Genomic DNA, 110,978 nt, shown 5'->3' on the forward strand with positions numbered 1-110,978 from the left:
CTTTCCGCCGGCGCCCGGGAATCGAGTCTCTGGCTGCGGCGGCGATAACGCGCGGCTCACGCTAAACTGACGGCCATCCCGGGACCGGATGACCTAAATAGGAGCCATAGAGATGAACCGCAGAGCTCCGGGGGCGACATGCTGAACAAGCTGCTTGGCCGGAATCCCTCGGTCACGGCCCTGCCCGCGCGGGTCCGCCGGGAAATCGAAATGTCCCAGGACCGCAGCGAGATCCTGATCGGCTGGCTCCAGCTCGGCGTGGTCCTGACCTTCGCCATCCTCTACCTGCTGGCGCCGGATCCGCGGCGCGGTTCCTTGCGGGACAAGGCGGCGTGCGTCGATCAGGAACTGACCCTTCCGCTGGATCTCAGCATTCCGATCGAGCCCGGCTTCGCGCTGGAACCCTGGGCCATCGGCATCTACCTGATGCTGACCGTGATTCGGCTGATCTGGGCCAGCCGGGCCCGCCTGCCGGCCTGGTCGCTCTTCATGTCGATCGTCTTTGACGTCGCCCTGCTGATGGTCCTGATCTGGAGCTTCCACCTGAAGTACTGCGAGCCGGCGTCCTTCTATCTCAAGGCGCCGACCATGCTCTACGTCTTCATCTTCATCGCGCTCAGAGCCCTGCGCTTCGACTTCCGCTGGGTCCTGCTCGCCGGGCTGGTCGCCGCCGCCGGCTGGGGCACCTTGATCGTTTACGTGATCAACGTCGATCCCGCGGACACGATGATCACCAAGAACTACGTCGATTACCTGACCTCGAATTCCATCCTCCTGGGTGCCGAGTTCGACAAGATCGTCTCGATCCTGGTGGTCACCGCGATCCTGGCCGTGGCGCTGCGGCGCGCCTACGGGCTGCTGGTGAGCGCCGTGGCCGAGCAGACCGCGGCCCAGGACCTGTCCCGCTTCTTCTCGCCCGAGGTCGCGGCCCGGATCAAGGGCGCGGACCAGGCGATCACCGCGGGCAGCGGCGAGCTGCGCGAGGCGGCGATCCTCAATCTCGACATGCGCGGCTTCACCAAGCTCGCGAACACCCTGCCGCCGGACCGGGTCATGGGTCTGCTGGCACAGTACCAGTCCCTGATGGTGCCGGTCGTCCAGAAGCACGGCGGCAGCATCGACAAGTTCCTGGGCGACGGCATCATGGCGACCTTCGGCGCCAGCACACCTTCGGAGACCTTTGCAGCCGACGCGCTTCGAGCCTGCACCGAGGCGCTGGACGTCGCCGCCGCCTGGCGCGGCGATTGCCAGGCCAAGGGCGAAGCCTGCCCCGAGGTCAACGCCGCGGTCGCGACCGGGCGGATCCTCTTCGGCGCGGTGGGCGACGAGAGCCGCCTGGAGTACACCGTGATCGGCGACGCGGTGAACCTCTCGGCCAAGCTGGAGAAGCACAACAAGGACCTCGGCGTGCGCGGCCTCTGCGACGCCGAGACCTACAAGGCGGCGCTGGACCAGGGCTTCAGCCCCGGAGGCCCCGCGCCCGAGCGCAGCTCGGCCGCGGTCGAGGGGGTCGGCCATCCGGTCGAGCTGGTGGTCCTGGCGCGCTGACGCCGCGATCTCCGTTGCATGGGGGACTCGACTTGAACAAGCCGGGCCGGGCCGCTATGTGCAGGCCTTGCTCTGGGTGGACAATCCCGCGGGGCCCGGTTTTCCAACCAGGACCAGGACGAAGCGACATGACAAAGCGAGTCGAACAACGCAGGCTCTGGGCATCGGTCCGACGGGCCATCCGCGGGCGTTGTCCGAGGTGCGGCGGCGCGGGGCTTTTCCGGTCCTATCTCAAGCAGGTCGAGGCCCGCCCGGCCTGCGGCGAAGCCTGGTCGGAGGTCCGCGCCGACGACGGCCCGGCCTGGCTCACCATCCTGATCGTCGGCCATCTCCTGGCGCCCTTCGTGCTGCCGATCGCGATGGAGGATCGTCTGCCCGTCTGGTTCCTAGTGCTCGCCCTGGCCCTCTTCGCCACCGGACTCTGCCTCCTGTTCCTGCCGCGCTGCAAGGGCGCCTTCATCGCCATGATCTGGGCGCTCCGGGCCAACTCCTCCTAGGCGGGCCGATGGCGCCGCCGCTGATCCATCTCAAGGCGCTGCGTCTGCGGATCGGCGCCACGCAGCTCTTCGAGGATGCCGAGCTGGCGGTGGCGCCGGGCGACCGCATCGGCCTGGTCGGACTGAACGGATCGGGCAAGTCGACGCTGCTGAAGGTCGCCGCCGGCGCGGTCGAGCCGGACGCCGGGGAGCGCTTCCTGCAGCCGGGCGTCACCTTGCGTTACCTGCCTCAGGAGCCGGACCTTTCCGGTTTCGCCACCACCCTGGCCTATGCCGAGGCCGGGTTGGGGCCGGACGACGACCCGCACCGGGTGCGCACCCTCCTCAAGGCCCTGGGACTCGGCGGCGAGGAGGATCCCGCAAGTCTCTCAGGCGGCGAGGCGCGCCGCGCCGCAACGGCGCGCTGCCTCGCGCCGGCGCCCGACGTCCTGCTCCTGGACGAGCCGACCAACCACCTCGACCTGCCGGCCATCGAGTGGCTGGAGGCGGAGCTCAAGGGCTTGAGGTCGGCGCTGGTCCTGGTTTCCCATGACCGGCGCTTTCTCGAGGCCCTGACCCGCGCCACCGTCTGGCTCGATCGGGGCGCCTGCCGGCGGATGGAGCGCGGCTTCGCCGACTTCGAGGCCTGGCGCGACGAGATCCTGGAGCAGGAAGAGGCCGAGCGGCACAAGCGCGACCGCAAGATCGTCCGCGAGGAGCACTGGCGCCGCTACGGCGTCACCGCCCGGCGCAAGCGCAACGTCCGGCGCCTGGCCGAGCTCCATGCCCTGAAGCAGGCCCGGCGCGAGGCCAGGGCGGCCCCTGGCAAGGTCAAGCTGGCCGCCGCCCGGGCCGAGACCTCCAGCCGCATGGTCTTCGAGGCGGAGGGCCTGGCCAAGGCCTACGGCGGCCGGCCGATCGTCGCCGATCTCTCGCTCAAGGTCATGCGCGGCGACCGGGTCGCCCTGATTGGGCCGAACGGCGCCGGCAAGACGACCCTGATCAAGCTGCTGCTGGGCGAGCTGGCGCCGGACGAAGGCGTGGTGACCCGCGGTGTCAGCCTCGAGGTGGTCTCCCTGGACCAGAGGCGCGAGACCCTCGACGAGGCCGCGACCCTGGCCGAGGTCCTGACCGAGGGCCGCGGCGACACGGTCTTCGTCGGCGGCCGGCCGCGCCACGTGGTCTCCTACATGAAGGACTTTCTCTTCCTGCCCGAGCAGGCGCGCCAGCCGGTCGCGCGGCTGTCCGGCGGCGAGCGCGGCCGCCTGCTTCTGGCCCGCGCCCTGGCCAAGCCCTCGAACGTCCTGGTGCTCGACGAGCCGACCAACGACCTCGACCTGGAGACCCTGGACCTCCTGCAGGAGCTGCTCGCCGACTACACCGGCACCCTGCTGCTGGTCAGCCACGACCGCGACTTCATCGACCGGGTGGCGACCTCGGTCGTGATGGCGGAGGGCGCGGGCCGCTGGACCGAGTACGCCGGCGGCTACAGCGACATGCTGGCGCAGCGCGGCAGCGGGGTGGTCGTGCCCGAGGCCGCCAAGACGGCGCGGCCGAAACGGCCGCGTCCCGCGGCCCCGCCGGCCGTCCCGCCGCGCAAGCGGCGCCTTTCCCCGCGCGAGCAACATGCGCTCAAGACCCTGCCGGCCGAGATCGAGCGCCTCTCGGCCGAGGCCGCGCGCCTGGAGTCCGCCATGGCCGACCCTTCGGCCTACGAGAAGGACCGTGCGGCCGTCGAGCGCGCGGCCCGCGCCCTCGACAGCACCCAGGCCAAGCTCCAGGCGGCGGAAGACGAATGGCTGCGCCTGGCGCTGCTGAAGGACGAGCTGAGTTGAGGGAGTCCGGCTACTTGTAGGGATCGGCGGCGTCGCGCAGGCCGTCGCCGACGAAGTTGAAGGCCAGCACCACGACGATGACCGGAATGACCGGGATCATCAGCCAGGGATAGAGCACGACCACGTTGATGTTCTGCGCCTCGGACAGCAGGACGCCCCAGCTGGTCACCGGCGGGCGCAGGCCGAGGCCGAGAAAGGACAGCGCCGTCTCGCCCAGGATCATGGCCGGGATCGACAGGGTGATCGAGGCGATCAGGTGGCTGGTGAAGCTGGGCAGCAGGTGGCGGCCGATAATCCGTGCCGGCGAGGCGCCCATCAGCTGGGCCGCGGTGCAAAAGTCCTCCTCGCGCAGCGACAGCAGCTTGGAGCGCACCGCCCGGGCGAGGCCGGGCCAGTCCAGCAGCGCCAGGATGATGGTCAGGCCGAAGTAGACCCCGATCGGGCTCCAGGTCACCGGCAGGATCGCCGAGAGCGACATCCAAAGGGGGATCTCCGGGAAGCTGCGCACGATCTCGATGCCGCGCTGGGTGATGTTGTCGACCCAGCCGCCGTAGTAGCCGGCCAGGCCGCCGATGATGATTCCCAGGAGGAAGCTGAGGGTGATGCCGACCAGTCCGATGGTGAGCGAGATCCGGGCACCGTAGATGATCCGGCTCAGCACGTCGCGGCCCAGGCGGTCGGTGCCGAGCAGGAAGAGGGTGCCGTCCACGGCCGGGCAGACGAAACGGAAGCGGCCTTCGAACAGGCCCCAGAACTCGTAGGTCTCGCCCAGGCAGAAGAAGCGCAGCCTGTGGATCTTGTCAGGGTTCTCCGTGAACTCGCGCTTCAGGTTCTCCATGTTCAGGCGGTAGTCGAAACCGTAGACAAAGGGGCCGACGAAGCTGCCCTCGTGGAACAGGTGGACCGACTGGGGCGGGGCGTAGATGAACCCGCTATGCCGGGTATGGAGGTTGTAGGGCGCGAGCAGCTCGCTGATCAGCACCGAGGCGTAGAGCAGCAGGATCAGGATGGCCGAGGCCAGGGCGACCCGGTGGCGCTTGAACTTCCACCAGACCAGGCGCCACTGCGGCGCCATGAAATAGCGCTCCTGCTCCGCGGTCATCGCCTCCTTGGTGGAGGGGTCGAAGGGCGCGGGATTGACGTAATGCGGCAGAGATTCGGCCGGGCTCTTGGCGCCGCCGCGCTTGGCGTCTTCGCCGGGCAGGGTGGTGTCGGTCACTTTTCAGCCCGTCCTTCCAGCCGGATCCGGGGATCGAGGGCCGCCAGGGCCAGATCGGAGAGGAAGGTGCCGATCACCACCAGGAGCGAGAGGAACATCAGAAAGGAGCCGGCCAGGTACATGTCCTGGCTCTGCAGTGCGCGCAGCAGCATCGGCCCCGTGGTCGGCAGGTTCATCACCACGGACACCAGCACCGCGCCCGAAATGATCCGCGGCAGGATGTTGCCGATGTCGGCAACGAAGGGGTTGAGCGCGATGCGCAGGGGATACTTGAGCAGCAGCTTGCGCGGCGACAGGCCCTTGGCCCGGCCGGTGATCACGTACTGCTTCTGCAGCTCGTCCAGGAGGTTGGCGCGCAGGGTCCGGATGAGCGAGGCGGTCCCGGCGGTGCCGATGACGATGACCGGGACGATCAGGTGCTCCAGCACCGAGCCGACCTTGGCCAGGGACCAGGGCTGGTCGATGAAGCGCTCGTCCATCAGGCCGCCGATGGAGACCCCGAAGTAGACATTGGCCAGGTACATCAGGACCAGCGCAAGCAGGAAGTTCGGCGTCGCCAGCCCGAGGAAGCCGAGGAAGGTCAGGGCGTAGTCGCCGGGGCTGTACTGCCGGACCGCCGAGTAGATCCCGATCGGGAAGGCCATGATCCAGGTGAAGATGATGGTCGTGGTCGACAGCACCATCGACAGCCAGAGCCGGTCGCCGACGACGTCGCTGACAGGCAGCTCGAACTCGAAGGAATAGCCGAGGTCGCCCTGGAGCAGGCCGAAGGCCCAGAGCAGATATTGCTCGTGCATCGGCTTGTCCAGGCCGTAGATCTCCTTCAGGTACTCGATGCGGGCCGGATCGACCTGCTCGCCCTGGGACTTGAGCTCGTTGATGTAGGTCTCGAGGTAGTCGCCGGGCGGCAGCTGGATGATGATGAAGATGATGATGCTGATCGCGATCAGCGTCGGGATCATCACCAGGATGCGGCGCGCGGTGTAGGACAGCATGGTCTGGATGCCTGGCCTATTGCGCCGCGCCGTCCTCGGGTTCGAGCCAAGCATGGTCGAGGTGGTAGGTGCCGAAGAAGGACCCGGGATACCAGCTGTAGACGCCTTCCTTGGGGAGGTTGTGGAGGCGCTTGTTGACCACCACGGGCTGCGGTATGGCGCTCACCGTGCCCAGGGTGAAGACCTGCTCGGCGTGGATCTCTAGGATCTGCTTCCAGACCTGCTTGCGTGCCTCCGTGTCGGGCGCCTCGTACCAGGCCGTGTAGAGGTCCATGAGTTCCTTGGCGGCCGGCAGGTCGGGGGGCTCGCCCGAGCGGCCGCGGGTCTCGTAATACTGGCCCCATTTCGGCCATTGCAGGTGGTCCTGGGTGATCGGCACGAACTCCGCCGGGCTCATGTCCGGCGTCGCGACGCCGTTGTCCAGCCCCTTGGAGATCGCGATCTGCGTCTCGCCGGCAAAGACCCGGTTGACGAAGACCTCGCGCTGCAAGGGTTTGGTGAAGAGCTTGATGCCGATCTGCGCCCAGCTGTCGCGGATCAGCTCCAGCACGTCGCTCTCCTCCGTGGCGATGCCCGCCGACTCGACGATCAGCGCCAGCGGACGCCCGTCGGACAGCAGACGCACGCCCTTGGCGTCGCGCTCGGTGAGGCCGAGCTCGTCGAGCAGCGCCGAGGCCGCCTCGAGGTCATGGTTGGCCCAGCGCTCCAGATAGCTTTGGTGGAACAGCGGGCTCGTGCTCAGCAGGGTGTTGTTTCCCGGCTGGCCCAGGCCGAAGTAGATGGTCTGATTGATCTCGTCGCGGTCGATCGCAAGCGACAGGGCGCGCCGGAAGCGCACGTCGCGGAAGAGCTCGCGCAGCACCGGATCCTCGACGTTCAGGTTGGGATAGAGCGTGACCCGCGAGCCCACGGCGCTGTTCCAGAGCCGGACCTCAAAGTTCTGCTTCTTCTCGGCATCCTTCAGGAAGGTGTAGTTGTCGAAGCGCAGGTAGCGGGCCTGGAGGTCGCTGTCGCCGGCTCCGGTCTTGGCCGGGATCAGGCCCTTGTCGGCGATGCCGACGACCACCTTGTCGATGTAGGGCAGCTGCCGGCCTTCGCGGTCGACCCGATGGAAGAAGGGGTTGCGCTTGAACACGAAGCGGTCCGACGGCGGAAAGGTGGTGTTGACCCAGGGCTGCAGGCTCGGCAGCTCGGGGTTCTGGTTCTTGTAGAGATGGCCCTGGCGGATGTGCAGCGCCGCCCAGTTCCGCACCCCGGCTTCGGCGACCTTAGCCTCCAGCTCCTTGGCGTCGGCGTGGTCGGCGTGGAACTGCTTCAGGTAGTGCGCCGGCGCGTAGATGTAGAGCGGCCTGGCCTTGGCCAGCTCGTCCAGGAAGGTCGGATTGGGCTTCGGCCAGCTGTAGCGGACCACGGTCTTGCTCGGATACTCGACCTTGGGCAGCTCGCCGTTGGCGCGCAGGACGACCGGCGGTCCGGCGGGGAAGAGCTTTTCGTTGTTGGCGACCTCTTCCCACCAGTAGCGGAAGTCGGCCGAGGTGAAGGGGGCGCCGTCGGACCAGCGATGGCCGGGGCGCAGGTGAAGGGTGAAGACCCGGTTGTCATCGACCTCGATCTTCTCGAGAACGTCCGGCGCCAGGCTCAGGTCGGGCCGGTAGCCGACCAGGCGGGCGTAGCCGTAGACCACCATCTGCCTGACGTCGCGCGCGCCGCCCATCAGAAGGCGCAGGGTCCCGCCGTAGCGGCCCGGCGTCATGCCCGGACGGTCGAGCGGATCGACGAAGGGCGTCTCCGGGATGCGCTCGGCCATCGGCGGCAGCTCGCCGGCCGCGACCCGCTCGGCGAGCAGCGGCGGTTCCTCGGAGGCGCGGGCCGATCCCGGGGCTCCGAGGATCAGCGCGGCGAGCGCGAGGGCCGCCGTCGGCGAGGCGAGCTTGCGTGGGTCCGGTCTGGTCATGATGCTGTCATCTCCACGGTTCCGAGCGCCGGGTCGGCACGTACGAAATGCCCATCGCCCAGGTCGATCAGGTGCGGATGCGTGGATCCGTCGATGGTGTAGGGGGCCGGCCAGTTGGCGGGCTGCGAGGCGCGGCCCTCCATCAGGGCGCTGAGGTCCAGTTGCTGGTCAGGATCCGGCTCGGGCACCGCCGACAGCAGGGCCCGGGTGTAGGGATGCACCGGCCGCTTGAAAAGGGCCGCGCGCGGCGCGATCTCGACCAGCCGACCGCGGCACATCACCGCGATGCGGTCGGCGATGTAGTCGACCACGGCCAGGTTGTGGCTGATGAAGAGATAGGTCAGACCCAGCGCCGCCTTGAGGTCCTTCAGCAGGTTCAGGATCTGGGCCTGGATCGAGACGTCCAGCGCCGAGACCGGCTCGTCGCAGATCAAGACCTCCGGCTTCAGCGCCAGCGCCCGGGCGATGCAGATGCGTTGGCGCTGACCGCCGGAAAAGCTGTGCGGATAGCGCCGGAGATGCCGGCGGTCGAGGCCGACCACATTCATAAGCTCGGCGACGAAGGCCGCCTGCGAGGCCGGATCGCCGATCCCGTGGATGGCCAGCGGCTCACCGATGATCTCGGCCACGGTCATCCTGGGATTGAGCGAGCTGAAGGGATCCTGGAAGACGTACTGGATCCGCTTGCGGAATTCGGTGAGGGCCGCCCCTTCGAGGCCGAGCATATCGATGTCCCGGCCCCGGTCGTGCCAGGTCACCGCGCCCGAATCCGGGCTCAGGGCGCGCATGATGATCTTCGACAGGGTCGACTTGCCGCAGCCGCTCTCGCCGACCAGGCCGAGACACTCGCCGCGGCGCAGCTGGAAGGAGACGTCGTCGACCGCCAGGATCTCGCTGCGCTCCGCAGACATCCAGCCGTTGCTCTTGCGGGTCTGAAAGCGCTTGGTCAGCGAATCGACGCTTAGAAGCGGCGCGCCCTCGACGACCGCGTTGGAGTCCGCGCGCCGCAGCTTCATCAGCGCGCTGTCCTCGGCGTGCTCGATCTCGCGGATCGGCACTAGGCGCTCCCCGACCTCCATGTGGAAGCGCGGCACCGCGCGCAGCAGCGCCTTGAGGTAGGGGTGCTCGGGCCGGCGGAAGATGTCGTCCAGGCTGCCGTGCTCCATGACCTCGCCGTGGTACATGACCACGACCTCCTCGGCGACGTTGGCGACCACGCCCAGGTCGTGGGTGATCATCAGCACCGCCATCTGCAGCTCCGACTGCAGGTCGTGCAGCAGCTTCAGGATCTGCGCCTGGATCGTGACGTCGAGCGCTGTGGTCGGCTCGTCGGCGATCAGCAGCGCCGGCCGGCAGATCAGCGCCATGGCGATCATCGCCCGCTGGCGCAGGCCGCCCGAGAGCTCGAAGGGATAGATGTCGAGAGTCGCCGCCGGGTCGGGAAAGCCGACCAGGCGCAGCATCTCGATCGCCAGCTCCCGCCCCTCGGGCGGGGTCACGTCGCGGTGCAGGTGCAGGGCCTCGAGGATCTGGCTGCCGACCGTGTGCACCGGCGACAGCGAGGTCATGGGCTCCTGGAAGATGATCGAGATGCGGCCGCCGCGGACCTGGCGCATTTCCGGCCCGCTGGGATCGAGCGCCGCCAGATCAATCGGCTTCGCGGGCCGGCCGCTCGCCATCGGGGTTGGGTCGCTGAACAGGATCTGGCCGCCGTCGATATAGGCGGTCCTCGGCAGGATGCCCATGATCGCCTGGCTGACCACCGACTTTCCGGAGCCGGACTCGCCAACCAGGGCGACGGTCGCGCCGGGCCGCACCCGGAAGGAGGCACCACGGACGGCCTCCAGCCGGCCCTCCGGCAGCCGGAAAGCGACCCGCAGGTCCTTGACCTGAAGCAGATCCGTCACACGTCCTCCCGGTTCGGCGCTTCTCGTCAGCCAGGCGCCGTTTCTTCGAAGTCCGGATCGATGCCCATCGCCAGCAGGTTGCCGGCGGAGGTGGGATCGAGCGAAACCCCGTTCGTCCTGGCGGCCGCCGCCGCCAAGCGAGTGACATCTTCGAATCCTTCTAGGTCGGATTCAATCTTCATCCTTCGTCCCTGCCCTTTCAGCGAGAGCTGCATGAAGCCGCCGCCGCCGCTGCGGTGCTGCCGGTGGGTGCCGAAATAGCGCAGGCGAAGGTGTTGCAGGTCCTGCCAGCGTAGGCTTTGGCTGAAGAGATCGCTGCGGAGAATGCCGTCCTGATCCAGCGTGATCTGGGTCATGTGCCGCTGCAGGGTGCGCAGACCGAACAGCAGGAAGATGACGCAGAGTCCGCCGAACACGATCAGGATGACCGTGCTGATCGGCACCGTAGCCAGGACTCCGATGCCGACCGCGAGGCCGATTCCCGCCCGCAGATAGTCGCCGAGGATGGCACTAGGCGGATAGCGGTATGTCGTGCTCATGGCCCTGCTCGATGTCGAAGACGGCGGCCGCTGTCAAGAGCTCGGCGGCCGGATGGACCGAAAGCGCGCCGAGCAGGCGGTCGAGGAAACGCCAGAGCGCTTCGCCGTGGACCGCGTGGTGAGTCAGGATGCCGCTGGGCTCCTGCGGGTCGGCCCGGCTCTCGCGCCGCGCCGCGAGGTGGCCGCACAGCAGATCCAGGGCCGCGTCCTCGCCCAAGAAGCCGCGATCCGGCTTCCAGCGGATCGGATCCAGGTGGCAGTTGACTTGAAGCAGACCCGGCGCCGGCCGGGCCGCTGCCCGGGCCGTGTGGGTCGAGAGACCGCAAAAGCCCAGGTCCGGCAAGGCGGGCAGCAGCTCGGCGGCGATGCGGTTCCAGGGCGGGACCAGGACCGGCAGCGCGCGGCTCCCGAAGAGCGCGCGCAAGCGCTCGCGACCCTCGGCCAGCTCGGCCCGCAGCGCAGCGGCCGGCCGCGCCGGTCCCAGCTCGCACTTCTTGCGGTCCTTCGGCTCGTGGTTGCGGTGGGCGTAGCCGTGCTGCAGCACCGCGACCGTGAGCTCGTCGTGCTGGCGCCCGGCGAGGCTATGGGCCAGCGCCGGCTCGGCGGCGGCCGGAATGACCGCCAGGGACAGGGGGGCCCGGTGGCGTCCGCAGAGCGCGAGCAGGCGGTCGAGCGCGGGTCCGGGGCGGACCGCGTCGTCGTCGCGCCACCAGAGCGTGGCCCGGCGGCCCTCGGCCTGCCACAGCTCCAGCTCCCGCTGCAGGGCGTCCCAGCCGGTCATGGCCGCGGCCCCGCTTCGCGCCGGCGTTCGGCCAGGGCGCGGCCGACCCACGCTGCGCTGGCCTCCGCCCCGCCCAGGTCGACCTCGAAGTCCCGCGGGCCTCTTTCGGCGGCGAGGGCCCGGTCGACCGCCGCGGCCAAGGCCTGCGGGGTCAGGGCCCGCTCCTCGAGCAGGACCACCACCCCCGCCGCGTCCAGCAACCGGGCACGCATGGTCTGTTCCGCCTCTCCTTCGGCCGCGAAGGGCACGAGGACCGCGCGTGGCCCCGTGCGCAGCAGGTCCGCGACCGTGTTGTATCCGCCCTGGCTGATCGACAGCCGGGCTTCGGATAGTAGCTCAAGAAATCGCGGATGAGCACGCGAAAGCGTTACATTTTCAGGGCATTGCCGTGCCAGCGCGGCCAGCCGCTCGGCCGGGAAGTTGGGGCCGGCGAGCAGGGTCCAGGGCGCTTCGCGCAGGGCCGAAAGCGGCCGCGCGGCCAGGGCGGCTTCGATGAGGTCCGCGCCCACCGCTCCGCCGCCAGCGGAGACCACGACGCCGCGTCGCTCGGCCGCCGCCCGAAGCGGCGCGGCGGCCTGCCCCTCGGCGACGTAGCCGGTGTAGACCAGCGCGTCGGCGAAGCCGGCGGCCGCGGGAAAGCTCGCCTCGAGGGTGACGAAGCGCGGGTCGGCGTGGACCAGCACGGCGTCGAAGAAGCCCTCGACCTGCGCCCTGATCCAGGCCGCGCGCTCGGGCGTCGGCGCCTTGGAAAGGATGTCGCGCAGTGAGCTCAGGACCAGCGGCCGCGGCCTGGCGGCGCGCGTCGCCTCGAGGAGCGGGATCAGCTCAAAGCGCATCTGGCGCCGCCCGAAGGGATACATCTCGACGACCAGGGCGTCGGGCCGCAGCGCGCGAAAGGCGGCCAGCAGACGATCCCGGCGCCTTTCGCGCCAGGCCTCGTCGATCGGCCGGCCGGCCTCGTCGAGCAGGGCGGAGAAGCTGAGGTCGGCACTGCGCAGGGGCGGCAGCTGGTGCAGGCGGGCCGCCCCGATGTCGAGCCCGGGCACCGGCAGGCCGCCGGAGACCAGGGTCGTGTCGAGCCCGGCCTCGGCGAGGGCCCGGCAGACCAAGGCGGCCCGCTTGAGGTGGCCAATGCCAAGAAGGTGCTGGACGTAGAACAGGACCCGAGGGGCGGCGGGCACGTTCAGGCCCCGATCAGCGGGATGTTGAGGCGGCCGGGGCTCGGCCGGCCGGCGGGATCGAGCAGGAACTCCTGGGCGACGCCGTTGCGCAGCTTGACCGGCGGCGGACCCTTCATGTCCCAGCCGGCCGCCAGGGCGTAGATCGCCCGGACCACGCCCTTGTGCGTGACCGCGACGGTCGGACGCGCGGCGGCGGCGCGTGCCTCCAGGAAGGGAAGCAGACGCCGCTGCAGCTCGCGCGGGCTTTCGCCGCCGGGCGGACGGAAATCGAGGCCCCGGGCTTCCAGCTCGGTCATGGCTGGACCCAGCTCGGCGCGCAGGTCGCCCAGGCGCTGCCCCTCCCAGTCGCCCCAGAACATCTCGGCCAGGCGGGGCTCGATCGCCGCGGCCCCCCGGCCCAGAAGCCCGGCGGTCTCGCGCGCCCGGCCGAGGGGGCTGACGAACCAGAGGGCGTCCTCATAACCCTTCGGCAGCCGCCAGGCCGCGACCTCGGCCCGCGCCTCGGGAGTCAGGGGGCTGTCCTTCTGGCCCTGGGTGCGGCCGGTCTGGTTCCAAAGCGTCCGGCCGTGGCGGATCAGCAGCAGCGGGGTCATGACTCGGCCGCGACGAAGTCGATCCGTGCCTGCCGGAGGATCGCATCCAGGGCGCCGGCCGCGGCGTCGAGGTCGTGCCCGGCGGCCGTGGCCCCCGCCCCCGCGCGCAGCGCCGCCCGCCGCTCGGGATCGCCGATCAGAGCCCGCAGGGCCGCCGCGAAGGCCTCGAGGTCGCCCGGCGGGGTCAGCAGGCCGCCCCGGCCCTCGGCGACCACCGCGGCGACCCCGCCGTAGCGTCCGGCGACCACCGGCAGGCCGCTGCCCTGGGCCTCGAGCAGGGCCATGCCGAAGGCCTCGTTGACCGCCGGCCAGGCGTAGAGATCCGCGGCGGCGAAGATCGCCGGCAGCGCCGCGGCCGGGCGCTCGCCCAGATAGCGCAGCCGGTCCCGGGGGAGCGCGGCGAAGGCGGCCTCGACCTCGGCCCGGGCGGCGCCGTCGCCGACGATCACCAGCTGCCATTCCAGGTCGGTCAGGCCGCCCAGGGCCTCGGCCAGGCCGCGATAGGACGCCAGCTTGTCGCCCGGGCGCATCATCGCGACCGCCAGCAGCCACGGACGCCCCGGATCCAGCCCGCAGGCCGCGGCCAGGGCCGCGCGATGGCGCCCGCGCTCGGCGGCGGCGGCGCGGAAGGGCGCCAGGTCGGCGAAGGGCGCCAGGCTGTGCAGGCGCCTGACCTGCGGCAGGCCGGGCAGGTCCGCGGGGTTCAGCGCGATCACCGCGGCGGCCTGGTCCAGGGCCGCGAGCGTGGCCTCGTGCCCCGCGGCCCAGGTCCCGCCGGCGCGCTTGTTGGCGACCGAGGCCTCGGCGGCCACGTAGGGGATGCCGAGGCGGCGGGCCGCGGAAGGGCCGATCCAGTCCGGCGCCTTGTAGTAGAGGTGATAGGTGAACCACAGCGCGGGCCTCTGGGACGCCGGGCGCGCCAGGCAGCGCGCGGCGTAGCGCTCGGCCAGGCGGGCGCCTAGGGCCCGCAGGCGCGCCTGGCGCAGCGGGTCGCCCAGCGGATCCCGGCTGCGCAGCCGGCAGGCCAGCTCGACCTCGTGGCCGGCCCGCCTGAGCGCGCTCTGGAACAACCCGGCCAGCAGCCGGTCGCCCGAGGGCACGGGATGGTCGGGCGGCTTCAGCGGGGCGTAGAAGGCGACGCGCACAGCCGCTGCCCCTCCGTCTCTCCTTCGGGGGCGAGGCCGAAGCGCCGGGCCAGGTCGTCGACGCAGGTCTCCAGGTCGAAGGCCTGGCGCACCCGCCGGGCGCCGGCCTGGCCCAGCCTCCGGCGCAGGGCCGGGTCGCGGATCAGGCGGTCGAGGGCCGAGGCCAGCGCCGCCGGCGCCTCCGGCGGGACCAGCAGCCCGGTGACCTCCCGGGCGATCAGCTCGGGAATCGCCGCGACTTCGCTGGCAACGCAGGCCAGGGCCTGGCTCTGCGCCTCGACCAGGACGTTGGGCAGGCCGTCGCGGTCGCCGTTGCCGGCGACGCGGCTGGCCAGAACGAAGAGGTCCGCGGCGCGGTAGGCCGCCAGGACCTCGGCCTGGGCACGGGGGCCGCGCCACTCGATGCGCCCCTCAAGACCGAGGTCGCGGGCCAGCCGCCGCAGCTCTTGGCGCAGGGGTCCGCCGCCGATGTGGACCAGGCGCCAGGCGCGCTGGGTCGGCAGCGCGGCAAGGGCCCGCAGGAGCAGGTCGTAGCCCTTCTTCTCGACCGCCCGGCCCACCGAGAGCAGGATCACCGGCGCCGCGGGATCGCTGCCGTCGCGCCGGCTTGCCGTGGCTTCGGCCGGTGCCGGGAAGCGCGTGAGGTCGAGCCCGTGGTAGACCAGCGCGACCTCGCCGCCCGCGCCGCTCTCGGCCAGCGCCGTTAGGTGCGCGGCGCCGTAGGCAGTGCAGGTCACGGTCCAGTCCGCGGCCGCCAGCTTCTCCCGCTTCTCCCAATCGGGCGTGGTCCAGATGTCCTTGGCATGGGCCGAACAGGACCAGGGCCGGCCGCTCAGCAGGCCGGCGTAGCGGGTCACAGAGGCCGGGGTGTGGATGAAGTGGGCGTGCAGCCGGCCGACCCCGGGATCGAGCTCGGCGGCCAGGACCAGCGCCTGGCCGAAGCGCCGGACCCGGTTGGGGGTCCGGTCACGGCGCAGGTCCCGCAGCCAAACCGCCCGGGCGGCGCGGTAGCCGGGCCGGCGCCGGACCCGCCACCAGGCGCGCAGCACGCGCAAGGGCTCCTGATAGAGGTATTCCGGCAGGTAGAGCAGCGGCGCTTCGATCTCGCGGTGCACCGGATGGACCTCCGGGTCCGTCGGATGGCGCAGCGAGACGATGGTGACCTCGAGCCCGCGGCGCTCCAAGGCCCGGATCTCCTGGGCGATGAAGGTCTCGGACAGGCGCGGATAGCCCTTCAGCACGAAGCCGACCCGGGATCGGGCAACCACGGGCGCCTGCCGGGAGGGGTCTGCAGTCGTGGATGCCATGAATCCCTTTGGAGACCTCGCTTCCCGGAACTCAGGCGACTAGGAGAAAGCCCCTTGGCGCAACACCGGGAAGGTTTCGACCTCCTTCCGGAGCCAGGGGGCGAGCAGGCCGTTCACGTTGTCGAGCCCGTCCAGGAGCCCGGGCACGATCACCTCGGAAGGCCGGTTCTGCTGCGGCAGATCGCGCAGCGCCTGGGCCATGACCGCCGGGTCGCGTGCGGGGTCCTCGCGCAGCATCCGGGCCAGGCCCAGGTCGTGGGCCCGCTGGGCGCGGATCGTCTGTTCCAGGCGCGGCCGCTCGCGCGGGACGATCAGGGCCCGCTTGTCGAGCGAGAGGATCTCGCAGAAGGTGTTGTAGCCGCCCATGGCGACCACGCCGGCCGCCTTGGCCATCAGGCTTTCCATATGCGGATCGAAGGTGATCGCCTCGACCTGATCCAGACGGCCGGCCCGTTCGATGAACTCGGCCTGCTGCTCCGGCGGCATGAAGGGACCGAGGACCAGCAGCGCCGGATGCGGCAGTTCGCGGTCCGTTTCGTAGGCGCGCAGAACCCAGTCGATCAGGGCCTCGCCGTCGCCGCCGCCGCCGGGCGTGACCAACACGTAGGGCCGGTTGGTGATGTCGGGCGCCTGGACGCTCTCGGCCTGGCCGACCCGGCGCGGCAGGTACCCGGTATAGACCAGCTTGCGCTCGACCACGCCCGGCAGGTTCATATCGGCCAGCGGGTTGCAGATCTCCTTCAGCCCGAAGACCCAGATCTCGTCGTAGATGTCGCGCAGCAGCGGCAGCACCTTCTTGCGGCGCCATTCGGGCACCAGGAGCCGCGGCTCGTCCATCACGTCGCGCAGGCCGAGGATCAGCCGGGTGCCCCGGGTCTTCATCTCGACCAGGGTCTCGGTCACCTCGCCGCGCAGGCCCTGGGGCTCCTTGTCGACGATGAAGACGTCGGGATCGAAGATCTCCGCCGTGTGACGGATGACCGAGGCCCGCAGCCGCAGGGTTTCCTCGATGTCCAGGTGAAGGTTCAGCGAGGTGTACTCGCCGTTGCGCAGCTTGATGACGCCGGGAACCCGGACGAAGTCGACGCGGGCGCGGAAGTCGAAGCTGCCGATGATCGGCGAGCCCGAGAGGATCAGGACCGAAAGGTTCCTGTTGTTGGCGACCAGCGAGTGGGCGATCGTCCGACAGCGCCGCAGGTGCCCGAGGCCAAAGCTGTCGTGGCTGTAGATCAGGACTCGCGTGTCACGGCGCGACCGTGCCATGCCCCCCTCTCCTTCCCTACCCGGTTGCGACGCCAGACCAAAGACTTGGCCCGCGCCATCCCTCCATGGGCCAAAACGGAGCAAAGCCTACGCGAGGCGGCGCGGCGAGTCGATTGGGCATTTTTTCGCCTCCGGCGTGGCTGGTTTACCCCCCCAGGGTGCTCGGCTAAGCTTCGCGGTCGCGGCGGGCGGCCGCTCTCGAGACGGCAGGGCCTATGGAACCCAACCTGTTCAAGTACATCTGGCAGCACAGCAAGCGGGACCAGCTCTTCATCCTGGTCCTGGTCCTGCTGTCGCTGCCCTTCTACTTCGTCTCGCTGCAGCTGCCGAAGCAGATCGTCAACGACGGCATCGAGGGCAAGGGCTTCGCCGGTCCCGGCTCGACCCAGAACTTCATGACCATAGACCTGCCTTTCGGCGAAACGCTCTTCGGGCGTCCGGTGACGCTGTTCGAGGGCTTCGAGTTGGAGCAGATGGCCCTGCTCTTCGCCCTCAGCTTCGCCTTTCTGGGCCTGGTGATCGTGAACGGCATCTTCAAGTTCGTGATCAACACCTTGAAGGGCCAGCTGGGCGAGCGGATGCTGCGCCGCCTGCGCTACGAGCTGACCGACCGGGTCCTGCGCTTCCGCCTCGCGCAGTTCAAGAAGGTACGGCAGGCCGAGGTCGCGACCATGGTCAAGGACGAGGTCGAGCCCCTCGGCGGCTTCATCGGCGATGCCTTCATGACCCCGGTGTTCCTCGGCGGCCAGGCCCTGACCGCCATGACCTTCATCCTGCTCCAGAACGTCTGGCTCGGCAGCGTGGCGGCGGTGATCGTGCTGGTCCAGGCGATCCTGATCCCCAAGCTGCGAGTCCGGATCCTGGAGCTGGGCCGGCAGCGGCAGCTGGTCAGCCGGCACCTCGCCGGGCGGATCGGCGAACTGGTCGCGGGCGCCACAGAGATCCATGCCCACGACACCTCGAACTTCGAGCGGGCGGAGATCTCCCATCGGCTCGGCGTCATCTACCGGATCCGCTACGAGATCTTCAGGCGCAAGTTTTTTGTCAAGTTCCTCAACAACTTCCTCTCCCAGCTCACGCCCTTCATCTTCTACATGGTCGGCGGCTATCTGGTGATCGTCGAACAGCTCAACATCGGCGCCTTGGTCGCGGTCATCGCCGCCTACAAGGACTTGCCGGCGCCCGTGAAGGAGCTGATCGACTGGGACCAGCAGCGCAACGACGTCCAGATCAAGTACGACCAGGTGATCGACCAGTTCCATCCGCCCGACATGATCGACCCCGAGACCCAGCAGCCCTACAGCGAGAACGTCGGGCCGCTGAGCGGCGAGATCGTGGTCGCCGGCCTCGGCCTGATCGACGAGAACGGCAACAAGCTGCTCAACGGGGTCAATTTCCGCGCCGGGCTGGAAGAGCACATCGCCGTGGTCGGACAGAGCAACAGCGGCAAGGACCACCTGACCATGATGCTGGCCGGCCTGGTGCCGTCGAGCAGCGGGCGCGTGACCCTGGGCGACTACGACCTGCGCAGCCTCGGCCAGTGGATTACCGGGCGGCGCCTTTCCTACGTCGGCGACGATGCCTATCTCTTTTCCGTGAGCGTCGGTGAAAATCTGCTCTACGGCCTGAAGCACGTGCCCCAGCGCCTGTCCGATGCCCTGGACGCGCAGGCGCGCAGCAGCGAGGAGGCGGAGCGCCGCCGGTCGGGCAACATCACCCTGGACATCGCGGACGACTGGATCGACTACGAGGCCGCCGGCGCCAGCGGCCCCGAGGACCTGCCGGAGCGGATGATCGAGGTCCTGCGCCTGGTCGACCTGGAAGAGGACATCTACGGCTTCGGCCTGCAGGGCACCGTCGACCCCAAGGCGCGGCCCAAGCTGGCGGCCGGCCTGCTCCAGGCCCGCGCCGACCTGTCCCGGGTGCTGGCGGAGCGCGGCGCCGGCGACTTGGTCGTGCGCTTCGATCCGGAGAAGTTCAACGACAACGCCACCCTGGCGGAGAACCTGCTGTTCGGCACGCCGATCGACCCGGCCTACGACGCCGAGAACCTGCCGCAGAACCCGGTGATCGTCAGCATCCTGAAGAGCGAGGGGTTGCTCGACGACCTGGAGGTCATGGCGGTCAACATCGCCCAGACCATGGTCGAGATCTTCGCCGACCTGCCGCCGGGCCACCCTTTCTTCGACCAGTTCAGCTTCATCGCCTACGACGATCTGCCGGACTTCCGGGCCCTGATCACGCGCACCGAGAAGTCCGGCTTCAAGTCGCTGAACGAGGCCGAGAAGGCCCGCTTCCTGGCGCTGCCCTTCCGCTACATCAAGGGCCGGCACCGCCTCGACCTCAGCGAGGAGTCCTCCGAGAGCTTCGAGGCGCGGATCCTGAAGGCCCGGCACGCGATCTTCGACCGGCTGCTGACCGAGGACGGCAGCGGGCCGGTCGCCTTCTACGATCCGGCGACCTACAACGCCGCCGCCAGCCTGCAGGACAACATGCTTTTCGGCCGGCTCGCCTTCGGCCGGGCCCAGGCCGCCGAGATCGTCGGCGCCGCGATGACCGAGGTGCTGGACACCCTCGGCCTGCGCCGCTCGGTGATCGAGGTCGGGCTCGACTACGACGTCGGCCTGGCCGGCAAGCGCCTGTTCCAGACCCAACGTCAGAAGCTCGCCATGGCGCGGGCGATCATCAAGAACCCCGACCTCCTGATCGTCAATCAGGCCTTCGCCGGCATGGACGATGCGACGCGACAGCGGATCCTCGACCGCGTGCTGGCGGCACGCAAGGGCCGTGGCGTCATCTGGGCCCTGCAGGACATCGAGAACGCCCGGGTCTTCGACCGGGTGCTGATGATGGATGCCGGACGGTTGGTGCGCGAGGGGCGTTTCGAGGACGTGGCCGTGGGCAGGGCAGCCGATGCCCTCGCCGAGACGGGATAAAAAGAAGCTAAAGGAGACAGGCCATGGGCTTGGCACAAGAGGTCGAGATCCTCAGAAGGATCCCGCTCTTTGCGAACATCGATCCGGCGAAGCTGAAGCTCATGTGCTTTGCCAGCGAGCGGGTGACCTTCAAGGACGGCGAGGTGCTGTGCCGCCAGGGCGAGACGGGGGACTCGGCCTTCATCATCCTGGACGGCACGGCGGACGTCCAGGTGAAGCGCAAGGAAGGCACGATGAGCGTGGCGACCTTGACCAAGAACGACATCGTCGGCGAGATCGCGATCCTCTGCGACGTGCCCCGGACCGCCACCGTATTGGCCAAGGGCGAGCTGACCACCCTCAAGGTGACCAAGGAGCTCTTCTTCGGCCTGGTCAAGGACTTCCCGGAGATCGGCATCGAGATCATGCGCGTGCTGGCGCATCGCCTGGAGGCGACCACCGGAGAGCTGATCGCCGCCAAGGCCGGCGCCTGAACCTGCGGGCGCGAAAGGCCGGGCCGGGTGCGCAGATGAGCCGCCTGGACAGCGCGATCCGCCGGCTGCAGGCGCAGCGGGCCTGCATCGACCACGCCGCCGCAGCCATTGCCGATCTGTCGGGTCCGGTGCTGGAACTGGGGCTCGGCAACGGCCGGACCTACGACCACTTGCGCAGCCGCCTGCCGGATCGCGAGATCTTCGTCTTCGAGCGCGAGGTCGCCGCCCATCCGGACTGCGTGCCGCCGCCCTCCTGCCTGATCCTCGGCGACTTTGCCGAAACCCTGCCCAAGGCGGCAGAGCGCTTCGCCGCCGCGGTGTCCTTGGCGCATGCCGACGTCGGCTCCGGCGATCCGGCGGCCAGCCGGCGCTCGGCCGGCCTGGTCGCGCGCTTTCTCCCGTCCATGCTGCGGCCGGGTGGTCTGCTGCTCTGCGAACTGGCGCTCGAGGTGCCAACGCTGGAGCGCCTGCCCATGCCGGAGGGCATCGCGGCCGAGCGCTACTTCTACTACCGCAGGCCGTCAGCCTAGGGTCAGGATCACCGGCACGTGGTCCGAGGGCTGCGGCCAGCCGCGCGCGTCGCGGAACACCGTCACCGAGCGCAGGGCGCTCGCCAGGGGCGGCGTGATCCAGACGTGGTCCAGGCGCCAGCCGTAGTCCCGCTCGAAGGACTGGGCGAAGCGGTAGCCCCACCAGGTGAAGAGGGGCTCTTCCGGCGGCACGAAATGGCGTTCGGCGTCGATGAAGCCGCCGGAATTCAAGAGGCGCGCCATGTGCTCGCTCTCGACCGGGGTGTGGCCGACGCTGCGCAGCAGGCGCTGGTGGTTCCAGACGTCGGTCTCCAGCGGCGCGACGTTGAGGTCGCCGAGCAGGACCAGCGGCCGGTCCGCGACCGCGTCCTCGCGCGCCCAATCCGCCATCTCGGTCAGGAAGGAGAGCTTGTGGTCGAACTTGGGATTGGCCTCGCGGTCGGGCTTGGGACCGCCCGAGGGGACGTAGAAGTTGTGCAGCTCGATCTCGCCCTCGAGCCGGACAGAGGCGTGGCGCCGGTCGTCCTTGTCGCACCAGGACCTGGCGTTCTTCTCCGCCAGGGGCCGGCGGGACAGGATGGCGACGCCGTTGTAGCCCTTCTCGCCGCGGACAAGCTGGTTTCCATAACCCAGGTCGCGCAGCGCCTCGGCCGGGAAATCTTCGTCGCGGACCTTGATCTCCTGCAGGCAGAGCACGTCTGGCGCCACGGCCTCGACGAAACGGGCGATGTTGTCCAGGCGCTGGCGGACCGAGTTCACGTTCCAGGTGGCGATGGTCAGCGTCATGGCGCGTTTCGGTCCCCGTCTCTCTTGATCGCTGCCTGCTTTACCCGAGCCCGGCCGGAAAAGAAAGAACGCCCGGTCGGGGGGAGGCCGGGCGTTCTCATCTCCGAAGAGATCCGAAAGGACGGCAGGGGAAGCGTCCCTTCGCGAGAGCCGCAGCCTTAGTAGCGTCGGCTCTTTCACTTCTATTTAGGTTACGCCGCGGCTTTTGCAATCGGGGCTACGAATTCGTGAAGCCGCCTCGATTCAGGCCGGCACCCCGGTCAAATTCGCGGTCGTGGCGGCCTGCCGACGGGTCGTCGCGCGCCGCCGCGCGGCGGCCCCGAAGGCCTTGAACAGCCTGGTGGAGAAGTCGTTCTCCAGGGCCTTGTACTCGGGGTGCCACTGGACGCCCAGGGCGAAGGCCTTGGCGTCGGCGACTCTGACCGCCTCGATGGTGCCGTCGGGCGCGCTGCCTTCGATGACCAGGCCCTCGGCCGGCCGGTCGATCGCCTGCCAGTGCAGCGAATTGATCTCGATCTCGGCGCCGCCGGCGATCGCCTCGAAGGCGCCGCCGGCCAGGAAGCGCACGCTGTGGCGCGGCCCGTACTGGACGTCGAGGTCCTCGTGCTGCGGCCGGCGATGGTCCATCCGCCCCGGCAGCTCGTGGACCCGGGCGTGGAGGGTGCCGCCGAGCGCGACGTTCAGCTCCTGAAAGCCCCTGCAGATCGCCAGCAGCGGCAGGCCCTGGGCCAGCGCCGCACGGATCAGCGGCAGGGTGGTCGCGTCCCGGTCTTCGTCGTAGGGCTCGGCCTCGTGGCTCGGGGGCCGGCCGTAGCGGCCGGGGTGGACGTTGCTCGGGCTGCCGGTCAGGACGATGCCGTCCAGGCCGTCCAGGATCGCCGCCGTGTCGGACAGCCCGGCCAGGGCCGGGAAGACCAGGGGCACGGCCTCCGAGGCCTCGGCGACGGCACGGACGTATTTGTCGCCGATGGTGTGATAGGTCTGGTCGCCGATCTGCTTGCTGCAGGCCGGCAGGCCGATCAGCGGCTGAGGCGCGTGCTCCGACATCGCGCTCGAAGGCTAGTGATTTCCGCTGAACCGGGCAAGGGCGGGACGCTTGCCAGCGGCCGGCCGGCATCCCATAAGTCAGGACGATGGCAGACCTCGTTCAGGAATTCGCGGCCTGGAAGGCCTATCTGGTCTTGGGCTGGTTGGCCCTGTTCTTCGCGCTGGAGCGCCTGCGCCCGGCGGCCCGGGAAGGCCGGCTGCAGGAGAGCCGCGCGCAGCCGGTCGCCGGCGGATGGGCCCGCCTCGGCCGCAACGGCGGGCTGTGGCTTTGCAACGCCGGGCTGTCGCTCGCCGTGGTGCTGCCGGTCTCGGCCTGGGCCGCGGCCCATCCGCTCTTCGCGCGCCCGGCCCTGCTGACCGGCTGGAGCGGCCTGGCCTTCGACATCCTCCTGCTGGACTTCCTGATCTACTGGTGGCACCGCGCCAACCACCGGCTGGGCTTCCTCTGGCGCTTCCACGAGGTCCATCACCTCGACCGTTTCCTCGACTCGACCTCGGCCCTGCGCTTCCATTTCGGCGAGGTGCTGCTGTCGGCGCTGGCCCGGGCGCTGGTGATCGTGGTCTTCGCCGTGCCCTTTGCCACGGTGGTGGTTTTCGAGGCCCTGATCCTGCTGGCCGCGATCTTCCACCACTCGAACCTGCGCCTGCCGCGGCGGCTCGAGGCCGGGCTCGGCCGGGTCTTCATCACCCCGGCGATCCACTGGGTCCACCACCACGCGCGGCGCCGCGACACCGATTCCAACTACGGCACGATCTTCAGCTTCTGGGACCCGCTCTTCGGCAGCCGCAGCCCGACGCCGCGCGACCTCGGGATGGAGATCGGCGTCGAAGGACGCAGCGAAGGACCGCTGCTCGGCCTGCTCGCGCGCCCCTTCACGCCGCGGCGCTGATCCGAATCCGCGATTGCCTTCGCCGGGGCGATCGCCGATAGATCGAGACCGATCCCAAACCTGGAGCCGGCGCGACATGCATCGACACGACGATCTCGGGCCGGCCCTGGCCTATCTCGAGGGCTGGCTGGCCTTCCAGCAGCGGAACAACCCGGCCATGCCGGGGCTCGCCGTCGCGCTCGCGCAGGGCGGCGAGGTCGTCTTCGACCGCGCCTGGGGCTGGGCCGACCTGGCCGCGCGAGAGGCCCTGACGCCGCAGCACCTCTTCCGCATCGCCTCACACTCCAAGACCTTCACCGCGGCGTCGGTCCTGCAGCTCGCGGAGGCCGGCCGTCTCGGGCTCGACGATCCCGCGACCCGGCACCTGCCCTGGCTCGCCGAGAACCCCGACCCGCGGGTCGCGACGATCACCCTGCGGCAGCTCCTGTCCCATCGGGCGGGCGTGATGCGGGACGGGCTGTCGTCGGCGTTCTGGCTCTTGGAGAGTGATTTCCCGGACCGGAACACCCTGATCGACTTCTTCAGGCGCGAAGCGCTCGTCATCGATCCCGATACCCGCGTCAAGTACTCCAACTTCACCTACGGCCTGCTGGGCCTGGTCATCGAGGCGGTCTCGGGGCTGAGCTTCGCCGACTATGTCGGCCGGAACCTCCTCGATCCTCTGGGCCTGAGCGGGATCGGGCTGGACTACGACGCGGGCGCCGGGCGCTTCGTCACCGGGTACATCCGCCCGACGCCGGCCTGGGAGCCGATCGCCGTCGCCTCCTCGAGCCTGGACACCAAGGCCTACGCGCCGGCCGGCGGCTTCCGCGCCACGGCCGCGATGCTCTGCGCCTTCTACGACGCCCTGATCTGCGGCGAGACCCTGCTCTCGGCCAAGGCCAGGGAGGAGATGCAAAGCGTGCAGGGCCCGTTTCCCCGTGACGACTTCGCGCGCGACTACGCCCATGGCCTGGTCCTGCGCGACCTCGGCGGCCGCCGGATCGTCGGCCACAGCGGCAGCTTCCCGGGCCAGGTCAGCGCGACCTTCGTGGATCCGGCGCGGCATCTCGTGGTCTCGCTCCTGACCAACGGCTACAACGTCTCGGTCGACACTCTGCAAGCGGGGATCTGGAGCATACTCGAGGTCTTCGAGGCCCGGAATCCCGAGGCGGCGGAGGAGGAACCCGAAGCCCTCGCCGCCTACCGCGGCCGCTTCTACAGCCCGGCGGGCGCCCTCGACCTGGTACCCCTGGGCGACGTGATCTACCTCGCCAATCCGGGCAAGCCGGCGCCTTTCGACAACTGCGGCGAGATCAGGCGTGGCGCCGACGGCGTCTTCCGGCTGACCGAGGACAGCGGCATCGGCCGCTATGGCGAGGTGGTCGACTTCGTCTTCGCCGAGGACGGCAGCCTGGAGCGCGTCGATCTCGGCGGCTTCCCGCTGCTGCGCGAGGCCGCCTTCCGCGACCTGGCCGGACGCATCGACGCGTCCGCTCAGCCCCGCTCGTCGTAGCGGTCCTCGCGGAGCAGCTTCAGGCGGTCGAAGAGCTCGTCGTCGATCTCTACCCCCACGCGCGGCGCGATCAGCGCGACCTCGGTGGTGACGCCCTGGGCGTCGGTCACGACCCACTTCTTAAGGGTCAGGGGCTTGTCGGCGAAGACCAGGGTCACGCGGCCCTGGGGGGTCTCCTCGTTCTGCTCGACGGTCACCCGCAGCACGCCCGGTCCGCGCTCGATCGCGACCACGCGCACGCTGTCGTCGAGCACCACCTCGTCACGAAGCAGGAACCAGAGAGGCGTCTCCCAGAGCGGCAGATAGGTCTCCTCCTTCAGCTCCTTGTCGTAGTAGAGCAGCACCAGGCCGTCGGCCATCAGCAGCGCCGGGTAGGGCGGGTCGTACTCGAAGCGCATCTTGCCCGGACGGTTCAGGTAGAGGTCGCCCTCAACGGGCACGCCGACCGACGAGACCTGCAGGAAGCGAGAATGCAAGGTCCGGATCTCGGTCAGATAGCGTTCGATCCGCGCCAAGTCGACGCGATCCAGCTCGGACAGGGCGGCGGTCTGCGCGCCGGCTTCGGCCCGCGCCGTCGAGACGCCGCCCGGCGGGCCGAAAGGCGCCGAGAGGGTCAGGCCGACCACGCCGAGCCCGATCGAGATGTAGAACAAGGTCTGCCGCACCGCCATGCTCCTTCTTCACGCCCCCTTTAGGTTATGGGAAGCCGTTCAGGCCTCGTCCAGGTTGCGGCCCAGGACCTCGCGCTTGCCGACGTGGTTGGCCGGGCCGATCACGCCCTCGGACTCCATGCGCTCGATCAGCCGGGCGGCGCGGTTGTAGCCGATCTGCAGGTGCCGCTGCACGAAGCTGGTCGAGGCCTTGCGCTCGCTGCAGACCAGGGCCACCGCCCGGTCGTAGAGGTCGTCGCCGCTGCCGTTGGCCTCGCCGCCGAAGCCGTTGAGCTCCGGCTCCTCGTCCTCGGTGATCGCCTCGATGTAATCGGGCAGGCCCTGGGCCTTGAGGTGGGCCACGACGTCCTCGACCTCCTGGTCGGTCACCAAGGGGCCGTGGACGCGGGTGATCCGGCCGCCTTGGGCCATGTAGAGCATGTCGCCCTGGCCCAGAAGCTGCTCGGCGCCCATCTCGCCAAGGATGGTCCGGCTGTCGATCTTCGAGGTGACGTGGAAGGAGATCCGAGTCGGGAAGTTCGCCTTGATGGTGCCGGTGATGACGTCGACCGAGGGCCGCTGGGTGGCCATCATCAGGTGGATGCCGGCGGCCCGGGCCATCTGCGACAGGCGCTGGACCGCGGCCTCGACGTCCTTGCCGGCGACCAGCATCAGGTCGGCCATCTCGTCGATCACCACCACGATGTAGGGCAGGGGCTGCAGGTCGATCGGCTGGTCCTCGTGCAGCGGGTTGCCGGTATCGGGGTCGAAGCCGACCTGGATCTTGCGGGTCAGGACCTCGCCCCGGCGCCGCGCTTCCTCGACCCGGGCGTTGTAGCCGTCGATGTTGCGCACCCCGAGCTGCGACATGGCCCGGTAGCGGTTCTCCATCTCGCGCACCGTCCACTTCAGCGCGACGATCGCCTTCTTCGGCTCGGTGACCACCGGTGACAGCAGGTGCGGGATGTCGTCGTAGACCGACAGCTCCAGCATCTTGGGATCGACCATGATGAAGCGGCACTTCTCCGGCGGCAGCCGGTAGAGCAGGGAGAGGATCATCGCGTTGAGCGAGACCGACTTGCCCGAGCCGGTGGTCCCGGCGATCAGCAGGTGCGGCATGCGCGCCAGGTCGACAATCTGGGCCATGCCGCTGATATCCTTGCCCAGGATCAGCGGCAGCTTGCCGCCGGCCCGCTCGAAGCCCTGGGAGCCGAGCAGTTCGCGCAGGTAGACCGTCTCGCGCTTGCTGTTGGGCAGCTCGATGCCGATGACGTTGGAACCCGGGACCACGGCGACGCGCACCGAGATCGCGCTCATCGAGCGGGCGATGTCGTCGGCCAGGCCGACCACCCGGCTGGTCTTGGTGCCCGGCGCCGGCGCCAGCTCGTAGCGGGTCACCACGGGGCCGGGCCGGACCTTGACGATCTCGCCGCGCACGCCGAAGTCCTGCAGCACGGTCTCCAGAAGGCGGGCGTTCTTCTCCAACGCGTCGCGGTTCACAGCGCCGTGGGCCGCGTCGGCGGGCGGATTGGCCAGCAGGCTTAGCGGCGGCGACTCGTAGTCGCCGGCGCTGGCGAACTCGAAGCGCCTCTGGTTGGCCTTCTCGGCCTGCTTGCTCGGCTTGGTCCGGGGCGCCGGCGCGGCGACCAGGTCGGCGCCCTCGGTCAGGGCCTTGGGCAGCGGCGGCAGCTCGTTCTCGAGCAGGACCGTGTCCTCCTCCTCAAGGTCGGCGCCGTTGCCCTGGGCGACCAGCTGCGGCTCCTGGCGCGCGCCGTTCGCCTTCTGGCGCTTCTTCTTTTTCGGCGCCTTGGCGGCCGGCGCGGCCTTGGGTTCGGCGCGTGGCTCGCTCCGGGCGGCGCGGCGGCGCATCGGGCCGCCCGAACGCGCGGGCTCGCCGGCCCGCGGTCGCAGCAGCGGCCCGAAGAGGCGCAGCGGCCCGAGCAGAAGCCCCTGCCATTCCCCGGCGGAGAGGCCCAGGGTGTAGAGCAGCAGCAACCCGGCCAGCCCGGCGCTGCCGGTCGCCGCCATCCAGGGCTCGACCGAGGGAAAAGCGGCCAGCCGCTCCAGCAGCATTTGGCCCAGGGCGCCGCCAAGGCTGCTTTCCAGCGGCCAGGAGCCGGGCTTGGGCAGGGCCGCCAGAGCCGCCCCGGCAAAGACGACCACGGCCGGCACCAGGATGATCCGCAGCCACCAGCGCGGCCAGGCCCGGTCGCGCAGCGCCCGCCAGGCCCAGGCCCCGAAGGCCAGCGGCAGGACCATGGACGCGACCCCGGAATACTGCAGCAGGCCGTCGGCAATGGCGGCGCCGTCCCGCCCCAAGAGGTTGCGCGGCAGGCCGTCGCTGGCGCGGTTGAGGGAGGGATCGTTGGGATCGTAGCTGGACAGGGCCAGGACCAGGCCCAAGGCGACGAGCGCCAGGACTAGGCCCAGTAGCTCCATCACGCGGCGCTGCAGAAACTGGTTGCCGGGCGCCGGGCCACCGGCCTGCCGTCGCGAGGCTGCGGCCGCGCTTTGCCGAGCCGCCATGGCTATCTCCATCTCCAGTCCGTCGCCCTCATTGCAGCACCTCGACCAAGCGGCCGAGAGCGGCTTCCGTAAGTGCGGGATCGTCGACGAGAGCTATACGGATATAGGGAGCCCCGGGCGCGGAGTCATCGCCTTCCTGACCGCACATGTAGGCGCCCGGCAGGACCCGGATCCCGGCTTCGCGCCAGAGCTTGAGCGCCGCCGCCTCGCCATCGCCCACGTCCAGCCAGAGAAAGAAGCCGCCGGCCGGCCGGCGGGCGCCGAAGCGGTTGCCCAGGACCCGCTCGGCGACGGCGAAGTTTTCCCGATAGCGTTGCCGATTGGCCACAACATGGGCCTCGTCCTGCCAGAGCCGCGTGCCCGCCGCAAGGACCGGCAGCGGCACGCCGGCGCCGCCGAAGCGGAAGGCCTGGTCCAGGCGATCGATCAGCGCCGGATCGCCGGCCACGAAGCCGCAGCGCAGCCCGGCCGCGCTGGAGCGCTTGGACAGGGAATGGAAGGCCAGGACGCCCTCCAGGTTGCCGCTGGCGGCGGCGAGCTGCAAGGCGCCCGGCGGCGGGTCGTCGAAGTAGATTTCGGAATAGCACTCGTCGAAGGCCGCGACGAAGCCGTGTGTCCGGGCGCTCTCGATCAGCGCGGCCTGCTTGGCGGCCTCGGCGACCGCGCCCTGCGGGTTGGCCGGAGAGCAGAGATAGGCCAGGGCGGCGCGCGCCAGGATCGCCGGGTCCAGGGCGGTGTAGTCCGGCTGGAAGCCGGTCTCGGCGGTGGCCGGCACCATGACCGCTTGGGCCCCGACCGCGGCCGCCGCGCCGGAATAGACGTGATAGGCCGGGTTGGGCATCAGGATGGCGCCCCTCCCCTCCCCTCCCCCGGCCAGAACGACCGCGGCGAAGAACAGGCCCTCGCGCGAGCCGGGCAGGGGCAGGACGTGGCGCTCCGGATCGAGGAAATCCTCCGGCAGGCCGTAGCGGCGGTTGAGCCAGGCGACCGCGGCCGCGCGGTAGGCGACGTCGCCGCGCGGCGGCGGGTAGCGCGACCAGCCCGCCGCCGCCTCGGCGATCGCATCGGCGACGAAGTCCGGCGGCGCGTTGCGCGGCTCGCCCACCTGCAGGAGGACCGGCTTGCCCTTCGGACCGACCGAGGGCCCCGGCGGGATGCCGTCGAGCAAGGCGGCAAGTCGCAGGAAGGGATGAAAGGCCTGAAGCTGCGCTTCGCTCAAATCGGCTCGGCTCCGCTCATGGCTGTGACGAGGAGGCCTGGTGCCCCGGTTCGCCGCCGCGGGGGGACAAAAGCCTGGGAAATCTAGTGGTTGCCCTGCCGCGGGACAAGGCGGAAGCCCGGATCGGCCCCGCAGCGGCAGCTTTAGCCCCGGAATGCGGCCAGATTTCGACCGCGGTGCGGGCGCTTTTGTGTTTCAGAGACAAAAAGGGCCCGGGCGGAGTGCGCCGCCCGGGCCCGGAGGGGAAGGGGTTCAGGTCAGATGGCCTGCGACCCCCTGCCGAATTCCGGATAGGCCTCCTGGCCCAGCTCCATGGTGTCCAGCCCGGCGTGCTCCTCCTCTTCGCTGACCCGGATGCCGAGGGTGAACTTGAGCGCCAGCCAGAGGACGGCGCTGGTCACCGCCACGAAGGCGCCGACCGCGACGATGCCGATCACCTGGACGCCCAGGCTGCCGGCGCCGAAGATGCCGACCGCCAGGGTGCCCCAGATGCCGGCCACCAGGTGCGCCGGGATGGCCCCGACCACGTCGTCGATCCGCAGCTTGTCGAGCAGCGGCACGCTGGCCACCACCAGGACACCGCCGATGCCGCCGATCAGGATCGACAAGAGGTGGTTCTGCAGGTCGGGCCCGGCGGTGATCGAGACCAGGCCGGCGATGGCGCCGTTCAGGGCCATGGTCAGGTCGATCTTCTTGAAAACGATCTGGCTCGCCGCCATGGCCGCGATCACGCCGCCGGCCGCGGCCAGGTTGGTGTTGACGAAGACGATGGCCATGGCCGAGGCGTCGAGGGCCGAGCCCAGGGCCAGCTGCGAGCCGCCGTTGAAGCCGAACCAGCCGAGCCAGAGCACGAAGGTGCCCAGGGTCGCCAGCGGCAGGTTGGCGCCGGGCATGGGGTGGACCTTGCCGTCGGGGCCGTACTTGCCTTTGCGGGCGCCGAGGATGATCGCGCCGGTCAGGGCCGCCCAGCCGCCCACGGAGTGGACGATGGTCGAGCCGGCGAAGTCCGAGAAGCCCATCTCGGAGAGCCAGCCGCCGCCCCAGGTCCAGGCGCCCTGGATCGGATAGATGAAGCCGGTGAGCACGACCACGAAGAGCAGGAAGGGCCAGACCTTGATCCGCTCCGCCAGAGTTCCCGAGACGATCGAGGCCGCGGTCGCCACGAAGACCATCTGGAAGAACCAGTCGGACATGACCGAATAGCCGTTCTCGGTCACCGCGGCGACCAGTTCGGGGGTCGCCTCATCGGCCCCGAGCAACGCGATTTCGGCCTCCGAGGTATTGTAGAGGAGCGAAAAGCTGCCGATCCAGCCGCTGACGTCGGTGTACATCAGGCTGTAGCCGATGAGGTAGTAGAGGATGCCCGCGATCGAATAGAGCGCGATGTTCTTGAGGCAGATGGTCGCCGTGTTCTTGGAGCGGACCAGGCCCGATTCCAGCATCGCGAAGCCCGCCGCCATCCACATGACCAGCGCGCCGCAAACCAGGAATGAAAAGGTGTTGAAGACGTAGGCGGTCTCGGCCGAGACCTCCGCCCAAGCCGGTGACGCGACCAGTAGGCCGCCGAGGCCGGCCAGAACGGCCAGGCCTGTCTTGTGGTTCATGCGGATCATCGCTCCCTCCTGCAAGTCCAGGTGATCGGGCCGGATCGAAACGCCGAAAGCGCACGGCTTCCCGCCGCCCGGTGATCTCGGCCCTGCCCCCGTCGTTCTCCGCGCCGCTTGTTCAAGCCCCGTGCCAAACCCGGTAGCGGCCTTCGAATGCCATTGGATTCAAACGCCTAGCCCTGGGGCTTAAAACCGCCGAGCGCGCGCGCTCCGGGCGTAGACTGCCTATGAATTAGGCAAAATCGCTCAGACGATCAAAAATTAGGCAGGCAACCCGGCTTTTTCTGCTTCACGACGGCCGCTGCGGGGCAAGTTGCCAGAGCGGCGCGAAGCGGCGATGCTGGCCGCGGTGGCGAGTTCGGAGCGCGAGGGCATGGCGATAGCGGAGATCGAAACCGAGGTCCTGGTCGTCGGCGGCGGCATGGTCGGGCTGACCCTGGCCTGCACCCTGGCCGGCGCCGGGGTGCCGACGGTTCTGCTCGAGCGCCGGGCCCTGGACGACATGGTCGAGGACGCCTTCGACGGCCGGGCCTCGGCCATCGCCCAGGGCTCGCGCCAGGCGCTGGACACCGCCGGCCTCTGGGCCGGGATGGCGCCGCAGGCCCAGCCGATCCTCGACATCCGGGTCTCGGACGGGCAGCTCGGGAGTGCTGGGCTCTGGGAGGGCGCCGCGCCGCTTTTTCTCCACTACGACCACCGCGAGGTCGGCGAACTGCCGCTGGGCTACATCGTCGAGAACCGTGCCATCCGCCTGGCCCTGAACGCGGCCGCGGCCGCGGCGCCGGCGTTGACGGTCCTGGCCCCGGCCGCGCTGGAACAGCTCGACCGCGGCCCCGCCGGGGTCGAGGCGCGGCTGGCGGGCGGCGGGCGGATCCGCGCCCAGGTCGCCGTCGCCGCCGAGGGCCGGCGCTCGCGCCTGCGCGCCGAGGCCGGGATCCGCTGCGCCGAATGGAGCTATCCCCAGACCGGCATCGTCTGCACCATCGCCCACGCAGAGCCGCACCACGGCGTCGCCCACGAGCACTTCCTGCCGGCCGGGCCCTTCGCGGTGCTTCCCATGGTCGACGATGCCGAGGGCCGGCACCGCTCCTCCATCGTCTGGACCGAGCGGTGCGAGCTGGCCGAGGCCATGCTGGCCCTGGACGACGCCGCCTTCTCGGCGGAGATGCAGCGGCGCTTCGGCGACAGCCTGGGCCGGATCCGCCTGCTCGGGCAGCGTTGGTCTTATCCGCTGTCGCTGCTGCACGCCGAGCGCTATATCGACCGGCGCCTGGCCCTGGTCGGCGACGCGGCCCACGGCATCCACCCGATCGCCGGACAGGGCCTAAACCTCGGCCTGCGCGACGTCGCGGTCCTGGCCGAGACCCTGGTCGACGCCCGGCGCCTGGGCCTGGACCTCGGCGGCGGCCCGGCCCTGGCCCGCTACCAGCGCTGGCGCCGCTTCGACAACGTTATGCTGACCGTGGTCACCGACGGCCTGAACCGGCTCTTTTCCAACGACTTCGGCCCCCTGCGCCTGGCCCGCGGCCTCGGCCTGGCCGCGGTCGGCCGCATCGCGCCGCTGAAGCGCCTCCTGATGCGCCACGCCATGGGCCTTGAGGGCGACCTCCCCCGCCTGATCCGCGGCCAGCCGCTGTAGTCGCAGGCGGCCGCCGGCGGACTGCAGGTCGATCCTTACACGTCCCGCGGCAGCAGGTCGTCCTCGAAGGGGAAGGTCGAGAGGCGCTCGACGCCGGTCTCGGTGACCAGGACCTGCTCCTCCAGCTTGACGCCTTCCTGGCCGCCGACCTCGCCGATGTAGCTCTCGACGCAGAGGGTCATGCCGGCCTCGACCACGCCGTCGTAGCCGCCGCGCACGCCCTCCAGGTCCTGGGCGTAGGCGATGTGCGGGTACTCGTCGCAGAGCCCGACCCCGTGGTAGACCGCGGAATAGCGGTTGGGCGCGAACTTCGGCGGCAGGACGTAGGACAGCTCGGCCAGCTCGCGGAAGCTCATCCCGGCCTTGAGGATGCCGATGTTGTGCTCGATCTGCTCCACCGCCATGGTGTAGAGGCGGCGTTGTTCCTCGCTCGGCCGCCCGGGGCCGCAGAAGTGCGCGCGCGAGATGTCGGCGCAGTAGCTGAAGGGCCCGATCAGGTCGGTGTCGTAGCAGACCAGCTCGCCCGGCCGAATGATCCGGTCGCTGCATTCCTGGAACCAGGGGTTGGTCCGGGTGCCCGAGGACAGCAGGCGGGTCTCGATCCATTCGCCGCCCCTCGCGATGTTGACCTGGTGCAGGATCGACCAGAGCTCGTTCTCGGTCATCCCGGCCTCCAGGGTCTCGCGCATCTGCGCCATGCCGGCCTCGCAGACCGCGATGGCCTGGACCATGCAGGCCAGCTCGTCCGGCGACTTGATCAGCCGGGCCAGCTCCATGACCTCCTGGCCTTCGCAGATCTCGATGCCCAGCTCGGCCAAGGCCGCCGCCCCCGCTGGGTCGCAGTGGTCGAGCGCCAGGCGCCGGTTGCCGCCGCCGTGCCGCTGCACCAGGTCCGCGGTCTCGTCGGCCCAGGCCTTGGCCCGCGCCGCAACCTTGGGTCCGGCGCCGAAGTAGAACCAGGAGCAGGTCGGGCGCACCTCGTCGACGGTCTCGATGCCCTGGGACAGGTGCTCGCAGTTGTGGAAGTCGAAGAGCACCACCGGCCCTTCGGTCGGGATGAAGCAGTAGCGCGCCCGGTTGTGCAGGATCCAGACCGTCATGTTCCGCGTGCCCGTGGCGTAGCGGATGTTGATCGGGTCGAAGAGCAGGATGCCGGCGTAGTCGCGGGCCCTCAGCTGCGCGCGCACCCGGCCTAGGCGGTAGGCCCGCAGCCTGCGCAGGTCGACGGCGTCCTCGCTGTCGCTCAGCGACGGCAGGAGCGGCTTGACGACCGGGGTTTGGGCGGGGCCGGGCTGGGTGTCGGGCGCCATGCTGGTCTCCTGTCGCAAGGGACGACTTTCCTTGCAAGCAGAAACCCAGGCAACTCAGAGGTCTAACGCAGGTGCGACACAAGCGCGGCTTTGCGACTCCTCGGGGCGCGGGCTTCGGAGACACTGGTCCGAAGGGCGGGGCCTTGTTGCCCTGCCATCAAGGGGGAGGAGGCCGTCGGACCGGATCTGTACGAGACGGTCAGCCCCGGTCGGGCGGGTCGCGGGACAGGCCCTGGGCCGCCAGGGCGTCGAGGTAGGCCTGCCACTTCTCCTCCCGGGCCTCGCCCAGCTCGTAGAGGTACTTCCAGGAGAAAATGCCGGTGTCGTGCAGGTCGTCGAAGCGGATCTTGACCGCGTAGTTGCCGACCGGCTCGATCTCCAGGATGCCGACGTGGCGCCGGCCGGACACGGTCTGCTTCTGGCCCGGCCCGTGGCCCTGGACCTCGGCCGAGGGGCTCTCGACCCGCAGGTACTCCGCCGGATAGGAGAAGGTCACCCCGTTGTCGAAGTCGATCTCCAGGCGCTTCTCCGCGCTGACGTAGCGGATTTCGCTCGGCCAGTGCGTGGTTTCCAGCGCGGCATCCCGCTCGCTCATGGCCGCCGGCTCCCGGGCCTCAGGACTCGAGCGGCCGGGCTTCGTCGCGCAGCATGATCGGGATGCCGTCGCGGATCGGATAGGCCAGGCCGGCCTGGCGGCTGATCAGCTCCTGGTGCTCGGCGTCGTACTCGAGCGGCCCCTTGGTCACCGGACAGACCAGGATCTCCAGGAGCTTGCGGTCCACGCCCGCGCCCTTGCCTTGCTTCGCTTCCTCGGACATCACCGTGATCTCCCGTCCAAGCGCCCCGGCGGGGGCCGCGCTCAGTGCCTGACCAGGTCTTCGCCGCTCTCGACCTTCGACATCTCCAGCACCGCGAAGAGCGTGTCGGCCCTGGCCGCCAGGGTCTGGGCCTCGAGGAGCGCCTGCTTCTCCGGCGGCTCGAAGGGGCAGAGCATGGCCATGGTGTTGACCAGGGTCTCGCCGTTCAGGCGGGCCACCGCCTGCCAGTCCACGGAAAGCTCGCGCTCGGCGAAGAACTGCCGCAGCGCCGTCATTAGGCGCTCGCGGTCGAGCTCGATCGCCTCCTCCTCGAGATCGCCGCGAAAGGCGTCGAAGGTCGGCGCGACCCGGCGGTAGCCGTTGTACGGCTCGAGCTCCCGCGCCACGGAAAAGCGCAGCAGGCCACGCAGGGTGATCAGGTAGCGGCCGTCGTCGGTCTCGTTGAAGGCGGCGATCTGGCCGGCGCAGCCGACGTCGTAGATCGCGGCACCGCCCGGATCGTCCTCGCCGTCGCGCGGCTGGACCATCCCGATCAGGCGCGAGCCGGCCAGGGCGTCCTGGACCATGCAGAGGTAGCGCGGCTCGAAGATGTTGAGCGGCAGGTGGCCGCGCGGCAAAAGCAGCGCACCCGGCAGGGGAAAGACCGGCAGGTCCGGGGGCAGATCCTCGAAGTCGGGATCGAAGGGATGCGGGCTCATGAAAACAGCAGCGAGGACAGCTTGCGCCGGGTCGCCAGGGTCAGCGGGTCGGTCGGCCCCCAGGCCTCGAAGAACTTGACCAGCTGCTTGCGGGCCGCCTCCTCGTTCCAGTTGCGGTCGCGGCGCAGGATCTCCATCAGCTCGTCGGCCGCGCCTTCTTTCTGGCCGGCGGCGTAGAGCGCCATGGCCAGGTCGAAGCGCGCCTGATGGTCGCCGGGATTGGCGCCGACCTGGCTGTGCAGCGCCGCCAGGTCGCCGGCGTCGCCGCCGGCCAGCTCCAGCTCGATCGCCGCGGCCACGGCGGAGACCTCCGGCTTGGCCTGCATCTCGGCGGTCAGGGCGTCGTACATTTCTTTCGCGCCCTGGGCGTCGCCGGACAGCAGGTGGCAGCGGATGCTGCCGGCGATGGCGGTGACGTTCTCGGGCTCGACGGCAAGGATCTGGCCGTAGAGCGCGGAGGCGGCACCGACCTGGTTCTGGTCCAGGGCGGCCTGGGCCTGCTCCAGCGCCTGGTCCACCGGGTTCGGGCCGACCTCGCCGCCGGTTGCCTCGGCCAGGCGTTTGACGAAGCTCTGGATCTGGCTGTCGGGCAGGGCGCCGACGAAGCCGTCGACCGGGCGGCCCTGGAAGAAGGCGAAGACCGCCGGGATCGACTGGACCCGCAGCTGGGCGGCCAGGGCCTGGTTCTGGTCGATGTCGATCTTGACCAAGCGAACGGCGCCGCGCGCGGCCTTGACCGCCTTCTCCAGCGCCGGGCCCAGCTGCTTGCAGGGGCCGCACCAGGGCGCCCAGAAGTCGACGATCACCGGCACGTCGCGCGAGGCGTCCAGGACGTCGGCGGTGAAGCTCTCGGTGTTGGCGTCCTTGATCAGGTCGGCGGGCAGCTCCGCGCCGGATCCGCCCGACAATCCGATGATGGGTTCCATGCTCTTGTTCCGTTCTGCGGTGGGCCCGCTCTGCGGTCTGCGCGCCTCGGCGCGGCGCCACCGGTGAAGCCATCCGGCGGGGCCGACAGGCCCCCTGTCCCAATACATCTGTTCCAATACATGGCCGCTTTGGTCCCCGCTGGCAAGCCTGCGGCCCTGGCCGCGCGGTCCTCTAGAAGACTGGCGAACACCGCCGCCTGCGACCGATTTCGCGTCCGTCCGGCAGGCTCTAGAGGCCATCCAGGTCGAGGATCAGCGGCGGGTGCCCGACGGCCTCCAGGAAGCGCAGCAGGTCGCCCGGGGCGATGGCCGTGGTCCGGGCGTTGTCCAGCGGGTGGAAGTTCAGCGGGTCGTGGTCCAGGAGGGCTTTGTCCAGCACCATCTGGACCGCCTTGCCGGCATCGTTGATCACGGCGAAGGGCGTGACCGCGCCGGGGATCACGCCCAGGTTGGCCATCAGGCGCTCTGCCGAGCCGAAGGAGAAGCGCCCGCCTTCCAGGGCCGCGGCCAGGGCCTTGAGGTCGACCTCCCGGTCCTCCAGGCAGGTGACCAGCCACATCCGGCCCTTCTTGTTGCGCAGGAAGAGGTTCTTGGTATGGCCGCCGGGCAGCTGGCCGCGTAGGGCCTTGGACTGCTCGACGGTGAACAGCGGCTCGTGCTCGACGGTCCGGGTCTCGATGCCCAGGGCCGCCAGCCGCGCGAGCAGCGCCTCCGGCGTGGCCGGCACGCTGCCGTCGGCCAGCCGGGCTTCGGGTTCGCTCTGCGCGGTCTGGGACATGGACGGCTCCCCCTCTCAAGACGCCAATCTTCCCTAGATAGCGCTCAGGCGCCCCGCCGCTCAAGTCCGCAGCGCGCCGCGGGCCGGCCCCGGTGCTAAAAGCCGGGCCCGCAAAAGGGCCTTGCCAAGGGCCGGGAAAAGGACTACCTCACTGGCCTTCACGCAAGGGTGCGGGCGTAGCTCAGGGGTAGAGCGCAACCTTGCCAAGGTTGAAGTCGTGAGTTCGAATCTCATCGCCCGCTCCATTCTTTCCATCGACATCCTCGGATCTGACCGACGGCACAGCTAGCGTTCCTGCGCGAGCGGCCAGGATTCCGGCGGCTCCGCCTTGAGGGCCTCGAAGTGGCGGCGGAGGTCGTTTCGCATGCGCTTCTGGCCGAACCAGTGGGCCAGGCCGCTGAAAAAGCCGGTCGCTTTGTCGGCGAAGGTGCTGGCGACCAGGACGACCAGGCTGCCGCCCTCGACCGGCAGGGCCAGCAGGACGAACTGCAGCGCCTCGTAGGTGTGACCGACGTAGTACTCGCGCATCGCGAAGACCGTGTAGCCCTCGCCGCCGGCGACGACCTGGTGGGCCAGGATGTAGTTGGGCCGATCGCCGATCTCCCGCTTGGTCCAGTAGTGGCCGTGGACGACGCCGGGGCGCCGGGCTCGGGGATAGTCGGCGAGCGCCGCCGCGAAGTCCGGAAAGAACCGCAGCAGGGGCAGGTTCGCCGGCGTCGATACGGCGGCGAGGCCGGTCTCCGGGTGCAGGACCGTGCCGTTCCGCCGGTAGGGCGCGATGGCCGCCAGGCCCGCCGCGCGGTAGGCGGCATGGCGGGCCAGGAGCAGCTCGCGATAGTACACCGAGGTGGCGCTCTCCGGTCCGGCGGCCGCGTCACCCCAGCTGCCGAGGTTGGCCGCGACGCGCGCGGCCTCGGCCGCCGAGAGGTTGAAGTCGCCGCCGCCCCGGTCGTCGCGGAAGCGCCGGGCTTCGTCCGGCTCGGCGGCGCCGAACTCGAAGCCGTCCCAGCGCGCCGGCCCGTCCTCCAGGGCGCCGGCCGCGACGATGTTGGGATCGCGCACCAGGTTGCGGCCGGTCAGGGCATCCAGGTGGACGGCCGCGACCGGAACGGCCAGGCGCACGGCAACCGCTGCGCTGATGTGGTCCGCGCGCAAGGTCTTCTGGTCCCGGGCCACGACCTCCCCGCGCCGAATCGCGTCGCGCTCGGCCGCCGTGAAGCCCAGCAGGTCGAAGACCTCGTCAATCGAGGGCGGCGCGGTCGCCCGGGCCGGAGCCGGCGCGCCGCAGACTAGGCCCAGCAGGGCCAGGGCCGCCACGAGGCACGAGAGCCGAGGCCTCGCTCCGTCCCGCTTCGGCTCGCGCAAAGCTGACCTCCCGCGCCCTTCGGCTCCTGCTGCACTCCCGCAGCCTGGTCGGCTGCCGGCATTTCTTAGTAGGGTGGGGGCGAAGCCTTCAAAGCTCAAGGCGCCGAGGGTCGAGTCGGCCGCTTGCTGCCGATCCCGGACCGTCGCCGGCGGTCGATCGAACGGCGCCGCCGCCCCGGGCCGGCGTGGTCTGCTAGAGCGTGGCGCGCATCTGCGACATCAGGGACGGCGTCAGCCGGCCGGTCTGTGCACGGCCCTGCTTCGCCTCGAAGCGGCGCACCGCCTCCTCGGTGGCAGGCCCGAGGATGCCGTCCACCGGCCCCTGATAGAGCCCGTGGGCCTTGAGCAGGCGCTGCGCCGAGGCGATGTCCACCGTCTCGGCGTTCGCGCCGTCCCGGCCGGAGCGGATGCGCTCGCGCTTCCACTCCTCGTAGAGCCGCTGTTCCTCGATCTGCTGGCGGACTTCCTCCCTCTGGAGCTCAGACTGGCGCTCGTACTCAAGGCGCCGCCGTTGCTCGGCCCGTTGCTCCGCGCGACGGTCGACGGCGGCCTGCTTTCGCTTCTTCTCGGCGCGCGGCTTGTCGATCAACTCGTTGCCGGCGATGCCGCCGGCGACGGCCAGGCCGCCGATCACCAGGGGATTCTTCGAGACCAGGGCGCCGGCGATGCCGCCGGCCGCGGCGCCGCCGATGGTCCCGGTGTCGATCGTCGATCCCTCGCCGGAGGCCGAGGTGCAGGCCGGCAGCGCGAGGGCCAGGAGGGCCGCGGCGGCCAGGCTCGCGCCGCGCCGGGTGCGGTACTTGGTGCGCGCACTCATCTCAGCCCCCTATTGCGACTCTTCGTAGTTCCGGACCTCATCGAGCGAAAGCGCGCCGTCCTTGTCCTGATCGGCTTCCGCGATGTCGTCCAGCTTGTCGTCCATGACTTCGGAGAAGCTCAGGGCGCCGTCTCCGTTGTCGTCGATCGCTTTGAAGCGCTCGGCACCGAGGACCTCGACCTCGCTCGCTTCGAGACGATAGTCGCCGTCGGAATCCAGGGCCGAGAAGGCCGCGGCCGTATCGGCCGCGATTTCCGCCTCGTCCAGAAGGCCGTCGCCGTCCGTGTCGGCCGCCTCGAAGCCGATTCGCCGGGTCTGTTCCTCGATGTCCTGGGCGAGGACTCCCGCGCCCGGGAGCCATAGGACGAGCGCCGCAAGCAGGCCGCCGAGGACTCGAGAATGGCCTCCCATGATCTACCCCTAGGGTTGCTCGGTCCCGGGAAAGCTAGGGGAAGCCCCTTGCGACTGTCAACGGCGGCAGCCCTCGGCGCCGCCGTCGATGGCGAACTCAAGCCGCGGCGCGCTGTCGCGGATGATCTCGATGACGCGGTGAGACCTTTGGTTGGCACCGAAGGCGCGGCCGGACCAGCCCAGCCTGGCCAGGGTCCCCGACACGAAGCGCGGCACGCCCTTCTCGTCCGACCAGGGAGTCCTAAGGATCTCGACTTCGACGTAGGCCTTGCCGGAATAGAACAGCCGTTCCTTTGAGAGGATCGCCAGGCGATCTCTCAGACAGCGCCGCAGAAGATCCGCGACGTGCGCATGGTCTTCGCTCTCCAGAACGTCGTGAAGGTAATCACCCGTATGGTCTTCGCCGATGACCTCGGCGATCCGCGTGCCGAAGAGGCGAAACCGATAGCCCTCGGGCTGGGCTTCCACGATGAAGACGTTGCCCAGGCACCTGACAAAGGCCTCGGCTCTCAAGTCGGATTTGCGGGCGAGCCGGTCCGGCGCGGGCTGCAGCCGCCTGTAGGCTTCCAGAAAGAGTCCCGCTTCGCGCGTCTGAGGCGAGATCATCGCGTCGCCAGACCTCCGCTCCATGCACCCCCGTTGCAAGTCGCCGCGACCGTCGTCCCGGACCGCAGCATCGAGGCCAAGGAAGACCACGGCCGAGCCCCGACCTCTTCGCAACGACGCCCGCCGGGGCCTTCGGCGAAGGCAGGCAAGGTCGCACCCATACGTCGGATGGCCAAACCACTCTACGGAATTATAGATTACATCTTAAGACATATAAACGCCCTCGGCGCCCGGCGCCGCCCCAAGACGCGAAAAGGCCCCCCGGCGCCGGCCGGGGGGCCCTTCCGTCTTGGGCTTGTCTTGCGCCGTTTAGGCGGCCTGCTCCTGCACCTGGCGCACCGGCAGCCAGAAGCGGACCTGGGTCCCGGTGCCGATGACGCTGCTGATCTCGATGCCGCCGCCGTGCTGATCCATGATCTGTTTCACGGTCGGCAGGCCGAGGCCGACGCCGAAGCTCTTGGTGCTGAACAGCGGCTCGAAGATCTTGGCCAGGGTCTCCTCCGGAATGCCGGGGCCGTTGTCGGCGAAGACCACCTCGACCATCTGGCCGTTGCTGCGGCTGGTGACGTTGAGGACCGGCGGGCGGTCCATCTCGCCACTTTCGGTCGCTTCCACCATGGCCTCGCAGGCGTTGTTGAAGACGTTGACGATGACCCGGCGCAGACGCTCGTGGTCGAAGGCCGTGGTCAGGTCGCCGAGGCTCAGGTTCTTCTGCAGGGTCACGCTCTCCGGCAGGTTCTGCTCGCCGACGGTGAAGTCCAGCCAGTCGTCGAAGCGGGCGTTCTCCAGCGCCAGTGGCGTCGAGCGGGTGAAGTCGAGCAGCTCGTTGATGATGTTGTCGCAGCGCGTAATGGAGCGGTCGGCGCGCTCCAGCGCCGGCTCGACGCCCAGCTCGTGGCCCATGACCTTGCCGCGGACCAGGTAGATCGCGGTGCGGATGGCGCCCAGCGGGTTGCGCAACTCGTGGCTCACCGTCGCGGTCAGCTGACCCAGGGCGGCCAGGCGCTCCTGACGGACCAGGTCGTGCTGGGCCTGCTGCAGCTCGTTGGTGCGCTCCTCGACGCGACGCTCGAGGTCGGTGTTCAGCTGCTTGACCTCTTCGTTGGCCCGCTGCAGCTCGGCAGTACGCTCCTGGACGCGCTGTTCCAGGCTTTCGTTCAGCTTGGTCATGCGCTCGTTCAGGCGGTAGAGCTGGTCGTTGGCCTTGGTCATCTGCATGGTGCGCTCTTCGACGCGGCGCTCCAGCTCCTCGTTGAGGCGCTTCATGCCGTCCGCCGCCTCGCGAGCGATCTCGTTGGCGTGCTCCAGCTCGGAGGTACGCTCCTGGACACGGCCTTCCAGCTCCTCGTTCAGGCGCAGGACCTCCTTCTCGGCCCGCGACATCGATTCGTGGGCGCGCTTCATGGTCTGCAGCTGGCGGTTACGATCGCGAACGTTGCTGTAGAGGATGAAGGCGACCATCACGGCGATCAGGAAAATCATGCCGAGCGCGGTGGGAACCGCTTCCTCTGTGAATTCTTCGCTGAGGTAATCGGCGGTCGCGGTCGAGTCGACGTAGACTTCGATGGCGCCGGCAAAGCGGCCGTCCTTCATGACCGGCACGTAGGCCTCGACGACGTAGGGCACCTCCGAGCCGTAGCGATCCTTGAGCTCGCGGAACCCCTCCCTCTCCACCTTGGCGAAGGTGCGGCCCTGCTGGACCTCTGCGGCGAAGTAGGGCTTGGTGTTCTTGGTGCCCAGATCTTCGAAGCGGGAGGCGACGACGATGATGCCGTCCTGGTTGAAGAACTTGTAGCGGAACACGCCACCGGCCGTCGCGATGGCCGCGATCAGTGCCTGGTCTTCCTCGGAAATCGTCCCGTACTGGAAGGTGGCGTCGGCGTCGCTGAGGTTCTCGTTGACCACCTGGCCCCAGCGAACCGCCTGCTGGGTGGCCAGCTCCCGCAGCATCTGGTTGGAGAAGAACTGCAAGCCATACCAGACCGTCGCCACCGCGCCGACCAGGATGACAAAGAGCGCAAAGCCTAGACCGAAGTCCCTTCTATTCATGCCGAACATCGAGGCATTTCCCCTATCAAATCGCGACCGGCGTACACGGCCGCCATCCAGGCGACACCGCCAGGCCGCGCCGCTTCCTGCAGACTTTCCGCCAGCCTATTGCAGCCAGCGTTGCCCGGGAGGTATACACGTGAACTAGTAAAGCGAGAGTTAAGTTAAACGAATGTTCGCAATTGAAATACAATCGAAGTGGCGCGCTTTTATTTGCGTTTGCCGCCGGATAAGGCAAATAACCTAAATTTTAGCTGGCTTTGTGAGATATCACGGGATCTGGCCCCGCTGGATCGGACCGCTGGACCCCGGCCTCAGCAGTCCTCCTTGCAGGCGGCCGAGCATTCCGGCGCCTTGCCGGACGTGGTCTCCAGGTCGTCCTTGAGCACGCGCAGGCAGCCGGACGCCTTGAAATGAACGCAGACGCTGATGCCGTTGTCCTTGCAGACGCGGCCAAGCTCGCCCTTCGAGCCTTCGCTCTTGAACCTTACGACGTCGCCGACGTTGACCGACATTCGCTCGAACCTCTTCGCGCGTTATTCTGGAGAGGGATCCGCTCTGGATGGACGCCCTGTAACGAAGCCGCAACCTACCGCTCAGAACCCTAACGAGATGCAAATCTGCATGCAGTTTGTCGCTTTTTTTGGGAGATATTCAGCGTTTCACCAGACTAGAAAAAAGCGCGACACCTCCGTCGGGTCAAGTAAAAGTCCGTACCGCGCGCAGGAGCCCCGGCCAGGCAAGGCTTTGGCGGACTGCTTCACGGGCCCGGCCGGCGGGATTGAGCGCCGGCACCGCCCGACGGAGCGCGATGACGTGCCGGGCGCAACGCCCCGTTGCCGGCGGCCGGTCCTCTCGAGCCGGTCCTCTCGAGCCGGTCCTCTCGAGCCGATCCTCTCGAGGTTGTCTCGAAGGCCGGGACCGAGTCCCGCCACACAGCCGGCGAGGCCGCTTGGCGGCGGGTCCGCGCCCGTTCGCTTGACACAAGAAACGATTTAATGAACGTCGGAGCATCATGTAAAGCCTAGGCTTTTACTTGGAGAATGCGCCGCAGCCGCCGTTTCCACAGCCGTCGCCCGCGCTTCCAGGAACCAAAATCCTCGGGGACTTAATGTCCAGTTAAGTACAGTTGGCTAGTCTCGGCCCGCTCGCCAGGGAAAGGTCTGTTTACTAAGGACTTCGACGAAACGACGCCCTGGTATTCGAACTTCAATCCGGAGACGGAAACATGAAAGGCAAATCAATCGCCATCGTGCTGGGCGTCCTCGCGATCGGCGCGGTTGCCGTTGGCGGCGGTTACAACTACATGATGGGCGGCGGCGGCAAGCGCGTGCTGTTCATCGACTCCTATCATGCGGGCTATGCCTGGAGCGACGGCATCACGGCCGGGATCCAGCAGGTCATGGCCGACAGCGGCGTCGAGCTCAGAATCCACCGCATGGACACCAAGCGGAACACCTCGGAAGAGTTCAAGAAGCAGGCGGCCCTCGAGGCCAAGGCCCTGATCGAGGAGTTCAAGCCCGACGTCGTCATCGCGACCGACGACAACGCGCAGAAGTACTTGGTCGTGCCCTACTACCGCGGCAGCGACCTGCCCTTCGTCTTCGCCGGCGTCAACTGGGATGCCAGCCCCTACGGCTATCCGGCCAGCAACGTCACCGGCATGGTCGAGGTCTCGCGGCCCGACGAGCTGGTCAACATCCTGCGCACCCTCTCGGGCGGCGTCAGCTTGGGCTCGCTCACCGGCGACACCGCGACCTCGCGCAAGGAGCACGCCTACTACGCCGACCAGATGAACTTCAACTTCGACAAGGCTTCCTACGTGAAGACCTTCGAGCAGTGGAAGCAGGAGTTCGTGCGGCTCCAGGACGAAGTCGACATGCTGTTCATGTATAACAACGCCGGCATCGAAGGCTGGAATGACGACGAGGCGATCCGTTTCGTCCGCGAGAACGCGCGCATTCCCAGCGGCTCGGTGCAGCCGTGGATGGCGCCCTACGTGCTGGTCGCCTACACCAAGAACGCCCAGGAGCAGGGCGAGTGGGCGGCCAAGTCCGCTCTGAAGATCCTGAACGGCACCTCGCCGTCCGCGATTCCGATGACCAAGAACAAGCGGGGCAACATGATCATCAACTCGCAGCTCGCGCAGCGGCTGCAGCTTGAGATCCCCGCCAGCTTGCTGAACTCGGCGGACGACATCCTCTAGAACGCCGGCAAGCGGTCGCTATCGCAGAGACCCCGCCCCGGATGTCCCGGGGCGGGGCTTTGCCGTTTCGGACCTTGCCGTCCGAAGCCGGCGAGGGGTTTGGGCGCGGTTTCTTCATCCCGCCGAGGTCCTTGGGCCAATTCGATTAACGGTGGCGCAAGAAATGCAGACTAAAATCGCCGTTAATCTTCAAGTCGGCTTCTGCTCCAGGCCGAGCGAAATTGGCGGACTTGCCAAACGGACTCGTCCAAAGACCTTGCTCCGAACGGTTCAGCAATGAATGCGATGAAACATCATGCCCGAGCGGTTGCCGCGACCGTCCTCCTCGTGTTCGCGGCGCCGGCCGCCCAGGCGGCCGACCTCACCTGGGCCGGCTGCGCCGGCTGGACGCCCGGCCTTGTGGAAGACCTGGCCGCCGCCTACACGGCTCAGAGCGGATTCTCGGTCACGGTGCAGGGCGGCGGTTCGACGCAGGGCATTCGAGATGTCGCTGCAGGTCGCGCCGAAGTGGGCTGCAGCACGCGGCACAAGGTCTCCAACCCGGACGAGAGGGGCGCTAAGCTGGTCACCGTCGGCTGGGATTCCCTCGTGGCCATCGTGCACCCCTCGAACCCGGTCACCCGGATCTCGAAGAGCGACCTGCAGGCCGTGCTCGAAGGCAAGATTACCCGCTGGAACGCGCTGGGCGGTCCCGATCTGCCCATAGAGGTCGTGGTCCGCGGCGATCCGGAGTCCGGGGTCGGCCTGCTTCTGCGCTCGATCCTCTTTGGCGATCCGAGACACGCCTTCGCCGACGGCGTTACCTCGAAGCCGGACTCCGCGGCGGTCGAGGCCGAAGTGGAACGCAATCCCGGCGCGCTTGCAGTGACGCTGGGCGGCCGGGTCGCGGCGCGACAAGTCAAGGCGCTCGGCTTGGGCAATGCAGTCTCCGGCTACGACACGATCGCCTCGGGCGGCTATCCGCTGGTCATCCCGATGTACCTCGTCGTGCCGAAGCGCGCGAGCGATGACGTCATGAACCTGCTCAAGCTGGTCAAGGGCAACGCCGGACAGCAGATCATCAAGTCCAAGGGCCTGGTCACCATGAAGGACGGCAAGGATCTCTTCGCCCGCTACCAGAAGAGCATCGCCGAGGCACGCAAGAACGCCGCCGAATGACCGCCGCGCGGTGAAGGTCCGTCGCCGGCTCCGCCGACGGGACCGCCCCTCCCCCCGTCTTTGCCGTCGCCTCTCCCGGGGCCGGCCTGACCCGCCCCCGCCGACGGGCCGCCTTCAGCCGGCTGCCGCGCATCGCGCCGGCGATCCGCGGGCCTCTGGCTGCGTTCCGGACCGGGCGCCACCGCCCCAACCGCGCGACCGCGTCCCATCCGCATGATCCGTGGAGAAATCATCTTGAGGTCTAGACGGCCCCTCATGCTGACCATTAGTCACAGAATTCATACAAGCTGAAGCAAATTATAGAAATAAACTATGCCGAATTACTTGAATATTGCGCCGGACTTTTTCTTGTCCGAAGATCCCAAGAACTTGCGGCGCCGAAGGGGGCGGGGGCCGAAACCTCCGCCATGACATCCTGACCTGGGGCGCCGCGAGGGTTCGGCGTCACTGGGAGGACATCGCCAATGCGGAATCTGGGAAAGCTTTCCCTCGTCTGCCTGGGCACCCTTGCCCTTGGTGGCTGTGGGACACGCCTTCAGACGGCCGAGCAGGTTCAGCCGGTCGGCAGCGATTTCCAGGCCGGGCTCTACGAGGGCTACGTCGAGCTCGCCCGCAGCGAGTTCGCCGAGGGCGACTACTTCGATTCCGATTCCTTCGCCGAGCGGGCCATCGCCTCCGCCAGGGGCGAGGCGGTCCTTCCCGAGGCCCTCGAGGCTCGGCGGCTGCCGACGCAGGAGGCCGGCCGTCTGGCCGAGGCCCGCGCCCGTCTGGTCGCAGCACTCGACGGCGGGGCCCGCGAAGGCGATCCGGCCGCGGCGGCGGAAGGCCAGGTCCTGTTCGACTGCTGGATGCAGGAGCAGGAGGAATCGCTGGAATCCGAGGATGCCGCGGCTTGCCGGGAGGGATTCTACCAGGTTCTCGCGACCCTCGAGGCCGGCGTCGCCGCCGCTCAGGCGGCAGCGGTCGAGACCGATCCGACGGTCATGGTGAAGGAGCTGGACGAGCCCGTCGCTTCCGCGGCCGCACCGCAGGGCGGCGAGGCGCCCGGCAGTCCCGGGACCTTCATCGTCTTCTTCGACATCGACACCGCTGCGCTCTCCCCAGAGGCGGAGGAGATCTTGGCCGAGGTGGTACGGGCGGCCAACGAGTCGAGTTCCGCCAAGATCCGGGCCGCCGGCCACGCCGACCTGGCCGGTCCGTCTGACTACAACGAGAGCCTCGCCAAGCGCCGCGCAGATGCGGTCGTGCAGTACCTGGTGCAGAGCGGCGTCGACAAGCTGCGGCTTGAGAGCGAGGGCTTCGGCGAGCGCAAACCGCTGATTCCGACTGACGAGGACGAGTTCCAGCTGCAGAACCGCCGGGTTGAAATCCAGTTCCTGACCGGGCCCGGCGCCGACTAGAGCCGCCTGCGTTCTTTCGAACGCAGATAAGCTGCTCCATCTATATGGAAAAGATCAAACTGCACTCAACCGAAGCCAATCGAGCGCCGTTAGATCCGGCCCCGCCGGCCGAGCGGTTCAGCCCCGGGCCACCTTCAGGTCGCCACCCAGCAGCCCCGCACCCGCGTGAGCCCGCTCCCAACGTTCTATGTAGTCGCGGGTCAACGGCACGCGGTCGACGGACTTGGCGACCTGGATCTGCACGACCATGTGGCCCTGGTGGCGGAAGGCGAGCTCGCTGCCGGACAGGTAGAACTCCCACATGCGGCAGAAGCGTTCGTCATAGAGCTGCGCCGCCCGGTCCCAGTTGGCCAGAAAGCGCTGCCGCCAGCGGCGCAGCGTCTCGGCGTAGTGCAGACGCAGAACCTCGAGGTCGGTGACCCAAAGCCCAGCCGCTTCGATCGGCGGCAGGATCTCGGACAGCGACGGCGTGTAGCCGCCCGGGAAGATGTAGCGGGCCAGCCAGGGATTCGTTGGGCAGGGCGGATCTCGCTGGGCGATGCTGTGGATCAGGGCGACTCCGTCGTCGGACAGCAGCTCGGCGACCTTGCGGAAGAAGCCCGGATAGTTCGGCAGGCCGACGTGCTCGAACATGCCCACCGAGACGATCCGGTCGAAGCGGCCGCTCTGCTGACGGTAGTCGCGCAGCGCGAAGTGGACCTGACGATCCAGACCCGCGCGCGCCGCCCGGGCCCGCGCATGGGCGAGCTGCTCCTCGGAGAGGGTGATGCCGGTCACCCGTGCCTGTGCGGTTTCCGCGAGATAGAGGGCGAGACCGCCCCAGCCCGAGCCGATGTCCAGGACCTCCTGGCCCGGCTCCAGCAGCAGCTTGGCGGCGATATGCCGCTTCTTGGCGAGCTGCGCCTGCTCCAGGTCGCATCCCGGCTCGGGAAAATAGGCGCAGGAATACTGGCGGTCGCGGTCGAGGAAAAGGTCGTAGAGCGACCCGGAGAGGTCGTAGTGGTGGGCGACGTTGCGCCGGGCCTGCGCCACCCCATTGATCTGCATAAGGCGTCGCCAAAGCAGCCTGAGCCGCTCCTGCGCCCGGTCGAGCCAGCCGGCGCTTCGATTGCCCAGGTTGCGGAGCAGCAGGTCGAGCAGGTCGTAGATACGGCCACCCTCGACGGTCAGCGTCCCGTCCATATAGGCCTCGCCCAGGCGAAGCCGCGGATTGAGAAGCAGGCGCCAGGGCAGAATCCTGTCGTGGAAGCGGATCGTGACCCTTGGCCCCCGGCCCGGATCACCAAGGCGATGCGTCGTGCCGAGGGCGTCGTGGATCGTCAGCTCGCCCTCTGTCACGAATCGCCGCAAGAGTCGTGCGAAGAGCATGGGCCGTCTCCCTTTCTTCCCTTTGCTCCGGCCCCACGGCCCTGCCGGCCGTGTGGATGGCATTTTACCTCGAAGGTCCCTGTCTTGGCAGCTAGACCTTTGGTACAAAGAGGCGTTTCCGCCAAGCGGACTACCAATTGATCCGTCTCAAGGCGGCGCGACCCTGATCTGCGTCAAAATTGTTTCAGGCGATTTTTCAGCGGAGGAGACGAGGTGTCGGCCATCATCGATCTGCTGCGGGAGGAGCACAGGAGCCTGGCCCGCCTGCTCAAGGCCCTGGAGCATCAACTCGAGGTCTTCGACCGCGGCGAGGTCCCGGACTACGAGGTGTTCAGCGGGGTCCTCGACTATTGCCAGACCTACTCCGACCGTTACCACCATCCAAAGGAAGACCTGGTGTTCGAGCGCTTGCGGCAGCGGAACCCGGCGGCGGTCGAGGCCTTCGGGGATCTGGAGGCTGAGCACGTCGCCCTGACCGAATCGACCCGCCGCCTGGCCGCCGCGGTGACGGCCGTGCTGGCCGAGGCGGAGATCCCGCGTGCCAACTTCGATTCCCTGGCGCGGAACTTCCTCGCCGACTACTGGGCGCACATGAGCAAGGAGGAGGAGGTCTTCTTCCCGGCGGCTCTGGACGCCCTGTCGGATGACGACTGGAAGGAGCTGGATGCCCGGGTCACCAGCCCCGAGGACCCGCTGTTCGGCGGCGCGGCGGAGGAGCGCTTCGGCCCGCTGCGGGCCCATCTCCTGGCCTGGGATGCGGAAACCAAGGCCGCCGAGGACTAGCCCGCAGCAGCCGGCTCCGGCAGGGCCGCCGCTGACGGCGCCCCTGCCGGAGGCTGCTTGCGAGGGCGCGACGCCCGGGGCGCCGCGCCCCTGACGTCACTGGCTGCCGAGGCTGGAATCGACGCCGGTGTCCGGCGCCGAGGGCTTGCGCTGCGGCAGCTGGCTGATGGCGCTGTTGGTCCTGTCCATCACGCGGAAGGACTTCTGACCGAGCACCTGGCCGGCTTCGCTGACGACCTGCACGTTCCAGAGGCCCGGCTGCAGGTTCACGCTGCTCCAGGTGCGCCAGGACGGCGAAGTGCCGATGTTCGTGTGGATCGTGGCGTGATGATGGTCGTCCCGGGTCCACACGAAAGCCACGCTGGTGGGCGCACCCTGGTTCTTGATCCGGGCGAAGGCGAAACCGCGGCGGTCGGCGCTGGAGAAGCCGTCCACCGGGTCGGCCGGCTCGCGTTCGCTGATCCCCCGGGTCAGGACGAAGTCGCTGATCTCGGGCATCTCGGCCGCCTGGCCGGGCTGCCAGGCCGCGGTGGCCGCAACCAGTGCCGCGGCCAGGGTCAGGATCCATGTTCCCTTGCGGGGCTCGGCCCCGGGGGCCTTGCGGGACCCCGGGCCCCGCAGACTGCAAAGAATCGATCTCATGCTCGCAATTCCGTTTCAGTTGATTTCGATCTTGGACGTATAGGTGCCGCCCCTGGACGTCGGGGCGTAGGAAAGGCGTTCGGTCAGCTGCCGAGAAGCAGCCAGCCGATCAGCCCAAAGAGGATGGTCAAGACGACGAGGTTGCCGAGCGAGAAAGTGGGGAAGCGATGGCGGTCCATCGCTCGGCGCGCGGCGCTGCGTCGTTCGCGTCCGCCGATTATGGCCAGGTAGAAGCGGCCGAAAGGCGTCGGCAGGCTGAAGCGAAAGTCGACCGGGTGGTTGTCCCAGGGGTTCTTCTCCGCGGCGGCGCGGATCGCACGCTCCTGCTCGGCGGATAGCGAGTCCCGCACGTCGGGCGCCAGCACGCGCATGAACTGTTCGGCTCTGACTTCACCCATCAGCATGAGGGTCTTGTCCCTGATCTCACCCCGGTTTCGCCCCTAGGGTCTCGATGGGCCCTGGCGGGTCTCCACTTTTCGGGGTATGACCGAACGTCTAGCCGAGTCCCAGTTAAGAACGGGTTTAATGCCGCCCAGGACCCGCCCCAAGACGCGGCTTTGTCACAGCGCGGCGCCGTCTTCATCTTGTCCGCAACACTGGTTAATGTGCTTTAAAATTGGGCAGGTGCCTGCGGGGGAGCGAAACCATGGCTGCACGGGCAGAAGAGCTTAAAGCCAACCTTCTGGAGCGCGTTCTCAAGCGGGTCCACGACCGCATGGATCCGGACCGGCAGGCCGCGGTGGAGGCCTTCGTCCGGGGGTTCTACGCCCATGTCCCGCCGGTCGACCTAGTCGACGTCAGCGCCGACAACCTCTACGGCGCAGCGCTCGCCATCTGGAGCTTCGCCCAGAAGCGTCCGGCCAAGGGCCCCAAGATCCGTACCTATAGTCCACGGCTCGAGGAGCACGGCTGGCGCTCCTCTCACACGATCGTCGAGATCGTGAACGACGACATGCCCTTCCTCGTCGACTCGGTGTCGGCCGAGCTGAACCGGCTCGACGTGGAGGTCTACCTGGTCATCCATCCGATCATGGCTGCCGAGCGCGACGCCAAGGGCCGGCTCCTGGGCCTCCACGAGGTCGGCCAGGCGCCGGAGGGCGCGGCCCGCGAATCCCTGATGCACATCCAGATTTCCGAGCAGCCGCCCGAGCGCCACGAGGAGATCGAGAAAGGCCTCAGCCGAGTGCTGGCCGACGTCCGGGCGGCGGTCGAAGACTGGCAGGAGATGCGCGGGCTCTGCCAGGACATCATCGACGAGCTCGAGAAGAGCCCGCCGCCGCTGCCGAAGGCGGAGATCGAGGAAGGCCTGGCCTTCCTCAAATGGCTGAACGACGATCACTTCACCTACCTCGGCTACCGCGAGTACGTCTTCGAGGGACGGGGTGGCGACAAGCCGATCGCGGCGGTCACGCCGGACAGTGGCCGCGGTGTCCTGCGCAACGAGGAGGTCCACGTCTTCGACGGGCTGCGCACCAAGGGCGCGGTGCCCCAGGACGTTCTGCACTTCCTCAAGGAACCCTCGCTGTTCCGGATCACCAAGGCGAACCGGATGTCGACGGTGCACAGGCGGGTCCATCTGGACACCATCGCGGTCAAGTGCTTCGACGAGAAGGGCAAGGTGACCGGCGAGCGGCTCTTCGTCGGGCTGCTGACCTCGGTCGCCTATTCGCGCAGCCCCATGGCGATCCCAATCCTGCGCCAGAAGGTCTCCAACGTGATCGGCCTGGCCGGCTTCGATCCGCGCAGCCACGACGGCAAGGCCCTGCTCCACATCCTGGAAAACTACCCGCGCGACGAGCTGTTCCAGATCGGGGCCGCCGAGCTGCACGACATCGCGATGGGAATCCTGCACCTGCAAGAGCGCCAGCGCATCTCGCTCTTCCTGCGCCGAGATCCCTTCGAACGCTTCGTCTCCTGCCTGGTCTATGTGCCGCGCGACCGCTTCGACACCAATCTGCGGCTGCGCTTCCAGCACCTGGTCGCCGCCGCCTTCGAGGGCGAGATCACCGCCTTTTATACCCACCTGACCGACGCCGTCCTGGCCCGCCTGCATCTCATCGTGAAGACCGTGCCGGGCCGGATCCCGGAGGTCGACCTGGCGGCGCTGGAGCAGAGCCTGAACGAGGCCGCGCGCTCCTGGGAGGACCACCTGGAGGAGGCGCTGATCGAGGACCGCGGCGAGGAGCAGGGGATCCGCTGCGTCCGCCGCTTCGGCAGCGCCTTCTCGGCCGGCTACCAGGAGCACTTCACCGCCCAGACCGCGGTCGTCGACATCCGCCAGGTCGAAGCGACCCTGGCCAGCGGCGATATGGCGATGAACCTCTACCGGCCGATCGAGGCCGAGGAGCACCAGGTCCACTTCAAGACCTTCATGGCCGGCCCGAAGGTCGCCCTGTCGGACATCCTGCCGATGCTGGAGAACATGGGGCTCAGGGTGGTCGGCGAGGTGCCCTTCGACGTGCGGCCGCGCGACCGGGTGCACCCGGTTTGGATCCACGACTTCGAAATCGAGACCGAGGACGGCGCGCCGATCAACCTGTCGAAGGTGAAGGGGTCCTTCCACGACGTCTTCGGCCGCGTCTGGCGCGGCGAGATGGAGAACGACGGCTTCAACAAGCTGGTTCTGCGGGCCGGCCTGACCGCGCGCGAGGTCCAGGTCCTGCGCGCCTGCTGCAAGTACCTGCGCCAAGCGCAGATCCCCTTCAGCCAGACCTACATGGAAGAGACCCTGAAGAACAATCCCCAGGTCGCCCGCTGCCTGGTCGATCTCTTCGTGGCGCGTTTCGACCCGAGCCGCGCCCAGGATGGCCGGGACCAGCGGATCCAGAAGATCGTCGCCGAGATCGAAGCCCTGCTCGAAGAGGTGAGCAACCTGGACGAGGACCGGATCATCCGGCGCTTCCTCAACGTGATCCAGTCGACCCTCAGGACCAACTTCTTCCAGCCGGACGCCGAAGGCGGCCACAAGTCCTACATTTCCTTCAAGCTCGACTCTCGCAACCTCGAGGAGCTGCCACTGCCCCGCCCCTTCCGGGAAATCTTCGTCTATTCGCCGCGCATCGAGGGCGTCCACCTGCGCTTCGGCATGGTTGCGCGCGGCGGCCTCAGGTGGTCCGACCGGCGCGAGGACTTCCGCACCGAGATCCTGGGCCTGGTCAAGGCCCAGCAGGTCAAGAACGCGGTCATCGTGCCGGTCGGCTCCAAGGGCGGCTTCGTGGTCAAGCGGCCGCCGGCGCCCGAGGCCGGGCGCGAGGCTTTCCTGGAGGAAGGCATCGCGTGCTACAAGACCTTCATCCGCGGCTTGCTCGACATCACCGACAACCTCAAAGCCGGCAAGCTGGTGCCGCCGGACGCGGTGGTCCGGCACGACCGGGACGATCCCTACCTGGTGGTCGCCGCCGACAAGGGCACCGCGACCTTTTCGGACATCGCCAACGGCGTCTCGGTCGACTACGGCCACTGGCTGGACGACGCCTTCGCCTCGGGCGGCTCGGCCGGCTACGACCACAAGAAGATGGGCATCACCGCCCGCGGCGCCTGGGAATCGGTGAAGCGCCACTTCCGCGAGCTGGGCAAGGACATCCAGAACGAGGACTTCACCTGCGTCGGCGTCGGCGACATGTCGGGCGACGTCTTCGGCAACGGCATGCTGCTGTCCAAGCACATCAAGCTGCTCGGCGCCTTCAACCACCTGCACGTCTTCGTCGACCCGGACCCCGATCCGGCCAAGAGCTGGGCCGAGCGCAAGCGGCTTTTCGACACGCCGGGCACGGCCTGGACCGACTACGACGCCAAGCTGATCTCCAAGGGCGGCGGGGTCTTCGACCGCAAGGCCAAGTCGATCAAGCTCTCCCCTGAGATCAAGGCCTGCTTCGGGATCGAGGCCGACCAGCTGCCGCCCAACGACCTGATCCGCGCGATCCTGACCGCCGAGGCCGAGCTGCTGTGGTTCGGCGGAATCGGCACCTACATCAAGGCACGCCAGGAGACCCACGCCGAAGCCGGCGACCGGGCCAACGATGCGCTCAGGATCGACGCCGCCGAGGTCCGCGCCAAGGTCATCGGCGAGGGCGCCAATCTCGGCATGACCCAGAAGGGCCGCATCGCCTTCGGCATGGCCGGCGGGCGCTGCAACACCGATTCCATCGACAACTCGGCCGGCGTCGACTGCTCGGACCACGAGGTCAACATCAAGATCCTGCTCGGCGAGATCGAGGAGGCCGGCGACCTGACCCGCAAGCAGCGCGACCAGCTGCTGGAGAAGATGACCGACGAGGTCGCCGAGCTGGTGCTGCGCGACAACTACCTGCAGTCCCAGGCGATCACCGTGACCCACCTGCTGGGCGCGCACTTGCTGGACCGCCTGGCCCGCTTCATGCGCAGCCTGGAACGCGCCGGCCAGCTCGACCGGACGATCGAGGCGCTGCCCGACGACGAGACCATCGAGGAGCGCATGAAGGCGGGGATCGGCCTGACCCGGCCGGAGATCTCGGTCCTGCTGTCCTACGCCAAGATCGTGCTCTACGACGAGATCCTGGCGTCCGACCTCCCGGACGACCCCTACCTGCAGCGCGACCTGATCGACTACTTCCCGCAGCCCCTGCGCAAGAAGTACGCCAAACCGATCAAGGCGCACCGCCTGCACCGCGAGATCAAGGCGACGGTCGGGACCAACGCCATGATCAACCGGGTCGGGGTGACCTTCATCTACGAGGTCAAGGAGAAGACCGGCATGCCCGCCGCTGACATCGCGCGGGCTTACTTGATCAGTCGCGAGATCTTCGGCATGGAGGAGACCTGGGACGCCATCGAGGCCCTGGACAACAAGGTCCCGGCGCAGCTTCAGGCCAACATGCTGATGGAATGCGGCCGCCTGATCGAGCGCGGCACGGTCTGGTTCCTGCGCGAGGCCGGCTACCCGCTGGACATCTCCAGCCAGATCGAGCGCTACGGCGCCGGCGTGCACGAACTCTCGGAGAACCTCGACCAGGTGATCAGCGAGGCCGACGAGAGGGTGCTCGCCGAGCGCGCCGCAGGCTACCAGCGTCAGGGCGCGCCCGAGGACCTCTCCCGCCGCATCGCCAGCCTGGGGCTGCTGGTGCCGGCCTGCGACATCGTCCGGATCGCGCTGGCCGCCGAGCTGCCGGTCGAGCGGGCCGCCCGGACCTATTTCTCGATCGGCGCCCGCTTCGGCTTCGACTGGCTGCGCCGGGCCTCGGGCCAGCTGCCCACCGACACCGCCTGGGACAAGCTGGCGGTCACGGCCATCGTCGACGACCTCTACGGCCACCAGGGCGAGCTGACCGGCCGGGTGCTGGAGGCCGCGACGGGCAACGGCAAGACCGACGGCCTGATCGAGGCCTGGGCCGAGGCGCGCCGGCCCCTGGTCGCCCGCACCGACCAGCTGGTCACCGAGCTCCAGGCCACCGGCACCCCGGACTTCGCCATGCTGGCCGTCGCCAACCGCCAGCTGAAGTCCCTGGTCGGGAGCTAGCGGCGCCTCTCGCGGACGGCTTGCAATCGAGTGCCTGGAGACCACACCATGGACTACGAGGCGATCGCGGTCGCGATGATGGCCGAAGGACACTGTAACTTCACGGTTGACGGGGCCCTGTTCGAGGAACTCCTTGCCGGCCGCGAACTTGCCGAGCTGCTTCACAGCGAGGAGGTCGTCCAGGAGCTTGATGGCCTTGCGCGCAAGTTCGAGGCCCTCGGCAAGGCCGGGTTCTGCGAGCACATCAGGGCGCTTTACGGGCCGGGAGGCTCGAAGCTGGCCAACCTGGTCTCCGGCTAGGGCATTACATCCGATCAGATGGAGTCGCTTTGCGATCCATCTGGCCGGATGTAATGCCCGACTCTAGAGTGTTAGCGCACTACTCCCGGCCAGACGCAACTGCGTCTGATCGGGAAGTGCGCTAGCTCGGACCGCCCGCGACCCTCTGCTCCGCCTCCGGCAGGTCTGTCGGGCCGTGGTTGATCCGAGGGCCGAGGCCAGCGCTCGCCCTTCACGATATTCAAAGGATTTCTTTGGAAGCTGGCCGGCGCTCGACGTTTGGGTCGAGCGGCTTCCAGGAGACGGCCTCATGTTCGGCATTTCTCTCGGCAAGGACCCGAAGGCCGATGGCGCGCTCGTCGTCGCCCGGCTCAACGCCCGCGCACAGCCTATGGACCGCTACGAGGTTTACGAGGAGGGCCTGACCGAGATGCTGGAAAGCCGCGACTTGGGCGAAGTTTCAGGCGGCGGGACCCAGATGACCGAGGACGGCGAGATCGCCTACTGCGAGATCGAGATCGTCCTCCCGGCCCTGTCCGACACGGCGCTCGACGAGCTGCGGCACTGCCTCGAGGCCTTGGGTGCGCCCAAGGGCTCGGCCTTCATCCTGGAGCCGGACGGCCGGGAGGTCGCCTTCGGCCTGAACGAGGGGCTGGCGGTCTATCTCAACGGCACCGATCTGCCGGACGAGGTCTACGAGACCTGCGATCTCGATACGATCTACGACGAGTTCGGCAAGCTGCTCGACACCCGGGGCCGGGTGCAGAGCTGCTGGCAGGGCCCCACCGAGACCGCACTCTATCTCTACGGTCCCTCCTGCGATGGGATGCGCGCCGCGATCCGGCCCTTTCTCGACAGCTATCCGCTCTGCCAGAAGGCACGGCTGGTGCAGATCGCCTGAGCGCCAAGGCTCGCGTCACGGCTGGAAGCCGACGCGACGCCCGCGCCCGCCGTCTTCGATTAGGCCAGCCGCACCGCGGTGCCGTTGGCGCTGACCATGAGCATGGAATCGCCGATGGTCTCGTAGTCCAGGTCGACGGCGAGGATCGCGTTGGCGCCCAGCGTCTCGGCGGCTTCGACCATGTCGGCCATGGCCGCGTCCTTGGCGCCCTGCAGCGCCTTCTCGTAGCCGCCGGCCCGGCCGCCGACCACGTCGCGGACCCGGGCGAAGAAGTCCCGGAACATGTTGGCGCCGACGATGGCGTCGCCGCTGACCACGCCCAGGTATGCGCCGACCCGGCGGCCTTCGATGGAATCCGTCGTCACCACGATCATCGCGTCATCTTTCCGCTGTTGTATGCCTTCGGTCGCAGGCCGAAGATACACAGCTTGTGGGGCTCCAACAAAGCTGCTAGCCGGAAGCCAGCGAAGTGGCAGGGGGCGAGGGCGCATGACGGCAGTGGCGGGCGCGGACCTTAAGACCAGCAAGGGCGCCATCGCGGCCTGGTGCCTCTTCGACTGGGCCAACTCGGCCTTCCCGACCGTGATCATCACCTTCGTCTTCGCCCAGTACGTGACCAAGGCGGTTGCGCCCGACGAGATCGCCGGCACTGCAGCCTGGGGCCAGATGATCAGCCTCTCGGCGCTGGGCATCGCAATCCTGGCGCCGATCCTGGGCGCAATCGCCGACCACAGCGGCCGCCGCAAGCCCTGGATCCTCTTCTTTTCCCTGGCCTGCCTGGCGGTCGGCAGCGGCCTCTGGTGGATCCTGCCCGAGCCCGGCTATCTGCTCCCGGCCCTGGTCCTGGTCGCGATCGCCAACGCCGCCTTCGAGTTCGGCCAGGTCTTCTACAACGCCATGCTGCCGGACCTGGCGCCGCGGCGGCTGCTGGGCCGGATCTCGGGCTGGGCCTGGGCCTGCGGCTACGCCGGCGGCATCGCCTGCCTGGTCATCTGCCTGCTGGCCTTCGCGCTGCCGGAGGAGCCGATCCTGGGTCTCGACACCGAGACCTACGAGCAGGTGCGGATCACCGGTCCCTTCGTCGCCCTCTGGTACCTGATCTTCGCCCTGCCCATGTTCCTTCTGACCCCGGACCGCCCGGCAGAGCGGATCTCCGCCGTAAAGGCGGTCCGGCAGGGCCTCGGCACCTTGCTGGGCACCTTCCGGCAGCTGCGGCGCTACGGCAACATCGCGCGCTTCCTGCTGGCGCGCCTGTTCTACATCGACGGGCTGAACACGCTCTTCGCCTTCGGCGGGATCTATGCCGCCGGCACCTTCGGCATGGACTTCAAGGAGATCCTGTTTTTCGGGGTCCTGCTCAACGTCACCGCGGGCCTGGGCGCGGTCGCATTCGCCTGGTTCGACGACTGGTTCGGCTCGAAGCTCACGATCCTGGTCGCGGTCGCCGCCCTGACGGTCTTCGGCGGCGCGATCTTGCTCGTCGAGGGCAAGCTCTGGTTCTACGTCCTGGGCTGCGTGATCGGGATCTTCATCGGGCCCGCCCAGGCCGCCAGCCGGACCATGATGGCGCGGCTGGCGCCGCCCCACATGACCACCGAGATGTTCGGGCTCTTCGCCTTCTCCGGCAAGGCGACCGCCTTCATGGGGCCGGCACTGGTCGCAGCGGTGACCGATCTCACCGACAGCCAGCGGATCGGTATGTCGACGATCCTGGTCTTCTTTCTGGTCGGTTGGCTCTTGATGCTGCCGGTCAAGGAACCGCGCGAATGAGCCCGGCGCCGGCTTCCGGCGCCCGCCTCAGGTGAGCGAGCCCTGAGGCTTGGATGCCAGGGCCTCGGCGGTTTCCCGCGAGCGGTCCCGGCCGGTCGCGATCAGGCCGCGCAGGGCCCGGACGAGGCGCTTTCCGCTTTCCGCAAAGGCCTGGGCGCGGAGGCGCCGGCCGCGCTGCAGCATGGTCTGGATCTCGGCGTGGCTCGGGACCTCAACGGCCCGGTTTGGCTTGATATAGGGATTCATCTTGCGTCCTCCGGAACGGGATGGGGGCCTGCCTCGCCTGCCGCCTTCGCTGATGCAGCATATATGACTATTGATCTCTGATAAGTTAATTGGCGAAATGGGCATAGCACTTATGCTGAAATGGAATGAATGAGAGGGCACCTTGGACCGCCTTCTGGAGCTCGAGGTCTACGTCCGGGTGGTCCACGCCGGCAGCTTCACCGCCGCCGGGCGCGACCTCGGCCTCAGCCCCTCCGCGGTCAGCAAGCAGATCGGCCGGCTGGAGGACCGCCTCGGCGTGCGGCTCCTCAACCGCACCACCCGCAGGGTCGCCATGACCGGCGAGGGCGCCGCCTTCTTCGAGCACGCCAAGCGGATCGTCGCCGACCTCGACGAGGCCGAGCAGGCCCTGTCGCATCTCAGCGCCGCGCCGCGTGGCCTGCTCCGGGTCAACATGCCGGTAACCTTCGGGCAGTTGATCCTGGCCCCCCTGATCCCCGAGTTCCTGCGCCGCTACCCCGACGTCGAGGTCGAGATCACCGTCAACGACCGCCTGGTCGACCTGGTCGAGGAGGGCATGGACCTCGGGATCCGCATCGGTGCGCTCAAGGACTCCAGCCTGATCGCCCGCAAGCTGGCGTCCAGCCGCCGGGCGGTCTGCGCCGCGCCACGCTACCTCAAGGGCGCCGGGACGCCGCGCCGGCCGGCGGACCTCGCCGGCCACAACTGCCTGGTCTACACCTATCGGACTTGGCGCAACGACTGGCCCTTCCGCAGCGCGGAGGGCAGCGAGACGGTGCACGTCACGGGCAGCTTTTCGGCCAACAACGCCGAGATGCTGCGCCAGGTCGCCCTGGGCGGCGGCGGGATCATCATGTTGCCGATCTGGCAGGTCCGCGACGACCTGCTGTCGGGGCGCCTGGTCGAGCTGCTGCCAGACTACAGCTCGCCCGACGCCGACATCCACGCGGTCTACCCGCAGACCCGCTACCTGGCGCCGCGGGTGCGGGCCTTCGTCGACTACCTGGCGCTCGAGTTCGCCGCCATGGCGCGGACCTGGGGGGCCGGCGCCTGAGCCGGCCCGGTCAGGCCACGGTGGGCGGGAAGTCCGGCTGCCAGGTCTCCTGACCGTCTTCGGGCTGGGTCTCGCGCTTGGCTTGGGAGCGGATATAGCCGACGAAGACCGAGGCGCCGCGTCCCAGGGCCTCGGAGCGCAGCTGCCGGCTGCGGTCCATCTTGCGCCGAAGCGCGGCGTCGCCGGGGTGCCGGAAGGCGTCGTCCTGCTGCCTGTCTGCCGTCATCGCCTGCCCTCCCGAGGTTTCGAGGTATCAGGCGTCTGTCTTTAGGCCTAATTCATGAAGGATTACATAATAAAGCGAATAAAACCTTCGCTAAGCATGTAATGCTTGGAAGAAAAACAGTATTCCCGAACAGAGACCTGCTCAAATCTGCCCTCAGTGCCGGAAATGCCGCATGCCGGTGAAGACCATGGCCAGGCTGGCCGCGTCGGCGGCGGCGATGACCTCGTCGTCGCGGATCGAGCCGCCCGGCTGGATCACCGCGGTGGCGCCGGCCTCGACCGCCACCAGCAGGCCGTCGGCGAAGGGGAAGAAGGCGTCGGACGCGACCGCCGCGCCCTCGGTGCGCGAGGCCGTCTCGCCCGCCGCCTCGGCGGCGTCGCGGGATTTCTGGGCGGCGATATGCGCGGCGTCGACCCGGCTCATCTGCCCGGCGCCGATGCCGACCGTGGCGCCGTCCTTGGCGTAGACGATGGTGTTTGACTTGACGTGCTTGGCCACCCGGAAGGCGAAGATCAGATCGGCCAGCTCCTCTTGGCTCGGCTGCCGCTTTGTCACGACCTTCAGGTCGCCCGGCAGGATCCGGCCGGCATCCCGGCCCTGCACCAGATAGCCGCCCGACAGGGCCTTGATCGTCAGGCCCGCCGCCGCCGGGTCCGGCAGGCCCTCGGTCAGCAGCAGGCGCAGGTTCTTCTTGCGCGCGAAGGCTGCCTTCGCGGCCTCGTCCGCGCCGGGCGCGATCACCACCTCGACGAAGAGCTCGGCGATCTCCGCCGCCGTGTCCTGGTCCAGCGGCCGGTTGGCGGCGACGATCCCGCCGTAGGCGCTGACCGGATCGCAGGCCAGGGCGCGGCGGTAGGCCTCGTGCAGGCTCGCCGCCTCGGCCACGCCGCAGGGGTTGGCGTGCTTGATGATGGCGATGGCGGGCTGCTCGAACTCGGCGGCCAGCTCGAAGGCGGCGTCGGTGTCGTTGAGGTTGTTGTAGCTCAGCGCCTTGCCCTGGACCTGGGTCGCCGCCGCGACGCCGGGGCGCGGCGCCACCGGGCCCGAGAGCGCGGCGTAGAAGGCCGCCTGCTGGTGCGGATTCTCGCCGTAGCGCAGGCTCTGCAGCCGCCGGCCCGAGATCAGCAGGCTCTCCGGCAGGCTCTCGCCCTCCTGCTCGGCCAACCAGTTGGCGATGGCGCTGTCGTAGGCCGCGGTGTGGGCGTAGACCTTGCCGGCCAGGCGCCGGCGCAGCTCAAGCGAGGTGGCGCCCTGGTTCCGGTCCTGTTCCTTTAGCAGGGCCGCATAGTCGCCGGGGTCGACGACCACGGTCACCCAGTCGTGGTTCTTGGCCGCGGCGCGCAGCATCGCCGGGCCGCCGATGTCGATGTTCTCGATGCAGGTCGGGAAGTCGGCGCCCGCGGCCACGGTCCGGGTGAAGGGATAGAGGTTGACCACCACCAGGTCGATCGGCGCGATCTCTTGTTCCGCCATGGCCGCGCGGTGGCCCTCCAGATCCCGCCGGGCGAGGATGCCGCCGTGGATCTTGGGATGCAGGGTCTTGACCCGCCCGTCCATGATCTCGGGGAAGCCGGTGTGGGCCGAGACCTCGGTCACCTCGACCCCGGCCTCCGTCAGCGCCTTGGCCGAGCCCCCGGTCGAGAGGATCTCGACGCCGCGGGCGGCCAGTTGCTTGCCCAGCCCGGCCAGCCCAGTCTTGTCCGAGACGGAGATCAAAGCGCGGCGGATTGGAAGGTCTTCGGGTGTCTCTGACATCTCTGGCTCGCGGCTGTCCGGTGGGGAAAGCGGTCGCGCGGCGACCGACGCCAGTGCTTTACGGAGGCGCGCGGACGCGGTCAAGCGATCAGCGACCCTGGATGCGAAGGCTTGCCGAAAACGCCGATCTGACGGCTCCGTGGTCAGGCCTCGGAGCTTACATCGAGCTCGGTGAGCGCCGTGAGCTTCCGGATTTCAGGAGGCAGTGATGGCAGCCGATCGCCCGCAAACAGAATGAGCTAAGGCCTTGAACGGCTCCGGTTCGTCACATCACATGAAGATCGTACATCCGGACGGAGAGACCGCCGTCGACCTCCGTGATCCAGACCTGCAGGGTCAGGTCGCTTTGCCCCTCCTGTGCGGTCCAGACTGGGATGTAGGCGATCTTCGTGTCCGGCACGAGATCGTGGTCGACGACCTCGGCCAAGGCGGCCGCCTCGTCCGGCAGCTCCACGATCCGGTCAGGATAGGACTCCACCGCTTCCCGGACTTCGGAAGCCGTCAAGCTCACAACACGGCCCGCCCTGACCAGGCCGTCGAAATTCCGACTCGCCAGTTCACGGACGAGATCCTGGATTGCTTCGAACTGCCGCCGCTCGATCATTCTGTGTGCGCCCTGCCTTCACCCTCTGCTCTCACCAGAGGGCTCTCTCCGACGTCGGAAAACTGCCCGCTGGGCAGCGGTCCTTCGCGCCCTGCCGAGTTGGCTTGGGCGCCGCCGATGGCATCCCTCCGCGGAAGCGCCGTTGCGGGGCCGGCTAGGCTTTCGCCAGCAACGCCTTGGCCCTGGCGGGAGGCTGCCAGCCGCCCGCCTGCATCTTCTTCATCAAAGGTCTGGCGTACCGCTTGAAGTTTTCGACGTCTTCTTGGGATGCGTTGGTCTTCAGCCATCGAATTTCACGCTCGATGACGCCGAATGCTCGCGGGTTCTCGCCCAAGAGATATAGACCTGCCGCCGCCAAGTGGGAACTGATCAGATCTTCGTTCTCGAGGTTGTGCGTGACGATCGACTCGAGCGTGCTGTGCTTCTCCAGGAAGCGGATCCCGCGCTTCTCGATGATGTCGGCAACCAAGGGTGTGAGCTCGCGCATGTCCTTTTGCGTCCGAAACGACCAGAAGCCACGGGGGAAGGACCTGTATCGCCGGCTCTTGGGCAGCAGCGAGGTGAGATATTGTCTGACTGCTTGGGGTTTGAAGGGTTCCGGCTTCTGTTTCATGAGCTCGTCGAACAACGCCCCAAGGTCCTTGTGAAGATTGTAGACCAGGGGGTGAATCTGGACCTTTGTCTTCTCTCGGCGTGGTCGGACTGCCGCGAGCGAGATCACGCCAGTAACGCCCTCCGCGATCTCCCGCGTGAAGCGCCCGTCCCTGCGCTTTTTGAAGCCCAGCGCGTCGAACGGCTTGGCAAAGGCCGCGACGACTTGATTGACGGTTAGGGAACTCATGGCCGCTCATCCATTCGAGACGGACAGCATAGAGTTCAATCGATTAACGAAGCATGGAGCCGGATCCGGCGCCGGACCTGCGGTCGCCTCACCCGCCGCGGCACACTGACCTTCGTCTCACTCCTGCATCCAGTCGAGCGCCTGGCGGAAGACGGAGCTCAGGTTTGCGCCTGGACCGGGCTCGTCCGGCGTCTCCAGAGCGTGGCCGCCGCCGACGATTCGGACGACGCGCAGTGGCTTGCTGGCGATCAGCCGGCGCGCCGTGATCTCTTCGATGCCGTCGGCGCTGATCTCCTCGTCCGCGGTCCCATAGGCGACGAAGACCTCGGCGTCGCTCGCCGCGAGGTCCTCCGCGGGGCAGGCGACGCCGAAGGTGGACCAGAACTTCGGGGTCTGCCCCGCGATGAGGCCGTCGGCCGGGGCCCCGCCGGAGAAGACGGCGCGGAAGCGGTTCTCCAATTCGGACACTGCCGCGGCGACGCCTCGCTGCCGGGCTTCGCCGCGCGCCTCGGCGTTCTCGCGCAGCCACTCGCGCCGCACGACAACCAACATGTCGTCGATCAAGTTACAGCCAAAGCCGGAGATGAATGCGATGTGACTCACGTCGTCGCGCCGGCGCGCGAGATAGGCGGCGGTGACCGCGCCCTCCGAGATGCCGAGCAGGCGGATCGGTGCGCCGCTGACGGCGGGGTGGGCGCGCGCCGCATCGATCGTCGCGGTGAGGGCAGCCGCCCAGCTCTGGAGCCCGTGTCGCCTGAGGAAGGTCTCGGGGCAGCCGGCCATGCCGCCGCCGGTGCGCTCGCTTTCCGGGGCCACGCCTGGCTTCTCGGCGACCATCACGGCGTAGCGGCCCGCGGACAGCCGGTAGAGCTCTTTTTGTCCTATCCAGCCGCTCGGTTCACCGTTCTCGTTTCTCCGGAAGACGGGCGCGCAACCCGACCCCTGAACCATGACCAGCAGCGGCTTCGGCGGTCCGGCGGCCGGCGCGAGGTAGTATCGGCGCGCCGCGCCGTCGGAAAGCGAGGCCGTGAAGGGCTGAAACGGCGCGACCTCCGCGGCCGTTTCCTCGGCCGCGGCGGCCTGTGCCGAGAGTGTGAGAAACAGGAGGCAGCACACTGAAGCACGCCAGAACGCGCGGTGCCGTGAGGCTGGCCTCCGAGGCGGGCGTGACACCGTCACCCGCCGCGCGGAACCTCGCGGCGCAGGGCCCATTTCACCAGCGCGCCCTCGGCCTCGGTGGTGCCGCGGGCGACGATCTGCTGGCAGCGCCGGGGCTGGCCCCGCTCGCCCAGGTAGACGCCGTCCTCCAGGGCCAGGGTCGCGCCGCGCAGGCGCAGGCGCCAGCCGCCGCCCTTGGGCAGGCGCAGCAGGACCGCGTCGCCGGTCTGCAAAAGGCTGGCCTGGACCCCGGGGTGCAGGTGGAAGCGCAGGGCGAAGTCCAGCCCGCCGGAGGCGCCGCCCTCCAGGCGGTCCTCGCCGCGCAGGTCCTCGCCGCTCTCGGCCAGGAAGAGCCGGCGGTGGTGGAGCAGGCCGTGGGGCGCGGCGTAGCCGTCGTGGCTGAGTTCCAGCCAGATCCCGCCCTCGCCCTCCTGGCGCCGGCAGATCACCGTGCCCGGCCGCCGCCCCAGGCCGCCGCTGGTCAGGACCGCCGAGGAGTTGGTCTCGGCGACGATCAGGGTCGAATGGGCCGAGGTGCCCCGGGCTGCCGTCGCCAGGGCGTCGTCGGCCTCGAAGGTGCCGCAGTTCACGATCAGGCGCTCGCGCCCGACGCTCATCTCGAAGGACAGGGTGCCGGCGTGGGCGCGCCGGTCGTAGGCCGGCTCCGGCGGCGCGCCGGCGTCGACCAGGACCAGGCTGCGCCCGGCCTGCAGGCGTTGGAAGCCGCTCTGCGGTGCCGACATCAGGGGCTTGCTGCGCCGGCTGGCGCGCTGCAGCAGGCTGTCGATCAGCCAGGACGCCTCCTCGTTGCCGCCGTTGAAAAGGGCCAGCCCGCCGTCGCCGTGGCGCAGCAGGCGCAGCACGGCGGCCATGCGCTCGACGGCGAGCTGCAAGTCCGGGGGCACCGGCACCTCGGCGACCAACAGCAGGGCGCGGATGTCGACCAGGTCGCGCAGCACCTGCAGCTGGATGCTGGGGCAGCGCTCGGCCTGGCCGCCGTCGACCTGGACCTGGCGGTGGATCTCCTGCAGCAGCAGTGCCTGGCCGCGGTCCAGCCAGGCCCGGCCGTCGGGCAGGCTGACGCCGGCGAAGATCAGGCCCTTGACCGCCGAGATCAGCTCGGCGCCGCAGAGCCCGGCCGGCAGCACCCGAGCCAGGTGCTGGGCCTGGCGCCCGGCCGACTGCAGCAGGGTCTGGCGGAACAGGATGTCGGCGCTGGCGGCGAAGAACTCGAAGAGCCCGAACCAGGACGACAGGCGCTGGCCGATGGCCTCGGGATGCCAGGCCAGGGGATGCCAGTCGCGGTGCTGCTCGATCCAGGACGCGGTCAGGTCCCGGGCCCGGCGCCGCGCGGCGTCGCCGCCGGCGGTGCGCAGGTCGCGCAGCCAGTCGAAGCCGTGCAGGGCGAGCAGGACCGGCAGGCCGAGCTTTGGCGGGTGCCAGGGCGGGGCGATCTCGGGATAGGGCCGGCCCTTGAGCACCAGGCCGCCCTCCAAGATCTGGCGTCCGGCCTCGGCGCTGCCCGGCCAAGGATCGCTGAACACGATCCGCGGCGCCACGACGGCGCGCCCGTTCAGAGTCCAACGATAGAGCGGCAGGGCGAAGAAGGGTGTCTTGGCGGCGTAGAGCAGGGCGCCGATCTTGAGCTCGCCGGACAGGCGGCGGAAGCCGCGGCGCTGCTGCGTCCGGCCCGGCGCTTGGCTCGGGGGCTGGGGGGAGGCCTGGGCGCTCTTGACGGCGTCGGCCATCACGGGCCGCGCAGGCGGCGGATGCTCTCGGCGTAGGCCGAGGCTCCGCCCTTGAAGGTCGCGGTGCCGGCGACCAAGACGTCGGCGCCGGCGGCGATGGCCCGGGGTGCGGTCTCGAAGTTGATGCCGCCGTCGACCTCCAGGTCGATGCTCAGGCCCAGGGCGTCGATCCGCGCGCGCAGCGCCTTCAGCTTTTCGAGCGCGCCGGGGATGAAGGACTGGCCGCCGAAGCCCGGGTTGACGCTCATCACCAGAATCAGGTCGACGTCCTCAAGCACGTGCTCGATGGCCGAGAGCGGGGTCGCCGGGTTCAGCGACACGCCTGCCTTCTTGCCCAGGGCGCGGATCGCCTGCAGGCTGCGGTGCAGATGCGGCCCGGCCTCCGGATGGATCGTGATCACGTCGGACCCTGCCTCGGCGAAGGCTTCGAGATAGGGGTCGGCCGGCGCGATCATCAGGTGGGTGTCGAAGGTCAGGGCCGAGTGCGGCCGTAGGGCGCGCACCATGTCCGGCCCGAAGGTCAGGTTGGGGACGAAGTGACCGTCCATCACGTCGAGGTGGATCCAGTCCGCCCCGGCCTCGGTGACCGCCTTCACCTCCTCGCCCAGCCGCGCGAAGTCGGCGGCAAGGATGGACGGCGCGATTCGCACCTTCCCCGACATGTCAAGCTAGGTATCAGCAAGGCCGGAATCGCGCAAGCGGCGCCGTGGCCCCGCGAGTCACTGTGTGTGCTCGAGGATGAATTGCCTCATAATGCCTGTCCTTCCGCCGCCCGCGCCGCAACCGCAAGGATCACCATGACCGACACCGACCTGGACTACAGCCTGGCGCTGTTCTGCGACTTCGAGAACGTCGCCCTGGGCGTGCGCGACGCCAAGATCCCGAAGTTCGACATGCGGCTGGTGCTGGAGCGCCTGCTGCTGAAGGGCAGCATCGTGGTCAAGAAGGCCTACTGCGACTGGGAGCGCTACAAGGAGTTCAAGCCGACCATGCACGAGGCCGCCTTCGAGTTGATCGACATTCCGCACACCCGGCAGTCCGGCAAGAACTCAGCCGACATCCGCATGGTCGTCGACGCCCTCGACCTCTGCTACACCAAGGAGCACATCGACACCTTCGTGATCATCAGCGGCGACTCGGATTTCTCGCCCCTGGTCAGCAAGCTGCGGGAGAACGCCAAGACGGTGATCGGCGTCGGCGTGAAGAACAGCACCTCCGACCTACTGATGAACAACTGCGACGAGTTTATTTTCTACGAAGACCTGGTCCGGGCCAGCGCTTCGACCAAGTCGCGCCGCCGCCGCCCGGCAAAGAAGAAGGCCACGACGGAGAAGAAGCCTGCGAAGAAGGCGGCGGCCGGCAAGGACGGCGACCGGCAGGACGAGGCCATCGACCTGGTCCTGGAAACCGTGGAGGCGCTCTTCGCGGAGCGGGGCGATCCGGTCTGGGGCTCGATGGTCAAGCAGACCCTGAAGCGCCGCCGCCCGGGCTTCAACGAGAGCTACTACGGCTTCCAGTCCTTCAGCGACCTCCTTGAGGAGGCCGAGGACCGCGATTTACTCGACCTCGAGCACGACGAGCGCTCCGGCGGCTACGTCGTCCGCGCGCGGCGCCGCGAGGACTGATGACCGGGGCCTGCGGCACGACGGCAGGGCGATGATCGAAGCGCTCCTCCTGGCCTCGACCCGCGTCCTCACCTTCCAGGGCGCGCGCCAGCTGACCAACGCCAGCGGCTTCTTCTTCGCCCGGGAGGGCCGCCTGTTCCTGGTAACCAGCCGGCACGTGCTCTTCGACGAGCCGAGCGGGCACGCCCCGGACCGAATCGAGATCGAGCTGCACGTCGATCCCGACAACCTCGCCGTCTCGACCGGTTTCTCGATCCCGCTCTTCCGCGACGGCGCGCAGGTCTGGCGCCAGGGCCTCGACCGGGCCGGCGAGGTCGACGTCGCGGTGATCGAGGTCGACAAGCAGGCGCTGCCGGCCACGACGCTCTACCGCGCCTTCGCGCCGAAGAACCTGCTCGGCGCCGAGGCGCAGCCCGAGGTCGGCAGCGCCTTGCTCATGGTGGGCTTTCCGCTCGGCTTCCACGACACCCTGCACCACATGCCGGTCGCGCGCCATGCGGTGATCGCTTCGTCCTTTGGCCTGCGCTTCCAGGGCGAGGGCTATTTCCTGACCGATGCGCGGACCCACCGGGGCACCAGCGGCGCGCCGGTCGTGATGCGCGCGCCCGCGGGCGCCTCGCCGCCCGCGGATCTCCCGTGGTGGCTTCTGGGCATCCACTCGGCGCGGCTCGACGTGGGGACGCGGGACATGGAGCTGGACGAGGCGCTCGGCCTGAACTGCGCCTGGTACGCCGACATCCTGCTGACTCTGACCGAAATCTGAAGCCGAGGGCCACCGCGGCGGGCGGCTAGGGCATTATCCAATCAGATAGAATCGCTTCGCGATCCATCTGGCCGGATGCAATGCCCTCGTTCCAACGTATCAGCGCACGACTCCCGGCCAGACGCGAAGGCGTCTGATCGGGAAGTGCGCTGAGTGCCGCAGGAGGCAGATCAGCCTTAGGAATGAGCCCGACTCGGGCGCCAAAGCGCCGCCAAAACCTCTCGCAATAGTAGCTAATACTATAGCAAAAATTCATAAATTCTTATGGTCTTTTTAAGTCACAAATTGGTAATTCTACACAAATTCCTTAGCGCGCTGAAATTGGAGCCAAGAGATGATCGATATTGTACTTGAGATCCTGCGGGCCGTTGTGATGGCTCTAATCATGGGATTCCTGTTCTGGGCCGGTAGCAGGTTCGAGTTGTACCGACAGAAGGGCTGGTCGCAGATCCTGATCGGATTTGGTCTGGTCTTTTTCGGCACGGTCCTCGACATCACCGACAACTTCGAGGCACTCAATCCGCTGGTCGTGGTCGGCGATACCGAGGTCGAGGCCTTCCTGGAGAAGGTGGTCGGTTATCTTTTCGGCTTCGTCGTGCTTTTCATCGGGTTCTGGAGTTGGATTCCGCTGGCCGGCGCATACCTGGAAGCTCAGACCAAGCTGGAAAGCTACAACGCCGAGCTGACGGAGCTGGAAGCGACGATAGCGTCGCAGACCAAGGAGCTGGAGGCTTCCAACGCCGCCAAGAGCCAGGCCGTGAAAGAGGGCCTCATGTCGGAACTGGAGTACGACGCGCAGTTGGTGAAGCTCCGGAACGCCCAGAAGGAATTGAATCAGCGGCGCCAGGAGATCGCCGCGAAAGCCCAGGAACTCGCTCTCAACCGCTACAACACCATGCTGGCCAACCAGACCAGGACGGTTGTGCTCGATCGACTGGGCCTGGAAGTTCGGCCTCGGCTCGATGACATCCTGAACGCAACCACGGCACTCAGCCGGGGCAATGCCTCCGAGCCGCAAAGCCAGGGCGACGTGCAAAAGATTCGCGAGTCCGGAGAGGCGATTCTCGTGGTTCTGAAGGAGCTGAGCGACCTTGCCGGCTCGACGAACGAAGAACTCGACCAAAGCCTGACGGCCGGACGGCGCGTCGCCTGACGGTGATATCGAGGCCGCGGGGTCGTCCGGCCCCGCGGCTTCACATCATGCCGGTCTCCCGGAAGTATCTCAGGGCCCCGGGGTGCCAGGGCGCGGCGTGGTGAGGCGCCAGCATGAACCCCTTGTTCAGATCGGCGAAGACCGGGAGCAGCGTCTTGAACTTCTCCAGGTTCTCGAAGACGGACTTGACCACCTGATAGACCGTCTCGCTTGAGATCGCGCTGGTCGTGACGACGGTTGCAATGACGCCGAAGCTGGGCACCGCCTCGGAGTTGGAGGGGTAGAGGCCACCGCGGACCGACAAGGGGACGAACTGCGGGTTCTCGGCGACAAATGAGTCGATCTTGGGCCCTGCCACCGGCACCAGGTACGCCTCGCAAGACGCGACTGCTTCCTGCAGCGACAGGTTCGGGTGCGCGACCACGTAAACGGCGGCATCGATACGGCCGGCGCAGATCTCTTCGGCCTGGAGCGAGGTCCTAATCTCGGTGGCGGCCCGGAAACTTTCGAGCGTCCAACCCATGTGTTGCATCAGAGCGTCGAAGACGACGCGTCCGCCGGATCCGGGAAGGCCCACATTGACCCTTTTCTCGTCGATCAGGGCCTCCAAGCCGGTGATGTTGGAGTTCTTGGCGGCGACGACGGTGAAGGTCTCCGGCACGACCGAGAACAAGGCACGCAACCCGGTATTGGGCCCTTCGCCGGAAAACTCCGCGGTCCCTTTAAAGGCATGAAACTGCACGTCCGATTGGACGACCGCCAGCTCCAATTCGCCCGCGCGCAGGGCCCTTACATTGTAGACGGATCCTTCGGTGGCCTTGGTTTGGCAGCGCAGCCCGTGCTCTTCCGGGTTCTTCTTGAGGAAGCGACAGATCGAGGCCCCGATTTGATTGTAGATCCCGGCGACGCTGCCGGCGCCGATCCTGAGCTGGGTCTCGGCCGTCGCGCCGAAGCTCGCGATCGAGACGCCGAGGACGATGACGGCCCGAAGCGCTCCTCGTAACCTCACGTGCATGGTGTTGCTCCCTCGTGTCCCTGATTCTGCAAGACCGAGACCATATTAGCCTGTCTTTTCCGGCTTCGCGATTGCGGGCTGTCGTCTTGTCCTGGCGTGCGCGGCCTTGATCGCGGGTGCTCTGCCACCTCAGTCCCGGCGCAGGCGGCAGGCGTAGAAGCCGTCCATGCCGCCCAGCTCCGACAGGTGGCAGGGCAGGCTGCGCAGGTCGCCTTCGGGGGTGACCAGCTCGGAAAGGCCGTGAAGCTCCTCGGCCCGCAGCGGCTGGCGCGCCAGCCCGGGCGTCTCGTCGAGCAGGCGGGCGATGCGCTCCGGGCCCTCCTCGGGCTGCAGGGAGCAGACTGCGTAGACCAGGGTGCCGCCGGGCGCCAGCATGGCCGCGGCACCACGCAGCAGCTCGTCCTGCACCTCGGTCAGCGCCGCCACATCCTGGGGTCGGCGCAAGCGGGCGATGTCGGGATGCCGGCGCAGGGTGCCGGTCGCCGTGCAGGGCGCGTCCAGGAGGACCGCTCCCGCCGGGTGCGGCGGGCGCCAGGTCGCGGCGTCGGCGACCACCGTCGCGGCGTCGAGGCCGAGCCGCTTGAGGTTGCCGCGCAGCCGCTCCAGGCGGCTCTCGCTCAGGTCGAGGGCGATGACCTCGGCCCCGGCGGCGGCCAGCTGCGCGGTCTTGCCGCCGGGTGCGGCGCAAAGGTCGAGCACAGTCTTGCCCGCCAGGGCGCCGAAGAGCCGCACCGGCAGGCCGGCGGCGAAGTCCTGGACCCACCAGGCACCGGCGCCGTAGCCGGGCAGGCGGCCGACCTCGCCGGCCCCGGGCGCCAGCCGCAGGGCGCCCCCGGGCAGCACCTTGGCGTCGAACCGTAGGGCCCACAACTCCGGGTCCTCGCCCTGCCGCAGGGTCAGGTCGAGCGGCGGGTCCAGGAGCTGGACCTCGGCGCTGCGGCGCGCCGCCGCCTCCCCGTAGGCCGCACTCCAACTGCGCCAGAGCCAATCCGGGGTGTTGAGCCGGGCGGCGTCCTGCTCGGCGACCAGGGTCTGGCCGGTCTCGGCCAGGCGGCGCAGGACGGCGTTGATCAGGCCGCGGAAGGGCCGTTCCCCCTGCCCCAGCGCCAGGGCCACCGTCGTGCTGACCGCGGCATGGGCCGGCACCGCCAGGAAGCAGACCTGGGCCACGCCCAGGCGCAGGATCGCGCGGACCCGGGCCTTGGAGGGCTTGAGCGGCCGCTCCATCCGGGCGTCGATCAGCGCGTCGATCTGGCCCTGGCGGCGCAGGCAGGTGCCGACCAGGGCGCGGACGAAGGCCCGGTCCCGGGTTGCCAGAGCGTCCAGGCCACGGTGGGCGGCGACGGCTTCGTCGAGCGGCCGGCCGCGCTGCCACACCGCTTCCAGCAGGTCGAGCGCGACGGCGCGGCTGGAGGGCGGGTGCGGATCTTGTCGGGACGGCATACCCTGTTGTGCCCGGCCGGACCGGGCCCTGGCAAGCCGAGTCGGCGCCGCGAGCGGCCCTCGTCAGCCCCAGGGGCCGCGCCCGCCGGCGGTCTCGCCCGCCAGGGCGCGCAGCCGGGCGACCCGCTCGGCGGTCTTGGGATGGGTGCGGAACAGGCCGTCGACGGCATGGGCGTGCAGCGGGTTGATGATGAACATGTGCGCCGTCGCCGGATTGCCTTCGGCACGCTGGTTGTCGATCCCCTGGGCCAAGCGCTCGATCTTCTCCAGCGCCGAGGCCAGCCAGAGCGGCCGGCCGCAGATCTCCGCGCCGATCCGGTCGGCCTCGTACTCGCGCGAGCGGCTGATCGCCATCTGCACCAGGCTGGCGGCCAAGGGCGCCAGGATCGCCACCAGGATGACGCCGACCAAGCCCAGCGGGTTGTTGCGGTTGCCGCCGAAGAACAGGCCGAAGGTCGCCAGCATCGAGATCGCGCCGGCGATGGTCGCGGTCACTGTCATGGTCAGGGTGTCGCGGTTCTTGATGTGCGCCAGCTCGTGCGCGACCACGCCGGCGACCTCCTCGTCGGTCAGGCGGCTGAGAAGCCCGCGGGTCACCGCGACCGCGGCGTTGTCCGGGTTGCGGCCGGTGGCGAAGGCGTTGGGCTGGTCGCTGTCGATGATGTAGACCGCCGGCATCGGCAGTTCGGCGTTACCGGCCAGGGTCTCGACCATGCGGGTGAGCCCCGGCGCGCTGGATGCGTCGACCGGCCGGGCGCCGTACATGCGCAGCACCAGCTTGTCCGAATTCCAATAGGCAAAGCCGTTGGTCGCCACGGCGAAGAGCAGGGCGAAGATCATGCCGCCGCTGCCGCCCAGCAGGTAGCCGACGCCGAGGAACAGGGCGGTCATTGCCGCCATCAGCATAAAGGTGCGCGTATGGTTCATCATAGGTCTTGGCTCTCAAACCCTCCGTATCCGCCACTTGGGCATTGCCGAAAGCCGCTTCAAGACTTGCTCTCGGCCTTGCGGCGGGCCATATGAGCAAGCATGACCAAGGACTTCAAAGCCCACACCCCGGCCCCGGCCAAGGCGAGCCGCCTGGCCCCCTCACCGCCTTCGGCACCGCCCCGGCGGATCGACAAAGCCGAGCTGGAAGCCGCGGCCAAGGCGAAGACCGAGGACAAGCCGGGCGCGAAACCCAAGGAGATCGGCGGGCCCGAAGGGCCCGAGCCGACCCGCTACGGCGACTGGGAACGCAAGGGCATCTGTGTCGATTTCTGAGCGCCGCACATGACGGGTGACAACGCTCACGGCGGCTTCAGCCTGGCGCGCTGGCGCGATTTGATGTCCGCGCTGGACCTGGGCGAGCAGGACGAGACCTACGCTGCCCTGGCCGAGGCCTACGGCGCCCGCGGGCGTCACTACCATACCCAGGACCACATCGCCGCCTGCCTGGCCCTGCTCGACGACTACGCCGACCTCGCCGCAAAGCCGGCGGAGGCCGAGCTGGCGCTCTGGTTCCACGACGCGGTCTACAGCACCAAGGCCTTCGACAACGAGGCGAAGAGCGCCGACTGGGCGGCCGAGTTCCTGGCCGAGGCCGGCGCCGAAGCGCCGGTTGCGGACCGGGTGGCCACGCATGTCCGGGCGACCAAGCACGACGACACCCCGCCCTCGGGCGACTCGGCGCTGGTGGTCGACATCGACCTCTCGATCCTCGGCCGCGAGCCTGAGATCTTCGACGCCTTCGACCGGGCAATCCGCAAGGAATACTCTTGGGTGCCCGGCTTCCTGTTCCGCCAGAAGCGGCGCCAGCTCCTGCAGCACCTGATGGAGCGCCCGGTCCTCTACGCGACCCCGGCCCTGCGCGAGCGCTTCGAAGCCCCGGCCCGCGCAAACCTCGAACGGGCCCTGGGCCGGCTGGCCTCCTAGGCGTCCCGGCATTTCCCTGAGGATCCAAAGCAAAGCCGCAAGACGGCGCCGCAGACGCGCGGTTAGACTGTGACGGTCCCGTTGCCGTTTCGGAGGCCCGCGATGCTCGAGACGTTCGAACGCTATCCGCTGATGTTCGGCCCGACGCCGATCGAGAAGCTCAGCCGCCTGTCCGAGCACCTCGGCGGCGATGTCGAGATCTACGCCAAGCGCGAGGACTGCAACTCCGGTCTCGCCTTCGGTGGCAACAAGATCCGCAAGCTCGAGTACATCGTCCCCGACGCCATCGCTTCCGGGGCCGATACCCTGGTCACCATCGGCGGCGTGCAGTCGAACCACACGCGCCAGGTCGCGGCGGTCGCGGCCAAGCTCGGGATGAAGTGCCGCCTGGTCCAGGAGAGCTGGGTCCCCTTCCCCGACGCGGTCTACGACCGGGTCGGCAACATCCTGATGAGCCGCGTCATGGGCGCCGAGGTCGAGCTGGTCGACGAGGGCTTCGACATCGGCATCCGCGAAAGCTGGGAGCGGGCCCTGGAGGACGTCAAGGCCAAGGGCGGCAAGCCCTACGCGATTCCCGCCGGCGCCTCGGTGCACAAATACGGCGGCCTCGGCTACGTCGGCTTCGCCGAGGAGGTCCGCGCCCAGGAGGCCGAGGCCGGGATCCGCTTCGACACCATCGTTGTCTGCTCCGTGACCGGCTCGACCCAGGCCGGCATGGTGGTCGGCTTCGCCGCGGACGGCCGCGCCCAAAGGGTGATCGGGATCGATGCCTCGGCGACGCCCGCGCAGACCCGGGCCCAGGTCCTGGAGATCGCCCGCAACACCGCCGTGCTGGTCGGGCTCGGCCGGGAAATCGCCGAGGACGAGGTGGTGCTGGAAGAGGGCTACGCCTACCCGGCCTACGGCCTTCCCTCGCAGGAGACCAACGAGGCGATCCGGCTCTGCGCGCGCCTGGAAGGCATGATGACCGACCCGGTCTACGAGGGGAAATCCATGCAGGGCCTGATCGATCTGGTCCGCAAGGGCCGCTTCCCCGCCGGCTCGAAGATCCTCTATGCCCACCTCGGCGGCGTGCCGGCGATCAACGCCTACAGCTACGTCTACCGGAACGGCTGACGGCCGAAGCCCGCTATTGGCCGGGTCTGGAAGTAGAGGCGGCCTCCGAGACCTCGGCTTCGTCGACCGGCAGGCGCCAGCGCTTGAGCAGTGCCGCGATCAAGAGGTAGGACAGCCAGCTGATGTCCCAGGCGAGGGTGGACACGAAAGCGAAGGGCAAGGTGATCAGCGCGGTGAGCGGCTCGGCCAGGACGCCGACCCGCAGGTTGCGCACCTCCGCTTCGCCGACGACCGGTAGCAGCAGGCGGTGACGCCGGCTCGCGTACCACCAGCCGATGGCACCCAGAGACCCGAGAACGGCGGCCAGGGCGCTCATGATCGCGAGCGAGATCGGGTCTCCGTCGAACACGACCACGAAGTCCTGCCAGATGACCAGCAGCAGGATGACGACGACCTGCAGGATCGTCAGACAGGCGTGGAGGGCGTTCGTCGCCGCCAGCTTGCCGAGCAGGATGTTGCTCTGAACCCAGTAGATCAGCACGATCGCGATGATCAGGGCGCCGATCAAGAAGGTGTCCTGCGCGGCTTCCAGATAGGCCGCCATGCCCCGATCGGCCCAGTCCTGGGGCCGGGGGAGGTCATAGACCACCAGGACGATGACCACGGCATAGACCACGTCGATGAAGTGCCCGAGCCGGTGCAGCTGACGCTTTCCGGCGATCGCATCGGCCTCTGTCTTCACGTCTCCCTCCCGTGGCCGCCAACACCGGAAGGCCGCGCTACGGGCGCTCTCGCGCGTCCTCACCGTTGTCGTTCCCGGTCCGACAAATTTATGGGGAACCGCGAGGCGACCCCGACTCCTCCATCGCCCTCGACGGGCCGCCTCATGTCACGGGCAACAAGTCTATCCGACTCCTGTCGGCGCCGGTTCGCTTTTTTGCCAGCAAAGGGAGGCAAATCTCAGCTCGGCCCGCCTTGCCGCGGGGCCAGGTTGACCAGGGCGACGCCGAGGACGACCAGGGCCATGCCGGCCAGCGCGAGGGGGCCGAAGCGCTCGTCGAAGATCAGCCAGGCCAGGACCGCGGTCGAGGGCGGCACGAGGTAGAAGAGGCTGGCGACCCGCGAGGCGGCGCCCCGGCGGATCAGGATGATCAAGAGGGTCACCGCGCCGAAGGACAGGACGATCACCAGCCAGGCGAGCGCGAAGACGAAGGCCGGAGTCCAGTCGATGGTCCGGGTCTCGAAGCTGAAGGCCAGCAGGCCGGTGGCCAGGGCGGCGGCGGCGAACTGGATGGCGTTGCCGCTCCTGAGCGGCATCTCGCTGCAGAAGCGCTTCTGGTAGAGCGTGCCGGCGGTGATCCCGAAGAGCGCCAGGACCGAGAGCGCCATGCCGAGCGGCGTGCCGAGGCCCAGGGCCAGCTTCTGCCAGACCACCAGGGTCACGCCGAGGAAGCCGAGCCCCAGGCCCAGCCACTGGCGCGGGGTCACCCGCTCGCCGAGGACCGGACCCGCGGCGACCGCGGTCAGCAGCGGCTGCACCCCGACGATCAGGGCCGAGACCCCGGCCTCGACGCCCAGGTCGATGGAGGCGAAGACCCCTCCCAGGTAGACCCCGTGCAGCAGCAGGCCGGCGACCGCGATGTGTCCGGCGGCGCCCCAGGACTCCGGCCAGGGCGCCCGCACGATCAGCACGAAGGCGAGCAGCGCGCCGCTGACCAGCATGAAGCGCACCGCCAGGAAGGTCATGGGCTCGGCCGAGGGCAGGCCGAGCTTGGCGCCGATGAAGCCGGTGCTCCAAAGGAAGACGAAGACCCCGGGCGTGATCGCGAGCCAGATAGAGGCCGCGCCGTCGCCGTTGCGAGAGGGGGCGCTCAAGGCCGGGTCGCGGCCGGCGGGGTCACGGCGCGGCCTTGTCGTCCGCCGCGGCGTCCGGGTTCCCCGGCGGCGCCTCGCGGCCGACGACCTCGAGGAAGAGCTTGTTGCGCAGCGCCTCGTAGAAGTCCTCGCGCCGCTCCACCGGCAGCACGAAGCCGGTCGCGACGTGCTGCAGGTAGTAGTCCGAGATGTCGACCTCGGGGTCGTTGTCGATCGCCAGGCCGTTGATCTCGATGTCCCGCTCGGCGGCCTTGCGCCGGACCTTGGTCAGAAGCCGCCGGTCGACGTTCTCCACGCCGTCGCCGGAGATGTCGATCACCTTGCGGCCCTGCTTGCCGGCGAGCAGCCCGAGGGCCAGCTGGACCGCATAGCCGATGCCGGTCTGGCCGCGCAGGCCGTCCGGCGACTTGCGGCTGTATCGCTGCGCCGCGCCCTGGGCATTGGTCCAGCCGGTGACCAGCTCGGTCCGGCTGTCAAACTCGACGATGGCGACCCGGGTGTCGCTGAGCGCCTGGACCACGGCCTCGTCGGTCAGCAGGCGGATGTAGGCCTCGCGCTGCAGGCGCAGCTCCTCCGGGTCGATAGAGTTGGAGCGGTCGACCAGCAGGACCAGCCAGTCGGCGGCGGCGGCCGGTGCGGGGGCGAGGGCCAGGCAAAGGACGGCGAGGCGCGCGATGCTTCGTCGAAAGGCTCTGCCCCGGCGGGCCATGATCGCGGTTTCCCCCGGCTGGTCGAAGAGGTCTTAACCTGTCAGCCATAGCCCTCGAGGTCCAGTGTCTCGGCGCTACGCTCCCAGTCGTTGCAGCAATCCGCTTCGGCCGCGCGCCGCCGTCCCCGGTCGGGCGACTTGTCTTGCGCCGGTTTTGGTTGAAAGCTTCCACCCTGCGGCCAAGCCCACGGGGGAGTTCAGGACATGAGACTGCAAACGGGGTCGATCTATCGGTCCGGGGCACTTCAGCTTCTCGTCGCTCTCGTCCTTTTGATCCTCCTGTCGTCCATTCTTGAAGGGACGCAGTTCGGGCAAGTCGCCGTCGATGTCCTCTTAGCCCTGGTCATTCTGGCAACGGTGAGGGCCGCGAGCGGGGAGCGTCGAATCCAAATCGCCTTTCTCGTGCTGGCGGTTGCGGCCATCGCCCTCCTCTGGACGAGCGATGGGGTTCAACGGGTCGGTGTCGGAGTCGTTGGGTTGCTGATCTTCGTTGTCCTCAACGTCGGGACCATCGCCCTGATGCTGCGGCGCATCCTGCAAGCGGCGATCGTGGACTTCGACGTTCTCTGCAGCGCCGTCGCCGTCTATCTGCTGCTCGGCGTCACCTGGGCGCTGACCTACATTGTCATCGATACCTTGGACCCGGCCGCCTTCGAGCAGCTGGCGCTACGCGCCTGGGCCGGCGGAACGGATTACGTCTATTTCAGCTTCGTGACCCTGACGACGCTCGGCTACGGCGACATTTCCCCGGACGGCAACTTCGTGCGCATCTGGGCCGTGATGGAGGCCGCCGTCGGTGTCCTCTACCTCGCGCTCCTGATCGCGCGCCTGGTCAGCCTCTATCGCCCGTAAACCCCGGGCTTTGTAGGCTCAGAACGGTGGGCCGCCACCGGGCTCGCCTGCAGGCGCTTCCTCGACGGTGATGTCGACCCGGCCGGTCGGGCGCGGGTCGCGACAGCGGCCGTGAACGTCCCGGCCGCTGCCCGCGGCCTTGTTCTGGAACTCCAGCGCCGCGAAGTCACCGGGCGTGAAGCGGTCGGTGGTGCCGATCACCATGGCCGCGTCCCTTACCTTTCGACGGCCGGTACCGCGCTCGGCCCACCACAAGGCGTAGAGCCGGAGCGGCGCCTCGGCCGCCAGGAAGAAGACGTCGTTGTGGTCGAAATGGGTCGAGCCGGGATCGGCGATGCAGGCCTCCGCGTCCTCGACGCAGGGCTCGATCTGGGTGCCGAGGTTGTACAGCCAGGCGCTCTGGGCGAATCCCGTGTAGTAGCCCGGGCGCGGCGAACCACGGCGCGGCACGTAGCGCGGCGCCGGCGGGGTCACGCGGATGCCGTAGCCGTCCGGCAGGCCTGCACCGACTTCCTCCGGCAGGTCCTCGACCTCGTCTAGCGCTTGGAACAACGGCTCGCCGCTGCGCGCATCGGTCAGTTCCAACGGACCGGCCCAGGCGACGGTCGGAAAGAAGTCGATGTTCTCGCGGCAGGCCGGGGTCTGGGCGATGCCGATCATAGTGACCTCGCCGAAGCGGGGCTCGTAGTCGTAAGCGGCCACATCGACGTCGTCTCGCCCGACCAGGGCGCTGCTCAAGGCGATCCCGGCGTTGGGCCGGGGCGCGCCCGCCGAGAGGTCGCAGGTGCCGGCGGCCGGGCCGCCGGGCGCCCCGAGGGGCACACAGAGGCCGAGACGCTCGGGACCGCCCGGGAAAGCCGGCGGCAGAGGGCATTCGGGACTCGGCGCGGCGACGCCGGAGGTCGGCGTGCAGGCGATGTCGAAACCCGGTGCTCCGGGCAGACCGGGCTGCGGCACGCGGGTCTGGCCGATGATGTCCAGGGGGTTGTCGAAGCTCCAATCGTCTTCGAGGCGGAAGGGACAGAAGAAACCCGACGGATCGAGCTCGCTCGGCCCGCATTCGCCGGTCTGCCGCTCGGCGAAGCCGCCCTTCGTGAAGTGATTGTCGTTCCTCAGGCGCTCCGGCTCGGAAACGAGCACATGGCCGGCCAGCGGCCAGGGAACCATGCAGAGCAGTACCAGCACCAAGAGCCTTAGCTTCAGCATGACGGCTTCCTCCGGCTGGCGCTCAGGTTCGGTCGGGCGGACCTGGTCGCCGTATGGTTGAGAGAAGAACGCGATACTTAATCCAGAGTAGGCTAGATCTTGCCCTGCTCGGGATCAACCGAGGAGTCCTGCCCTCGCAGGTCGGAAAGCGAACGCCTTTGCGCTCCGCTCGCGTCGAAGTTTGCGGGGTCCAGCCAGGTCTCGAAGCAGGACCGCAGGGCCGGCCAGTCCCGATCGAGGATGGCGAACCAGGCGGTGTCCCGGTTGCGGCCCTTGACGATCAGATGCTGGCGGAAGGTGCCCTCGTAGACGAAGCCGAAGCGCAGCGCAGCACGGCGCGAGGCGGTGTTGGCCGCGTCGCACTTCCATTCTACCCGACGGTAGCCGAGGTCGTCGAAGGCCGCGCGGAGCATCAGGAAGATCGCCTCGGTCGCGGGCCGGCGGCGGCGGATCGTCTTCGAGAACCAGATATGGCCGAGCTCGAGCAAGCCGTGCTCCGGCCGGATGTTCAGGAAGCTCGCCATCCCGGCAGCGCGGCCGCCTTCGGCCTCGACCAGGGCCAGGAACAGCGGGTCGTCGCTCTGCGCGCAGCCCTCCAGCCAGGCCGTCATCTGCCCGGAATCGTCGAAGGGCCCGTAGGGCATGTAGGTCCATAGCGCGGGGTCGTCCGCGGAGGCCGCGAAGAGCTCGGCCGCGTGCCGCGCCGGATCGATGGGCTCGAGGCGGATGCTGCGGCCGTCGAGCGGCGCGCGTTCGGGCGGGCCCTTGGCCGGCCGGGGTGCCGGGGCTTCGGCCTTCATGCCGTTCAGCCAGCTTCTCCGCCTTTAGGGCCGTAGAAGACAACCCAGGTGGCGAAGTCGTCGGTGAACTCCAGGAAGCGATGCGTCTCTCCGGCCGCGGCGAAGAGCACGTCGCCGGGGCCGAAGTCGACCTTGCGATCCTCCCTTTGGAAGGTCCCTCGCCCGCGCGCGACGATGTAGAGCTCGTCCTGGTCGTGCGGCGTCTGCCGGTCCTCGCCCTCGGGCGCGTAGTAGCGCAGGGTCATGCTGCCGCGCGCCATCAGCAGGGCCGAGCTGCGGCCGGGCGAGGGCGGCTCGTCGGCGGCCTGCGCCAGGGTCGCGTGCCAGGTGGTCTTGGGATCCATGAGGTCTCCCTCCTCGCGCGGGCGGTCAGTCGCCCTCCACCGCGTTGATCCGGATCTCCCGCAGGTAGTCCGGCGCGGCCACGCCGGGCTTCAGGCGCGGGTCGTCCGCGGGCGGGTCGATCACGGTCCGGATCGGCACCACGCCGGCCCAGACGTCGAGGGCATAGTCTTCCTCGTCGTCGACCGGCGGCCCGTTGCGGATCTTCACCGCGACTTCGTCGAGCTTCATCCGCAGCAAGGTGGTGGCCTTGAGCTCCTGGCTGTTGGCGGGGCGGATCTCGGCCGCCCGGCCCGGAGTCAGGCGATTGATGAAGACGTCCAGGCTGCGGATCTTTTCGGCGTCCTCGTCGACCGCCTGCGCCTGGCCGAAGGCCATCAGCGAACGGTAGTTGACGGAGTGGTGGAATCCGGAGCGGGCCAGGACAAGGCCGTCGAGCATGGCCACCGTGAAGCAGACGGGCACGCCCTCTTTGACCCGGCGCAGCATCCGGCTGGCCGAGGAGCCGTGCCAGTAAACCCGGTCGCCTTCGCGCCAATAGGCGGTCGGCGTGACGTAGGGCTGGCCGTCGATCACGTAGCCGACGTGGCAAAGGACGCCGGAGTCGAGGATCGCATAGGCGCTCTCGCGATCGTAATGCGCGCGCTGATGCAGGCGCTTGATCCGGGTTCTTTCGGTCGGTCGAAAGTCGACGGGCCTCTCGGCCTCCGACAGTGGCATGGCGCTCCTCCTGGCTTTCGTCGGTTGGGACGTTAGTCGGGAAGTGGTTTGCCGAGAAGGGCCGATAGCGGCTATTCAATAGGGCCAATTCCTTCTGGAACCGGGCCCCTCCATGCCGCAACGCAGCTCCCGCGCCGCCCTGCTCGCCCTGGGCCTTGACCCCAAGGCGCCGCTGCCGCTGCAGCGCCAGCTCTACGACCAGCTGCGCGAGGCGGTGCTGGCCGGCCGCCTGGCGCCCGGGACCCGGCTGCCGGCGAGCCGCGGCCTGTCGCGGGAGCTCGGCTGCTCGCGCAACACGGTGCTGGCCGCGGTCGATCAGCTCGTCGCCGAGGGCTACCTGGAGGGCCGGGTCGGCTCCGGCACCTACGTCTCCGGCGTGCTGCCGGAGGAGCTGCTGGCCGCCAAGGCGCGCGACGCCGCCGTGCCGCGCCCGCCGGCCCAAAGCCGCGGGCTCTCCGCCCGGGGCCGGGTCCTGGCCGGCGTGCTGCAGGCGCGCCCGCCCCGGCACAAGGCCTTCGTCGCGGGCCTGGCCGACCTGGACGCCTTTCCCTTCGACCTCTGGGGCCGGGCCCTGGCACGGACCTGGCGGCATCCGCCCCGGGCCCTCCTCAGCCACGGCGATGCTGCCGGCTATTTGCCGCTGCGACGGGCGATTGTGACCTATCTCAAGGCCGTGCGGGCGGTCGACTGCGCGCCCGAGCAGGTCGTCGTCACCTCGGGGGCGCAGCAGGCCGTCGACCTGGCGGCGCGGGCGCTGCTCGAGCCGGGCGACGAGGTCTGGCTGGAGGAGCCCGGCTATCCGGGCCTGCGCGGCCCGCTGGTCGCAAACGGCGCCCGGCTGGCGCCGGTCCCGGTCGACGCCGAGGGCCTGTCCCTGGAGGCAGGCCGTCGCCTCGCGCCCGCGGCGCGCCTGGCCATGGTCACGCCCTCGCACCAGTACCCCTTGGGCACGACCATGACCCTGGCCCGGCGCCTGGCGCTGCTCGACTGGGCGCGGGCCGGCGGCGCCTGGATCCTGGAAGACGACTTCGACAGCGAGTATCGCTACGCCGGCCGGCCGCTGGCGGCGCTGCAGGGGCTCGATGCGGCCGAGGGGCCGGGCTGCGTGCTCTACCTCGGCAGCTTCTCCAAGGTGCTCTTCCCCTCGCTGCGCCTCGGCTACCTTGTGGTGCCGCCCGGCCTGGTCGAGGCCTTCCTGCGCGTTCGCGGCGCGGTCGACGACCATCCTTCGAGCACCGCCCAGCCAGCCCTCGCCGCCTTCATCGAGGAGGGCCATTTCGCCGCCCACGTCCGGCGCATGCGCGGCCTCTATGCCGCGCGCCAGGCGGCGCTGGTCGCGGCGATCCGCCGGCGCCTGGACGGGCTGCTGGCGGTCGACCCGGACCCGGCCGGCATGCACCTGGTCGCCGGCCTGGCCCCGGAGCTGGCTGCGCGCCGCAGCGACGCCGAGATCGAAAGCCGCGCCGCCGCGGCCGGGATCACCGCCTTCGCGCTCTCCAGCTTCTACCTCGGCCCGCCCGCCCGGCAGGGCCTGCTGCTCGGCTACGCCGCCCTGACCGAAAGAGAGATCGAGGCCGGTGTCGAACGGCTGGCCGCGGTCCTGGAGGCGTGACGGCGTCTAGAGATAGGCCTCCGACTCCGCCTGCAGCATCCGGGTGAAGGCCCGGCGATCGTCCTCCCAGCGGGCGAGCGCCGCGTAGGGCGCCTGGGTCGCGAAGGCGCGCCGACGCATCTCCTGCCGGGCCGCGGCCAGGCGGCGGCCGACCCGCTGCTGGTGCTCGTGGCGCAGCCCGCGCAGGTCCAGCGCCAGCGGGGCCGTGAAGGACCAGCGCGAGACCAGGCCGCTGTCGTCCCGACGGCAGAAGGCGAAGAGCGCGCCTTCCAGCTCATCGACGAGCCGGCGCCGCAGAGCCAGGCCGCGGCTGCCGCCCGCCTCTCGAAGGACCTCGAAGAGACGCTCGGGGAAGCGGACCGCGAACACCCCGAAGCGCTGGCCGCCGACCTGGTAGGTCCGGCAGCGGTCGAGTCGGAGGAAGCGGCCATGCCGGTCCTGAAACAGCGCGACGAACCAGTGCCAGGTGTCGTCCGACATCCTTCGCAGGCCCGACCTGGCGTCGCTGTAGAAGCTCGCCAGGCAGGGGTTGTCGTCGATGCAGATCCTGCCGTCGATCTCCCTCCGGATCAGGTCGTGCAGCCCCCGCTCCGCCGGCCAGCCCTGCGGGTTCGAGAGGTCCAGGGGACGGAAGGTGATGCCGGCGTTCTCGCGGTCTCCGACGATGTCCAGGCCCATTTCCCGGATGAAGGCCGCGACATACTTGCCGTAGCGGGGCGCGACCGGACCGTTCGCCTTGCCCTTGATCTGGACCACCTGGCGGCTGCCGAGGATCTCCAGGGTCACGTGGGGCCGGTTCCGGCGGTCCCGCAGCGAGACGATGTCGCTGCCGTGATCCACCTCGTAGCCGTAGTCGCCGACGCAGTGACGCATGCGATTGCCCTCGATGGCCAGATCCTTCTCGCTGCTCAGCAAGGCGAAGCGATAGCCGTCGTCGAAGTCCAGCAGGGTGTTGTCCAGCGCCGGCCCCTCGCGTCCGGCGACGAGCGCGCGGAAGCGGTGCGCGGCCGCAGCGGCATCGGGAAAGGCGATGCGGTCGAGGCGCGTGTACTGGGCGCTGCCCTTAAGGCTGAAGAAGTAGAGCGCGATCGCGTGGAGTTCCGACTCCAGCCGACGCGCGCTCGGCCCGCCCAGGTCCAGCCAATAGACGCCCTGCGGCAGGGCCGCCTCCAGCCACTGCGGAACCGGGCCCTGCCGGGGGTTGACGCCCCGGGAGTCGGCGCCGTTGCGCCAGGCGATGGCGAACTGGCCCTGGTCGTCGGAAGACCGGCTCGCGATTCTCAGGACCCGCCCCACGGCATGGAACTCCTTCAGGATCCAGCGCCGCGCCACGCGATCCAGCCACTGCCGGATGGGCTTCTCGTCCTCGGGCACGTCGATCCAGCTCAGAAAGCGATCGAGGTCCCAGGTGTTGAGGATGTTCCTGTTGTTCATCGTCTTGCCCGTCGTCCTGCCGCGGCGTCAGACTCCCAAGCCTCGAGGACAAGGCGTCGGGGCAACGCCAAGGACACCTCGGGCTCATCGCCCTTGGGGTCCGGCGGTCTTGGTTTCGCTTGTGTGGCTTGGCGCCCGGCCGCCGGCCGGGGCGCTAGGACAGGCTAGCGTCGGCTAAGCGGCTCGGAAGCCAACCACGGTCTCTTCGCATTGCGTGGTCGATCCCGCATGGGGCCTCGCTTCCTTTCGCATCGTTCCGCAAGGGAACGCCGGCGCCATCCCGGCGCCGGGCTGCAGGTTCTAGCCGAAAGCGCTTCGGAAGTCCACAGCCCAAGTGGGGACTTGTCGGCCTTTTCAAACCCCGGCAGGGCGTCTAAGAGCTTTCTTAACCATAGCCGGATTGAATCGATTCGCTGTGCCGCCGAGCGGCCCGCCTTCGCGGTCCCCGCGTCCGGCAGCGCCAGCGAACATAAGAGATTCGGAGATGATAGGGCCTTCAACGAAGAAAGCCTTCTCGCGCTATTCGCTTCCCGGCGGCGCCCTTCTTTTGGTGTTGATCGCCATCGTTTCTCACTGGATCTGGCGGGTCGAGGAGCTTACGGCGACCGGCCTGCTCGCCGCCATGTCCAAGTCCCTTCTGGTCCTCGGCGCCTGCGCGCTCGGGCTCTTCCTGCTGGTTCGTCTGGTCAGGCGCCTCGGTCCCGCCTACGGCCTCCATCTCGGGCGCTGGGGCAGCGACGCCGCCCTCCAAGCCTTCATCGACGCCAAGCGGCGGCGTCTGTCGCGGCTTCGCGGCGGCGGGCGGCCCTTGGCGCGGGCGCGCACGCAGACCTCGCTCGGCCGGGCGCTCGGCGAGCTCGCTGCCCGCGACAGCGACAATGACGCCCTGGGCCAGGCGGCCGAGGCCTTCCGGCAGGCGCTGCCGGCCCTGCGCGCGGCCGGCCGGGACGCGAAATGGGCACGGACCCAGACGGAGCTGGCCGCCACGCTCCTGCAACTGAGCCGGAGCGAGATCGGCCGGGCGTCCCTCGAAGAGGCCGAAACGGTCCTGCGCGCCACCGGCGACGCCGGCGTTGCGAACGCCCCGGAACGGCGCGATGCCCAGACCCTGCTCTGTGCCGTCTTGACCCGGCTCGGGCGTCTCCAGGCCGGTCCCGCGGCGCTCGCAGAAGCGGTCGCGGTCGGCGAGGCGGTGCTGGCGGCCGAAGCGGAGAGCGACCCGTCGGCGGCCGGGATCCGCCTGCGCATCGACCTGTCCCAGGCCCTCGCCTTCTTGGGCGCGCGCGAGATCGGCAGCGCGCGGCTCGAGGACGCCGCAAAGCTGGCGCGCGAAGGCCTGCGGATCCTTGCCGAGGCCCAGGACCACGGCTTGGACCGGCAGGTGTCGATCGAATTTCGGCTACAGCTGCACGGCTCCCTGGGCCGGGCGCTGCGCTGCTTGGGCGAACGGAGCGGCGGCCCGGAGACGCTGCGCGAGGCGGTGGCCAGCTTGCGCGCCGCGGTCCCGCTGCGGACCTCCAGGAACGCTTACGACTGGGCGGTCGTGCAGGACGAGCTGTCCCGCGCGCTCCTCGCGCTCTGCGTTTGCACGAAAAAGCCCGAACTGCTGACCGAGGCCTACTCGGCCAGCGATTCGGCGCTGAGCATCCTGACCCGGGAGAGCCATCCCTTCGACTGGGCCGTCGCCTTGTCCACGCGGGCGATGAGCCTCGGCGCCCTGGTCGAGAGCGAGTCGACCCTGCGCCGTGCCGGCGAGGACCTGCGGGCCGCTTTGGAGGTCTTCGATCGGATCGATGCGCCGCTTCAGGGCCGGCAATGCCGGCGCGACCTCGACCGGATCATGGCCGTGCTGGCGCGGAACCTGCCCCACGAGGCGGAGGACGCGCGGCAGGCGCGCCCTCGCCAAGCGGTCGGCTGAAGCCCCCGGATCTAGCGGTTCATCCGGTTGTCGACCAGGTCGGTCACCACGCTGGGATCGGCCAGGGTCGAGGTGTCGCCCAGGTTGCCATAGTCGTTCTCGGCGATCTTGCGCAGGATCCGGCGCATGATCTTGCCGGAGCGGGTCTTGGGCAGGCCCGGCGCCCACTGGATCAGGTCCGGCGAGGCGATCGGGCCGATCTCCTTGCGGACCCACTGGACCAGCTCCTTGCGCAGCTCCTCCGAAGGCTCCTCTCCGGCGTTCAGGGTCACGTAGGCGTAGATGCCCTGGCCCTTGATGTCGTGGGGATAGCCGACCACGGCCGCCTCGGCCACCTGGTGATGGGCGACCAGGGCGCTCTCGACCTCGGCGGTGCCCATGCGGTGGCCGGAGACGTTGATCACGTCGTCGACCCGGCCGGTGATCCAGTAGTAGCCGTCCTCGTCGCGGCGGCAGCCATCGCCGGTGAAGTACTTGCCGGCATAGGTCGAGAAGTAGGTCTGCACGAAGCGTTCGTGGTCGCCGTAGACCGTGCGCATCTGGCCCGGCCAGGAATCGGCGATGCAGAGGTTGCCTTCGGTCGCGCCCTGCAGGACCTTGCCGTCGGCGTCGACGATCTCCGGCTGCACGCCGAAGAAGGGCCGGGTCGCGGAGCCGGGCTTGAGCGGCGTCGCGCCGGGCAGCGGCGTGATCAGGATCCCGCCGGTCTCGGTCTGCCACCAGGTGTCCACGATGGGACAGCGCTGGTCGCCGACCAGCTCGTGGTACCACATCCAGGCCTCGGGGTTGATCGGCTCGCCGACCGTGCCCAGCAGGCGCAGGCTGCCGCGGTCGGTCGCCTTGACCGGCCCCTCGCCCTCGCGCATCAGGGCGCGGATCGCGGTCGGCGCGGTGTAGAAGCTGTTGACCTTGTGCTTGTCGCAGACCTGCCAGAAGCGCGAGGCGTCGGGATAGTTGGGCACGCCCTCGAACATCAGGGTGATCGCGCCGTTGGCCAGCGGACCGTAGACGATGTAGCTGTGCCCGGTGACCCAGCCGACGTCCGCCGTGCACCAGTAGATGTCGCCGTCGTGGTAGTCGAAGACGTACTGGTGGGTCATCGCCGTGTAGACCATGTAGCCGCCGGTGGTGTGCAGCACGCCCTTCGGCTTTCCGGTCGAGCCCGAGGTGTAGAGGATGAACAGCGGATCCTCGGCGTTCATCTCCGCCGGCGGGCAGTCGGGCGAGGCGGCCTCGGTCAGCTCGTGGTACCAGACGTCGCGGCCGTCGTCCCAGTCGACCTTGCCGCCGGTGCGCTTGACCACGACGCACTTCTTCACCGAGGGGCAGGAGGCCAGCGCCAGGTCGGCATTCTTCTTCAGGGGCACCTTGCGGCCGCCGCGCAGGCCCTCGTCGGCGGTGATCACGACGTTGGAATCGCAGTCCTGGATGCGCCCGGCGAGGGAGTCCGGCGAGAAGCCGCCGAAGACGACCGAATGGATCGCGCCGACCCGGGTGCAGGCCAGCATCGCCACCGCGGCCTCGGGGATCATCGGCATGTAGATCGTGACCCGGTCGCCCTTCTGGACCCCGATCTCCTTCAGGCCGTTTGCCAGGCGGCAGACCGCCTCGTGCAGCTCCCGGTAGGTGATCTTCTTGTCGTCCTTGGGGTCGTCGCCCTCCCAGATGATCGCGGTCTGGTCGCCGCGCGTCTCCAGGTGCCGGTCCAGGCAGTTGTAGGAGGCGTTCAGGGTGCCGTCGTGGAACCACTTGATGTGGACGTCGCCCGGACCGTAGGACACGTCCTTGACCTGGGTGAAGGGCTTGAACCAGTCGATGCGCTTGCCGTGCTCGCCCCAGAAGGCCTCCGGGTCGGCGATCGACTGCTCGTACATCTTGAAGTAGGTCGCCTCGTCGGCCCAGGCCCGCTCCGCCCAGGACTCGGGAACGGGAAAGACGTGATGCTCCGTCATGCTTCTTGGCCTCCCTGCTGAGGATCGCTTTGCCGCCGGAAGCTAGCATCCGGCCGCCGCTCTCCCTTTGTCATAGGTCAATTCTGCAAGCCTATTCTCGGCAAGACGCGACAAAAGACAAGGGGCGCCGCCGCCGGGCGCTGCGGCGCGATCTCTGCCCCCTAGTTTGCGCCGGCCGGCGCGCACATAACCCCTCCCCCTCGATGGGGCGCGTACGCGCGGCGCTGCGCGCGGGTTGGGAGGGGGTGAACCTCCGAAGTCCCGGCACCGGCAGATTTCGGGGCTCAGCCGTCGCTGGGCCCCTCGGCCGTCAGGTCGAGGTAAATCCCGCCGTCCTCGGCGACCTGGAGCGCGACCGTCGTCAGGCTCGCCCCGGCGCAGGGGCCGGCGATGCAGTAGCCGTCCTCGATCCGGAACAGGGCGCCGTGGGTGTGGCACATGAGGTAGCTGCCGTCGGCGTTCATGAAGCGATCGGGCTCCCAGTCCAGGGGCGTGCCGGCATGGGGGCAGGCGTTGGCGTAGCCGTAGACCGCCTCGGCCTCGCGCACCACGAAGATCTCGCGGCGCGCCAAGCCCTCGCCGAAGACGAAGCCCCTGCCCTCGCCGTCCTCGATGTCCTCCAGGCGGCAGAGATAGCCGTCCCCGGCGCTCACCCCTCGGTCTCGCCCAGGGCGCAGATCAGCCGCCAGTGCGCTTCCTCGATCGGCATGACCGAGAGCCGCGACTGGCGCACCAGGGCGATGCCCTCGAGCCGCGGCTCGGCCTTGATCTGGGCCAGGGTCACCGGCTTTGCGAAGGGCCTGACCGCCTTGACATCGACCATGCCGAAGCGTCCGGACTCGTCGCTCGGGTCGGGGTAGTACTCCTTCACCACCTCAACGATGCCGACGACTTGCTTCTCGTTGACCGAGTGATAGAAGAAGGCCCGGTCGCCGATCTTCATGGCCTTCAGGTTGTTGGACGCCTGGTAGTTGCGCACGCCGTCCCATTCGGCCGTGCCGTCGCGGACCTGGTCGTCCCAGGACCAGGTGCCGGGCTCCGACTTGACCAGCCAGTAGGCCATGCTCCTCCTCCCCGCTTGCTGCGTCTCGGCGCGGACCCTTCTGCGCCCGCGGCGGCCCAAGTGATAGCGGGGAACGGGCAAGGGGAAAAGGGCCGCGGGCCGGAGGCAGGGGGAACAGGCGACGTGGGGTTGGGGACTTCGATCGCGGGACGCAAGTGGCCCTCTCTGGCCCTGCTGGCGCTCTGCCAGATCGCCGCCATGGCCCTGTGGTTCTCCGCGACCGCGGTGATCCCCGCCCTGCAAGCAGAGCATGAGCTCTCGGCCTTCACTCAGTCGCTTTTCACCTCGGCGGTGGCCCTCGGCTTCGTCGCCGGCTCCCTGGCCAGCGCCGTGCTCGGCCTGGCCGACCGGCTCGACCCGCGTCGCTTCATCATGGCCTCGGCCCTGGTCGCCAGCCTGGCCAACGCCGGGATCCTGCTCGCCGATCCCGGCACCGCCGGTGGCCAGGCCGGCATCGTCCTGCTGCGCCTGGTGACCGGGGCCTGCATGGCCGGGATCTATCCGGTCGGCATGAAGGTCGCCGCCTCCTGGGCGGTCGACGACATGGGGCTGCTGGTCGGCTTTCTGGTCGGCGCCATCGTCCTGGGCACCGCCTCGCCACATCTTTTCAACGCCCTCGGCGGGGTCGACTGGCGCTTCACCATCGCGACGGCTTCGGTTGCCGGGCTGCTGTCCGCACTCTTCATCAACCTGGTCGGCCTCGGCCCGCGCCTGCAGGCGGCGGCCCGCTTCGAGGCCAGGTTCGCCCTCACCGCCTGGCGCCACCTGCCGCTGCGCCTCGCCAACTTCGGCTATCTCGGCCACATGTGGGAGCTCTACGCGATGTGGGCCTGGATCGGCGCCTTCCTGCAGGCCAGCTTCGCGCTCAGCCTGGCGCCCGATCAGGCCCCGCTCTGGGCCAAGCTGGTCACCTTCGCAACCATCGCCGCCGGCGGCCTGGGCTGTCTGGGTGCCGGCTTCTTCGCCGACCGCTGGGGCCGGACCACGCTCACCATGCTGGCCATGGCGGTCAGCGGCAGCTGCGCGCTGGCGGTCGGCTTCCTCTTCGGCGCGGCGCCCTGGCTGCTGATCCTGCTCTGCCTGGTCTGGGGCGTCTCCATCGCGGCGGACTCGGCCCAGTTCTCCTCCTCGATCGCGGAGCTTTCCGAGCGCCACCTGGTCGGTACCATGCTGACGGTGCAGACCAGCCTCGGCTTCCTTCTGACCCTGATCACCATCCACCTCATGCCCCACCTGGTCGACTGGCTGGGCTGGCGCTACGCCTTCGCGCCGCTCGCCATCGGCCCCTTCCTCGGGGTCTGGGCCATGGCCCGTCTGCGCGCGCACCCGGAATCGCGCCGCCTCGCCAGCGGGCGGCGGTGATTCCGCTCCTGAACGCTAAGGCCTGGCGTGCTCGCTGGTGAAGGGCCGGTTCAGCAGGCCGGCGATGGTCTCGTCGAGGTCGGCGCCGGCGTTGACCACCCGGTCGACGGCCGCGCAGATCGGCATCTCGACGCCCTGGCGCTCGGCCAGAGCCGCGACCGCAGCGGCGGAGAACACGCCCTCGGCGACCGAGCGCCGGGCGCCGAGGACCGCGTCGATCCGCTCGCCGTGGCCCAGGGCGACGCCCAGGGAGTAGTTGCGCGACTGCATGGCGCTGCAGGTCAGGGTCAGGTCGCCCAGGCCCGAGAGGCCCATCAGGGTCTCGGGCCGGGCGCCCAGGGCGACCCCCAGACGCACGACCTCGGCCAGGCCGCGGGTGATCAGGGCCGCCCGGGCGTTGTCGCCGAGCCGGCGGCCGGTGACGATGCCGCAGGCGATAGCGATGACGTTCTTGACCGCGCCGCCGACCTGGGCGCCGACCGGGTCGTCGGAGACGTAGGGTCGGAAGCTGCGACTGCCCAGCGCTTCGACCAGGGCCCGGGCCAGGGCCTCGTCGCTGGCCGCCAGGGTGGTCGCGGCCGGCAGGCCGGCGGCGACCTCCTTGGCGAAATTGGGGCCCGAGAGCACCGCCAGGGGCTGGCCCGGCAGGGCCTCGGCGGCGGCCTCGGTCATCAGGGCGAGGCTGCCCTGCTCGATCCCCTTGGAACAGATCACCAGGGGCCGCCCCGGCTTCAGCTTGCCGGCCAGGTCCCGGCAGAGCCTGCGCAGGTGCTGCGCCGGGGTGACCAGCAGCAGGGCGTCGCGCTCGGCGGCCTCGGCCAGGTCGCCACTGGCCCGGATCGCGGCATCCAGGCTCACGTTGGGCAGGTAGTCGGGGTTCGCGTGGCGCCGGTTGATCTCCTCCGCCAGCTCGGCGCGCCGGGACCAGAGCAGGACCTCGCGCCCGGCGCGCTGCAGCGCCGCCGCCAGCGCCGTGCCCCAGGCCCCGGCGCCGAGGACCGCGACCCGCTGGATGGCTCCCGCCCCGGCCAAAGCCCTGCCCCTAGATGCTGAAGTTGAAGGCGATGGAGATCCGGGTGCCGCCGCCCGAATAGGGCCGCACGGCGTGGGACAGCCAGCTCGGGAACATCAGGATCATGCCGCTGCGCGGCGTCACGATCTCGGAGGCGCCGCAGGACTGCCCACCCGGCACCGCGAAGGCCAGGCCCGGGGCGTACATCGCCGGCGCCACGCCGCGCGGATCCTGGATCTCGAACTGGCCGCCCAGGGCCGGGTCGGCGCCGATGCCGGCGTCGTCGACGTAGTAGCTGCCGGACCAGAAGGCGCCGGGGTGGGTGTGGAACTCGTTGCCGTGACCGTCCCGGTTGACGTTGGCCCAGGCGTTCATCTTCCAGCTCACCTGCTGGCGCTGGCCCTGGCGGTTGCAGGTCAGCTGGTCGGCGAGGCGGCGGGCGGCGTCCAGGACCCGCTGCGCGGCGGGACCGCCCCACTCGGGGAAGTCCCAGGTCGACTGCCAGCCGCCGCGGTTGGAGTGCTTGGTCGAGGGGTGGCTTTCCTCGCGGGCCAGGATGGTCGCCTTGAGGGCCTCGTTGAGCGCCGCCGCGTCGGCCAGCATCAGGGTGGCGACCGGGGTCGCGAAGACGCCCCTGACTCGAGCCTGCGGGCCCGCGTTGGTCTCGCTCATGGCATGGTGCCTCCGGTGTCGGCCGCCGTGGTGCCTGGCGGCGGGCGGCGCAGTTGCTCGAGCGGCCAGCGCGGCCGCGGGGCGAAATCCAAGGGATCGCCGAGGCCCAATCGCAGGCGCTCGACCCCGGCCCAGGCGATCATGGCGGCGTTGTCGGTGCAGAGCCAGGGCGGCGGCGCCAGCAGCGCGGCCCCGGCCTCGGCGGCGACCGCGCTGAGGCGCGCGCGCAGGTAGTGGTTGGCCGCGACGCCGCCGGCCACAACCAGCGGGCTGGGCTGCCCGTAGTCGGCTGCGAAGCGCGCCAGGGCGCGTCGGCAGCGGTCGGCCAGCACGTCGCCCACGGCGGCCTGGAAGTCGGCTGCCAGGTTCCTGACCGCCGGCGAGTTTCCCCCCGGGCGCGGTTCCATGGCGGCGACGACGTGGCGCACGGCGGTCTTCAGGCCCGAGAAGGAGAAGTCCAGGCTGTCGCGCCCCTTCATCGGCCGCGGCAGCTCGAAGTGTCCGGTCTCGCCCTCGGCGGCGGCGCGCTCGACCGCCGGGCCGCCGGGATAGCCCAGGCCGAGGAGCTTGGCGGTCTTGTCGAAGGCCTCGCCGGCAGCGTCGTCGACCGTGGTGCCCAGGCGGCGGTAGGCCCCGACCCCCTCGACCGCGAGAAGCTGGCAGTGCCCGCCCGAGACCAGCAGCAGCAGATAGGGAAAGTCCAGCTCTTCGGTCAGGCGGGCGCTGAGGGCGTGGCCCTCCAGGTGGTTGATCGCCAGGAAAGGCAGCCTGCGGGCGGCGGCGATGGCCTTGGCGGTCATCACGCCGACGAAGACCCCGCCGATCAGCCCGGGTCCGGCGGTGGCCGCGACGCCGTCCAGGTCCGCGAAGCCCAGGTCGGCCTCGACCAGGGCCCGGGCGATCAGGCCGTCCAGGTGCTCCAGATGGCTGCGCGCGGCGATCTCGGGCACCACCCCGCCGAAAGGGCTGTGCTCCTCGAGCTGGGAGAGCACCAGGTTGGACAGGATCTCCCGCTTCGCCGTCACCACGGCGGCGGCGGTCTCGTCGCAACTGGTCTCGATGCCCAAAATCCGCATGCCGATCCGCGTCCCCGGCCGATCTCCGCTTTCAGGGAGCCTTCGCTCTCTTTATATCTGGGCACTGCCCAGCCACGTGAGAGACTTAGCGGAGCCGAGGCCGGATGCACAAGGGACAGGACGCCGCAGGGGGCCGCACGATCTTCGCGGCCGGTGGCCGGCGCTGGCGATGAAGACCTGGCGCATCGGCACCCGGGGCAGCCCGCTGGCCCTCGCCCAGGCCCAGGAGGTGCGGCAGCGCCTGATCGCGGCGCACCCGGACCTGGCGGAAGAGCGGCGGCTGCAGATCGTCGTGATCACCACCACCGGCGACCGCGACCGCAGCCGCCCCCTGGCGGAGATCGGCGGCAAGGGCCTCTTCACCAAGGAGATCGAGGAGGCCCTGATCGCGGGCCGCATCGACCTCGCCGTGCACTCCATGAAGGACGTTCCGACCTGGCTGCCCGAGGGCCTGGAGATCGGCACCATCCTGCCCCGCGAGGACGCCCGCGACGCGCTCTTCTCGGGCGCCGGCGATAGCCTGGCCGCCCTGCCCGCCGGCGCCGTGGTCGGCACGGTCAGCCTGCGCCGTCAGGCCCAGATCCTGGCCGCCCGGCCCGACCTGGAGGTCGTGCCGATCCGCGGCAACGTCGACACCCGCCTGCGCAAGCTTGAGGAGGGCCGGGTCGACGCGACCCTGCTGGCGGTCGCCGGCCTGCGCCGGCTGGGCCAGGCCGATCGCATCACCGCGGCCCTGGCGCCCGAGGAGATGCTGCCGGCCGTGGCCCAGGGCGCCATCGGCCTCGAGGTGCGCCATGCCGACGACGCGGCCAAAGCCCTGCTGGCGCCCTTGAACGACGCCGACTCGGCCCTGCGGGTCGGCGCCGAGCGGGCCTGCCTGGAGGTGCTCGACGGCTCCTGTCGCACCCCGATCGCGGCCTACGCCGAGCTGAGCGGCGGCCGCCTGCGCCTGCGCGCCCTGGTCGCCGCCCCCGACGGCAGCCGGGTCTTCCGCGCCGAGGCCGAGAGCGCGCCTGCGGAGGCCGAGGGCCTCGGCCGGGCTCTGGGCCAGGAGCTGCGGATCGAGGCCGGCGAGGACTTCTTCAAGGCCCTGGGGCATCTGTAATGCGGGTCCTGGTCACCCGCCCCCGGCCCGACGCCGAGGCCTTCGCCGCAGCCTTGGCGGCGCGCGGCCACGAGGCCCTGATCGAGCCCCTGCTCGAGATCAAGCTGGCCGAGCGTTCGGCCCTGCCGGCGGAGCTGGACGCCTTCCAGGCCCTGCTGGCGACCAGTGCCAACGGCCTGCGCGCCTTCGCCGCCCTGACCGAGCGGCGCGAGCTTCCGGTCTTCGCGGTCGGGCCGGCCTCGGCCGAGGCGGCGAAGGCGGCGGGCTTCTCCAAGGTCGAGAGCGCCGAGGGCGACGTCGAGGCCCTGGCCCGCCTGGTCCGCGCCCGACTCTCGCCGGACGACGGGGTCCTGCTGCACGCCGCCGGGTCGAGCCTGGCCGGCGACCTCAAGGGCGAGCTGGAGGCTGCGGGCTTTACGGTGACCCGGGCGGTGCTCTATACCGCCGAGGCGGCGGCCCGGCTGTCGGACGCCGCGCAGGCGGCGCTGCGCGCCGGCCAGGTGGACGCGGTCGCACTGTTCTCGCCGCGCAGCGCCGAGACCTTCGCCGCCCTGGTCCGCGAGGCCGGCCTGGCGGAGGCCTGCCGGTCGCTCCGGGCATTCTGCCTCAGCGCCGCGGTGGCGGCGGTGCTGGAGGCACGAGGCTGGACGGCGCTGGAGGTCTCGGCGCGTCCGGAGACCGAGGCGCTGTTGGCGCTCCTCGACCGCCCGGCGGCGCAGGGGCGGTCCGATGCGGGGGAAAGCAAGGACAAGGGCATGGCGGAACAGGACGGCGTGGCGGCGTCCGGCGAGAAGGCAAATGGCGAGACGGAGTCCGCCGCGGTCTCGGTCATCGGCCGTTTCGGCGGCATCCGGCCTATGGCGCAGAAGCTGGGCATCGCGGTCAGCACGGTCCAGGGCTGGCGCGAGCGCGGCGTGATCCCCAAGGGGCGCCACGGCCAGATCCGGGCGGCCGCGGCCGCCGGCGGCATCGCGCTGCCGGACGAAGAGCTTGACGCGGCCGGCAAGCGAACGGCCGCGGCTTCCGCCGAACCTTCCGGGCCGGCCAAGCTTCCCGGCCCGAAACCCGAAACGCCCAAGCCTGAAGCGCCCCGGCCCGAAGCCGCCAAGCCGGAAACCCGGAAGTCCGACCTCTCGAAACCAGACGCGCCAGAGCCGGCCGAACCGCCCTCGGACGCAAAGCCGGCACCGCGCAGCAGCATGGCGACGGCAGCGGCCGCCGGCCGCGGTTCCAGGTCATCGTCGGCGCCGCTGAGCGGTGGCGGCGGCTGGCTCTTCGGCTTCCTGCTGGGGGCTTTGGTGTTCCTGGGCGGGCTGGGGATTGCGGTGCTGAGCCGCGACACCTGGCTGCCCCTGCTGGGCGAGCCGAGCGGCGTGGTCGTGGCCGAGCCTTCGCCCGAGCTGCTGGAACGGCTCGACGCGCTGGAGCGGGCGCTCTCGGCCCAGGAAGGCGCCGCCGGGGCCGAGTTCGCCGCCGAGATCGGTCGCCTGCGCGCTGCCCTGTCGCGGGTCGAGGCCGAGGTCGGTGCCGGCGCCTCGACCAGCAGCGAGGCTCAGGCCGCCCTCTCGGGACTGGAGGCGCGACTCTCGAGCCTGGACCGCCGGGTCGCCCAGCTCGGCCGCCGGACCGGCGCCGACGAGGCGCTGCGGGCCGACCTGGACGACCTGGCCGCGCGCCTGGACGCGATCGAAGGGCGGCTGGTGGCGCTGCCGCAGGTCGGACCGGACGGCCGCATCGCCCTGCCGGAGCAGGTCGCCGTGGTGCTGGCCATCGCCCAGCTGCGCGACGCGCTGCGGCGGTCGGCGCCCTTCGCGCGCGAACTGGACGCCCTGACCCGCCTGGCCGGTGGCGACGCCGAGCTGGCCGCGGTGCTCGACACCCTGGCGCCCAACGCCGCCGCCGGGATCCCGACCCGGGAGAGCCTGCGCGCCGAGTTTCCCCAGGTCGCGCGCGCGATCGCCGCGGCCGGCGCCGGCGCCGGCGAGGAAGGCTGGCTCGCCGGGGTGCGGCGGCGGCTGAGCGACCTGGTGACGGTGCGGCCGGTGGGCGGCGATGCCGTCGGCGAGGACCCCGGCGCGGTCGCGGCGCGGGCCGAGGCCCGGGTCGCGGCCGGCGACCTGGCCGGCGCCCTGGCCGAGCTGGACGGGCTGTCCGGTCGGGCCGCGGCGGCGGCCGCCGACTGGCGCCGGGCCGCCCGGGCCCGCGGCGCGGCCGAGGACGCGCTGCAGTTGCTGGGCGGACGGGTGGTCGAGAGCCTGGCGCCCAGCCTGGCGGCCGCGCAAGACCCGGCGCCCGAAACGGAAGCCGAAACGGAGGCCGAGGCTGCGGCGGAGACGGAGCCCGAAACGGCGCCCGAGCCGGAGTCCGAGACGGCAACGCAGAGGGGGCCGGACCCGGCGGCCGAGTCCGCCGGCGACGCCGCCACTGACCCGGACCCGCAGTAGGCGCAGGGCGGTGGCGGGCATGTGGCGGTCCCTTTTCTACTTCTTAAAGCTTGCGATCCTGGTCGCGATCGCCTTCTGGTTGGCCGAGCGGCCGGGCGAGCTCAGCCTGACCTGGCAGGGCTACCGCATCGAGACCTCGGTCGGCGTGCTGCTGCTGGCGGTCTACGTTGCGGTGCTGATCGGGGCCAGCTTCTACTATATCTGGCGCCAGCTCCGCCGGGCGCCCTTTCTGGCGTCCGACTCGATCCTCGCGGGACGCAAGCGGCGCGGCTACAAGGCGCTGACCCAGGGCATGGTCGCGGTCGCTGCCGGCGACGCCGAGGAGGCCCGGCGCATGGCCAAGAAGGCCGAGGTCCTGCTCGACGAGCCGCCTTTGACCATGCTGCTGCAGGCCCAGGCCGCTCAGCTCGGCGGCGACGAGGCGGCGGCCAAGCGCTATTTCAAGTCGATGCTGGAGCGCGACGAGACCCGCTTCATGGGCCTGCGCGGGCTCTTGATGCAGGCCCTGCGCGACGGTGACCAGGCCCTGGCGCTGGACTACCTGGAGCAGGCCCGCAGGATCCGCCCCGATGCCCATTGGGTGATCAACGGCCTCCTCGATCTGCAGCTCCAGCGCGGCGACCTGGCCGGCGCCCAGGACAGCGTCACCCGCGCCCGCAAGGCTCGGGCCCTGCCGCCGGCCGAGGCGAGCCGGCGCCGCGCCGTGCTGCTGGTCGCCCAGGCCCAGGAGGCGCAGGCCGCCGGCGACAACCCGCGCGCCCTTAAGCATCTGCGCGAGGCCGGCAAGCTGACCGAGGACCTCCTGCCCGGCACCCTTATAGAGGCCGAGATCCTGCTCGCCGAGGGCAAGGACCGGGCGGCGGCCAAGCTGGCCGAGCGGGCCTGGCCCAAGGCGCCGCACCCGCGCCTGGCCGAGCTCTACCTGCGCGCCCTCGGCGAGGGCAAGGGGGTCTCGGGCCTCAAGGCCATCGTGCGCCTGACCGAGACAGCGCCGGAGCATCGGGAGAGCCTTCTGGCCCGGGCCCGGGCCGCCCTCGATGCCCGGCTCTGGGGCGAGGCCCGGCGCTACCTGGCCGCCGCCCAGGACGTCGGCCCCGGCGAGGCGATCTGCCGCCTCATGGCCAAGCTGGAGGACTCCGAGCACGGCGACGTCGCCGCCGCGCGCAACTGGCTGGACAAGGCGACCCAGGCCCCGGCCGAGCCGGCCTGGGTCTGTGGCACCTGCGGCACCACCGGGCCGGAATGGAGCGCGACCTGTGCCGCCTGCAAGAGCTTCGACGCCATCGCCTGGCGCCGTCCGCCCAGCGTCGCTGCGCCCCTCTTGGCCGAATCCCAGGTTGCCGAGGCAGCGCCACCGCCGTCCGCGGCCGCCTCGGGCACGACCATCGAGGCGCTGCCGGCCAGGAGCCGCCGGGTCGAGGGCGGCTAACCGCCGGCGTTGACGCGCGGCCGCAGCCTGCATTACCTTCCGCCCGCGTTCATGCCAGCGGCCTTCACGGGCCCGGCCCTCAGGCGATCGAGCCGAAGTAGCTCAGCGGTAGAGCAACTGATTCGTAATCAGTAGGTCGGGAGTTCGATTCTCCCCTTCGGCACCATCTTCTTCTATTTGACGGGCAGTTCACGCGACGTTCTGTACGCGACCCATCGAGACCTATCTTGTGTCCGCATTGTGTCCGTATCTCTCTTTGTCTCCCAGAAACCGGATTACCTGCATCGCTTCGATCGGGCTGCTGCACTCAACTCCTGGCGAATTGGAGGCATGCGAAAGCCCGAATAGTTTGGGACGTAGATTCCCAGGCATTGTCGACATCCAGCCTCTCTTTTACCAGGGAGCGTTGATACTGACCCATTTGATGGCGCGCGGCGGCCCGCTGCGTTGCGCTCCGCTTACGGTGCCCAGCACCGCTGCGCGAAGCGCGCCTGACGGGCGGGCAAGCAAACCCGGTCAAATGGGTCAGTATCAACGCTCCTTGGCATCAGCTGCGGTACAGGGTCTCTCTCAGCCGGGGGGTTTGTGTCCCTGCGGCTGGTGTGGGAGCTGGGGGACACAACCAGAATGCACGAAAGCACCGTGTGACTTCTGTCCTCTGACTGCATTGATGCCACCCGTGGCATCCAGCTCACAGGGCCGACCACGGCGTTGCGGAACTGTGGGAACTAGGTTAAGCAGGCAATCCTGATCGGTTTATCACATATGCCCCGCACGCCTCTTCAACCCCGTCCTGCCGTCTTCTTCGACCGTGACGGCGTGCTCAATCACGATGCCGGCTATACTCATCGAATCGAGGACTTCCGCTGGATGGGAACCGCCCGGCAAGCGATCAAGTTCTGCAACGACTCAGGGTACTTTGTTTTCGTGGTGACCAACCAGGCCGGCATAGCGCACGGCTATTACGACGAAAGGGCGGTGCGTCGGCTACACCGCTACATGAACGACGAGATTCTCGAGCAAGGCGCGCGGATCGACGATTTTCGCTATTGTCCTCATCACCCCGAGGGTTCGGTCCCCGCCTTCGCCAAGTCCTGCTTCTGCCGCAAGCCGCGCCCCGGCATGATCCTCAGCTTGCTTCGTGATTGGCCGGTCATCACGGCTGGGAGTGTTATGTTCGGCGACAAGCAAAGCGACATCGAGGCCGCCGAGGCCGCCGGGCTGCCTGGCGTTCTCTTCACCGGTGGCTGCCTGCAATCCGTCGTCGAAACCGCGCTGTCCAAAATCTAGATCGATTTCCAACCAAGCTGCTAGTCTCCGCGAATTGGAGACATGCGAGAGCTAGAAGGGCCGTGACATGCTGTCTCGATACCTGAAAGAAACCGCCGACAACATCCGGGCCGCCGCGAACGCCGATCTAGACGGCTGCATGGAGCGGGCGATCGGACTTGTCGCCGATGCGGTCAGGAACAGACGCCCGGTCCTGGTCTGCGGAAACGGCGGATCCATGGCGGACAGCTTGCACATCAGCGGCGAGCTGGTGTCGCGTTTCAAGGTCGAACGGCAAGGCCTGCCGGTTATTGCGCTGGGCATCAACCTGGCGGCCTCGACGGCCTGGAGCAACGACTACTCCTATGAGACCCAGTTCGCCCGCGAGGTCGAGGCTTTCGGGACCGAGGGCTCAACCATCATCGGTCTGTCCACCAGCGGCAACTCGAGCAACGTTATTGCCGCCTTCGAAACGGCCCGGCAAATGGGCATGAAGACCATAGCTCTGACGGGCAAGGGCGGCGGTAAGCTGGCCGATCTCGCCGACGTCTTGCTGGCGGTCCCCTTAAGCGACACGCCGCGTGTCCAGGAGGCGCACGTCGCCTGCTACCACTACCTCTGCATGGAAGTTGAGAAGGCCATTGTTTGAAACCGGGCGCTCCTAAGCCGCATTTTCCTGCAGCCAATCGATGGTCATGCGTAGCCCTTCGCGCAGGCTCACCCTGGGGCGCCAACCCAGCTCGAGTATTCGCGTGGAGTCGAGCTGTTTTCTCGGCATTCCATCGGGCTTTTCGGTCGCGTAGTGGAATCCGCCGGAATAGCCGACCTCGGAGGCGACCAATTGCGCCAGCTCCGAGATGCTGACGCTTTCCCCCGCGCCGATATTGATGACGTCCTCGGCGCTGTAATGTTCCATAAGGAAGATCAGCGCGCGCGCCGCGTCGTCGACGTAAAGGAACTCGCGTCGCGGCCTCCCGGTGCCCCAGATCTCGACTGGGCCACCGCTCTTTCGCGCCTCGGTGATTTTGCGAATCATGGCCGGCACGACATGGCTGGCGGCCGGATCGCAATTGTCACCTGGACCGAACAGATTGGTTGGGACGACCACGATGAAATCGTCACCGTACTGTCGTCGGTAGGCCTGGCACAGCTTGATGCCGGCGATCTTCGCCACCGCGTACCACTGGTTGGTCGGTTCGAGCGGACCGGTCAGCAAGTCGGCTTCCGCCATTGGCTGCTTGGCCAGCCTAGGGTAGATACACGACGAACCGAGGAACATCAGCTTGCCGGTGCTTGCGAGGTGCGCGCCATGCACGATGTTGTGCACGATCGCCAGGTTGTCATGGATGAAGTCGGCCGGCCGGGTGTCATTGGCCAGGATACCGCCGACCGTGGCCGCGCTGACGAAAATGGCATCGGGCCGATTGGCATCGATCCATGCCTCGGTATCGCTTTGGCGGCGCAGGTCGAGTTCGTCGCGGCCGACGGTCAGAATTCGGCAGTTCCTCGTCTCCAGCTCACGTACAAGGGCTGACCCGACCATTCCGCGATGGCCGGCCACCCAGACGCGCTTGCCCGACAGGTCGAACAGCTTCTCGGCCATGGGTCACACGTTGCCGTAGCGGCTGTCGCGGATCATGACATAGCCCTTGATGAGTTCTTCGATGCCGGCGTCGAGTGAGTGTTCCGGCTTGAAGCCTGTGCTCTCGATCTTCTCGTTGGACACGATATAGTCGCGTTTGTCCGGGTCCTCGCCGATCGGGGCCTCCAAGACCTGGAAGGCCGGGATGCGCTTCCGAATCCGCTCGCACAATTCCAGCTTCGACAGGTTTGCGTCGGACAGCCCGACGTTGTAAGGCTCGTCCTTCATGCTTTCGAAATTGTCGATACCGTGCAGAAAAACGCGGGCGACGTCGCGGACGTGAACATAGTTGCGCTTGAAATGGGCCTCGAACAGCACGACGGCACGGTCATAGACGGCGCGGTAGACGAAGTCGTTCACCAGGAGATCGATGCGCATTCGCGGGGCCATGCCGAATACGGTGGCCAGACGGAAGCTGATGGCGTTGCCGCGGTCCAGCACCGCCGATTCCGCCTCGACCTTGGTCTTGCCGTAAGTCGAAATCGGCAGCAGCGGCGTGTCCTCGGTACAGTACTTACCGGCCTCGCCGATGCCGTAACCTGAATTTGTGGTTGGTATCAGGATCCGCTGCTCCTTCGACAGCATCCTTGTCAGCATGACGACGGCGTCTCGGTTGGTCGTCACCGTGGCGATCTCATCGTCGCGGCAAAGCGGAGCCCCCACCAAGGCGGCCAGGGGGATCACGATATCGGCTTTGCTTATCAGCGGCCTAAGCACAGCCTCCGATCGCGCATCGCCCTTGACGACCGTGAAGTTCGAATCCGCGCAGCTGCTGGCCAGAGAGTTCTGCTTGAACATGAAATTGTCGAGCACGGTGACCCGGTGGCCCGCCATCAGCATCTCGGGGACCATGATCGAGCCCAGATAGCCCGCGCCTCCAGTAATCAGTACATTCAGTTTCGCGACCATCGCATTCCCTCTTGTCGCCGTTCGCTTCTATGTTCGCCTGAGGGTCCTCAAGAGGTCAGCAGGCCGCATCCAGCACTTCGCGCAGCCGGTGGATCTGCGGCGAGAGGTCGTAGGGGTGGTTGCCGACGAAGAAACCATAGTCATGCGCGATGTGGGCGTTCTCGATTTCGCCGACCGTGTCATAGTCGTAGTACTTCAAGACATCGTGACGCAAAAAGCAGCCGCCGGTGATGATGCGGAAGCCGATGTCGGATTCTGTAAGGGCGGCAAAGACCTTACGCCGGTCGATATCCTTGCCTGGATTCAAGACGATCGTGAAGGCAAAAGCTGAACTCTTGCCATTTTCCTTCTGGATGATGAAGCGGTCGTCGCCGCCGAACAGCTCCTGGAACAGGGCCCAGTTCGCCCGGCGCTTGGCGGTCATGCCGGGCAGCTTCTTGAGCTGCTCAAGGCCGACGGCGCCCGACATCTCAAGCGGCCGCAGATTGTAACCCGGCAGGATGAAGCGATAAGCCTCGAACCGGTCGTCGCCGCCGCGTTCGTACAGCGGGGTGTCGTCGGGCAGGTCGCGGGTCCACCCATGGGCACGAATCGACCGGCATAGGTGCGCCAGCTCCATGTCGTCGGTCAGAACCATGCCACCTTCCATGGTGGAGATGTGGTGCGAGAAAAAGAAGCTGAAGGTGTTTATCTCGCCGAAAGTCCCGGTTTTTCTGCCGCCGAGTTCGGCATCCATCGACTCGCAGTTGTCCTCGAACAGGTAGAGGCCATGCTCGTCACAGAAGGCGCGCATCACATCCAGGGCGGCCGGATTGCCCAGGATGCTGACCGCCATCACGGCCTTGGTCTTCGGCGTCAGCGCCGCCTCGAGCTTGGAGACGTCGACATTCAAGGACTCGAGCTCGACATCGAGGAAACGAAGCTTCAGGCCGAACTGCTGCAAGGGATGATATGTCGTACTCCACGAGATCGCCGGCACAATCACCTCATCGCCGCGCTTCAGCGGGTTGTCCTTCTTGTAGGTCAGGGCGGCCACGCCGGCGAGGTTGGCCGAGGAGCCGGAGTTGACCATCACGCCGTGGGCCTTGCCGAAGTAGGCGGCGAACGTCTGCTCGAACTGCGCCACACACTTGCCCATGGTGAAGAAGCCGGAGTCGATGACACGATGTATGGCATCGATTTCCTCCTGGCCCCAAGAGGAGGAGGCGAGGTCATAGAACATTGGCGATCGGGTCCTTTAGACAGTTCTCTCGTCACATGGATGGGTTCAGCCGTTTCGCCGCAGCCGCCGGCACCTGGCTAGAACGGTCCCTTGAACTCGGCTTGGTAGGCGAGTTGGCACGCCTCTTCCGGCGGCGCCCAATGACCCTCCTCGGGACGGACCATTTTGTGGGCCGCAGTAGCGATCGTCGCCGGGTTCGCATAGAAGAGGCGCTCCAGCGCCGGTGTGGTCGGACAAGTGGTCGGCGCAAAGCCCATCCGGTGCACCTGGAGGGGCTGCTCGGGCCCCAGCATTTCGCAGACGCGGGCAACGATTTCGGCGCTGGCGCCGCAGCTTGTCCAGGCGTTGTCGACCACGAGCAAGCGCCCGGTCTTGCGCACAGAGTCCGCAATGGTCTCGACATCCAGTGGGATCAGCGAGATCGGATCGATGACCTCGGCTTTGATACCGACGTCGGCCAGCAGGTCGCGGGCGCGCAGGGCTTCCATGACCATGTTCGATACGCCGACGATACTAATATCGTCGCCTCTGGTGATCACGCGGGCCTCGCCGAACTCGACGGTATAGGGGGTTTCCGGCACATAGGCCTCGGTGAAGTACAGCAGCCTGTGCTCCACGAACATGACTGGGTTGTTGTCGCGGATCGCCGCGATGAGGCAGCCCTTCGCATCATGCGCATTTGAGGGCGCCACGACCTTCAAGCCGGGCACGTGCATGAACATCGCGTGCAGGCCCTGCGAATGCTGGGCGCCTTGTCCCCACGACTTGCCGATCATGCTCCGCACCACCAGTGGCACATTGACCTGACCGCCGTACATGTAGTGGCTCTTGGCCGCGATGTTCACAAGCTGGTTCATGCAGAGCATCATGAAATCCATGCGAATATGCACGTGAATCGGCCGCATGCCCGCCATGGCGGCGCCAATCGCCACACCGGTCATGGCGTCTTCCGACAACGGCGTCGTGAAAACGCGCTCGGACCCAAACCTTTCGAGCAAACCGCTGGTGGAGCCCTGTATCGCCTTATGGTCGTCGACATCCAGACCCATCACAAAGACAGAGGGATCGGCTGCCATCTCCTGACAGGCGGCTTCGGCGAGGGCGTCGACATAGCGAAGAAGGCGCTGGGAGCTATTCCGCGAAGACATGGGTCATAAGCTCCTGCGGTTCTGGGAAGGGACTATTTTCGGCGAAGTCGAAGGCTTCGCGAATCTGTTCTTCGATGGCAACGTCAATGGCCTCGCGCTGGGATTGTGGAACCATCCCGGCAAGCCAGGTCAGTTGGTCGTTGGCGATCCAGGAGTCGGCCTCGTCTCGGGAGCGATAGCCGGCGGCGAAGTCCTCGTTGGGGCCGACGTGTTCCTTCCAGCGGTAGGCATGGACTTCCAGGAAAGCAGGGCCGTTGCCCGAACGGACGTGCTCGACTGCCTTCGCCGCCGCTTCCCGGACGGAAAAAATTTCACCATCGGCCACGCGCTGGGCCTTCACGCCGAAGCTTTGCATCCGCTCGACCAAGGCATTCCTTGCCCAGCGCTTCGAAAGCGGCTCGTGGATCGCATAGAAGTTGTTCTCACAGACAAAAAGGACCGGCAATCCGTGCAACGAGGCAAAATTGACCGTTTCGTAAAAGCAACCTTCCTCCGTCGCACCGTCGCCGAAGAAACAGACCGCGATCCGGTCCCCGCCTAGGCGCTTCAGGGCGAGCGCGACGCCCGCTGTGTGCGGTATGTGCGTGGCGACGACCGCTGAGGCCCCGAGGACGTTGTTGTCGGCAGCAATCAAGTGCATCGACCCGCCCTTGCCGCCGGCGCAGCCGCCGGACTTGCCGTACAGCTCCGCAATCATGCGCTTGAGCGAGCCGCCCCGCGCCAGGTAGACGGCATGGCCGCGATAGGAGCCGCCGCAGACGTCGTCCGCCCGTAGGACATCGCTCACTGCCACGGTCACGAACTCCTGCCCGATCGAAAGGTGAACAGGGGACTTGATGTCGTCGCTTGGATAGACCCGAGCGATCTCCTCTTCAACCCGCCGAATGTAGCGGAGCATTTGATACAGGCGGATTGCCAAGCCTTCGCAAGACCCCTGCTTGGTTTCCACGTTTATTACCTCCGTTTTCGCAATAACAGTGATGACGATTTTCGATATCGGCACTGCCCTTGTGTCATCTGCTCGTAGTCAAGTACCTTGGAAGACGGAAGGACGGGCGATCGTGAGGACATACGAGGAAACCTCACGACGCGCAATATCAGATCAAAGCCCGGCGCCGCCGATCTCACATTCTCACTCGGAATGCCGCACGCCACACCGAAAACACAGTTCGCCGCCTAGATGAGCCTGGATTGACGAAAATTCATCGAGTTCTCACGGGGGGTATGGAATTTTGGTCAAGGCTGGCTAGACTGCTGCCTCGCCAGCCCACGCTACGAGAGAACAATTGGAGTGATTTCCAGCATGCCAGAACCGCTTGATCTCATTTTGATCAATCCCGGTGGTCGAGAGAAGATCTATCAAGACCTTGGCGCAGATTTGACGGCGGTCGAACCCCCCTTGTGGTGCCGGTTGATCGGCGGGTACGTGCGGGATCGCGACTACAGCATCGAAATCCTCGATTCCGAGGCGCTGAACCTGGGGGCGGAGAAGATTGCCGAAATCGTCGTGCAGAAACAACCGCGTCTTGTTGGGCTGGTCGTGTTCGGTCACCAGCCCTCGGCCTCGACTCAGCAGATGGTGGGCGCGCGTGACGCATGCCAGGCGATAAAACAGTGGGACGCCGAGCTGCCGGTCGTCATCGTCGGTGGCCATGTCTCTGCTCTGCCTGAGAAGACGCTGCGTGAAGAGCCGGTGGATTTCGCCTGCAAAGGCGAAGGTCCGGTCACCATCGTGCAGCTCTTGGAGATGCTGGGAAAGCCCGCGGAGCAGCGGGAGTTGACGAAGGTCGCCGGGTTGGTATGGCACGACACCGAAAATGACAAGGTGGTCATCAACCCGCCTGCGCCCCTAATCACGGACCTGGACACCGATCTTCACGGCCAGGCTTGGGATTTGCTGCCGATGGAGCTCTATCGCGCGCACAACTGGCAATGCTTCGACGACTTGTCGCGCCGCAAGCCGTACGCCTCGATATATACTTCGCTTGGCTGCCCCTACAAATGCACCTTCTGTTGCATCAACGCTCCGTTCGATATCAACCGGTATCGCATGCGCAGCCCACAAGCGGTGATCGCCGAGATCGATCATCTTCACGCCACCTATGGGGTGAAAACCTTCAAGATCATAGATGAGATGTTCGTGCTCAATCATCGGCACGTGAAGGCGATCTGCGAAGGTCTTGCGGCGAAGCCCTATGCGAGGGAGCTGAACATCTGGGCCTATGCGCGCGTGGACACCGTCAAGGAGAGCATGCTCGACCTACTGCGGTCGGCCGGTATCCGCTGGCTGGCGCTGGGGATAGAATCTGGGTCTGCGCATGTGCGGGACGGCGCCGAAAAGTCGTTCGCGCAGGACGAGATTCGCGACATTGTCCGCAAGATTCAAATGCACGACATTGCCGTTATCGGGAACTACATCTTCGGTCTTCCCGACGACGATCTGAAGAGCATGCGCGAGACCCTGGACTTGGCCAAAGAGCTAAACTGCGAGTTCGCCAATTTTTATTCCGCGATGGCCTATCCGGGGTCGCCACTCTACGCGATGGCGGTTCAGCACGGATGGGAGCTGCCGGATTCATGGAGCGGATTCTCGCAGCATTCCTACGACTGTAAGCCTTTGCCGACAGAAAAGATCTCGTCCGTCGAGGTGCTCGAGTTTCGCGACAAGGCGTTCCACGAGTATTTCAGAAGCACGCGATACTTGGAAATGATCACCCAGAAGTTTGGCCACGGGGTACGGGACCATCTGGAGATCATGTCGAGGACCAAGCTGCGTCGAAAGCTGGTGGAGGAGATGGCCCAAGAGGCGGTCTGAAGAACAAGGGGGATTCATTTGCAGGCCCGACTCGATGAGATATCGATAGCAATTCTGGCTGGTGGACTGGGAACGCGCTTGCGTTCCCTTTTGCCGGACCGGCCGAAGGTGCTGGCGCCGATTGGAACGGGTCTGTTCATCGATGTGCTGCTGGACTGGCTCGAGGCCCAAGGAGCTAAACGCGTGGTGTTTCTCTTGGGCCACCGCGCCGAGCAGGTGACGAGCCATTTGTCGGCCGCGTCGCGGCCCGCACTGACCATTGAAACGGTTGTTGAGCCCCAGCCGCTGGGCACCGCGGGTGCTGTGACCTTCGGCCGGGCACAGCTTGGTGCGCCGGTGATCGTCATGAATGGCGACACCTTCGTGGACTGCGACCTCAAGGCGTTTGCCGCCGCGGCGCTGTCCGATCCGGCCCCCGCCTCGCTTGTTGCCGTCGACCAGGAGGATACCTCGAGGTACGGGCGGATCGAGGTGCGGGACGGTCGGCTGGTCGGGTTTCAGGAAAAGCCGGATGGGCGGCCCGGTCTGGTCAACGCCGGCATCTACTTCCTGAAGCAGCCAGCGCTGAAATCCATTCACGAAATCGAATCAGGCTCGATCGAGCGCGACTTCTTCGCACGCCTGCCCAAGCGGACCGTGATGGTGTGGCAAACGCACGGACGATTCATCGATATCGGGACCCCCGATAGCCTGCTCGCCGCGGGCGAAGTTCTCCAGTCTGCCTGTTGATAACACCGGCCCGCATCCGAAGTGCAGGCCCAAGTTGGAGTTGTTGTCGTTGATTATTAGTCGGACACCGTTTCGCATTTCTCTCTTCGGTGGTGGAACGGACTATCCAGAGTGGTACCGGGAGCACGGCGGTGCGGTTTTCGGCACGACCATAGACAAGTATTGCTACATAAGTGCTCGTCGCCTGCCGCCGTTTTTTTCCCACAAGCATCGTTTGGTTTATTCCAAAGTCGAGACCGTCACGGATATCCAGGAGATCCAGCATCCGGCGATCCGCGGCGTGCTCGGGGACCTGGAGATCGACGACGGATTGGAGATCCATCACGACGGCGATCTACCGGCGCGCTCGGGCCTCGGGTCGAGTTCGTCCTTCACCGTCGGTCTGATCAATGCGTTGCGAGCGCTCGAAGGGCGCATGTCGTCCGCCAGGTTTCTGGCGGAACAGGCGATCCGCATCGAGCGAGATGTGCTGAGGGAAAACGTCGGGGCGCAGGATCAGATCTGGGCCGCCTTTGGTGGGATCAACAAAATCGAGTTCTTGTCCGACGGAACATTCACGGTCACACCCACGGTAATGTCGTGCGAACGACGCACCGATCTCCAATCGTGCATGATGTTGTTCTTTACCGGCTTTACCCGCCACGCATCGGAAATCGCCGCAAAGACGATCTCCAACATCCATCAGCGGCAGCATCAGCTGCGGGCCATGCTGAGTATGGTCGACGATGCGGTCGCGGTCCTGCAGAACGAGCACGGCGACGTCCGGGATATCGGTGCCATGCTGCACGACAGCTGGCGTTTGAAGCAGGAACTCGCCGACAATATCTGCCCTGCTTACATCGAAAGCATCTACGAAGCTGGCAAGGCAGCCGGCGCACTTGGAGGCAAGATTTTGGGCGCCGGAGGCGGTGGCTTTATGCTCTTCTTCGTCCCGCCGGAGAAGCAAAAAGGCGTGCGGGAAGCCTTGAAGAAACTGATTAGCGTCAAAATCACGATTGGCAGTTCAGGCAGCACGATCGCTGTTTACGAGCCTGACCTCGGACAGGGCTGATGCGATGAGGCCCGATCCGCGACAAACCGACGTAAAGCGGCCCGAGCTCAGCGCTTTCTTGACTGGGCACTGAGGCTACGCACCGTTCCAGACTCACTCTGTACATTTTTTTTCTTCTTGGATAAGACACTTTTTACAATGTAATTCGGTCTCTTTTTGACCTCGTGAAATATCACATTAATGTACAAGCCGATGAATCCCAGCACGATCAACTGGACGCCGCCGAGAAGCAGCATCGTCGCCATGATGGCCGGCCAACCTGGTTCGTGCCAGCCGAAAAGCTTTTGGACCAGAACCGCCATCAGGTAGATCGCGGCTAGTCCGGCGATGAAAAACCCCGCAAAAAGCGCGAGCTTCAGCGGCGCATCGGAGAACGAGATCAAGGCACGATCCAGGTAGCCGTAGATAACCCGCTTGGACAGAACCGAAAACTTCGTGCTTGCTCGGCCGTCGAACCTTGGGTCGCGGTCGTAGTATACCTGCACCTGCTTGAATCCGACCCAACTGACCAGCCCTCGAAGGTAAGGCAACTTCTCTTCGCATCGGAGGACCTCGTCGACAACCCGTCGCGACAGGAGTTTGAAATCACCTGAGTCGACCGGAAGATCGGTATTCGAAATGCGGTTGATAAATCGATAGCCGACCTTGGTCAGCAGCATCTTCAAGGGATGCTCGCCGGAACGCGTGCGCCGGGTCGTGTAAACCACCTCCGCGTCCGGGTCCGTCCGCCATCGCTCAAGGAGAGTTGGAATAAGCTCCGGCGGATCCTGAAGATCCGAATCCATATAGATGACGACGTCACCCGTCGATTGGGCGAAACCGGCGTAGACACACTCGGAGACCCCAAAATTGCGAGACATACTTATCAAGACGATATCGCCATGCCGCTCTATCTCGCGGTTGAGGAGTTCCTCCGAATTGTCAGTCGAGGCGTCGTTGACAAAAACCAGCTCGTACCCGGAAATCTGGTCGCGTACACCCGCGAAGGTCTGCCGCAGCCGAGAGAGAAGCTCCGGGATGACCGCCTCTTCATTGTAAAACGACAGGACAACGGACACGAAAGGCCGGCTGCGAGCTTCGCCGACTGACATTGAACCTTTCTCCTAGTTTTGCTTTTTGATCTCGTCCACGCGATCTGCCTGGATATGTCGCCGTAGGAAAAGCCAGACGCCCAAGGCCAGGGTCGAGACGAGCATTAAGTAGATGATTGGCTCTCGAACGTCGTGCAGGAAAATCACATCCTTGGCCGCAGCGCCTGAGGCGACCAGGGCGGTTTGCAGTGGCAGCGTGGAAAGAAAGGTCGTGAACGTGAAAGTGCTGCACCGCATGCCCGAAAAACCGAAAGCGTATCCTGCGCTCGACGCGGGAACGAAGGGATTGCCCTGCACAATCACGACGGCCGCCCAACCGGTGCCGACAATGCGTCCCAGAGCCGCGCTCGATTTCCGAACGAACGTGCTGTTGCTCAATATACGTCCGGCTCTACCGGCGCCGACCAACCGCCCGATCAGGAATGTCAACGCGGCGGCCGTCAAGGCGGTTAGAGACGATATGGCTAGCCCAGGCCAGAGACCCCAGGCGGCTCCGGCGACGAAGGTAAATGGCGAACAAGGCAGAAATAGCAACGCCGCCGATACATGCAGAACCAAATAAACAGCTACGGCCAAATAAATCTCTTCACTTGCGAGG

At 68.3% G+C, this 110,978-nt stretch carries 102 protein-coding genes and 2 tRNA genes (2 of these 104 cut by a window edge); 39 read left to right on the top strand and 65 right to left on the bottom strand.

Going from position 1 to position 110,978, the window contains the following annotated elements:
- The 4 genes from QNJ30_08090 to QNJ30_08105 form a co-directional block, all read left to right on the top strand.
- On the top strand, positions 1-48 hold the 3' end of the coding sequence (locus QNJ30_08090) for a class I SAM-dependent methyltransferase (GenBank protein ID MDJ0943410.1). It extends 822 nt beyond the left edge of the window; 48 of the gene's 870 nt are visible here — the last part of the coding sequence; its start codon lies off the left edge, out of view; it ends in the stop codon at positions 46-48.
- Between the two features lie 90 nt (positions 49-138).
- The gene (locus tag QNJ30_08095; protein ID MDJ0943411.1) at positions 139-1,548 is read left to right on the top strand and encodes an adenylate/guanylate cyclase domain-containing protein; all 1,410 of its coding nucleotides are present in this window, start codon (positions 139-141) and stop codon (positions 1,546-1,548) included.
- A 128-nt stretch (positions 1,549-1,676) separates the two neighbouring features.
- The gene (locus QNJ30_08100) at positions 1,677-2,045 is read left to right on the top strand and encodes a DUF983 domain-containing protein (GenBank protein ID MDJ0943412.1); all 369 of its coding nucleotides are present in this window, start codon (positions 1,677-1,679) and stop codon (positions 2,043-2,045) included.
- Positions 2,046-2,053: 8 nt separating this feature from the next.
- Positions 2,054-3,859 carry an ABC-F family ATP-binding cassette domain-containing protein gene (locus QNJ30_08105; protein MDJ0943413.1) on the top strand — a complete coding sequence of 602 codons (1,806 nt, stop codon included), beginning with the start codon at positions 2,054-2,056 and terminating at the stop codon, positions 3,857-3,859.
- A gap of 10 nt (positions 3,860-3,869) precedes the next feature.
- Here the strand turns inward: QNJ30_08105 and QNJ30_08110 are convergent, their stop codons facing one another.
- The 11 genes from QNJ30_08110 to QNJ30_08160 all read right to left on the bottom strand — a co-directional run bounded on the left by QNJ30_08110 (position 3,870) and on the right by QNJ30_08160 (position 16,743).
- The gene (locus QNJ30_08110) at positions 3,870-5,078 is read right to left on the bottom strand and encodes an ABC transporter permease (protein MDJ0943414.1); all 1,209 of its coding nucleotides are present in this window, start codon (positions 5,076-5,078) and stop codon (positions 3,870-3,872) included.
- Entirely contained in the window at positions 5,075-6,073 is a 999-nt protein-coding gene (locus QNJ30_08115; protein ID MDJ0943415.1) for an ABC transporter permease, read from the bottom strand. The genes QNJ30_08110 and QNJ30_08115 overlap by 4 nt, the downstream gene beginning before the upstream one ends.
- A gap of 16 nt (positions 6,074-6,089) precedes the next feature.
- Positions 6,090-8,027, bottom strand: coding sequence for an ABC transporter substrate-binding protein (locus QNJ30_08120; GenBank protein ID MDJ0943416.1), 1,938 nt, complete (start codon positions 8,025-8,027; stop codon positions 6,090-6,092).
- Entirely contained in the window at positions 8,024-9,934 is a 1,911-nt protein-coding gene (locus QNJ30_08125) for an ABC transporter ATP-binding protein (protein MDJ0943417.1), read from the bottom strand. Before QNJ30_08125 ends, QNJ30_08120 begins: the two co-directional genes overlap by 4 nt.
- Before the next feature lie 26 nt (positions 9,935-9,960).
- Positions 9,961-10,473, bottom strand: coding sequence for a hypothetical protein (locus QNJ30_08130; protein ID MDJ0943418.1), 513 nt, complete (start codon positions 10,471-10,473; stop codon positions 9,961-9,963).
- A complete protein-coding gene (locus QNJ30_08135) occupies positions 10,445-11,254 on the bottom strand; it encodes a polysaccharide deacetylase family protein (GenBank protein ID MDJ0943419.1) in 810 nt (269 codons plus the stop codon). The genes QNJ30_08130 and QNJ30_08135 overlap by 29 nt, the downstream gene beginning before the upstream one ends.
- A complete protein-coding gene (locus QNJ30_08140; GenBank protein MDJ0943420.1) occupies positions 11,251-12,435 on the bottom strand; it encodes a glycosyltransferase in 1,185 nt (394 codons plus the stop codon). The genes QNJ30_08135 and QNJ30_08140 overlap by 4 nt, the downstream gene beginning before the upstream one ends.
- Before the next feature lie 2 nt (positions 12,436-12,437).
- Positions 12,438-13,028, bottom strand: a complete 591-nt coding sequence (locus QNJ30_08145; GenBank protein MDJ0943421.1) for a histidine phosphatase family protein — start codon at positions 13,026-13,028, stop codon at positions 12,438-12,440.
- Positions 13,025-14,173 (bottom strand): glycosyltransferase family 4 protein, encoded by a 1,149-nt coding sequence (locus tag QNJ30_08150; protein ID MDJ0943422.1) that lies wholly within the window; start codon positions 14,171-14,173, stop codon positions 13,025-13,027. The genes QNJ30_08145 and QNJ30_08150 overlap by 4 nt, the downstream gene beginning before the upstream one ends.
- Positions 14,146-15,441: a glycosyltransferase family 4 protein gene (locus QNJ30_08155; protein MDJ0943423.1), complete on the bottom strand. Its 1,296-nt coding sequence runs from the start codon at positions 15,439-15,441 to the stop codon at positions 14,146-14,148. The genes QNJ30_08150 and QNJ30_08155 overlap by 28 nt, the downstream gene beginning before the upstream one ends.
- Before the next feature lie 78 nt (positions 15,442-15,519).
- Positions 15,520-16,743 (bottom strand): glycosyltransferase, encoded by a 1,224-nt coding sequence (locus QNJ30_08160; protein MDJ0943424.1) that lies wholly within the window; start codon positions 16,741-16,743, stop codon positions 15,520-15,522.
- Between the two features lie 215 nt (positions 16,744-16,958).
- Between QNJ30_08160 and QNJ30_08165 the strand changes: the two genes are divergently transcribed.
- The 3 genes from QNJ30_08165 to QNJ30_08175 are packed head-to-tail and all read left to right on the top strand — an operon-like array spanning position 16,959 to position 20,682.
- Positions 16,959-19,679: an ABC transporter transmembrane domain-containing protein gene (locus tag QNJ30_08165; GenBank protein MDJ0943425.1), complete on the top strand. Its 2,721-nt coding sequence runs from the start codon at positions 16,959-16,961 to the stop codon at positions 19,677-19,679.
- Between the two features lie 23 nt (positions 19,680-19,702).
- Positions 19,703-20,152, top strand: coding sequence for a cyclic nucleotide-binding domain-containing protein (locus tag QNJ30_08170; GenBank protein ID MDJ0943426.1), 450 nt, complete (start codon positions 19,703-19,705; stop codon positions 20,150-20,152).
- Positions 20,153-20,187: 35 nt separating this feature from the next.
- Positions 20,188-20,682: a class I SAM-dependent methyltransferase gene (locus QNJ30_08175; protein MDJ0943427.1), complete on the top strand. Its 495-nt coding sequence runs from the start codon at positions 20,188-20,190 to the stop codon at positions 20,680-20,682.
- On the opposite strand, the gene xth is transcribed toward QNJ30_08175, so the two are convergent.
- Positions 20,674-21,462: an exodeoxyribonuclease III gene (gene xth, locus QNJ30_08180; GenBank protein MDJ0943428.1), complete on the bottom strand. Its 789-nt coding sequence runs from the start codon at positions 21,460-21,462 to the stop codon at positions 20,674-20,676. The two genes, QNJ30_08175 and xth, sit on opposite strands and share 9 nt — an antisense overlap.
- 249 nt (positions 21,463-21,711) lie before the next feature.
- Positions 21,712-22,515 carry a gamma-glutamyl-gamma-aminobutyrate hydrolase family protein gene (locus QNJ30_08185; protein ID MDJ0943429.1) on the bottom strand — a complete coding sequence of 268 codons (804 nt, stop codon included), beginning with the start codon at positions 22,513-22,515 and terminating at the stop codon, positions 21,712-21,714.
- 86 nt (positions 22,516-22,601) lie between these two features.
- Here QNJ30_08185 and QNJ30_08190 point away from each other — a divergent pair, with 86 nt between their 5' ends.
- Both QNJ30_08190 and QNJ30_08195 read left to right on the top strand, forming a co-directional pair.
- On the top strand, positions 22,602-23,405 hold the full coding sequence (locus tag QNJ30_08190; protein MDJ0943430.1) for a sterol desaturase family protein: 804 nt from the start codon (positions 22,602-22,604) through the stop codon (positions 23,403-23,405).
- 76 nt (positions 23,406-23,481) lie between these two features.
- On the top strand, positions 23,482-24,900 hold the full coding sequence (locus tag QNJ30_08195) for a serine hydrolase domain-containing protein (GenBank protein MDJ0943431.1): 1,419 nt from the start codon (positions 23,482-23,484) through the stop codon (positions 24,898-24,900).
- Here the strand turns inward: QNJ30_08195 and QNJ30_08200 are convergent.
- From QNJ30_08200 to amt, 4 genes are all read right to left on the bottom strand, one after another.
- On the bottom strand, positions 24,882-25,571 hold the full coding sequence (locus QNJ30_08200) for an outer membrane lipoprotein carrier protein LolA (protein MDJ0943432.1): 690 nt from the start codon (positions 25,569-25,571) through the stop codon (positions 24,882-24,884). The genes QNJ30_08195 and QNJ30_08200 overlap by 19 nt on opposite strands.
- Positions 25,572-25,610: 39 nt before the next feature.
- On the bottom strand, positions 25,611-27,989 hold the full coding sequence (locus QNJ30_08205) for a DNA translocase FtsK 4TM domain-containing protein (protein ID MDJ0943433.1): 2,379 nt from the start codon (positions 27,987-27,989) through the stop codon (positions 25,611-25,613).
- 115 nt (positions 27,990-28,104) lie between these two features.
- Entirely contained in the window at positions 28,105-29,295 is a 1,191-nt protein-coding gene (locus QNJ30_08210; protein MDJ0943434.1) for an aminotransferase class I/II-fold pyridoxal phosphate-dependent enzyme, read from the bottom strand.
- A gap of 257 nt (positions 29,296-29,552) precedes the next feature.
- On the bottom strand, positions 29,553-30,899 hold the full coding sequence (gene amt / locus QNJ30_08215; GenBank protein ID MDJ0943435.1) for an ammonium transporter: 1,347 nt from the start codon (positions 30,897-30,899) through the stop codon (positions 29,553-29,555).
- A 340-nt stretch (positions 30,900-31,239) separates the two neighbouring features.
- Between amt and QNJ30_08220 the strand changes: the two genes are divergently transcribed.
- Entirely contained in the window at positions 31,240-32,541 is a 1,302-nt protein-coding gene (locus QNJ30_08220) for a UbiH/UbiF/VisC/COQ6 family ubiquinone biosynthesis hydroxylase (protein MDJ0943436.1), read from the top strand.
- Between the two features lie 35 nt (positions 32,542-32,576).
- On the opposite strand, the gene QNJ30_08225 is transcribed toward QNJ30_08220, so the two are convergent.
- The 6 genes from QNJ30_08225 to QNJ30_08250 all read right to left on the bottom strand — a co-directional run bounded on the left by QNJ30_08225 (position 32,577) and on the right by QNJ30_08250 (position 37,071).
- Entirely contained in the window at positions 32,577-33,851 is a 1,275-nt protein-coding gene (locus QNJ30_08225; GenBank protein ID MDJ0943437.1) for a Xaa-Pro peptidase family protein, read from the bottom strand.
- Positions 33,852-34,050: 199 nt separating this feature from the next.
- The gene (locus QNJ30_08230; protein MDJ0943438.1) at positions 34,051-34,446 is read right to left on the bottom strand and encodes a DUF971 domain-containing protein; all 396 of its coding nucleotides are present in this window, start codon (positions 34,444-34,446) and stop codon (positions 34,051-34,053) included.
- Positions 34,447-34,465: 19 nt separating this feature from the next.
- Positions 34,466-34,669 (bottom strand): Trm112 family protein, encoded by a 204-nt coding sequence (locus QNJ30_08235; GenBank protein MDJ0943439.1) that lies wholly within the window; start codon positions 34,667-34,669, stop codon positions 34,466-34,468.
- A gap of 41 nt (positions 34,670-34,710) precedes the next feature.
- Positions 34,711-35,367, bottom strand: coding sequence for an LON peptidase substrate-binding domain-containing protein (locus tag QNJ30_08240; GenBank protein ID MDJ0943440.1), 657 nt, complete (start codon positions 35,365-35,367; stop codon positions 34,711-34,713).
- Positions 35,364-36,293 carry a co-chaperone YbbN gene (locus tag QNJ30_08245; GenBank protein MDJ0943441.1) on the bottom strand — a complete coding sequence of 310 codons (930 nt, stop codon included), beginning with the start codon at positions 36,291-36,293 and terminating at the stop codon, positions 35,364-35,366. Before QNJ30_08245 ends, QNJ30_08240 begins: the two co-directional genes overlap by 4 nt.
- A gap of 229 nt (positions 36,294-36,522) precedes the next feature.
- The gene (locus QNJ30_08250) at positions 36,523-37,071 is read right to left on the bottom strand and encodes a prolyl-tRNA synthetase associated domain-containing protein (GenBank protein ID MDJ0943442.1); all 549 of its coding nucleotides are present in this window, start codon (positions 37,069-37,071) and stop codon (positions 36,523-36,525) included.
- Between the two features lie 170 nt (positions 37,072-37,241).
- On the opposite strand from QNJ30_08250, the gene QNJ30_08255 reads away from it, so the two are divergent.
- Positions 37,242-37,316, top strand: a tRNA-Gly gene (locus QNJ30_08255).
- Positions 37,317-37,356: 40 nt separating this feature from the next.
- Here the strand turns inward: QNJ30_08255 and QNJ30_08260 are convergent.
- From QNJ30_08260 to QNJ30_08285, 6 genes are all read right to left on the bottom strand, one after another.
- Positions 37,357-38,436 carry a hypothetical protein gene (locus QNJ30_08260; protein MDJ0943443.1) on the bottom strand — a complete coding sequence of 360 codons (1,080 nt, stop codon included), beginning with the start codon at positions 38,434-38,436 and terminating at the stop codon, positions 37,357-37,359.
- A gap of 193 nt (positions 38,437-38,629) precedes the next feature.
- Positions 38,630-39,253 carry a peptidoglycan-binding protein gene (locus tag QNJ30_08265; protein MDJ0943444.1) on the bottom strand — a complete coding sequence of 208 codons (624 nt, stop codon included), beginning with the start codon at positions 39,251-39,253 and terminating at the stop codon, positions 38,630-38,632.
- Positions 39,254-39,262: 9 nt separating this feature from the next.
- Entirely contained in the window at positions 39,263-39,664 is a 402-nt protein-coding gene (locus QNJ30_08270) for an EF-hand domain-containing protein (GenBank protein MDJ0943445.1), read from the bottom strand.
- A 57-nt stretch (positions 39,665-39,721) separates the two neighbouring features.
- A complete protein-coding gene (locus QNJ30_08275) occupies positions 39,722-40,270 on the bottom strand; it encodes a PAS domain-containing protein (GenBank protein ID MDJ0943446.1) in 549 nt (182 codons plus the stop codon).
- Between the two features lie 309 nt (positions 40,271-40,579).
- A complete protein-coding gene (locus QNJ30_08280; protein ID MDJ0943447.1) occupies positions 40,580-42,319 on the bottom strand; it encodes an ATP-binding protein in 1,740 nt (579 codons plus the stop codon).
- Positions 42,320-42,633: 314 nt separating this feature from the next.
- Positions 42,634-42,834, bottom strand: coding sequence for a hypothetical protein (locus tag QNJ30_08285; GenBank protein ID MDJ0943448.1), 201 nt, complete (start codon positions 42,832-42,834; stop codon positions 42,634-42,636).
- Positions 42,835-43,547: 713 nt separating this feature from the next.
- Here QNJ30_08285 and QNJ30_08290 point away from each other — a divergent pair.
- The 3 genes from QNJ30_08290 to QNJ30_08300 all read left to right on the top strand — a co-directional run bounded on the left by QNJ30_08290 (position 43,548) and on the right by QNJ30_08300 (position 47,083).
- Positions 43,548-44,525, top strand: a complete 978-nt coding sequence (locus QNJ30_08290; protein ID MDJ0943449.1) for an ABC transporter substrate binding protein — start codon at positions 43,548-43,550, stop codon at positions 44,523-44,525.
- A 285-nt stretch (positions 44,526-44,810) separates the two neighbouring features.
- Positions 44,811-45,683, top strand: coding sequence for a substrate-binding domain-containing protein (locus tag QNJ30_08295; protein ID MDJ0943450.1), 873 nt, complete (start codon positions 44,811-44,813; stop codon positions 45,681-45,683).
- Positions 45,684-46,147: 464 nt separating this feature from the next.
- The gene (locus QNJ30_08300) at positions 46,148-47,083 is read left to right on the top strand and encodes an OmpA family protein (protein ID MDJ0943451.1); all 936 of its coding nucleotides are present in this window, start codon (positions 46,148-46,150) and stop codon (positions 47,081-47,083) included.
- A gap of 117 nt (positions 47,084-47,200) precedes the next feature.
- Here QNJ30_08300 and QNJ30_08305 read toward each other — a convergent pair whose 3' ends face one another.
- The gene (locus tag QNJ30_08305; protein MDJ0943452.1) at positions 47,201-48,451 is read right to left on the bottom strand and encodes a cyclopropane-fatty-acyl-phospholipid synthase family protein; all 1,251 of its coding nucleotides are present in this window, start codon (positions 48,449-48,451) and stop codon (positions 47,201-47,203) included.
- 213 nt (positions 48,452-48,664) lie between these two features.
- Between QNJ30_08305 and QNJ30_08310 the strand changes: the two genes are divergently transcribed.
- Positions 48,665-49,234 carry a hemerythrin domain-containing protein gene (locus QNJ30_08310; GenBank protein MDJ0943453.1) on the top strand — a complete coding sequence of 190 codons (570 nt, stop codon included), beginning with the start codon at positions 48,665-48,667 and terminating at the stop codon, positions 49,232-49,234.
- Between the two features lie 96 nt (positions 49,235-49,330).
- Here QNJ30_08310 and QNJ30_08315 read toward each other — a convergent pair whose 3' ends face one another.
- Together QNJ30_08315 and QNJ30_08320 are read right to left on the bottom strand one after the other, a co-directional pair.
- Positions 49,331-49,876, bottom strand: a complete 546-nt coding sequence (locus QNJ30_08315; protein MDJ0943454.1) for a DUF2914 domain-containing protein — start codon at positions 49,874-49,876, stop codon at positions 49,331-49,333.
- A gap of 83 nt (positions 49,877-49,959) precedes the next feature.
- Positions 49,960-50,274: a hypothetical protein gene (locus QNJ30_08320; protein MDJ0943455.1), complete on the bottom strand. Its 315-nt coding sequence runs from the start codon at positions 50,272-50,274 to the stop codon at positions 49,960-49,962.
- Positions 50,275-50,522: 248 nt separating this feature from the next.
- On the opposite strand from QNJ30_08320, the gene QNJ30_08325 reads away from it, so the two are divergent.
- The 3 genes from QNJ30_08325 to QNJ30_08335 all read left to right on the top strand — a co-directional run bounded on the left by QNJ30_08325 (position 50,523) and on the right by QNJ30_08335 (position 56,550).
- The gene (locus tag QNJ30_08325; GenBank protein ID MDJ0943456.1) at positions 50,523-55,370 is read left to right on the top strand and encodes an NAD-glutamate dehydrogenase; all 4,848 of its coding nucleotides are present in this window, start codon (positions 50,523-50,525) and stop codon (positions 55,368-55,370) included.
- 48 nt (positions 55,371-55,418) lie between these two features.
- A complete protein-coding gene (locus QNJ30_08330; protein MDJ0943457.1) occupies positions 55,419-55,670 on the top strand; it encodes a hypothetical protein in 252 nt (83 codons plus the stop codon).
- A gap of 289 nt (positions 55,671-55,959) precedes the next feature.
- Positions 55,960-56,550, top strand: a complete 591-nt coding sequence (locus QNJ30_08335) for a hypothetical protein (GenBank protein ID MDJ0943458.1) — start codon at positions 55,960-55,962, stop codon at positions 56,548-56,550.
- A gap of 59 nt (positions 56,551-56,609) precedes the next feature.
- Here the strand turns inward: QNJ30_08335 and QNJ30_08340 are convergent, their stop codons facing one another.
- Positions 56,610-56,924, bottom strand: coding sequence for a YbjQ family protein (locus QNJ30_08340; GenBank protein ID MDJ0943459.1), 315 nt, complete (start codon positions 56,922-56,924; stop codon positions 56,610-56,612).
- Positions 56,925-57,039: 115 nt separating this feature from the next.
- Here QNJ30_08340 and QNJ30_08345 point away from each other — a divergent pair, with 115 nt between their 5' ends.
- A complete protein-coding gene (locus QNJ30_08345; GenBank protein MDJ0943460.1) occupies positions 57,040-58,320 on the top strand; it encodes an MFS transporter in 1,281 nt (426 codons plus the stop codon).
- Positions 58,321-58,347: 27 nt separating this feature from the next.
- On the opposite strand, the gene QNJ30_08350 is transcribed toward QNJ30_08345, so the two are convergent.
- Entirely contained in the window at positions 58,348-58,566 is a 219-nt protein-coding gene (locus tag QNJ30_08350) for a hypothetical protein (protein ID MDJ0943461.1), read from the bottom strand.
- Positions 58,567-58,708: 142 nt separating this feature from the next.
- On the opposite strand from QNJ30_08350, the gene QNJ30_08355 reads away from it, so the two are divergent.
- Positions 58,709-59,620: a LysR substrate-binding domain-containing protein gene (locus QNJ30_08355; protein MDJ0943462.1), complete on the top strand. Its 912-nt coding sequence runs from the start codon at positions 58,709-58,711 to the stop codon at positions 59,618-59,620.
- A 10-nt stretch (positions 59,621-59,630) separates the two neighbouring features.
- On the opposite strand, the gene QNJ30_08360 is transcribed toward QNJ30_08355, so the two are convergent.
- From QNJ30_08360 to rpe, 7 genes are all read right to left on the bottom strand, one after another.
- A complete protein-coding gene (locus QNJ30_08360; GenBank protein ID MDJ0943463.1) occupies positions 59,631-59,846 on the bottom strand; it encodes a hypothetical protein in 216 nt (71 codons plus the stop codon).
- Between the two features lie 153 nt (positions 59,847-59,999).
- Entirely contained in the window at positions 60,000-61,601 is a 1,602-nt protein-coding gene (gene purH / locus QNJ30_08365; GenBank protein ID MDJ0943464.1) for a bifunctional phosphoribosylaminoimidazolecarboxamide formyltransferase/IMP cyclohydrolase, read from the bottom strand.
- A 265-nt stretch (positions 61,602-61,866) separates the two neighbouring features.
- Positions 61,867-62,205 carry a hypothetical protein gene (locus QNJ30_08370; GenBank protein MDJ0943465.1) on the bottom strand — a complete coding sequence of 113 codons (339 nt, stop codon included), beginning with the start codon at positions 62,203-62,205 and terminating at the stop codon, positions 61,867-61,869.
- Positions 62,206-62,359: 154 nt separating this feature from the next.
- Entirely contained in the window at positions 62,360-63,046 is a 687-nt protein-coding gene (locus tag QNJ30_08375; protein MDJ0943466.1) for a hypothetical protein, read from the bottom strand.
- 117 nt (positions 63,047-63,163) lie between these two features.
- Positions 63,164-64,225 carry an acyl-CoA thioester hydrolase/BAAT C-terminal domain-containing protein gene (locus tag QNJ30_08380; GenBank protein ID MDJ0943467.1) on the bottom strand — a complete coding sequence of 354 codons (1,062 nt, stop codon included), beginning with the start codon at positions 64,223-64,225 and terminating at the stop codon, positions 63,164-63,166.
- Positions 64,222-65,952, bottom strand: a complete 1,731-nt coding sequence (locus QNJ30_08385) for a heparinase II/III family protein (GenBank protein MDJ0943468.1) — start codon at positions 65,950-65,952, stop codon at positions 64,222-64,224. The genes QNJ30_08380 and QNJ30_08385 overlap by 4 nt, the downstream gene beginning before the upstream one ends.
- Positions 65,952-66,614 (bottom strand): ribulose-phosphate 3-epimerase, encoded by a 663-nt coding sequence (gene rpe, locus QNJ30_08390; GenBank protein ID MDJ0943469.1) that lies wholly within the window; start codon positions 66,612-66,614, stop codon positions 65,952-65,954. Before rpe ends, QNJ30_08385 begins: the two co-directional genes overlap by 1 nt.
- Before the next feature lie 135 nt (positions 66,615-66,749).
- Here rpe and QNJ30_08395 point away from each other — a divergent pair, with 135 nt between their 5' ends.
- From QNJ30_08395 to QNJ30_08405, 3 genes are all read left to right on the top strand, one after another.
- The gene (locus QNJ30_08395; protein MDJ0943470.1) at positions 66,750-67,577 is read left to right on the top strand and encodes an NYN domain-containing protein; all 828 of its coding nucleotides are present in this window, start codon (positions 66,750-66,752) and stop codon (positions 67,575-67,577) included.
- Between the two features lie 31 nt (positions 67,578-67,608).
- A complete protein-coding gene (locus QNJ30_08400) occupies positions 67,609-68,340 on the top strand; it encodes a serine protease (GenBank protein ID MDJ0943471.1) in 732 nt (243 codons plus the stop codon).
- A 334-nt stretch (positions 68,341-68,674) separates the two neighbouring features.
- Positions 68,675-69,493, top strand: coding sequence for a hypothetical protein (locus QNJ30_08405; protein ID MDJ0943472.1), 819 nt, complete (start codon positions 68,675-68,677; stop codon positions 69,491-69,493).
- Positions 69,494-69,533: 40 nt separating this feature from the next.
- On the opposite strand, the gene QNJ30_08410 is transcribed toward QNJ30_08405, so the two are convergent.
- The 3 genes from QNJ30_08410 to htpX all read right to left on the bottom strand — a co-directional run bounded on the left by QNJ30_08410 (position 69,534) and on the right by htpX (position 72,878).
- The gene (locus QNJ30_08410; protein MDJ0943473.1) at positions 69,534-70,508 is read right to left on the bottom strand and encodes a TAXI family TRAP transporter solute-binding subunit; all 975 of its coding nucleotides are present in this window, start codon (positions 70,506-70,508) and stop codon (positions 69,534-69,536) included.
- 129 nt (positions 70,509-70,637) lie between these two features.
- Entirely contained in the window at positions 70,638-71,951 is a 1,314-nt protein-coding gene (locus QNJ30_08415; protein MDJ0943474.1) for a transcription antitermination factor NusB, read from the bottom strand.
- Positions 71,952-72,014: 63 nt separating this feature from the next.
- Complete coding sequence (gene htpX, locus QNJ30_08420) at positions 72,015-72,878, bottom strand: zinc metalloprotease HtpX (protein MDJ0943475.1); 864 nt, start codon at positions 72,876-72,878, stop codon at positions 72,015-72,017.
- A gap of 102 nt (positions 72,879-72,980) precedes the next feature.
- Between htpX and QNJ30_08425 the strand changes: the two genes are divergently transcribed.
- The 3 genes from QNJ30_08425 to QNJ30_08435 all read left to right on the top strand — a co-directional run bounded on the left by QNJ30_08425 (position 72,981) and on the right by QNJ30_08435 (position 74,981).
- Entirely contained in the window at positions 72,981-73,214 is a 234-nt protein-coding gene (locus QNJ30_08425; GenBank protein MDJ0943476.1) for a DUF1674 domain-containing protein, read from the top strand.
- A 9-nt stretch (positions 73,215-73,223) separates the two neighbouring features.
- Positions 73,224-73,865 carry a hypothetical protein gene (locus tag QNJ30_08430; protein ID MDJ0943477.1) on the top strand — a complete coding sequence of 214 codons (642 nt, stop codon included), beginning with the start codon at positions 73,224-73,226 and terminating at the stop codon, positions 73,863-73,865.
- 102 nt (positions 73,866-73,967) lie between these two features.
- A complete protein-coding gene (locus tag QNJ30_08435; GenBank protein ID MDJ0943478.1) occupies positions 73,968-74,981 on the top strand; it encodes a 1-aminocyclopropane-1-carboxylate deaminase in 1,014 nt (337 codons plus the stop codon).
- A gap of 13 nt (positions 74,982-74,994) precedes the next feature.
- On the opposite strand, the gene QNJ30_08440 is transcribed toward QNJ30_08435, so the two are convergent.
- The 3 genes from QNJ30_08440 to QNJ30_08450 all read right to left on the bottom strand — a co-directional run bounded on the left by QNJ30_08440 (position 74,995) and on the right by QNJ30_08450 (position 77,505).
- The gene (locus tag QNJ30_08440; protein MDJ0943479.1) at positions 74,995-75,663 is read right to left on the bottom strand and encodes a hypothetical protein; all 669 of its coding nucleotides are present in this window, start codon (positions 75,661-75,663) and stop codon (positions 74,995-74,997) included.
- A gap of 218 nt (positions 75,664-75,881) precedes the next feature.
- Positions 75,882-76,796 carry a DMT family transporter gene (locus tag QNJ30_08445; GenBank protein ID MDJ0943480.1) on the bottom strand — a complete coding sequence of 305 codons (915 nt, stop codon included), beginning with the start codon at positions 76,794-76,796 and terminating at the stop codon, positions 75,882-75,884.
- 22 nt (positions 76,797-76,818) lie between these two features.
- On the bottom strand, positions 76,819-77,505 hold the full coding sequence (locus QNJ30_08450) for a DUF1194 domain-containing protein (GenBank protein MDJ0943481.1): 687 nt from the start codon (positions 77,503-77,505) through the stop codon (positions 76,819-76,821).
- A 204-nt stretch (positions 77,506-77,709) separates the two neighbouring features.
- On the opposite strand from QNJ30_08450, the gene QNJ30_08455 reads away from it, so the two are divergent.
- On the top strand, positions 77,710-78,357 hold the full coding sequence (locus QNJ30_08455) for a potassium channel family protein (GenBank protein MDJ0943482.1): 648 nt from the start codon (positions 77,710-77,712) through the stop codon (positions 78,355-78,357).
- Positions 78,358-78,375: 18 nt separating this feature from the next.
- On the opposite strand, the gene QNJ30_08460 is transcribed toward QNJ30_08455, so the two are convergent.
- The 4 genes from QNJ30_08460 to QNJ30_08475 all read right to left on the bottom strand — a co-directional run bounded on the left by QNJ30_08460 (position 78,376) and on the right by QNJ30_08475 (position 81,425).
- Positions 78,376-79,563 (bottom strand): hypothetical protein, encoded by a 1,188-nt coding sequence (locus tag QNJ30_08460; GenBank protein ID MDJ0943483.1) that lies wholly within the window; start codon positions 79,561-79,563, stop codon positions 78,376-78,378.
- A gap of 92 nt (positions 79,564-79,655) precedes the next feature.
- On the bottom strand, positions 79,656-80,363 hold the full coding sequence (locus QNJ30_08465) for a GNAT family protein (protein ID MDJ0943484.1): 708 nt from the start codon (positions 80,361-80,363) through the stop codon (positions 79,656-79,658).
- A gap of 5 nt (positions 80,364-80,368) precedes the next feature.
- Complete coding sequence (locus tag QNJ30_08470; GenBank protein ID MDJ0943485.1) at positions 80,369-80,707, bottom strand: cupin domain-containing protein; 339 nt, start codon at positions 80,705-80,707, stop codon at positions 80,369-80,371.
- Positions 80,708-80,732: 25 nt separating this feature from the next.
- Entirely contained in the window at positions 80,733-81,425 is a 693-nt protein-coding gene (locus tag QNJ30_08475) for a pyridoxamine 5'-phosphate oxidase family protein (GenBank protein ID MDJ0943486.1), read from the bottom strand.
- A gap of 112 nt (positions 81,426-81,537) precedes the next feature.
- On the opposite strand from QNJ30_08475, the gene QNJ30_08480 reads away from it, so the two are divergent.
- Positions 81,538-83,037: a PLP-dependent aminotransferase family protein gene (locus QNJ30_08480; GenBank protein MDJ0943487.1), complete on the top strand. Its 1,500-nt coding sequence runs from the start codon at positions 81,538-81,540 to the stop codon at positions 83,035-83,037.
- Positions 83,038-83,043: 6 nt separating this feature from the next.
- Here the strand turns inward: QNJ30_08480 and QNJ30_08485 are convergent, their stop codons facing one another.
- On the bottom strand, positions 83,044-84,471 hold the full coding sequence (locus tag QNJ30_08485; GenBank protein MDJ0943488.1) for a PcfJ domain-containing protein: 1,428 nt from the start codon (positions 84,469-84,471) through the stop codon (positions 83,044-83,046).
- 484 nt (positions 84,472-84,955) lie between these two features.
- On the opposite strand from QNJ30_08485, the gene QNJ30_08490 reads away from it, so the two are divergent.
- Complete coding sequence (locus QNJ30_08490; protein MDJ0943489.1) at positions 84,956-86,389, top strand: hypothetical protein; 1,434 nt, start codon at positions 84,956-84,958, stop codon at positions 86,387-86,389.
- An 11-nt stretch (positions 86,390-86,400) separates the two neighbouring features.
- Here QNJ30_08490 and acs read toward each other — a convergent pair whose 3' ends face one another.
- From acs to QNJ30_08505, 3 genes are all read right to left on the bottom strand, one after another.
- Complete coding sequence (gene acs, locus QNJ30_08495) at positions 86,401-88,341, bottom strand: acetate--CoA ligase (protein ID MDJ0943490.1); 1,941 nt, start codon at positions 88,339-88,341, stop codon at positions 86,401-86,403.
- Positions 88,342-88,625: 284 nt separating this feature from the next.
- The gene (locus QNJ30_08500) at positions 88,626-88,994 is read right to left on the bottom strand and encodes a Rieske (2Fe-2S) protein (protein MDJ0943491.1); all 369 of its coding nucleotides are present in this window, start codon (positions 88,992-88,994) and stop codon (positions 88,626-88,628) included.
- Complete coding sequence (locus QNJ30_08505) at positions 88,991-89,404, bottom strand: EVE domain-containing protein (protein ID MDJ0943492.1); 414 nt, start codon at positions 89,402-89,404, stop codon at positions 88,991-88,993. Before QNJ30_08505 ends, QNJ30_08500 begins: the two co-directional genes overlap by 4 nt.
- Before the next feature lie 129 nt (positions 89,405-89,533).
- On the opposite strand from QNJ30_08505, the gene QNJ30_08510 reads away from it, so the two are divergent.
- The gene (locus tag QNJ30_08510; protein MDJ0943493.1) at positions 89,534-90,766 is read left to right on the top strand and encodes an MFS transporter; all 1,233 of its coding nucleotides are present in this window, start codon (positions 89,534-89,536) and stop codon (positions 90,764-90,766) included.
- Positions 90,767-90,781: 15 nt separating this feature from the next.
- Here QNJ30_08510 and QNJ30_08515 read toward each other — a convergent pair whose 3' ends face one another.
- Genes QNJ30_08515 through tsaD form a run of 3 tightly spaced genes read right to left on the bottom strand, consistent with a single transcriptional unit; the run spans position 90,782 to position 93,526 of the window.
- On the bottom strand, positions 90,782-91,798 hold the full coding sequence (locus tag QNJ30_08515; GenBank protein ID MDJ0943494.1) for an NAD(P)H-dependent glycerol-3-phosphate dehydrogenase: 1,017 nt from the start codon (positions 91,796-91,798) through the stop codon (positions 90,782-90,784).
- Between the two features lie 10 nt (positions 91,799-91,808).
- On the bottom strand, positions 91,809-92,450 hold the full coding sequence (locus QNJ30_08520) for a TIGR02466 family protein (protein ID MDJ0943495.1): 642 nt from the start codon (positions 92,448-92,450) through the stop codon (positions 91,809-91,811).
- The gene (gene tsaD, locus QNJ30_08525) at positions 92,447-93,526 is read right to left on the bottom strand and encodes a tRNA (adenosine(37)-N6)-threonylcarbamoyltransferase complex transferase subunit TsaD (GenBank protein ID MDJ0943496.1); all 1,080 of its coding nucleotides are present in this window, start codon (positions 93,524-93,526) and stop codon (positions 92,447-92,449) included. The genes QNJ30_08520 and tsaD overlap by 4 nt, the downstream gene beginning before the upstream one ends.
- A 169-nt stretch (positions 93,527-93,695) precedes the next feature.
- Between tsaD and hemC the strand changes: the two genes are divergently transcribed.
- The 6 genes from hemC to QNJ30_08555 all read left to right on the top strand — a co-directional run bounded on the left by hemC (position 93,696) and on the right by QNJ30_08555 (position 100,422).
- On the top strand, positions 93,696-94,631 hold the full coding sequence (hemC, locus tag QNJ30_08530; protein ID MDJ0943497.1) for a hydroxymethylbilane synthase: 936 nt from the start codon (positions 93,696-93,698) through the stop codon (positions 94,629-94,631).
- Entirely contained in the window at positions 94,631-97,075 is a 2,445-nt protein-coding gene (locus tag QNJ30_08535; protein MDJ0943498.1) for a uroporphyrinogen-III synthase, read from the top strand. Before hemC ends, QNJ30_08535 begins: the two co-directional genes overlap by 1 nt.
- Positions 97,076-97,094: 19 nt before the next feature.
- Complete coding sequence (locus QNJ30_08540) at positions 97,095-98,504, top strand: heme biosynthesis HemY N-terminal domain-containing protein (GenBank protein MDJ0943499.1); 1,410 nt, start codon at positions 97,095-97,097, stop codon at positions 98,502-98,504.
- Between the two features lie 91 nt (positions 98,505-98,595).
- Positions 98,596-98,670 (top strand) — tRNA-Thr (locus tag QNJ30_08545).
- A 599-nt stretch (positions 98,671-99,269) separates the two neighbouring features.
- Positions 99,270-99,794, top strand: coding sequence for an HAD family hydrolase (locus tag QNJ30_08550; GenBank protein MDJ0943500.1), 525 nt, complete (start codon positions 99,270-99,272; stop codon positions 99,792-99,794).
- 67 nt (positions 99,795-99,861) lie between these two features.
- Positions 99,862-100,422 carry an SIS domain-containing protein gene (locus tag QNJ30_08555; GenBank protein MDJ0943501.1) on the top strand — a complete coding sequence of 187 codons (561 nt, stop codon included), beginning with the start codon at positions 99,862-99,864 and terminating at the stop codon, positions 100,420-100,422.
- A gap of 12 nt (positions 100,423-100,434) precedes the next feature.
- Here the strand turns inward: QNJ30_08555 and QNJ30_08560 are convergent, their stop codons facing one another.
- From QNJ30_08560 to QNJ30_08580, 5 genes are all read right to left on the bottom strand, one after another.
- Positions 100,435-101,376 carry a GDP-L-fucose synthase gene (locus QNJ30_08560; GenBank protein ID MDJ0943502.1) on the bottom strand — a complete coding sequence of 314 codons (942 nt, stop codon included), beginning with the start codon at positions 101,374-101,376 and terminating at the stop codon, positions 100,435-100,437.
- Between the two features lie 3 nt (positions 101,377-101,379).
- Positions 101,380-102,324: an SDR family oxidoreductase gene (locus QNJ30_08565; protein MDJ0943503.1), complete on the bottom strand. Its 945-nt coding sequence runs from the start codon at positions 102,322-102,324 to the stop codon at positions 101,380-101,382.
- Positions 102,325-102,379: 55 nt separating this feature from the next.
- A complete protein-coding gene (locus tag QNJ30_08570) occupies positions 102,380-103,546 on the bottom strand; it encodes a DegT/DnrJ/EryC1/StrS family aminotransferase (protein ID MDJ0943504.1) in 1,167 nt (388 codons plus the stop codon).
- A 77-nt stretch (positions 103,547-103,623) separates the two neighbouring features.
- Positions 103,624-104,694 (bottom strand): transketolase C-terminal domain-containing protein, encoded by a 1,071-nt coding sequence (locus QNJ30_08575; protein ID MDJ0943505.1) that lies wholly within the window; start codon positions 104,692-104,694, stop codon positions 103,624-103,626.
- Positions 104,678-105,643, bottom strand: coding sequence for a thiamine pyrophosphate-dependent dehydrogenase E1 component subunit alpha (locus QNJ30_08580; GenBank protein MDJ0943506.1), 966 nt, complete (start codon positions 105,641-105,643; stop codon positions 104,678-104,680). The genes QNJ30_08575 and QNJ30_08580 overlap by 17 nt, the downstream gene beginning before the upstream one ends.
- Positions 105,644-105,997: 354 nt before the next feature.
- Between QNJ30_08580 and QNJ30_08585 the strand changes: the two genes are divergently transcribed.
- The 3 genes from QNJ30_08585 to QNJ30_08595 are packed head-to-tail and all read left to right on the top strand — an operon-like array spanning position 105,998 to position 109,289.
- Positions 105,998-107,509 (top strand): radical SAM protein, encoded by a 1,512-nt coding sequence (locus QNJ30_08585; protein ID MDJ0943507.1) that lies wholly within the window; start codon positions 105,998-106,000, stop codon positions 107,507-107,509.
- An 18-nt stretch (positions 107,510-107,527) separates the two neighbouring features.
- Positions 107,528-108,238, top strand: a complete 711-nt coding sequence (locus QNJ30_08590) for a sugar phosphate nucleotidyltransferase (GenBank protein ID MDJ0943508.1) — start codon at positions 107,528-107,530, stop codon at positions 108,236-108,238.
- A 34-nt stretch (positions 108,239-108,272) separates the two neighbouring features.
- Positions 108,273-109,289, top strand: a complete 1,017-nt coding sequence (locus QNJ30_08595; GenBank protein MDJ0943509.1) for a kinase — start codon at positions 108,273-108,275, stop codon at positions 109,287-109,289.
- A 47-nt stretch (positions 109,290-109,336) separates the two neighbouring features.
- On the opposite strand, the gene QNJ30_08600 is transcribed toward QNJ30_08595, so the two are convergent.
- Together QNJ30_08600 and QNJ30_08605 are read right to left on the bottom strand one after the other, a co-directional pair.
- Positions 109,337-110,380, bottom strand: coding sequence for a glycosyltransferase family 2 protein (locus QNJ30_08600; GenBank protein MDJ0943510.1), 1,044 nt, complete (start codon positions 110,378-110,380; stop codon positions 109,337-109,339).
- A 12-nt stretch (positions 110,381-110,392) separates the two neighbouring features.
- Positions 110,393-110,978: the 3' portion of a VTT domain-containing protein gene (locus QNJ30_08605; GenBank protein ID MDJ0943511.1), read on the bottom strand. It continues 41 nt past the right edge of the window; the window shows 586 of its 627 coding nt (coding positions 42-627); its start codon lies beyond the right edge, outside the window; it ends in the stop codon at positions 110,393-110,395.

It is taken from the genome of Kiloniellales bacterium (assembly GCA_030066685.1).
In the GTDB taxonomy this organism is placed as follows: domain Bacteria; phylum Pseudomonadota; class Alphaproteobacteria; order Kiloniellales; family JAKSBE01; genus JAKSBE01.

What these genes read in the sequence shown, in the direction of transcription:
- QNJ30_08225 (MDJ0943437.1), bottom strand. Translation starts at nt 33,851, where the DNA reads ATGGCGCCCGACACCCAGCCCGGCCCCGCCCAAACCCCGGTCGTCAAG.
- QNJ30_08290 (MDJ0943449.1), top strand. Translation starts at nt 43,548, where the DNA reads ATGAAAGGCAAATCAATCGCCATCGTGCTGGGCGTCCTCGCGATCGGC.
- QNJ30_08230 (MDJ0943438.1), bottom strand. Translation starts at nt 34,446, where the DNA reads ATGAGCGAGCGGGATGCCGCGCTGGAAACCACGCACTGGCCGAGCGAA.
- QNJ30_08465 (MDJ0943484.1), bottom strand. Translation starts at nt 80,363, where the DNA reads ATGAAGGCCGAAGCCCCGGCACCCCGGCCGGCCAAGGGCCCGCCCGAA.
- QNJ30_08135 (MDJ0943419.1), bottom strand. Translation starts at nt 11,254, where the DNA reads ATGACCGGCTGGGACGCCCTGCAGCGGGAGCTGGAGCTGTGGCAGGCC.
- acs (MDJ0943490.1), bottom strand. Translation starts at nt 88,341, where the DNA reads ATGACGGAGCATCACGTCTTTCCCGTTCCCGAGTCCTGGGCGGAGCGG.
- QNJ30_08185 (MDJ0943429.1), bottom strand. Translation starts at nt 22,515, where the DNA reads ATGTCGGAGCACGCGCCTCAGCCGCTGATCGGCCTGCCGGCCTGCAGC.
- QNJ30_08505 (MDJ0943492.1), bottom strand. Translation starts at nt 89,404, where the DNA reads ATGGCCTACTGGCTGGTCAAGTCGGAGCCCGGCACCTGGTCCTGGGAC.
- QNJ30_08285 (MDJ0943448.1), bottom strand. Translation starts at nt 42,834, where the DNA reads ATGTCGGTCAACGTCGGCGACGTCGTAAGGTTCAAGAGCGAAGGCTCG.
- QNJ30_08565 (MDJ0943503.1), bottom strand. Translation starts at nt 102,324, where the DNA reads ATGGTCGCGAAACTGAATGTACTGATTACTGGAGGCGCGGGCTATCTG.
- QNJ30_08430 (MDJ0943477.1), top strand. Translation starts at nt 73,224, where the DNA reads ATGACGGGTGACAACGCTCACGGCGGCTTCAGCCTGGCGCGCTGGCGC.
- QNJ30_08540 (MDJ0943499.1), top strand. Translation starts at nt 97,095, where the DNA reads ATGTGGCGGTCCCTTTTCTACTTCTTAAAGCTTGCGATCCTGGTCGCG.
- QNJ30_08375 (MDJ0943466.1), bottom strand. Translation starts at nt 63,046, where the DNA reads ATGAGTTCCCTAACCGTCAATCAAGTCGTCGCGGCCTTTGCCAAGCCG.
- hemC (MDJ0943497.1), top strand. Translation starts at nt 93,696, where the DNA reads ATGAAGACCTGGCGCATCGGCACCCGGGGCAGCCCGCTGGCCCTCGCC.
- QNJ30_08315 (MDJ0943454.1), bottom strand. Translation starts at nt 49,876, where the DNA reads ATGAGATCGATTCTTTGCAGTCTGCGGGGCCCGGGGTCCCGCAAGGCC.
- QNJ30_08100 (MDJ0943412.1), top strand. Translation starts at nt 1,677, where the DNA reads ATGACAAAGCGAGTCGAACAACGCAGGCTCTGGGCATCGGTCCGACGG.
- QNJ30_08160 (MDJ0943424.1), bottom strand. Translation starts at nt 16,743, where the DNA reads ATGGCACGGTCGCGCCGTGACACGCGAGTCCTGATCTACAGCCACGAC.
- QNJ30_08305 (MDJ0943452.1), bottom strand. Translation starts at nt 48,451, where the DNA reads ATGCTCTTCGCACGACTCTTGCGGCGATTCGTGACAGAGGGCGAGCTG.
- QNJ30_08520 (MDJ0943495.1), bottom strand. Translation starts at nt 92,450, where the DNA reads ATGAGCGAGACCAACGCGGGCCCGCAGGCTCGAGTCAGGGGCGTCTTC.
- QNJ30_08570 (MDJ0943504.1), bottom strand. Translation starts at nt 103,546, where the DNA reads ATGTTCTATGACCTCGCCTCCTCCTCTTGGGGCCAGGAGGAAATCGAT.
- QNJ30_08575 (MDJ0943505.1), bottom strand. Translation starts at nt 104,694, where the DNA reads ATGTCTTCGCGGAATAGCTCCCAGCGCCTTCTTCGCTATGTCGACGCC.
- htpX (MDJ0943475.1), bottom strand. Translation starts at nt 72,878, where the DNA reads ATGAACCATACGCGCACCTTTATGCTGATGGCGGCAATGACCGCCCTG.
- QNJ30_08190 (MDJ0943430.1), top strand. Translation starts at nt 22,602, where the DNA reads ATGGCAGACCTCGTTCAGGAATTCGCGGCCTGGAAGGCCTATCTGGTC.
- QNJ30_08480 (MDJ0943487.1), top strand. Translation starts at nt 81,538, where the DNA reads ATGCCGCAACGCAGCTCCCGCGCCGCCCTGCTCGCCCTGGGCCTTGAC.
- QNJ30_08490 (MDJ0943489.1), top strand. Translation starts at nt 84,956, where the DNA reads ATGATAGGGCCTTCAACGAAGAAAGCCTTCTCGCGCTATTCGCTTCCC.
- QNJ30_08265 (MDJ0943444.1), bottom strand. Translation starts at nt 39,253, where the DNA reads ATGAGTGCGCGCACCAAGTACCGCACCCGGCGCGGCGCGAGCCTGGCC.
- QNJ30_08410 (MDJ0943473.1), bottom strand. Translation starts at nt 70,508, where the DNA reads ATGCACGTGAGGTTACGAGGAGCGCTTCGGGCCGTCATCGTCCTCGGC.
- QNJ30_08235 (MDJ0943439.1), bottom strand. Translation starts at nt 34,669, where the DNA reads ATGTCCGAGGAAGCGAAGCAAGGCAAGGGCGCGGGCGTGGACCGCAAG.
- QNJ30_08335 (MDJ0943458.1), top strand. Translation starts at nt 55,960, where the DNA reads ATGTTCGGCATTTCTCTCGGCAAGGACCCGAAGGCCGATGGCGCGCTC.
- QNJ30_08240 (MDJ0943440.1), bottom strand. Translation starts at nt 35,367, where the DNA reads ATGAGCCCGCATCCCTTCGATCCCGACTTCGAGGATCTGCCCCCGGAC.
- QNJ30_08200 (MDJ0943432.1), bottom strand. Translation starts at nt 25,571, where the DNA reads ATGGCGGTGCGGCAGACCTTGTTCTACATCTCGATCGGGCTCGGCGTG.
- QNJ30_08345 (MDJ0943460.1), top strand. Translation starts at nt 57,040, where the DNA reads ATGACGGCAGTGGCGGGCGCGGACCTTAAGACCAGCAAGGGCGCCATC.
- QNJ30_08115 (MDJ0943415.1), bottom strand. Translation starts at nt 6,073, where the DNA reads ATGCTGTCCTACACCGCGCGCCGCATCCTGGTGATGATCCCGACGCTG.
- QNJ30_08415 (MDJ0943474.1), bottom strand. Translation starts at nt 71,951, where the DNA reads ATGCCGTCCCGACAAGATCCGCACCCGCCCTCCAGCCGCGCCGTCGCG.
- QNJ30_08105 (MDJ0943413.1), top strand. Translation starts at nt 2,054, where the DNA reads ATGGCGCCGCCGCTGATCCATCTCAAGGCGCTGCGTCTGCGGATCGGC.
- QNJ30_08270 (MDJ0943445.1), bottom strand. Translation starts at nt 39,664, where the DNA reads ATGGGAGGCCATTCTCGAGTCCTCGGCGGCCTGCTTGCGGCGCTCGTC.
- QNJ30_08300 (MDJ0943451.1), top strand. Translation starts at nt 46,148, where the DNA reads ATGCGGAATCTGGGAAAGCTTTCCCTCGTCTGCCTGGGCACCCTTGCC.
- QNJ30_08280 (MDJ0943447.1), bottom strand. Translation starts at nt 42,319, where the DNA reads ATGAATAGAAGGGACTTCGGTCTAGGCTTTGCGCTCTTTGTCATCCTG.
- QNJ30_08455 (MDJ0943482.1), top strand. Translation starts at nt 77,710, where the DNA reads ATGAGACTGCAAACGGGGTCGATCTATCGGTCCGGGGCACTTCAGCTT.
- QNJ30_08370 (MDJ0943465.1), bottom strand. Translation starts at nt 62,205, where the DNA reads ATGATCGAGCGGCGGCAGTTCGAAGCAATCCAGGATCTCGTCCGTGAA.
- QNJ30_08600 (MDJ0943510.1), bottom strand. Translation starts at nt 110,380, where the DNA reads ATGTCAGTCGGCGAAGCTCGCAGCCGGCCTTTCGTGTCCGTTGTCCTG.
- QNJ30_08295 (MDJ0943450.1), top strand. Translation starts at nt 44,811, where the DNA reads ATGAAACATCATGCCCGAGCGGTTGCCGCGACCGTCCTCCTCGTGTTC.
- QNJ30_08250 (MDJ0943442.1), bottom strand. Translation starts at nt 37,071, where the DNA reads ATGTCCCAGACCGCGCAGAGCGAACCCGAAGCCCGGCTGGCCGACGGC.
- QNJ30_08320 (MDJ0943455.1), bottom strand. Translation starts at nt 50,274, where the DNA reads ATGGGTGAAGTCAGAGCCGAACAGTTCATGCGCGTGCTGGCGCCCGAC.
- QNJ30_08425 (MDJ0943476.1), top strand. Translation starts at nt 72,981, where the DNA reads ATGACCAAGGACTTCAAAGCCCACACCCCGGCCCCGGCCAAGGCGAGC.
- QNJ30_08205 (MDJ0943433.1), bottom strand. Translation starts at nt 27,989, where the DNA reads ATGGAGCTACTGGGCCTAGTCCTGGCGCTCGTCGCCTTGGGCCTGGTC.
- QNJ30_08400 (MDJ0943471.1), top strand. Translation starts at nt 67,609, where the DNA reads ATGATCGAAGCGCTCCTCCTGGCCTCGACCCGCGTCCTCACCTTCCAG.
- QNJ30_08245 (MDJ0943441.1), bottom strand. Translation starts at nt 36,293, where the DNA reads ATGGAACCCATCATCGGATTGTCGGGCGGATCCGGCGCGGAGCTGCCC.
- amt (MDJ0943435.1), bottom strand. Translation starts at nt 30,899, where the DNA reads ATGAACCACAAGACAGGCCTGGCCGTTCTGGCCGGCCTCGGCGGCCTA.
- QNJ30_08460 (MDJ0943483.1), bottom strand. Translation starts at nt 79,563, where the DNA reads ATGCTGAAGCTAAGGCTCTTGGTGCTGGTACTGCTCTGCATGGTTCCC.
- QNJ30_08560 (MDJ0943502.1), bottom strand. Translation starts at nt 101,376, where the DNA reads ATGGCCGAGAAGCTGTTCGACCTGTCGGGCAAGCGCGTCTGGGTGGCC.
- QNJ30_08360 (MDJ0943463.1), bottom strand. Translation starts at nt 59,846, where the DNA reads ATGACGGCAGACAGGCAGCAGGACGACGCCTTCCGGCACCCCGGCGAC.
- tsaD (MDJ0943496.1), bottom strand. Translation starts at nt 93,526, where the DNA reads ATGCGGATTTTGGGCATCGAGACCAGTTGCGACGAGACCGCCGCCGCC.
- QNJ30_08175 (MDJ0943427.1), top strand. Translation starts at nt 20,188, where the DNA reads ATGAGCCGCCTGGACAGCGCGATCCGCCGGCTGCAGGCGCAGCGGGCC.
- QNJ30_08330 (MDJ0943457.1), top strand. Translation starts at nt 55,419, where the DNA reads ATGGACTACGAGGCGATCGCGGTCGCGATGATGGCCGAAGGACACTGT.
- QNJ30_08165 (MDJ0943425.1), top strand. Translation starts at nt 16,959, where the DNA reads ATGGAACCCAACCTGTTCAAGTACATCTGGCAGCACAGCAAGCGGGAC.
- QNJ30_08220 (MDJ0943436.1), top strand. Translation starts at nt 31,240, where the DNA reads ATGCTGGCCGCGGTGGCGAGTTCGGAGCGCGAGGGCATGGCGATAGCG.
- QNJ30_08550 (MDJ0943500.1), top strand. Translation starts at nt 99,270, where the DNA reads ATGCCCCGCACGCCTCTTCAACCCCGTCCTGCCGTCTTCTTCGACCGT.
- QNJ30_08145 (MDJ0943421.1), bottom strand. Translation starts at nt 13,028, where the DNA reads ATGACCCCGCTGCTGCTGATCCGCCACGGCCGGACGCTTTGGAACCAG.
- QNJ30_08120 (MDJ0943416.1), bottom strand. Translation starts at nt 8,027, where the DNA reads ATGACCAGACCGGACCCACGCAAGCTCGCCTCGCCGACGGCGGCCCTC.
- QNJ30_08340 (MDJ0943459.1), bottom strand. Translation starts at nt 56,924, where the DNA reads ATGATCGTGGTGACGACGGATTCCATCGAAGGCCGCCGGGTCGGCGCA.
- QNJ30_08350 (MDJ0943461.1), bottom strand. Translation starts at nt 58,566, where the DNA reads ATGAATCCCTATATCAAGCCAAACCGGGCCGTTGAGGTCCCGAGCCAC.
- QNJ30_08170 (MDJ0943426.1), top strand. Translation starts at nt 19,703, where the DNA reads ATGGGCTTGGCACAAGAGGTCGAGATCCTCAGAAGGATCCCGCTCTTT.
- QNJ30_08475 (MDJ0943486.1), bottom strand. Translation starts at nt 81,425, where the DNA reads ATGCCACTGTCGGAGGCCGAGAGGCCCGTCGACTTTCGACCGACCGAA.
- rpe (MDJ0943469.1), bottom strand. Translation starts at nt 66,614, where the DNA reads ATGTCGGGGAAGGTGCGAATCGCGCCGTCCATCCTTGCCGCCGACTTC.
- QNJ30_08130 (MDJ0943418.1), bottom strand. Translation starts at nt 10,473, where the DNA reads ATGAGCACGACATACCGCTATCCGCCTAGTGCCATCCTCGGCGACTAT.
- QNJ30_08485 (MDJ0943488.1), bottom strand. Translation starts at nt 84,471, where the DNA reads ATGAACAACAGGAACATCCTCAACACCTGGGACCTCGATCGCTTTCTG.
- QNJ30_08405 (MDJ0943472.1), top strand. Translation starts at nt 68,675, where the DNA reads ATGATCGATATTGTACTTGAGATCCTGCGGGCCGTTGTGATGGCTCTA.
- QNJ30_08195 (MDJ0943431.1), top strand. Translation starts at nt 23,482, where the DNA reads ATGCATCGACACGACGATCTCGGGCCGGCCCTGGCCTATCTCGAGGGC.
- QNJ30_08585 (MDJ0943507.1), top strand. Translation starts at nt 105,998, where the DNA reads ATGCCAGAACCGCTTGATCTCATTTTGATCAATCCCGGTGGTCGAGAG.
- QNJ30_08275 (MDJ0943446.1), bottom strand. Translation starts at nt 40,270, where the DNA reads ATGATCTCGCCTCAGACGCGCGAAGCGGGACTCTTTCTGGAAGCCTAC.
- QNJ30_08395 (MDJ0943470.1), top strand. Translation starts at nt 66,750, where the DNA reads ATGACCGACACCGACCTGGACTACAGCCTGGCGCTGTTCTGCGACTTC.
- purH (MDJ0943464.1), bottom strand. Translation starts at nt 61,601, where the DNA reads ATGTCAGAGACACCCGAAGACCTTCCAATCCGCCGCGCTTTGATCTCC.
- QNJ30_08470 (MDJ0943485.1), bottom strand. Translation starts at nt 80,707, where the DNA reads ATGGATCCCAAGACCACCTGGCACGCGACCCTGGCGCAGGCCGCCGAC.
- QNJ30_08450 (MDJ0943481.1), bottom strand. Translation starts at nt 77,505, where the DNA reads ATGGCCCGCCGGGGCAGAGCCTTTCGACGAAGCATCGCGCGCCTCGCC.
- QNJ30_08435 (MDJ0943478.1), top strand. Translation starts at nt 73,968, where the DNA reads ATGCTCGAGACGTTCGAACGCTATCCGCTGATGTTCGGCCCGACGCCG.
- QNJ30_08385 (MDJ0943468.1), bottom strand. Translation starts at nt 65,952, where the DNA reads ATGGCCGACGCCGTCAAGAGCGCCCAGGCCTCCCCCCAGCCCCCGAGC.
- QNJ30_08555 (MDJ0943501.1), top strand. Translation starts at nt 99,862, where the DNA reads ATGCTGTCTCGATACCTGAAAGAAACCGCCGACAACATCCGGGCCGCC.
- QNJ30_08095 (MDJ0943411.1), top strand. Translation starts at nt 139, where the DNA reads ATGCTGAACAAGCTGCTTGGCCGGAATCCCTCGGTCACGGCCCTGCCC.
- QNJ30_08325 (MDJ0943456.1), top strand. Translation starts at nt 50,523, where the DNA reads ATGGCTGCACGGGCAGAAGAGCTTAAAGCCAACCTTCTGGAGCGCGTT.
- QNJ30_08535 (MDJ0943498.1), top strand. Translation starts at nt 94,631, where the DNA reads ATGCGGGTCCTGGTCACCCGCCCCCGGCCCGACGCCGAGGCCTTCGCC.